General features: G+C 40.2%; 89 protein-coding genes, 1 rRNA gene and 1 pseudogene. 57 read left to right on the plus strand and 34 right to left on the minus strand.

Annotation, left to right across the window (positions count from 1 at the left end; all coding sequences use genetic code 11):
- The first annotated feature begins 8 nt into the window (after positions 1 to 8).
- Positions 9 to 126, plus strand: a 5S ribosomal RNA gene (gene rrf, locus ACE1B6_RS21140).
- 273 nt (positions 127 to 399) lie between these two features.
- Here the strand turns inward: rrf and ACE1B6_RS21145 are convergent.
- The 5 genes from ACE1B6_RS21145 to ACE1B6_RS21165 form a co-directional block, all read right to left on the minus strand.
- Positions 400 to 927, minus strand: coding sequence for a tetratricopeptide repeat protein (locus tag ACE1B6_RS21145; RefSeq protein ID WP_413259248.1), 528 nt, complete (start codon positions 925 to 927; stop codon positions 400 to 402).
- A 27-nt stretch (positions 928 to 954) separates the two neighbouring features.
- Positions 955 to 1,815, minus strand: a complete 861-nt coding sequence (locus ACE1B6_RS21150; protein WP_459563077.1) for a transporter substrate-binding domain-containing protein — start codon at positions 1,813 to 1,815, stop codon at positions 955 to 957.
- Positions 1,815 to 2,168: a 50S ribosomal protein L20 gene (gene rplT / locus ACE1B6_RS21155; RefSeq protein ID WP_413259250.1), complete on the minus strand. Its 354-nt coding sequence runs from the start codon at positions 2,166 to 2,168 to the stop codon at positions 1,815 to 1,817. Before rplT ends, ACE1B6_RS21150 begins: the two co-directional genes overlap by 1 nt.
- Positions 2,169 to 2,272: 104 nt before the next feature.
- On the minus strand, positions 2,273 to 2,470 hold the full coding sequence (gene rpmI / locus ACE1B6_RS21160; protein ID WP_413259251.1) for a 50S ribosomal protein L35: 198 nt from the start codon (positions 2,468 to 2,470) through the stop codon (positions 2,273 to 2,275).
- Positions 2,471 to 2,791: 321 nt separating this feature from the next.
- Positions 2,792 to 3,478: a cysteine hydrolase family protein gene (locus ACE1B6_RS21165; RefSeq protein WP_413259252.1), complete on the minus strand. Its 687-nt coding sequence runs from the start codon at positions 3,476 to 3,478 to the stop codon at positions 2,792 to 2,794.
- A 5-nt stretch (positions 3,479 to 3,483) separates the two neighbouring features.
- Here ACE1B6_RS21165 and ACE1B6_RS21170 point away from each other — a divergent pair, with 5 nt between their 5' ends.
- The 5 genes from ACE1B6_RS21170 (at position 3,484) to ACE1B6_RS21190 (ending at position 8,182) form a co-directional block, all read left to right on the plus strand.
- On the plus strand, positions 3,484 to 3,879 hold the full coding sequence (locus tag ACE1B6_RS21170) for an allophanate hydrolase-related protein (protein ID WP_413259253.1): 396 nt from the start codon (positions 3,484 to 3,486) through the stop codon (positions 3,877 to 3,879).
- Positions 3,880 to 4,025: 146 nt separating this feature from the next.
- Complete coding sequence (locus tag ACE1B6_RS21175) at positions 4,026 to 5,237, plus strand: BMP family ABC transporter substrate-binding protein (RefSeq protein ID WP_413259254.1); 1,212 nt, start codon at positions 4,026 to 4,028, stop codon at positions 5,235 to 5,237.
- 32 nt (positions 5,238 to 5,269) lie between these two features.
- Positions 5,270 to 6,355 carry an ABC transporter permease gene (locus tag ACE1B6_RS21180; protein WP_413259255.1) on the plus strand — a complete coding sequence of 362 codons (1,086 nt, stop codon included), beginning with the start codon at positions 5,270 to 5,272 and terminating at the stop codon, positions 6,353 to 6,355.
- 51 nt (positions 6,356 to 6,406) lie between these two features.
- Positions 6,407 to 7,330, plus strand: coding sequence for an ABC transporter permease (locus tag ACE1B6_RS21185; protein WP_413259256.1), 924 nt, complete (start codon positions 6,407 to 6,409; stop codon positions 7,328 to 7,330).
- A 147-nt stretch (positions 7,331 to 7,477) separates the two neighbouring features.
- Positions 7,478 to 8,182 carry an ROK family protein gene (locus ACE1B6_RS21190; RefSeq protein WP_413259257.1) on the plus strand — a complete coding sequence of 235 codons (705 nt, stop codon included), beginning with the start codon at positions 7,478 to 7,480 and terminating at the stop codon, positions 8,180 to 8,182.
- Between the two features lie 20 nt (positions 8,183 to 8,202).
- Here ACE1B6_RS21190 and rpsU read toward each other — a convergent pair whose 3' ends face one another.
- The 3 genes from rpsU to ACE1B6_RS21205 form a co-directional block, all read right to left on the minus strand.
- A complete protein-coding gene (rpsU, locus tag ACE1B6_RS21195) occupies positions 8,203 to 8,391 on the minus strand; it encodes a 30S ribosomal protein S21 (RefSeq protein WP_073594016.1) in 189 nt (62 codons plus the stop codon).
- Positions 8,392 to 8,498: 107 nt separating this feature from the next.
- Entirely contained in the window at positions 8,499 to 8,819 is a 321-nt protein-coding gene (locus ACE1B6_RS21200) for an RNA recognition motif domain-containing protein (RefSeq protein WP_413259258.1), read from the minus strand.
- Between the two features lie 211 nt (positions 8,820 to 9,030).
- The gene (locus ACE1B6_RS21205; RefSeq protein ID WP_413259259.1) at positions 9,031 to 9,894 is read right to left on the minus strand and encodes an acyl-CoA desaturase; all 864 of its coding nucleotides are present in this window, start codon (positions 9,892 to 9,894) and stop codon (positions 9,031 to 9,033) included.
- A 199-nt stretch (positions 9,895 to 10,093) separates the two neighbouring features.
- On the opposite strand from ACE1B6_RS21205, the gene ACE1B6_RS21210 reads away from it, so the two are divergent.
- The 4 genes from ACE1B6_RS21210 to ACE1B6_RS21225 all read left to right on the plus strand — a co-directional run bounded on the left by ACE1B6_RS21210 (position 10,094) and on the right by ACE1B6_RS21225 (position 14,086).
- Positions 10,094 to 11,299, plus strand: a complete 1,206-nt coding sequence (locus ACE1B6_RS21210) for a TetR family transcriptional regulator (protein ID WP_413259260.1) — start codon at positions 10,094 to 10,096, stop codon at positions 11,297 to 11,299.
- A 109-nt stretch (positions 11,300 to 11,408) separates the two neighbouring features.
- Positions 11,409 to 12,812 (plus strand): hybrid sensor histidine kinase/response regulator, encoded by a 1,404-nt coding sequence (locus tag ACE1B6_RS21215; RefSeq protein ID WP_459563075.1) that lies wholly within the window; start codon positions 11,409 to 11,411, stop codon positions 12,810 to 12,812.
- A gap of 84 nt (positions 12,813 to 12,896) precedes the next feature.
- A complete protein-coding gene (gene biuH, locus ACE1B6_RS21220) occupies positions 12,897 to 13,586 on the plus strand; it encodes a biuret amidohydrolase (protein ID WP_413259261.1) in 690 nt (229 codons plus the stop codon).
- A gap of 206 nt (positions 13,587 to 13,792) precedes the next feature.
- Complete coding sequence (locus tag ACE1B6_RS21225; protein ID WP_413259262.1) at positions 13,793 to 14,086, plus strand: hypothetical protein; 294 nt, start codon at positions 13,793 to 13,795, stop codon at positions 14,084 to 14,086.
- A gap of 372 nt (positions 14,087 to 14,458) precedes the next feature.
- Here the strand turns inward: ACE1B6_RS21225 and ACE1B6_RS21230 are convergent, their stop codons facing one another.
- Entirely contained in the window at positions 14,459 to 16,735 is a 2,277-nt protein-coding gene (locus ACE1B6_RS21230) for an ATP-dependent helicase (protein ID WP_413259263.1), read from the minus strand.
- Positions 16,736 to 17,057: 322 nt separating this feature from the next.
- On the opposite strand from ACE1B6_RS21230, the gene ACE1B6_RS21235 reads away from it, so the two are divergent.
- The gene (locus ACE1B6_RS21235; protein WP_413259264.1) at positions 17,058 to 18,458 is read left to right on the plus strand and encodes a serine/threonine protein kinase; all 1,401 of its coding nucleotides are present in this window, start codon (positions 17,058 to 17,060) and stop codon (positions 18,456 to 18,458) included.
- A gap of 4 nt (positions 18,459 to 18,462) precedes the next feature.
- The gene (locus ACE1B6_RS21240; protein WP_413259265.1) at positions 18,463 to 20,121 is read left to right on the plus strand and encodes a glycosyltransferase family 39 protein; all 1,659 of its coding nucleotides are present in this window, start codon (positions 18,463 to 18,465) and stop codon (positions 20,119 to 20,121) included.
- A gap of 108 nt (positions 20,122 to 20,229) precedes the next feature.
- Here the strand turns inward: ACE1B6_RS21240 and ACE1B6_RS21245 are convergent, their stop codons facing one another.
- On the minus strand, positions 20,230 to 21,312 hold the full coding sequence (locus ACE1B6_RS21245; protein ID WP_413259266.1) for a RuBisCO accumulation factor 1: 1,083 nt from the start codon (positions 21,310 to 21,312) through the stop codon (positions 20,230 to 20,232).
- 288 nt (positions 21,313 to 21,600) lie between these two features.
- Between ACE1B6_RS21245 and ACE1B6_RS21250 the strand changes: the two genes are divergently transcribed.
- The 4 genes from ACE1B6_RS21250 (at position 21,601) to ACE1B6_RS21265 (ending at position 25,202) form a co-directional block, all read left to right on the plus strand.
- Complete coding sequence (locus tag ACE1B6_RS21250; RefSeq protein WP_413259267.1) at positions 21,601 to 22,545, plus strand: response regulator; 945 nt, start codon at positions 21,601 to 21,603, stop codon at positions 22,543 to 22,545.
- A gap of 45 nt (positions 22,546 to 22,590) precedes the next feature.
- Complete coding sequence (gene ubiE / locus ACE1B6_RS21255; protein ID WP_413259268.1) at positions 22,591 to 23,289, plus strand: bifunctional demethylmenaquinone methyltransferase/2-methoxy-6-polyprenyl-1,4-benzoquinol methylase UbiE; 699 nt, start codon at positions 22,591 to 22,593, stop codon at positions 23,287 to 23,289.
- Positions 23,290 to 23,383: 94 nt separating this feature from the next.
- The gene (locus ACE1B6_RS21260) at positions 23,384 to 24,619 is read left to right on the plus strand and encodes a DUF445 domain-containing protein (protein WP_413259269.1); all 1,236 of its coding nucleotides are present in this window, start codon (positions 23,384 to 23,386) and stop codon (positions 24,617 to 24,619) included.
- A 121-nt stretch (positions 24,620 to 24,740) separates the two neighbouring features.
- Positions 24,741 to 25,202 carry a DUF29 domain-containing protein gene (locus ACE1B6_RS21265; protein WP_413259270.1) on the plus strand — a complete coding sequence of 154 codons (462 nt, stop codon included), beginning with the start codon at positions 24,741 to 24,743 and terminating at the stop codon, positions 25,200 to 25,202.
- 27 nt (positions 25,203 to 25,229) lie between these two features.
- Here ACE1B6_RS21265 and ACE1B6_RS21270 read toward each other — a convergent pair.
- The 7 genes and pseudogenes from ACE1B6_RS21270 to grpE form a co-directional block, all read right to left on the minus strand.
- Positions 25,230 to 25,361, minus strand: a pseudogene (locus ACE1B6_RS21270) (type II toxin-antitoxin system VapC family toxin); the annotation flags it as partial.
- 28 nt (positions 25,362 to 25,389) lie between these two features.
- Positions 25,390 to 25,623 carry a type II toxin-antitoxin system Phd/YefM family antitoxin gene (locus ACE1B6_RS21275; protein WP_413259272.1) on the minus strand — a complete coding sequence of 78 codons (234 nt, stop codon included), beginning with the start codon at positions 25,621 to 25,623 and terminating at the stop codon, positions 25,390 to 25,392.
- Between the two features lie 37 nt (positions 25,624 to 25,660).
- Positions 25,661 to 26,797, minus strand: a complete 1,137-nt coding sequence (gene rsgA, locus ACE1B6_RS21280; RefSeq protein WP_459563078.1) for a small ribosomal subunit biogenesis GTPase RsgA — start codon at positions 26,795 to 26,797, stop codon at positions 25,661 to 25,663.
- An 11-nt stretch (positions 26,798 to 26,808) separates the two neighbouring features.
- Positions 26,809 to 27,060, minus strand: a complete 252-nt coding sequence (locus ACE1B6_RS21285) for a sulfurtransferase TusA family protein (protein ID WP_413259273.1) — start codon at positions 27,058 to 27,060, stop codon at positions 26,809 to 26,811.
- The gene (gene dnaJ / locus ACE1B6_RS21290; protein WP_413259274.1) at positions 27,060 to 28,202 is read right to left on the minus strand and encodes a molecular chaperone DnaJ; all 1,143 of its coding nucleotides are present in this window, start codon (positions 28,200 to 28,202) and stop codon (positions 27,060 to 27,062) included. The genes ACE1B6_RS21285 and dnaJ overlap by 1 nt, the downstream gene beginning before the upstream one ends.
- A 258-nt stretch (positions 28,203 to 28,460) precedes the next feature.
- Positions 28,461 to 30,425 (minus strand): molecular chaperone DnaK, encoded by a 1,965-nt coding sequence (gene dnaK / locus ACE1B6_RS21295; protein WP_413259275.1) that lies wholly within the window; start codon positions 30,423 to 30,425, stop codon positions 28,461 to 28,463.
- Between the two features lie 125 nt (positions 30,426 to 30,550).
- Complete coding sequence (gene grpE, locus ACE1B6_RS21300; RefSeq protein WP_413259276.1) at positions 30,551 to 31,273, minus strand: nucleotide exchange factor GrpE; 723 nt, start codon at positions 31,271 to 31,273, stop codon at positions 30,551 to 30,553.
- Between the two features lie 542 nt (positions 31,274 to 31,815).
- On the opposite strand from grpE, the gene ACE1B6_RS21305 reads away from it, so the two are divergent.
- From ACE1B6_RS21305 to ACE1B6_RS21330, 6 genes are all read left to right on the plus strand, one after another.
- Positions 31,816 to 33,810: a GspE/PulE family protein gene (locus ACE1B6_RS21305; protein WP_413259277.1), complete on the plus strand. Its 1,995-nt coding sequence runs from the start codon at positions 31,816 to 31,818 to the stop codon at positions 33,808 to 33,810.
- A 236-nt stretch (positions 33,811 to 34,046) separates the two neighbouring features.
- A complete protein-coding gene (locus tag ACE1B6_RS21310; RefSeq protein ID WP_413259334.1) occupies positions 34,047 to 35,156 on the plus strand; it encodes a type IV pilus twitching motility protein PilT in 1,110 nt (369 codons plus the stop codon).
- 203 nt (positions 35,157 to 35,359) lie between these two features.
- A complete protein-coding gene (locus ACE1B6_RS21315; RefSeq protein WP_413259278.1) occupies positions 35,360 to 36,604 on the plus strand; it encodes a type II secretion system F family protein in 1,245 nt (414 codons plus the stop codon).
- A 78-nt stretch (positions 36,605 to 36,682) separates the two neighbouring features.
- A complete protein-coding gene (locus ACE1B6_RS21320) occupies positions 36,683 to 37,267 on the plus strand; it encodes a hypothetical protein (RefSeq protein WP_413259279.1) in 585 nt (194 codons plus the stop codon).
- Between the two features lie 157 nt (positions 37,268 to 37,424).
- Complete coding sequence (mazG, locus tag ACE1B6_RS21325; RefSeq protein WP_413259280.1) at positions 37,425 to 38,258, plus strand: nucleoside triphosphate pyrophosphohydrolase; 834 nt, start codon at positions 37,425 to 37,427, stop codon at positions 38,256 to 38,258.
- Between the two features lie 87 nt (positions 38,259 to 38,345).
- Positions 38,346 to 39,545 carry a M64 family metallopeptidase gene (locus ACE1B6_RS21330; protein WP_413259281.1) on the plus strand — a complete coding sequence of 400 codons (1,200 nt, stop codon included), beginning with the start codon at positions 38,346 to 38,348 and terminating at the stop codon, positions 39,543 to 39,545.
- 3 nt (positions 39,546 to 39,548) lie between these two features.
- On the opposite strand, the gene ACE1B6_RS21335 is transcribed toward ACE1B6_RS21330, so the two are convergent.
- Together ACE1B6_RS21335 and ACE1B6_RS21340 are read right to left on the minus strand one after the other, a co-directional pair.
- The gene (locus tag ACE1B6_RS21335; protein WP_413259282.1) at positions 39,549 to 40,301 is read right to left on the minus strand and encodes an ABC transporter ATP-binding protein; all 753 of its coding nucleotides are present in this window, start codon (positions 40,299 to 40,301) and stop codon (positions 39,549 to 39,551) included.
- Complete coding sequence (locus ACE1B6_RS21340) at positions 40,302 to 41,108, minus strand: ABC transporter permease (protein ID WP_459563076.1); 807 nt, start codon at positions 41,106 to 41,108, stop codon at positions 40,302 to 40,304.
- Positions 41,109 to 41,181: 73 nt separating this feature from the next.
- Between ACE1B6_RS21340 and ACE1B6_RS21345 the strand changes: the two genes are divergently transcribed.
- From ACE1B6_RS21345 to ACE1B6_RS21375, 7 genes are all read left to right on the plus strand, one after another.
- Positions 41,182 to 42,495, plus strand: coding sequence for a glutamate-5-semialdehyde dehydrogenase (locus ACE1B6_RS21345; RefSeq protein ID WP_413259335.1), 1,314 nt, complete (start codon positions 41,182 to 41,184; stop codon positions 42,493 to 42,495).
- A gap of 214 nt (positions 42,496 to 42,709) precedes the next feature.
- Positions 42,710 to 43,630 carry a bestrophin family protein gene (locus ACE1B6_RS21350; protein WP_413259284.1) on the plus strand — a complete coding sequence of 307 codons (921 nt, stop codon included), beginning with the start codon at positions 42,710 to 42,712 and terminating at the stop codon, positions 43,628 to 43,630.
- Positions 43,631 to 43,639: 9 nt separating this feature from the next.
- Positions 43,640 to 44,002, plus strand: a complete 363-nt coding sequence (folB, locus tag ACE1B6_RS21355; RefSeq protein ID WP_413259285.1) for a dihydroneopterin aldolase — start codon at positions 43,640 to 43,642, stop codon at positions 44,000 to 44,002.
- A gap of 18 nt (positions 44,003 to 44,020) precedes the next feature.
- The gene (locus ACE1B6_RS21360; protein ID WP_413259286.1) at positions 44,021 to 44,989 is read left to right on the plus strand and encodes a CBASS cGAMP-activated phospholipase; all 969 of its coding nucleotides are present in this window, start codon (positions 44,021 to 44,023) and stop codon (positions 44,987 to 44,989) included.
- 91 nt (positions 44,990 to 45,080) lie between these two features.
- The gene (locus tag ACE1B6_RS21365) at positions 45,081 to 45,635 is read left to right on the plus strand and encodes a hypothetical protein (protein WP_413259287.1); all 555 of its coding nucleotides are present in this window, start codon (positions 45,081 to 45,083) and stop codon (positions 45,633 to 45,635) included.
- 3 nt (positions 45,636 to 45,638) lie between these two features.
- A complete protein-coding gene (locus ACE1B6_RS21370) occupies positions 45,639 to 46,001 on the plus strand; it encodes a hypothetical protein (protein WP_413259288.1) in 363 nt (120 codons plus the stop codon).
- Between the two features lie 33 nt (positions 46,002 to 46,034).
- A complete protein-coding gene (locus ACE1B6_RS21375) occupies positions 46,035 to 48,860 on the plus strand; it encodes a CHAT domain-containing protein (RefSeq protein ID WP_413259289.1) in 2,826 nt (941 codons plus the stop codon).
- 125 nt (positions 48,861 to 48,985) lie between these two features.
- Here the strand turns inward: ACE1B6_RS21375 and ACE1B6_RS21380 are convergent, their stop codons facing one another.
- Positions 48,986 to 49,903 carry an NmrA/HSCARG family protein gene (locus ACE1B6_RS21380; RefSeq protein WP_413259290.1) on the minus strand — a complete coding sequence of 306 codons (918 nt, stop codon included), beginning with the start codon at positions 49,901 to 49,903 and terminating at the stop codon, positions 48,986 to 48,988.
- Between the two features lie 187 nt (positions 49,904 to 50,090).
- Here ACE1B6_RS21380 and ACE1B6_RS21385 point away from each other — a divergent pair, with 187 nt between their 5' ends.
- Positions 50,091 to 50,822, plus strand: coding sequence for a TIGR04283 family arsenosugar biosynthesis glycosyltransferase (locus ACE1B6_RS21385; protein ID WP_413259291.1), 732 nt, complete (start codon positions 50,091 to 50,093; stop codon positions 50,820 to 50,822).
- A 9-nt stretch (positions 50,823 to 50,831) separates the two neighbouring features.
- Here the strand turns inward: ACE1B6_RS21385 and ACE1B6_RS21390 are convergent, their stop codons facing one another.
- The gene (locus ACE1B6_RS21390) at positions 50,832 to 51,527 is read right to left on the minus strand and encodes a DUF547 domain-containing protein (RefSeq protein ID WP_413259292.1); all 696 of its coding nucleotides are present in this window, start codon (positions 51,525 to 51,527) and stop codon (positions 50,832 to 50,834) included.
- A 56-nt stretch (positions 51,528 to 51,583) separates the two neighbouring features.
- On the opposite strand from ACE1B6_RS21390, the gene ACE1B6_RS21395 reads away from it, so the two are divergent.
- The 8 genes from ACE1B6_RS21395 to ACE1B6_RS21430 all read left to right on the plus strand — a co-directional run bounded on the left by ACE1B6_RS21395 (position 51,584) and on the right by ACE1B6_RS21430 (position 60,125).
- Positions 51,584 to 52,348 (plus strand): hypothetical protein, encoded by a 765-nt coding sequence (locus ACE1B6_RS21395; RefSeq protein WP_413259293.1) that lies wholly within the window; start codon positions 51,584 to 51,586, stop codon positions 52,346 to 52,348.
- A 178-nt stretch (positions 52,349 to 52,526) separates the two neighbouring features.
- On the plus strand, positions 52,527 to 54,029 hold the full coding sequence (locus tag ACE1B6_RS21400; protein WP_413259294.1) for an adenylate/guanylate cyclase domain-containing protein: 1,503 nt from the start codon (positions 52,527 to 52,529) through the stop codon (positions 54,027 to 54,029).
- A 30-nt stretch (positions 54,030 to 54,059) separates the two neighbouring features.
- On the plus strand, positions 54,060 to 55,100 hold the full coding sequence (locus ACE1B6_RS21405) for a nitrilase-related carbon-nitrogen hydrolase (RefSeq protein WP_413259295.1): 1,041 nt from the start codon (positions 54,060 to 54,062) through the stop codon (positions 55,098 to 55,100).
- Positions 55,101 to 55,138: 38 nt separating this feature from the next.
- Entirely contained in the window at positions 55,139 to 56,554 is a 1,416-nt protein-coding gene (locus ACE1B6_RS21410; protein ID WP_413259296.1) for an aldehyde dehydrogenase family protein, read from the plus strand.
- 144 nt (positions 56,555 to 56,698) lie between these two features.
- Entirely contained in the window at positions 56,699 to 57,142 is a 444-nt protein-coding gene (locus ACE1B6_RS21415) for a DUF3598 family protein (RefSeq protein ID WP_413259297.1), read from the plus strand.
- A gap of 25 nt (positions 57,143 to 57,167) precedes the next feature.
- Positions 57,168 to 57,992: an alpha/beta fold hydrolase gene (locus ACE1B6_RS21420; protein ID WP_413259298.1), complete on the plus strand. Its 825-nt coding sequence runs from the start codon at positions 57,168 to 57,170 to the stop codon at positions 57,990 to 57,992.
- A gap of 102 nt (positions 57,993 to 58,094) precedes the next feature.
- Complete coding sequence (locus ACE1B6_RS21425) at positions 58,095 to 58,979, plus strand: formylglycine-generating enzyme family protein (protein ID WP_413259299.1); 885 nt, start codon at positions 58,095 to 58,097, stop codon at positions 58,977 to 58,979.
- Positions 58,980 to 59,117: 138 nt separating this feature from the next.
- Entirely contained in the window at positions 59,118 to 60,125 is a 1,008-nt protein-coding gene (locus ACE1B6_RS21430) for a zinc-binding dehydrogenase (RefSeq protein ID WP_413259300.1), read from the plus strand.
- On the opposite strand, the gene ACE1B6_RS21435 is transcribed toward ACE1B6_RS21430, so the two are convergent.
- Entirely contained in the window at positions 60,122 to 60,556 is a 435-nt protein-coding gene (locus ACE1B6_RS21435) for a RidA family protein (protein WP_413259301.1), read from the minus strand. The two genes, ACE1B6_RS21430 and ACE1B6_RS21435, sit on opposite strands and share 4 nt — an antisense overlap.
- Before the next feature lie 358 nt (positions 60,557 to 60,914).
- Here ACE1B6_RS21435 and ACE1B6_RS21440 point away from each other — a divergent pair, with 358 nt between their 5' ends.
- The 11 genes from ACE1B6_RS21440 (at position 60,915) to ACE1B6_RS21490 (ending at position 75,826) form a co-directional block, all read left to right on the plus strand.
- A complete protein-coding gene (locus ACE1B6_RS21440; protein ID WP_413259302.1) occupies positions 60,915 to 61,313 on the plus strand; it encodes a nuclear transport factor 2 family protein in 399 nt (132 codons plus the stop codon).
- A gap of 424 nt (positions 61,314 to 61,737) precedes the next feature.
- Complete coding sequence (locus ACE1B6_RS21445) at positions 61,738 to 62,016, plus strand: hypothetical protein (protein WP_413259303.1); 279 nt, start codon at positions 61,738 to 61,740, stop codon at positions 62,014 to 62,016.
- 56 nt (positions 62,017 to 62,072) lie between these two features.
- Positions 62,073 to 62,381, plus strand: coding sequence for a hypothetical protein (locus ACE1B6_RS21450; protein WP_413259304.1), 309 nt, complete (start codon positions 62,073 to 62,075; stop codon positions 62,379 to 62,381).
- 608 nt (positions 62,382 to 62,989) lie between these two features.
- The gene (locus ACE1B6_RS21455; protein WP_413259305.1) at positions 62,990 to 63,367 is read left to right on the plus strand and encodes a beta/gamma crystallin-related protein; all 378 of its coding nucleotides are present in this window, start codon (positions 62,990 to 62,992) and stop codon (positions 63,365 to 63,367) included.
- Between the two features lie 124 nt (positions 63,368 to 63,491).
- The gene (locus ACE1B6_RS21460) at positions 63,492 to 65,729 is read left to right on the plus strand and encodes a peptidase domain-containing ABC transporter (RefSeq protein ID WP_413259306.1); all 2,238 of its coding nucleotides are present in this window, start codon (positions 63,492 to 63,494) and stop codon (positions 65,727 to 65,729) included.
- Complete coding sequence (locus ACE1B6_RS21465; RefSeq protein WP_413259307.1) at positions 65,722 to 67,230, plus strand: HlyD family efflux transporter periplasmic adaptor subunit; 1,509 nt, start codon at positions 65,722 to 65,724, stop codon at positions 67,228 to 67,230. The genes ACE1B6_RS21460 and ACE1B6_RS21465 overlap by 8 nt, the downstream gene beginning before the upstream one ends.
- Before the next feature lie 137 nt (positions 67,231 to 67,367).
- Entirely contained in the window at positions 67,368 to 69,389 is a 2,022-nt protein-coding gene (locus tag ACE1B6_RS21470; protein WP_413259308.1) for an FAD-dependent oxidoreductase, read from the plus strand.
- 281 nt (positions 69,390 to 69,670) lie between these two features.
- On the plus strand, positions 69,671 to 70,648 hold the full coding sequence (locus tag ACE1B6_RS21475; RefSeq protein WP_413259309.1) for an FkbM family methyltransferase: 978 nt from the start codon (positions 69,671 to 69,673) through the stop codon (positions 70,646 to 70,648).
- Positions 70,649 to 71,201: 553 nt separating this feature from the next.
- A complete protein-coding gene (locus ACE1B6_RS21480) occupies positions 71,202 to 73,448 on the plus strand; it encodes a mucoidy inhibitor MuiA family protein (protein WP_413259310.1) in 2,247 nt (748 codons plus the stop codon).
- Between the two features lie 74 nt (positions 73,449 to 73,522).
- Positions 73,523 to 74,146 (plus strand): hypothetical protein, encoded by a 624-nt coding sequence (locus tag ACE1B6_RS21485; RefSeq protein WP_413259311.1) that lies wholly within the window; start codon positions 73,523 to 73,525, stop codon positions 74,144 to 74,146.
- A gap of 48 nt (positions 74,147 to 74,194) precedes the next feature.
- Entirely contained in the window at positions 74,195 to 75,826 is a 1,632-nt protein-coding gene (locus tag ACE1B6_RS21490) for a mucoidy inhibitor MuiA family protein (protein WP_413259312.1), read from the plus strand.
- A gap of 33 nt (positions 75,827 to 75,859) precedes the next feature.
- Here ACE1B6_RS21490 and ACE1B6_RS21495 read toward each other — a convergent pair whose 3' ends face one another.
- The 7 genes from ACE1B6_RS21495 to ACE1B6_RS21525 all read right to left on the minus strand — a co-directional run bounded on the left by ACE1B6_RS21495 (position 75,860) and on the right by ACE1B6_RS21525 (position 82,845).
- Positions 75,860 to 76,483, minus strand: a complete 624-nt coding sequence (locus ACE1B6_RS21495; RefSeq protein WP_413259313.1) for a MarC family protein — start codon at positions 76,481 to 76,483, stop codon at positions 75,860 to 75,862.
- A gap of 108 nt (positions 76,484 to 76,591) precedes the next feature.
- Positions 76,592 to 76,708 (minus strand): photosystem I reaction center subunit VIII, encoded by a 117-nt coding sequence (locus tag ACE1B6_RS21500; RefSeq protein WP_413259314.1) that lies wholly within the window; start codon positions 76,706 to 76,708, stop codon positions 76,592 to 76,594.
- A gap of 106 nt (positions 76,709 to 76,814) precedes the next feature.
- The gene (locus tag ACE1B6_RS21505) at positions 76,815 to 77,324 is read right to left on the minus strand and encodes a photosystem I reaction center protein subunit XI (protein WP_413259315.1); all 510 of its coding nucleotides are present in this window, start codon (positions 77,322 to 77,324) and stop codon (positions 76,815 to 76,817) included.
- Between the two features lie 508 nt (positions 77,325 to 77,832).
- Complete coding sequence (gene ppsA, locus ACE1B6_RS21510) at positions 77,833 to 80,295, minus strand: phosphoenolpyruvate synthase (protein ID WP_413259316.1); 2,463 nt, start codon at positions 80,293 to 80,295, stop codon at positions 77,833 to 77,835.
- A 429-nt stretch (positions 80,296 to 80,724) separates the two neighbouring features.
- The gene (locus ACE1B6_RS21515; protein ID WP_413259317.1) at positions 80,725 to 81,036 is read right to left on the minus strand and encodes a DUF5615 family PIN-like protein; all 312 of its coding nucleotides are present in this window, start codon (positions 81,034 to 81,036) and stop codon (positions 80,725 to 80,727) included.
- Entirely contained in the window at positions 81,033 to 81,257 is a 225-nt protein-coding gene (locus tag ACE1B6_RS21520; RefSeq protein WP_413259318.1) for a DUF433 domain-containing protein, read from the minus strand. Before ACE1B6_RS21520 ends, ACE1B6_RS21515 begins: the two co-directional genes overlap by 4 nt.
- Positions 81,258 to 81,351: 94 nt before the next feature.
- Positions 81,352 to 82,845 (minus strand): NACHT domain-containing protein, encoded by a 1,494-nt coding sequence (locus ACE1B6_RS21525; protein WP_413259319.1) that lies wholly within the window; start codon positions 82,843 to 82,845, stop codon positions 81,352 to 81,354.
- Between the two features lie 402 nt (positions 82,846 to 83,247).
- Here ACE1B6_RS21525 and ACE1B6_RS21530 point away from each other — a divergent pair, with 402 nt between their 5' ends.
- From ACE1B6_RS21530 to ACE1B6_RS21555, 6 genes are all read left to right on the plus strand, one after another.
- The gene (locus ACE1B6_RS21530) at positions 83,248 to 83,409 is read left to right on the plus strand and encodes a hypothetical protein (RefSeq protein WP_413259320.1); all 162 of its coding nucleotides are present in this window, start codon (positions 83,248 to 83,250) and stop codon (positions 83,407 to 83,409) included.
- A 283-nt stretch (positions 83,410 to 83,692) separates the two neighbouring features.
- Positions 83,693 to 85,405: an alpha-amylase family glycosyl hydrolase gene (locus ACE1B6_RS21535; protein ID WP_413259321.1), complete on the plus strand. Its 1,713-nt coding sequence runs from the start codon at positions 83,693 to 83,695 to the stop codon at positions 85,403 to 85,405.
- A 148-nt stretch (positions 85,406 to 85,553) separates the two neighbouring features.
- Entirely contained in the window at positions 85,554 to 87,965 is a 2,412-nt protein-coding gene (locus ACE1B6_RS21540; protein ID WP_413259322.1) for an AbfB domain-containing protein, read from the plus strand.
- A gap of 352 nt (positions 87,966 to 88,317) precedes the next feature.
- Positions 88,318 to 88,536: a hypothetical protein gene (locus tag ACE1B6_RS21545; RefSeq protein WP_193981990.1), complete on the plus strand. Its 219-nt coding sequence runs from the start codon at positions 88,318 to 88,320 to the stop codon at positions 88,534 to 88,536.
- Positions 88,533 to 88,802 (plus strand): ParE family toxin-like protein, encoded by a 270-nt coding sequence (locus ACE1B6_RS21550; RefSeq protein ID WP_413259323.1) that lies wholly within the window; start codon positions 88,533 to 88,535, stop codon positions 88,800 to 88,802. The genes ACE1B6_RS21545 and ACE1B6_RS21550 overlap by 4 nt, the downstream gene beginning before the upstream one ends.
- 7 nt (positions 88,803 to 88,809) lie before the next feature.
- Positions 88,810 to 88,944 carry a hypothetical protein gene (locus ACE1B6_RS21555; RefSeq protein ID WP_413259324.1) on the plus strand — a complete coding sequence of 45 codons (135 nt, stop codon included), beginning with the start codon at positions 88,810 to 88,812 and terminating at the stop codon, positions 88,942 to 88,944.
- On the opposite strand, the gene ACE1B6_RS21560 is transcribed toward ACE1B6_RS21555, so the two are convergent.
- The 5 genes from ACE1B6_RS21560 to ACE1B6_RS21580 all read right to left on the minus strand — a co-directional run bounded on the left by ACE1B6_RS21560 (position 88,933) and on the right by ACE1B6_RS21580 (position 90,782).
- Complete coding sequence (locus tag ACE1B6_RS21560; RefSeq protein ID WP_413259325.1) at positions 88,933 to 89,358, minus strand: HNH endonuclease; 426 nt, start codon at positions 89,356 to 89,358, stop codon at positions 88,933 to 88,935. The genes ACE1B6_RS21555 and ACE1B6_RS21560 overlap by 12 nt on opposite strands.
- Complete coding sequence (locus ACE1B6_RS21565; protein ID WP_413259326.1) at positions 89,355 to 89,780, minus strand: hypothetical protein; 426 nt, start codon at positions 89,778 to 89,780, stop codon at positions 89,355 to 89,357. Before ACE1B6_RS21565 ends, ACE1B6_RS21560 begins: the two co-directional genes overlap by 4 nt.
- A gap of 264 nt (positions 89,781 to 90,044) precedes the next feature.
- On the minus strand, positions 90,045 to 90,305 hold the full coding sequence (locus tag ACE1B6_RS21570; RefSeq protein WP_413259327.1) for a ParE family toxin-like protein: 261 nt from the start codon (positions 90,303 to 90,305) through the stop codon (positions 90,045 to 90,047).
- Positions 90,306 to 90,506, minus strand: coding sequence for a hypothetical protein (locus ACE1B6_RS21575; protein WP_413259328.1), 201 nt, complete (start codon positions 90,504 to 90,506; stop codon positions 90,306 to 90,308). It lies immediately after the preceding gene.
- 102 nt (positions 90,507 to 90,608) lie between these two features.
- On the minus strand, positions 90,609 to 90,782 hold the full coding sequence (locus ACE1B6_RS21580) for a hypothetical protein (RefSeq protein WP_413259329.1): 174 nt from the start codon (positions 90,780 to 90,782) through the stop codon (positions 90,609 to 90,611).
- A gap of 502 nt (positions 90,783 to 91,284) precedes the next feature.
- Between ACE1B6_RS21580 and ACE1B6_RS21585 the strand changes: the two genes are divergently transcribed.
- Together ACE1B6_RS21585 and ACE1B6_RS21590 are read left to right on the plus strand one after the other, a co-directional pair.
- Positions 91,285 to 91,485: a hypothetical protein gene (locus ACE1B6_RS21585; RefSeq protein WP_413259330.1), complete on the plus strand. Its 201-nt coding sequence runs from the start codon at positions 91,285 to 91,287 to the stop codon at positions 91,483 to 91,485.
- A 199-nt stretch (positions 91,486 to 91,684) separates the two neighbouring features.
- Positions 91,685 to 94,462 carry a bifunctional acetate--CoA ligase family protein/GNAT family N-acetyltransferase gene (locus tag ACE1B6_RS21590; RefSeq protein ID WP_413259331.1) on the plus strand — a complete coding sequence of 926 codons (2,778 nt, stop codon included), beginning with the start codon at positions 91,685 to 91,687 and terminating at the stop codon, positions 94,460 to 94,462.
- Positions 94,463 to 94,832 lie beyond the last annotated feature (370 nt).

Raw genomic sequence — 94,832 nt, forward strand, 5'->3', positions numbered from 1 at the left:
CAAGTTTTCCTGGTGCTGTTGGCGCAATGGAACCACACCGATTCCATCCCGAACTCGGTGGTGAAACGTTGCTGCGGCGAAGATACTTGGCGGGTTGCTGCCTGGGACAATAGCAAGGTGCCAGGGTTTTATTTCAAAACAAAAATCCTCCTTTCATCCAGAAAGGGGGTTTTTTGTTTTAAGGCTATTTTTGGAGTATCGGGCTGAATTTAGCTATTTTAGGGCTTGCTGAAAAAGAGCGAAAAGGCGACAGCTTTTGAAAATCTCCGAGAGAAGTTATTAGCTTGCTTGTTTGATTAGAAAAACTTATCACCAAATAAACGGGAGAGCCGGATTTTTGACAAGAGCGATCGCACTCTCTCCACAAATGCGATCGCTCTTCAAAACAGGATTTGGCTTTTATGAAGTTACGAACCTTTTGCGTAATGATTCGGCACGTCGTTTGGCTATTTGATTGTTGGGTTCGATTTTCAAGACATCTTCATAAGCTTGTAATGCTGGGGCTGTTAATTTCTTTTTTTCGTAAGCATGACCTAGATTATTAATTGCTGTGACATACTGGGGATTGAGCTTCAATGCTTCTTTGTATTGCCTAATTGCTAAGTCGTATTGTTCTTGAGCGAAGTAGGAAAAACCTAAGCCGTTGTAAATTAAGGCTGTGTTTTCTGATTCTTCATTCTCTGCTTCTTTGAGTGCTTTTTGAAATACGGAAACAGATTGGGCAAAGAGTTTTTTATCTAGATAAATGCTCCCCAGTTCGTAATATTCTTGGGCTGTACCTTTTTCGTTTTTCAGCTTGTTTTGTAAGCGGGAAAGTGAGGTTTCTACTTTGCGAGTTTTGAAGATTTGGCGCAAAATAGCAAAGGCGGTTCCAGAGAGCAATACTAGTAATATTGAGAGATAAACAACTGGTAGGTAAGTTTGCATATTTTTAGTTAAATCAGGTTTCAATCTTTATTTGTTTACTTTATCCCAAGGTAGTCCCCAAGAGGTAGCTAGTTGAGGCAACCAACCTTGTTTTTTTCCGCGATCGATCGCTTCATTCACAACTCGCCGTAAGTCATCGTACTGAATTCCTTTGGGCATGACTACTGCTAGGGGTTCTGCGGACAGTAGGGTGGGCAAGAGACGGTATTCGGGGTATTTTTGTACCCAACCAGTGAGAACGCTAACGTCAGCGGCAAAGGCAACTGCACCGTTTGATTCTAATAACGATCGCCCTTCTTGATAAGAGTCCACACCAACTAACTGAGCTTTGGGTAAGATAAATCTGAGTTTGGCGATCGTACTTGAACCTTTGAGAATGGCAATTTTTTGTTGGGTTAAGTCGCCTAATCTCTGCACATTAGGTTCTTTGGTGACTAGGGCAATCCCATCCATGTAGTAGGGTATGCTAAACCTGACTACACGCTGGCGTGCAGCTGTTGCTGTGACTCTGGCGATCGTTAAATCAACTTGTCCTTCTAAGACTACTCTGAGACGATCGCGATTTGTCACTGGCACAAATTTAATTGCTTCCGAATTGCCTAATATTTCTTGTGCTAATCGCTTTGCCAGATCGATTTCTAATCCTTGCAAATTTCCTGCCGCATCCCGAAAACTTAGCGGTCTTAAGTTATCTTTGACAGCAACTATTAAATAGCCTCGTTGCTGAATTTCTTTAAGTTCTGCGGCATTAACCACGAAGGCAAATTGCCATAAATAAAATGAAAAAATTAAGCAGCGGATGAGCAGTGATGTAACTGATTTTGACTCTGTTTTTTTTCCAGAATTTCTCTCAGTTACATCTGCTAAATTATCCGTTGCCAACTTCATCATTTAGCTTTTTTTGCTACTTCTACAACTTTGCCGAAACTTTCTGGATCTAGGACGGCTAATTGAGCTAACATTTTCCGATTCAGTTCAATGTTGGCTTTTTTCATGCTGCCTAAAAGTTGACTGTAACTAATTCCGTGTTGATGAGCAGCAGCGTTGATCCGGGTAATCCAAAGGCGACGGAAATCACGTTTGCGTTTTTTGCGATCGCGATAGGAATTCCGCAACGCTTTCATTACTTGTTGATTAGCTGTGCGGAATAATTTCGAGTGAGAACCGCGAAAACCTTTTGCTAGTTTGAGAATTTTTTTGCGACGTTGGCGAGCAACGTTACCGCGCTTTACTCTGGTCATGGTTGGCTGTTAATTGTGATTTGTTCTTGATTTTTTGGCTGAAATGTGCTATTTGGTTGGCTGAATAGTTCATGGTCACGATCCATGAACCATGACCAACTTACTTACAAATAGGGCAGCATGAGACGCACGTTACCTTCGTCACGCTCGTCTACTATTGTCAGGCGGGATAAATCGCGCTTGCGCTTGGTACTCTTGTGCTGTAACAAGTGGTTTTTGAAAGCTCGACGACGGACAATCTTGCCACTTCCCGTTGTTCTGAAGCGTTTTGCCGCAGATCTGCGAGTTTTTACTTTTGGCATGGGTTGATAAAAGTTTTACTTAATCGACACAATCTACAATTTTACCACTGCTTTGGCTATTCCGCCAATAAGAAGGTGGGGGGTGGGGAGATGGGGAGGTGGGGGGAGATTTGGAGTAAGCTTTTACGCATTTAAAAGTCATATTGTAGGGTGCGTCAGATTTAGATATTTTCCTTTCTACATAGGCTTTACCGTCTGACGCACCCTACTCGTTAATAAGTGATTTAAATGCGTAACAGCTTATTATTTTTTCTATTTATATCATATTAGAAGAGAAAAGGGTTTTTATATTTAGTTTTCTATCTGTTTTCAATTGCTCAATCATTTGATGGTGAGACTTAAGTTTTGCAGAGCTTGTAAAAGGTTTTCGGCTTTGGTTGTCCAGCCTACTATACCGCCTTGGGAGTGAATCATTTCTATTGTTGCTTGTTTAAATTCGGGAAAGTAACTTTCTGTAGCATTTTCGATTAATAAACATTCAAATCCGCGATCGTTTGCTTCGCGCATAGTTGTTTGCACACAAACTTCTGTGGTGACTCCGGTAAAAATTAAATGAGTGATTTTCTGTTCGCTTAATTTATCCTGTAAATTTGTCTTGTAAAAAGCACCTTTTCCGGGTTTATTGATGATGATTTCTCCTGGTAATGGTGCTAATTCTGGAATAATAGCATTTCCAGGTTCACCTAATACTAAAATTCTGCCTAGTGGGCCGATATCTCCAATTTTTAATTTACAGTTTCCGCGGTTAATTTTTGTGGGTGGACAGTCGGAAAGGTCTGATTGATGACCTTCAATTGTATAAATAATTGGTAAGTGAAGTTGACGGAAGGTTTGTAATAATTTCTGTAAGACTGGTACGATCGATCGCAATCTGCTAACATCATTTCCTAAAGCGGCTCCAAAGCCTCCTGGCTCCAAAAAATCGCGCTGCATATCTATAATTATCAGCGCCACATTCGGCAAATTGAGCAATTCATAATTATAAGGTTGTGCAGGAATAGAAACCATAAAATATGGAAAATATACTTCTAGCTGTTAATGGTACATTAATGCGAGGTTTAGAACTAAATTCTCACCTTTTAGCTGTGGGAGCTACTTTTGTTAAAGAAGCTTTTACAGAGCCAAATTATCGACTTTGGTCAATTGACGATCGCTATCCTGCCATGATTCGAGTTAATAGTGGGGGAAGTGCGATCGCTCTGGAAGTTTGGGCAGTTCCTAGTACAGGAATTACCACGATTTTATTACAAGAACCTCCTGGTTTGTGCATTGGTAAAGTGCGTCTTAGCGACGGAGAAGAACTTTTAGGAGTTTTAGGAGAACCTGTAATTTGCGAAGGTCAGCGTGAAATTACTATTTGGGGAAGTTGGCGAACTTATATTGGCAATATTAATCAAGATAAAACGTAATTCTTTAGAAAAATGTATAATAAATAACAAATTCCCGATCTGGGCAATGGTTCAATCTATTTGCATACTCAATAGGGCAAAGTATTTACATTAGTCCGATCGCGGAAGTCAAAATCTAAAATCTAAAATCTAAAATCTAAAATAGCATGACCAACCAACGTCTTTTGTACTTAAATCGGCGGAAAGTTATCCGGGGAATTTTAGCAACTACCGCGTTTGGAGTGACATCAAAACTGTGGACTGGATGTACGCCAACAGCAGAACAAAATACTACAAATTCACCTAATAACACGGGTGCTACTTCTGCCAATAGTGGCAATAAACCAATCACGATCGGGTTTATTTATGTTGGCCCAAAAGATGATTTTGGGTACAACCAAGCGCACGCGGAAGGAAAAGAAGGAGTTGCTAAAGCAGCGGGGGTAAAAACTGTGGAAGAAGCGAATGTACCCGAAACCACAGCAGTTCAAGAATCGATGAGAAACATGATAAATCAGGATGGAGTAAGCGTCCTGTTTCCTACTTCTTTCGGTTACTTCGATCCGCATATTATTAAAGTTGCTCAAGAGTATCCTGAAGTGCAATTTTTCCACTGTGGTGGACTTTATCAAGAAGGCAAACATCCGAAAAATATTGGCAGCTACTTTGGTTATATTGATGAAGCTCAATATATAGCAGGTATTGTTGCTGCTCACACATCTAAAACTGGAAAATTAGGATTTGTTGCAGCAAAACCGATTCCTCAGTTACTCAGAAATGTTAATAGTTTTACTTTGGGTGCAAGGAGCATTAAACCAAATATTACTACACAAATTATTTTCACTGGCGATTGGTCTTTACCTGTAAAAGAAGCTGAAGCTACTAATAGTATGATTGACCAAGGTGTAGATGTAGTTACCTGCCATGTAGATAGTCCAAAAGTAATCATGCAAACGGCGGAAAAACGGGGAATTTTTTGTTGTGGATATCATGCTAATCAAGCTAAATTAGCACCTAAAGGTTATCTAACAGGTGCAGAATGGGATTGGACTAGTGTTTATAGTAAATATGCTCAAATGATTGGTGAAGGGAAAACTTTGATGAATGGAGGAATTCCTCATTTAGTACGCGGTGGATTAAAAGATGGTTTTTGTAAATTATCTGATTATGGCTCAGCGGTGAGTGAAGCAGCGAAAAAAGATGCGGAAGCAGCAAGAGCTAAGTTTATGGATGGCAGTATGGTAATCTACTCAGGAGAATTGAAAGATAACACGGGTAAAGTAATTTTGGCTTCTGGTAAACAATATCAGCAGCAGGATGTGGAATTAGAAAGAATGAATTGGTTAGTAGATGGTGTGATTGGTAGTATTACAACTTAAAAATTTTTACCAATTGGGTAGGAGGAAAGCGGGTGTTACTACAAAATTGGCAGGTAAAATTAGAAAAGATTTGTATTCCCTTAGCGGCACTAATTTTTTCTTTGTTAATCTTTGGCATATTTTGTGCGGCAGTGGGAGCAAATCCTTTTGAAGTTTATGGTTCAATTTATAAAGCAGCTTTTGGAAGTTGGTTTTCTTTTCAAAATACTCTAATTAGAGCCGCACCTTTGATGTTAAGTTCGCTTTGTACGGCTTTACCTGCTCAGTTAGGATTAATAGTTATTGGGAATGAAGGAGCAATTGTAATTGGGGGATTGGCAGCTGTAGCAATGGGATTAGCGATCGCAACTTTCCCACCTTTCGCCGTTCAATCAGCAATGGCGATCGCTAGTATAATTGCTGGTGGTTTATGGATTATGGCTGTCGGTGCTTTACGCTATTATCGGGGAGTTAATGAAACAATTAGCAGCTTGTTATTGAATTATATTGCGATCGCACTGCTCAATCAATTAGTCGGTGGGCCAATGCGCGATCCCACTAGTTTAAATAAACCTTCAACTTACCCGATTTTAGACGTTAATATGTTGGGAAATCTCCCCGGAACGCGCATTCATTACGGCTTAATTTACGGAATCATTGCTTGCTTAATTGCTTATTTTCTCATTCAAAAAACTACTTTTGGTTTTGCAGTTCGCACAGTTGGCGGAAACATTCGCGCCGCTAAAATTGCGGGATTACCTGTAGGAAAACTCACTTTAATTATCTGTTTTTTAGCAGGTTCTTGTGCAGGTTTAGCGGGAATGGCAGAAGTTGCTGCCGTGCATGGTCGGGCTAATGAATCGTTAAATTCAAATTACGGTTATAGTGGGATTTTAGTGGCATTTATCGCCAGACATAACCCGCTTGCAGCAGTTTTAGTTTCAATTTTACTCGGAGGAATTCTCGCCAGTGGCGGGATTTTGCAAAGGGCGCATGAATTACCAGATGCGACGGTTTTAGTATTTCAAGGAATTGTATTTTTAGTGATTTTATACAGCGAATCACTTTACGGACGCTTGCCATTTTTTAAACCAAGTTTACGCCAACAACCAAGCACAAATCTCACAACCCAAGCGTAATCAAAAATCAATTCAATCGCAAATTCAAAATCGAAAATCTAAAATCAGAACATGGCAACAGAAACTATTGGATGGTGGGGAGTTCCCCTCGCAATTATCGCCGGAACAATTCGTGGTAGCGCCCCGTTTCTTTTTGTAAGTTTGGGCGAATGTTTAACGGAAAAAAGCGGCAGAATTAACTTGGGTTTAGAAGGAACTTTGCTGTTAGGTGCAATGACTGCTTATGCCACATCTTACCTAACTGGATCGCCTTGGTTAGGGGTTTTAATGGCTGGTGTGGCGGGAATGTTTTTGGGTTTGATTCATGCTTTATTAGTGCAACAACCCAAAGTAAATGATATCGCAGTTGGGATTGCGATGATTATTTTTGGGAGTGGAATTGCCTTTTTCTTTGGTAAACCTTTCATTCAACCAGTAGCGCCGCGATTACCTGCTATAGAATTGGGAAATTGGAGCGATATTCCTTCAGTAAAAGCAGCTTTGCAAATTAGTCCTTTGTTTATTTTAGGATTAGCGATCGCACCCTTAATGCACTGGTTTTTCCGTTCCACTCGCTGGGGTTTATTTATTCGCGCCGTTGGTGATAGTCCCGAAGCTGCTAAAGCAATGGGAATTTCGGTAAATAAAGTGAGAATGTTGGCAATTATTGCTGGTAGTTTTCTCGCTGGACTTGGTGGCGCTTACCTGTCTCTTTATTATCCTGGTAGTTGGACAGAAAGGATTTCTAGCGGTCAGGGATTAATGGCTGTGGCTTTAGTGATTTTTGCGCGTTGGAATCCGATACAGTGTTTATATGCAGCTTTGTTGTTTGGTGGAGCACAAGCGATCGGTCCGGCTTTACAATCAGTAGGGGTGACAGGTTATTATTACTTGTTTAATGCTTCCCCATACATTTTGACTTTGCTAATTATGATTATTACCTGTTCTCCGAAGCGTACTCTTAGAGGTGTCCCAGGAGCACTAACGACTCAATAATTAGTTAAAGCCCTAAATGATTTTGAACCGCAGAGACGCAGAGAACGCAGAGAGAGAAGCGGGAGGAATTTTTGCTTCATTGACGATTGTTGTAGTTATTTCTGCTATCTGCACTAGTAAGTTAAATTAAGTGGGTAATCGAGGAAAATGAGCGAACAAAATGGAAGTATTAGTACATTATCAATAGATATTGGTGGTAGTGGGATTAAAGCGATGGTGTTGAATGCGGAGGGTACGCCAATAACGGAACGCTATCGTGTGCAGACACCACAGCCAGCAAAACCTGATATGGTAATTGATGCGATCGCTCAATTAGCCGCAAGTAAAGGTAATTTCGATCGGTTATCTGTAGGTTTTCCCGGAGTTGTGCGAAAAGGTGTAATTGGTACTGCTGCTAATCTTGACTCAAGTTGGATTAATTTTGATTTAGCAAAGACTCTAGAGGAGAAACTGGCAAAACCTGTGCGTGTCGCTAACGATGCAGATATTCAAGGTTTAGGGGCAATTTCTGGTCAAGGAGTGGAATTAGTCATTACTTTAGGAACAGGTTTTGGTTCCGCCTTGTTTTTAGATGGGAAACTAGTGCCAAATTTGGAACTCGGACATCATTGTTTTCGGAAAAATCAAACTTACGAACAACAATTAGGGCGTGCTACTTTAAATAAAATTGGCAAGAAAAAATGGAATAGTCGCTTAGAAAAAGCGATCGCTTCCTTAGAAAACGCTTTTAATTACGACTATCTTTATATTGGTGGTGGCAACACCGATAAAATTACCTTTGAACTACCACCAAATGTGAAAATTGTTCCCAATGTTTCTGGGATATTAGGCGGAATTGCCCTTTGGAAATAACCCAGGTTTAGGCTAAAAAATTAACGCCGGGAACGCCTTTTTCCCTGCTTACTGTTGGCAATTGCTTTGCGCTTGCGTTTCTCTAGCGGGGTTTCAAAGTGACGATTCTTTTTCATATCAGGAAAAATCCCAGCTTGAGAAACTTTGCGCTTGAAGCGACGTAATCCTGACTCAATCCCTTCGTTTTCGCCAATAATTACTTGCGCCATTCGATCTCCTTATTAACTAACTGAACGCACTAAAAAACCATAATCAAAAAGGGTAGGTAAAACCACCTACCCTCAAGATGAAAAAATGAAAATCTTAAGCGCAGGGTTTAGTAACGACGGCCACCGCCGCCACCACCGCGATTTCCCCAATTGCCGCCACCGCCACCGCTTCTAGCACCGCGTTCTTCGCGGGGTCTGGCTTTGTTAACCTTAAGATCGCGGCCCATCCATTCGGCTCCATCTAAGGCTTCGATCGCAGCAGTTTCCTCTGCCTCTGTACCCATTTCCACAAAGCCAAATCCGCGGACGCGGCCTGTTTCTCTGTCTGTTGGCAATTGAACGCGCTTAACTGTACCGTATTCTTGAAATACGTGAGTCAAGTCATCCTGCGTAACTTCGTAGGATAGATTGCCGACATAAATTGACATAACTCAGATTCTCCAGAATCAAAAAGTGAAGAGAGTTAGATTCGGAGAGACGCTTATAAACAAAACGAATGACCCAACCGAAAATAATCCTTATCTATAGAGTAGCACAGTCTTAGGGAAAATACGGAACTTCAACTGAACTTAAAAATATGAAATTTTCACCTCAGATGAGCAAGTTAACACTCTAAAAATCTGAGGTGTGCATTTTGCCTTAAGCCTGGGTTTGTTCGGTTACGGTTTCGGGTGGGAGGATCACTTTTCGGGCTAATCCTAGCAGTTGTAAAAGTTGAATTGCCCACCAAGTCATATCAATTTCCCACCATTTCCAGCCAGCTTTGGCGACATTGGGGTAAGCGTGATGGTTGTTATGCCAACCTTCGCCGTAGGTGAGGATGGCTGCCCACCAAAGGTTTCCAGAGGTGTCGTTCGAGTCAAAGGTGCGATATCCTCCCTGATGAGTAGCAGAGTTAATTAACCAAGTGCTATGCCAGAGCAAGACAGCACGGAGAAACATTCCGTAAATCACGAACGACCAACCACCAAGAATATATAGCAAAATTCCTAAAGGAATCTGAAGTAGTAGAAAATAATTATTTAACCAGCGATAAAAAGGATCGCGCACTAAATCGGGTGCAAACTGTTTATATTGTTCGTAGTCAAAAAATTCTTTACGTGGGTAAAATAACCATAGCATATGGCTCCACCAGAACCCACGACGAGCGGAATAAGGGTCTTTGTCCACATCTTCGGTGTGCAAGTGATGCAATCGATGTCCGGCTACCCAAAAGATTGGCCCGCCTTGCAATGCTAGAGCGCCAACGATCGCGATCGCATATTCTACAGGCTTAGGAACTTGCAAGCTGCGGTGAGTTAACAGGCGGTGATAGCCCAAGCAAATGCCAATACTACCAAACAGCCAGTGGAGAAAGATTGCTACACCTAAAGCCGACCAGGAGAAGAACCAAGGAGCGGAAAGAGCGATCGCATGAAACACTCCAAAAAACACCACACTTGTCCAATTTAATTTTAAAGGCTGCTCATTCTCTAAAGCAGTTTTTATCGAATCCGAAGTCATAAATGTCCTTTTTTAACAGAACAAACTTGAACCAGTGTCCTACCAGACACAACTGGTTCGCTCAACCCCATGTACACTAACAAAAACTTAAATTTGCTAAGAAAGTAGTTACAGTAGGAGCAGAGAATGCAAGTGATACTTACAGTGATTAGCCTACCAACGATTTGTAATTTTTGCAAGTGATACTTACATTTTGCTCATGGCCGTTCAACGAAATTCCACCCGACAACGTTTAGTTTATGCAGCACTGGAGTTATTTGCTGTTCAGGGTGTAACAGAGACTACAACTAAGCAGATTGCCGAATTAGCGGAGGTGAATGAAGTTACCTTATTTCGTCAGTTTGGCAATAAACATGGTTTATTATTGGCAGTAATTGAAGAGACTCCGATATTTACTAATTTGGGTCAAAATCTAGTGCAACAGGCGAGTCAGACTAGTAGCATTTACCAAGCACTCAAGGATTATGCCACGGCTTGTTTGCAAGCATTGGAGGGCATTCCAGAGGTAGTGCGATCGGTAGTGGGCGAATCGGGACAGTACCCGGCGGAAAATCGAGCCGCATTAGGTCAAGGATTTACCAAGGCAAATCGTTATGTTGCCGAATATTTTGCCACTGTAATTCAGAGTGGGCAATTGCAAACTCATTTACCAGCAGAGAAACTGGCGAGTTTGCTCAATGGAATGTTATTAGGATATGCGGTAATTGAGTTTACTAGCGAATTCCATAAACTTTGGCAAAATCGAGAAGATTTCTTAGAGAATTTGGTAACACTATTTTTGCATGGCGCAGTCTCACAAGTACCACAATCATCGATCGTTTCTGTGGAGAAAGTTGCTGATTTACCTGCTTCTTTAGTACATTCAATTATGCAACGTGCCAAGAAAGTAGGGTTACAGGATTATGCGTTAATGTATGTATTGTTTGGTGCCGGATTGAGTACAACAGAAGTGGTGAGGTTAGAGCGATCGCACTACATCCAAGATACTAACCAACAACTCTTACAAATCACCCAAGAAAACATTCGCCAAGTTCCCCTCAACCAATCAATTATGGGTAAACGCTACGGTTCTTATCAGCGAAATCCCCTAACCCAGTGGTTGAAAAGTCGCAAAGATCGCCAATCAGCCTTGTTTCTCGACGAAAACGGCAATCCATTCCCGGAAAAAGAGTTACGCCAGAAATGGCAAGCATTAACCGCAGACTTACTCACTCCAGAAGGACAACCTCCCAAAATTGAGCAAGCCCAACAAACCTGGTGTGTAGATATGCTCACCAGAGGAATAGATTTGCCGAATTTATCCATCCTTACAGGTTGGGATACAACCAAATTACAGCCTTATGTTCATAGAGCTAAGGAAAAAGCTGCCTTAGAACAAGCCACTCTTCTGGATCAAAAGATCTAAAACTATGTCAATTCATTAAGATTAGTAACAACTTTGTACCTAAAATTACAAGTGATGATTAATGCTCAAGAAAAAATGGGTAATAAAAAATTATAGAGTGCATTAGCGAATGCAGGAAGCCAATATTATGTCCCCTGAATCTCCTGAACAAGAAGTGATCTTAATCATTGATGATAGCCCTACTAATTTAGTATTGCTTTCTGAAGTATTACAAGAATCTGGATTTACTGTTTGGATCGCCAGAGATGGTGAAACAGCTATTAGTAAAGTAACAGAAGAATTACCAGATCTAATTTTATTAGATGTACTCATGCCTGGACTTGACGGATTTGAGATTTGCCAAAGACTCAAATCTAACCCGGTAACAAATGAAGTACCAGTGATTTTTATGACTGCACTTTCTGACCCTGTAGATAAAGTTAAAGGTATGAATTTAGGGGCGGTAGATTATATTACTAAACCCTTCCGTCAAGAAGAAGTATTAGCAAGGGTGAAAATCCATTTAAAAATTCGCAAATTAACCAAATCATTAGCCAAGCAAAATCAATTGCTTAAACAAGAAATCCAAGAACGAATTGCCGCAGAAGCTAGCTTACAAAAGCTGACAGAAGAGTTAGAAAAAAGGGTAGAAGAACGCACTTCGGAACTAACTCAAGCAATGTATGATTTGCAAAAAGCCCAAGTGCAACTAGTCCAAAAAGAAAAAATGTCTACCTTGGGGCAATTAGTTGCTGGGGTGGCGCATGAAATTAATAACCCGATTAACTTTATTGCTGCTAATTTGAATCATGCCGAGCAATACATCCAAGATTTACTAGCACACTTAAAAGTTTATCAAAGAAAATTTCCGATTCCCGGTACAGAAATTGAAAATCATGCCGAAGAAATTGATTTAGATTTTTTGTTGGAAGACTTACCAAGTTTGGTAACTTCAATGCAAACTGGAACTGAGAGAATTAATCAAATTAGTGTTTCTTTAAGGATTTTTTCGCGGTCAGATACTACGGCAAAAGTAGCAGTGAATATTCATGAAGGAATTGATAGTACCTTAATGATTTTGAAGCATCGGATTAAAGCTAATGAAAATCGTCCGGCGATCGAAATCCAAAAGGAATATGGAGAATTACCCTTAATAGAATGCTATGCTGGACAATTGAATCAGGTGTTTATGAATCTGCTTTCTAATGCCATTGATGCCTTTGATGAGTATAGTCAAGCTTACTCATACGCCGAATTAGAACAAAATCCCAATCGGATTATTATCAGCACCGAGGTTAATGCAAAAGAACAGCAAATCCTGATTCGGATTCATGATAATGGCCCCGGAATATTACCAGAAGCAGAAAATCATCTTTTTGAGCCTTTATTTACTACTAAACCTTTGGGCAAAGGTACAGGTTTAGGATTATCTATTAGCCATCAAATTGTAGTAGAAAAACATGGAGGTCAGTTAACTTGTAATTCTGTACCTGGGAAAGGAGTAGAATTTGTAATTGCTTTGCCATTGCCCTAATTTACTGAGGAAAAAGTGGTTTTTGATACTAATGGTGCAGTCATAATCCTGTAGATTTTAATAAGTGACTAAATAACGGGAAAGATGGGAATTGTTGTAGATTCTGAACCATATCCTTTTCCTTTTAATGGGGATTTACGGAGAGAAAATACAGTTTTGCTAGTAATTGATATGCAAACGGATTTCTGTGGGATTGGTGGCTATGTGGATAAAATGGGTTATGATTTGTCTTTAACTAGAGCGCCGATCGCACCAATTAAGAAAGTTTTAGAAGTACTTCGCACCAAGAATTTTCCCATCATGCACACTCGCGAAGGACATCGGGTTGATTTATCTGATTTGCCAGAAAATAAGCGATGGCGGAGTCGTCAAATTAATGCAGGAATAGGCGATCCTGGCCCTTGCGGTAAAATATTAATTAGAGGTGAACCGGGATGGGAAATTATTCCCGAACTTGCACCTTTAGCGGGAGAAACTGTTATTGATAAACCGGGAAAAGGCAGTTTTTATGCCACAGATTTAGATTTATTGCTACGAAAAAAAGGGATTCAAAATATTGTTTTAAGCGGAATTACTACTGATGTTTGCGTGCATACTACAATGCGGGAAGCGAACGATCGCGGATATGAATGCTTGCTTTTATCTGATTGTACTGGAGCCACCGACTACGGTAATTATTTAGCGGCGTTAAAAATGATTACCATGCAGGGTGGTGTGTTTGGTACGATCGCTAACTCGGAAGCATTCCTGAAAGTGATTCAGGAAAACTTTTAAGCGATTTCAGTAATTTTGGCGTTGCTAAGTGAATAACGATCGGTTATGTAATCACCCAAATAGGTGAATCTACAGTAGGAGGTTTATTTCTAACATCAGTTTTAAATTAAAAATTAGGAGGTTGAATGTGAGTCAACAAATTACCTGAGTAGCAAACTTCAGGGAAAAAGAAAAAAATGATTAAGAAATCGCTAGATTCAAAAATCGTGACTGAAACAGGGGATGATTTGCAGTTACAAAGGGTTTTAGCAGAAAGAGATTTGCAATATCAAGATGCTACCCCGGAAGAAGTTTTAGATTTATTAGCAGAAGCAGTAGAGTCTTACTCTTTTTTAGCGGCTGAACTTTCGCCACAATTGAAACAGATTGCTAGGGAAGAAATTAAGTTTTTTCTCTCTGTTTATGAAGCAAGCATTCTGAGATCGCCATCTCAAAGAACTATTAGTTTTTTGTTTTACCGGGCTTGCAAAATTACTAATGAGATCTTATTAGGAAATTAGCAGTTTTTTCCGGGGAAATTTTGCTTAACAGATACCAGATGCGACAATACCGATCGGTTAAAGGTAGGGGCGTTCGCGTAGCGTACCCTATTGTCTCTGGCTGTTCTTTTCTCATCCAATAGGAGGATGCTGGGAAAAATTAACCAAGTTGGGTGATCCAAATGGATGAAGTGAAGTTGTTGGCTGAGATGTTAGAAAGAATATAGACAAAGAAAGGCTAAAGCTGTTTAAAGGCAAAAGGAAGTTGAAATACTTTTCTTTTGCCTGTTTATTTTCTCATACTTTGGTTAACTAGTTTCTAAATGTAATATATTTACACATATAGCAACCAACCCGATACTACTCGGTTAAAGATTTTATTTCAGCTGTAAATCAACTAGAAATCATCGATAAAGAAATAACTGACTGAGGAAATTTACTCATTAAAGCGGGTAAAATTGGGCAAGGTGGTTGATCTTGTAAATTTTCCGGTTTACTCCAAATAAAAGGCGCTTTTTGGGCAGCAGACATCCATAATAATCGTTTTGCTCTTGTCATTGCTACATATAAAAGTCGGAATTCTTCAGCTGTTTTTAAATAACCAGCTTGTTCCCAAGCATCGGTGATTTCTGGTAATTCTGCTTCTGGATTATGTAAGCTGGCGCGAATTTGGGCACGGGCGACTTCTGCTAGAGTAAAGTTGCCTAAAAATTGGGCTGGGGTGGGTACTCGCAAATTTCCGGGAATCATATTTGCGTGTAAAAATGGGAGAAAAACATAATCCCAATCTAACCCTTTTGCTTTGTGCATGGTGATAATTGTTAATCTTCCCGGTTGAGTATATTGGCTTTCGTTTGCTTCGGTATCTACTGGTTCAAATCTCTCGGAAGTGACAATTTCACTTAAAGCATTGAGGATGTTATTAATGGAAAGAGAACCGGAAATTTGTCTGGCTATTCTTTCGGCTAATTTGTCAGCAGTGGCTAGTTCTGTTTGGTCATAATTTAATGCTAATGCCAAAAAAGTAATCAATTGATAAATGGGTAATTCTAATCTAGCGCGGAGTAATTTACGACAAAAACTACTAGCTTTTATGACATCTTCTGACTGGGGAGGATCGAGAGGACTGGGATAGAGAAATTGTTCTGGTAAACTAGCGAGGGCGTTCAAATCTTGGGGGGGAATTAATTGTCTGATTACTAATACTTCTAAAGCGGATTTTAAGTAGTCGGGTGAGTGGGGACGATCGAGAAATTGCAACAAAGACAAAACTTCAGCAGGAACGTGAGAATGGCGATCGCGTTCTGCAACTTCATAAATTTCGATTTGACTGCCAAATTCCTGCTTTAATTGTTGATGAATAAATCGACCTTGATCGTTAGTTCTTACTAACACCGCTGCTGACCTTCGTTCTTGCGGAAATTCGGCAAAAAGTTCAATAGTTCTTTGACCAATTAACTTAACACTTTGATAAATATCTTTCGGAAGGTAAATTTCTAAACCTCGACCAACTGAAGTCGGATTAGCATCAGGTTGCGGATCGTTTATATCTACAGGTAAAATCATTTGGGGGCGAAAAGGTTGTTCCGTTCCCGCTAATTTGGAATTATTTACCCAACTTAAAACAAAGTTAGCTGCATTAATAATTACCTGACTACTGCGACCCGCCCGATCCATTGTTGCTAATAAATTTTGGGTTTCACAGTCATTGCAAAAACGGCGAAAATAAATCGGATCGGCGGGGGTAAAAGTAGAGTTAATTGCTTGATTTGGGTCGCCAACTCTGACTAAATTTGGTGGTGCTTCGGGACGATCGGGATCTGTCGAAAGAATTTCTAAAAGTTTAGTTTGTAAAGGCGAAGAATCTTGGGCTTCATCTTCAAAAACTGCAAATACTTGACTTTGTAAAGTTCGTCTGGCGCTGGGATTTTCCAAAACTCGTAAAGCTGATAAAATCATTTCATCGTAATCGATAAAATCACGAGATTTGAGTAATTCTTGGTAATTTTGATAAAGTCCAGCTGCGATCGCTAAAATTCCATATCCATCAGTTGATTGTTCGCTGATTTTCCAGAGATGTTCCGGTAAATAACCAGAACTTTTCGCCTCATGAATTACAATTCTTGCCAAATCAGGTAAAACTTCCGTTCTTAGCACCGATTGACGGCGTAATCTTTCTGTTTCTTCGCCATCAAATTGTATACCTTCGAGTAAAAGTTGAAATCTTCGCGGATAATCAATAATCCATTTTTCCACAGCGGCGCGAATTAAACGATGGCTTTGATTAGCATTAACTACGGTGAGATTATCTAAATTCAACCCAGACAAATCTGGATAACGAGTAGCAATATTTAAGGCTAAACCATGTAAAGTTTGAACAAAAAAACCTGTTTGCGGTAAAGATAATTGTTCCCGTAAATAGACGCGGATTTTCGCTTTAATATTAGCCGCTGCGGAACGGGTGAAAGTAACAACTATTAATTGCTTGCGGTTGTGGAGTTGGTGACGGGCGATCGCGATCGCAGCTGCACCCGCCATCCCCGTCGATTTTCCCGCACCGGGAACCGCTGACACCGCCAAAGGGCCAGATTGCCAATCTGCCATTTGTCTTTGTCCCGATCGCAAGCTATTTCTAATCTTTTGTAGTGCTGGTTCGATATTAAAATTCATTCAGGCAAAATTATTAATAAACGCTAAATTTCTGTATCTAATAGTTGAAGTCCTTTGTTATTGGACTATTACAGAAAATTTTAGTCTAATTATCGCCAAATAAGTAGGTTTTTACTGCTCTATAGCTCATCAATTTTGGACAAAACGAAATTAACTAGCTACAACTTGAAGTTATATATGCAGATTTAGGGAAACTTTCTTAAAATTGGGAATATTATCAGAAAAAAGTTTGTGCTTCGTGATTGCTAATTAGCAATTAACACATAACCCTTTATATGTCAATACTTTAAAATCGTTTACAACTGCTCAGCAAAACAAATTTATGGAACTGCTGCATCAACCAGAAGAAATTATTGCCCAACGTTATCGAATTGTGAATATCCTGGGACAAGGTGGAATGGGGACAACCTACGAAGCGGAAGATTTGCATACTCAGGGTAGGGTAGCAATTAAAGCCTTGTCTCTCAACCGCGCACAAGACTGGAAAGCCTTAGAACTTTTTGAAAGGGAAGCGCGAGTTTTATCTAATTTAAACCATCCTTGTTTACCGAAATACTTAGATTATTTTCAAGTAGAAACGGCAAACGATCGCAGCTTTTATTTAGTGCAAGAATTGGTAGAAGGGCGATCGCTTTATTCCCTAGTTCAAAGCGGATGGCACGCCACAGAAAGCGAAATTCGCCAATTAGCTAGCCAACTTTTAGATATTCTTAACTATTTGCACCAACTCACCCCACCAGTGATTCACCGAGATTTAAAGCCGCAAAATATTATTCGAGGTAAAGACGGAGGCATATTTTTAGTAGATTTTGGTGCGGTAAAAACCACTTACCAAACCACATTTAGTGGTGGAAGTACAGTAGTTGGTACTTACGGTTATATGGCACCAGAACAATTTCGCGGACAAGGTTATCCTGCCACAGATTTGTATGGATTAGGAGCAACTTTGTTATATTTGATTACTCACAAATCGCCCGCAGAATTCCCTTCTCAACAACTAAAAATCAACTTTCGTTCTCAAACAACAATATCAACAGAATTAGGTGATTGGCTAGAAAAACTGTTAGAACCAGCAGTAGAAGATCGATTTTTATCTGCCAAAGAAGCTTTAAGTGTATTATTAGGACAAGGAGTACTTGTTCCAAAACTTCGTCGTCCCGTTGGCAGTCGGATTAGCTTTAGTAAGAACGAAAGAAAGTTAGTAGCAGAAATTCCGCGACTTGGCTGGGGATACTGGGACTTTTATAATTTTATTACGGCTTTAATCTCGCTAATCTCCTCATATTTCCTGTTTTCTTTTCACTATTTCACATTTGTCAGCATATTATTCTGGATTTTCCCTCTGTTTTCCATTATTATGTTGATGTTTGGGTTAAACAAACTGAAAGATACTATTTTTAAATTATTGGGACGTACACAGTTGGAAATTGACCGGAAAAACTTTAAAATTAAATGGTCTTTACTTGGCGTGTTCTATCAAATTCAAGGAAAAACCAAACACATTGAAAGAGTAGAACTAAATACCTTTGTTAGTCCAGAAGATGAGTGGATTGCGAAGTGGAAAGAAATAACTCCGCAAACAACAACAGCCTGTGCTTTAATTGAAGGAGTTCGTATTCATCGTTTTGGTTGTGGATTAACTTCCTTGGAAAAAGAGTGGTTATTGCAGGAAGTTGCAACTTTCCTCAGAAAACCTTTACCTCCTTCTATTTTGCCAAGGTAAAGGAATGAAATTTTCGCGTCATTATTGCAGTTTAGCGATCGCGATCGCCATAGCAACAACCCTAAGATTCTGGAATTTAGAACTAAAACCTTTATGGCTAGATGAAGTAATTACCGCCTTATTTAGTTTAGGAAAAACCTACGAAAATATCCCTTTAGATCTGTTGTTACCCGTAACCAGTTTTCGGGATATTTTCACCTTAAATCCTGGCACAAGTTGTCCAACAATAGCCGCAAATATCATCAAATATTCTACCCATCCGCCAGGTTTTTTTTGTTTAATGAATGCTTGGTTAGAGAGGGGATTAAATAGTCCAGTTAAACAGAGTTTAATTTGGGTTTTGCGATCGCTTCCGGCGTTGTTTGGGGTGAGTGCGATCGTATCCCTATATTACCTGAATCGCATCGCTTTTAACAAAACATCCGGTTTAGTTGGTGCAGCTGTAATGGCAGTTTCCCCCTTCGCAGTTTACCTTTCCCAAGAAGCCAGACATTACACCTTACCACTATTTTTAATCACCCTTTCATTAATCACCTTAATTCAAATTCAACAAGACATATTTCAGCAAAAAAGAAGATTGTTAGTTTGGCTAGCTTGGGGAATAATTAACAGCATCGGACTTTACGTTCATTACTTTTTTATTTTAGTCATCCTTGCCGAAATCGCCACAATTTTATTATTATTGTATCAAGCCAAAGCCAAACTAAAATATTTATTGATTTCCGGGAGTTTTTCCCTCTTACCTTTCCTGGTATTTTTACCTTGGCTACCAGTATTTTTCGGACATTCAAATCGTCCCGAAACTGACTGGATACCACAACCAGAACATATTATTCCTTTTGCTCAAACTTTGCTAGGTTGGCTATTAATGGTAATCATTTTACCAGTAGAGAATCAACCGCTTTGGGTTGCCATTCCTCTGGGAATATTAATGTTAACTTTTGGGATTTGGTTAGGATGGCAAGTAGCGCAAGGAATGAAACAACTTTGGCAAAATCCCCAAACACATTTAGCGACTTTAACGTTAGTAAGCTTTACTATATTTGTGCTGTTAGAATTCTTTGCCATTATTTACATTTTAGGTAAAGATATAACAATTGCACCCCGTTATAATTTCGTATATTATCCGAGTTTTTGTGCGTTGTTAGCTGCAAGTTTAGTGGCAAGAGATGCTGGAAAACTGCGACAAACTATCAGTTATGTGATATTTGCTGGATTGATTAGTTCTATTTTCGTAGTCAACGGGTTAGCCTTTGAGAAACCTTACAATCCGCAAAGAGTAGCTAAAAATATGTTAAAAGAACCATCAACTCCGGTAATGGTGGTAATGGCATATAAAGATACACAAGATATAGCATTAGGACTAAGTTTTGCATTAGGAATCGACAAATTTCAGGCAAAACTTTGTCAAAATAACGGTGAAACTTGTCCAAAATTTGCCTTTTTATCGGCAACTTCTGGTTATCAAACAGTTTGGGAAAGTCTCGCTAAATTACCCAAAGCGGCGAAACTTCCCTTAAACTTATGGGTAGTGGCACCCGGATTAAAAAGAGACAACTACCCCGAAAAATTAGCAATTTCTCCACAAACTAACTGCACCAAAGATGCAGCAGCTTATTACCGAATCGGCGTACCATATCAAAAGTACAAGTGTCATTGGTAATTGGTTAAATAACTAGTGGTAAAAAAAAGAACTCAGACAAAAACAGATAACTTATATATACCATCTGCGTTCATCTGCGTTTATCTGCGGTTTAAAAATGACAAACAACTACTCATCAATTTGCCAAACATCCTTAGTCAAATCCTCATCTAAAATGCGCTTAGGATTCAAAATAAGAATCAGCTTACCGAGTAAAGTTTCTTCCGGCGACTCTTCAAACCATTGAAATTGTAAATCTTCCCCTTGTGCGAAAGCGAAATAACTACTATCGTCCCATTCTCTTTGCGATCGATCGATCACCACCAAAACCTCTTCCTGATAACTAGAATCTTGATTAGGAAGCAAAGATCGATCGCACAAAACCGCCACCGGATCTTCCGCCTTTAACAAAACTTGCCAACCGGGAACCGCCACCCAAGCACCTTGACCGGAAAATTGTACCATGCGAAAAGGGCCGATTTCCTCAACCAAAGGCACCGCCTTCAAATCCATTACCGACACAGGCATTTTCCCAACAATAGGCAACAAGCGAGGCATTTGTTCTTCCGTTTCCAACCTGTAAAAAGGTAGAATCGGAGCCGGACGTTTTGGAGTCACGGTAAAATCAATTAACAGCTTTTCCACTTGCTGTCTGGCGGCATCAGTATGAGCAAATCTTAACCCTTTGGCGATTAAACGCGATCGCTCTTGTAAATCCGACTGTTGGCGTGCTAACCTCCAATAATGGTAAGCCATCGCATCACCAGCATGATTGCCAAACCCAGCAGGCGGAACTCTTAACCGGGAAAAATCCTTGATCGCCTTCGCTACTTCCTTAGCATCCTCAGAATTCAACTGATGAGTTAAAGTAAACGTAGCCGCTGCTGCTCTTTCCGGTTGCGTCAGAATGCGAAACTCGTACAAACTATCGCTTCCAGTTTTTTCGTAATGCGATCGCACCTGCTCCGACACACCAGCATTTACCATGCTAATGTATACTTGAGCCGCCACAATCACCTGATTTTGGTGAATTGGCTCAAAACCAGTTTCCTCAAAAATTTTTTGGGAACTTAAACCTGCTTTTTGCAGAGTTTGGCAAGCTTGTCCCCACTCCACCCAAGAACCTTCCTTGCGGCGGAGACTCAGCAGCAAACCATCCACATCGACATTTATTGGTTGGGAATTAGGATTGTCTGAAGAGAAATCAGTCATAACGATAAATGGTAAAAGTCGGCGAATAACTTGCTAAAATTCCAGTTTAGAACAGCATTCTCAGGGCTGGAGTTAGGGAAAAAAGAGTACAGAACGCAAATTCATCCTGTTTCTCAATCTCCCATCTTCAAAATGTACCGCGATCGGCAACACAATTTACCCGCAAATTAATTAAAATTTTTGAATTCTACTTGAACGATCGCCTAGCTCAACGGCAATAATTGTTACGATTCTAAGGATATGCGATCTCTAACTTTAGATTAACTGTCAAAATTAGATTCAAGTGTTATGGAAAATTCCATTCCAGAAATAGAAACTATCTGTCGCCAGCTTATGAGTCTAGAGAGACGTAAAAAAGCCAAAATGTTGGTTGTAGACGATGAACCAGATAATTTAGATTTGCTTTATCGTACCTTCCGACGAGATTTCCAAGTCCTGAAAGCAGAAAGCGGTATTCAGGCATTGGAAGTATTAGCAACTGAAGGCGAAGTCGCTGTGATTATCTCCGATCAGCGAATGCCAGAAATGAAAGGAACAGAATTCTTGAGTAAAACTGTACCTCAATTTCCCGATACCGTAAGAATTATCCTCACCGGATTTACTGATATAGAAGACCTGGTAGATGCCATTAATTCTGGACAAGTATATAAGTATATCACCAAACCTTGGGACCCTTTAGAACTAAAAGCAGTAGTCCAACGTGCTACCGAGACTTACGAATTACTCAAACAACGGACAGAAGAACTGCGCCGTGCTAATGCACAAATGGCTTTGCTTTCCACTATAGTTCAAGTAGCCCAAGTAGCAACCGCAGTAGAAGAATCGTTAGAACCGATCGCCATCGCCTTTGGCGAAAATTTTGCCGCAGATGGCTGTATTTTGCAACTAGTAGCCAACAATTCCTTAAATTCTGCTCAAGGTATTTACAGCGCCGACAGTCCGATCGAAAATTGGTTAACAGAAGATCCATTAGTCAAAGAAGCGATCGTCAGCAAGCAAATCCAAGGATCGGTAAACATTCCCGCAGATCCTGACTTATCCGCACTCAATCATTACACCGCATCCGGCATTCAAGCACATCTAGTGATTCCGATTATTTACCGAGATCATGTCCTAGCAATACTGTCGATGCAATGGAAAAAACCTTGCCAACTGCGAGAAGATGAAATTAAACTAATTCATCTTTCTGCTCAACAAGTTGCCTTAGCTCTCACCAGTACCCAAGCTGTGTAACTTGACTGTAAAATCGAAAATCTCCAATCGAAAATCTAAAATCGAATGTCCGATCGCGCCAGTCAAATTCAAACCATCTTCAACAACATTGCTCCAGTGTACGACAATCTCAACGATTGGTTAAGCCTGGGACAACATCGAGTTTGGAAACTAATGACAGTCCAATGGAGTCAAGCGAAAACTGGCGACACTTGCATCGACTTGTGCTGTGGTAGCGGCGATCTCACTCAGATTTTAGCGCGTCAGGTGGGAAAAACTGGACAAGTGTTTGGGGTGGACTTTTCGCCGGGGTTGTTAGCGATCGCCAAACAACGCCATCAAAACCATTATCCACCCCAAAACATCACTTGGGTAGAAGCAGATGTCCTCAATCTTCCCTTCCCCGAAAATTACTTCGACTGCGCCACAATGGGATACGGACTGCGTAACGTTACCGACATTCCCCAATGTTTGGACTCATTGTACCGCGTCCTCAAACCCGGAGCTACCGCTGCCATTCTCGACTTCCACCGTCCCTACAATCCCTGGATGCAAAACTTACAGCAGTGGTATCTGCAAAACATCGTAGTGACTGCTGCTCAACACTTTAATTTAACAGAAGAATACGCCTATATTAGCCCCAGTTTAGACAAATTTCCCCAAGGTCAGCAGCAAGTAAACCTAGCTCAACAAGCAGGATTTAGCACCGCCATTCATTATCAGATCGCTGGTGGCATCATGGGTGTTTTACAAATTACAAAATAGAATAAAAGTAATCGGGTGTTGGCTAGTCACTAACAACTCATATTTTGCACCAACTCCCTATTTTACCAATTGCCATTTACCATTTGTAACCCAGTTGAATCTCTCTAATTTCTGGCTTTATATTACTCCACCGATACTTGGTGCAATTATTGGCTATTTCACCAACGACATAGCCATAAAAATGCTATTTCGTCCCTACAGAGCTAAATATATAGGTAAGAAAAAGTTACCATTTACACCAGGTTTAATTCCCGCCAATCAGGAACGATTAGCCAAGCGAATTTCTGATACCATCATGGGGTCGCTATTAACACCCCAAGAATTGCAAAACTTGGCGCGTCGTCTGTTACAAACCGATCGAGTTCAAGGAGTAATAGACTGGCTGTTGCGATTAGCCTTAGATCAAGTACAATCAGCAGATAAAGAAGATAAAACAGTTAAAGTAATTGCCGGAATTCTCCGAGATTTACTAGGTCAATCTTTACCCAGGTTGCTGAAAGTTTTGGCGCGTCGAGAAGATTTTTTAGAACCGCAACTCAATCAAATATTTGACCAAATTTTATTAGAATTCCAACTCAGCGAACAACAAGCAAATCAATTAGCAGATTGGCTTTTACTCGTAGTATTACCCCCGGAAGTATTGCGGGTTGCGATCGTTGATTTTTTGACCGATCGCAATATTCAACTAATAGATGATAAATTTCGCGGCGAAACCAGCGGAACCTATTGGGTAGTCGCCAATTTATTTGGTTTAAGAAACACCTTAACTCGTTTAAGAACCTATTGTCTAGACGAAAAAGAAGAAGCAAATCAACGTTTATCAGAATTAATTCAATCCTTTGGAGTTAAACCCCGCTTACAAGAATGGTTGCAAAATCTATCTTTGCAAAATCTCCCAGTTTCCACAGTGCGCCAACTCCGCAAAACAATGCGCGAAAGTATCCGCAGCTACGTGCAAGAACGAGGCGTGGAATTAATGCAAGGTTTCAGTGATTCAATCAACTGGGATGGTGTGGCTCATATTCTCATCAATAGATTGCGAAATTCTCCTGTAGTTAACTCTTCTTTGACAGTAGTTAGTAAGGAATTAGCTTTACTTTTGGAACGTTACTTAGAGCGAGATTTAGAAAATATAGTTGAACAAATCATCCCAATTCTCAACATCGATCAAGTAATTATTCAGCGAGTACAAGCAACTTCTCCGCGAGATTTAGAGTTAGCAATTCAAGGAATTGTTCGCAGTGAATTACAGGCGATCGTCAACTTAGGCGGAATTTTAGGTTTTATTGTCGGGTTGTTCCAAACAGTATTTTTTATAATCCAGCAGTAATGTAAAATTCTGTATTTGTCGTTCAAATAAGTTACACTAAAAACAGTTTTCTCAACCGTTTCTGTGACTATGCGATCGAATACCCACTAAAAAAAGGTCAATAATTGAGGATACTTGCATCATGGCAACCGAGATTCAAACAAATCAAAAAAGCCTCTATGAAACAGATTTTGTCAAATGGGTTGAAACCACAGTAGAACAATTGCATAAACAAGATTATGTCAATGTAGATTGGACAAATTTAATCGAAGAAATTGCAGATATGTCAAAACGGGAGCGGAAAAGTTTAAAAAATAATCTAATAGTAGTTCTGCTCCATCTTCTGAAATGGCAATATCAACCAGAATTTCGCAGTGGTAATTGGCGAGGAAGTATTCGGGAACATCGCCGACGCATCAAAGATGATTTAAATGATTCACCAAGTTTAAAACCTTATTTGCTAGAAATATTTGCTGAATGTTACAACAATGCTCGCGAACAAGCAGCAGATGAAACAGGTTTGCCATTAGCAACTTTTCCAGAATATTGTCCTTATACACCCGAACAATCTCTAGATGCTGATTTCTTACCCCCAAGCAACTAATCAAATAATACTGTTTCAGCAGTAGTTTTACCATAATCTTTGAACTGAGTAAGCATCAAAAACAGCATCACCGCTCAAAATAGGTATCTGTTCTACTATAGCTTGTGCAATTATTAGGCGATCGAACGGATCTCGATGATGAAGAGGTAAAGATGCCAAATAAAAGTATGAGTATCCAACAATAATCTCATTGCAGATAGTCCTCAAAATCTGTTATTGGTTCATCAAAATCATCTGATATTGTTACCATTCCCTTAGCACTTCCCGCCTGAGCAGGCCAAGTTTTTTTCCCTGGTGTAAAAGGCACTAATTTTGCAATAGGTTGTTCATCTTTGGTAATCACAACCTCCTCACCTTTAATTGCTACTTCAATTAATTTCAATAAATCTTTAGATGCCTCATAAATACTTACCTTTTGCATAAGTTTCTCCTTGGATAACAACCAATTTACCAACTAATCAAATATCCGTATCTTCGTACAACTCTAACAACTTTTGCTGTTGAGTTTTCCGGGAAGTACGCCGATATTTCTTCGCTTCCAACCTCGGTTCAAATTGATTCCCACCCTTGCGTTTAGTTTTCATTTTCATCACCGCATCAGGATCGGATTGTTGATTTAAATGTTCTTGGCGGGCGATCGCAATTGACAAAAACTCCAAATAATGCTCGTATCTCTCCCAATCTCCCCGCACCGCACAATTTGGTTCATCCCGATGTAAACAATCACTAAACTGACAATTATTTTCAGCCAAACGCTCTCTAATTTCGGGAAAATATTCGCTTAATTCTTCGGGACTACAATCAAGATCCGGTTGATTAAAACCCGGAGTATCAGCTAAATAACCACCCTTTGGTAATTCAAATAATTCAACGTGCCGAGTAGTATGTCTCCCCTTACTTAATTTCCCGGAAACTTCACCCACTCGCTGTTCAATACCGGGAATTAAATAATTAATTAAACTAGTTTTTCCCACCCCAGAAGGTCCAGCCAACACGGTAATTTTATCACTTAATTTAGCAGTTAATTCATCCAAACCACTGCCATCATAAACGCTAATAAATATTGGTTCATAACCCCAAGCAGACAAGCGATCGCGCCAAGCCTTTTGTTCTGCCAAACTCACCAAATCGCTTTTATTTAAACATAAACTCACATCTAAATTAGTAGATTCTGCCTTCACTAAAAACCTACTTAATTGAAAAGGTTCTAAATCCGGTTCAGCCAAAGCAAAAACTAAGATAATTTGATCGGCATTAGCGATCGGAGGACGATCGAGTTCCGTATCTCTCGGTAAAACCTGCGCGATCGCACCTCTTCCCCCCGCCCAGTCTGGTTCCTCAACCTGCACCCGATCGCCCACCATCACCTGCTGACCGATTTTCTTCAACCGCGCCCGACGAGTACAGAGTAATTCGGGACTAGGGACTAGGGACTGGGGACTAGGGACTGGGAAATTCTCCTCTGCCCCTCTGCCCCTCTGCCCCTCTGCCCCTCTGCCCCTCTGCCCCTCTGCTCCCAGTTTCACCCGATAAAAATTCGCCTGCACAGCTAGCACAGTTCCCCACAGAGGAGAAACTGCGTTATTTTGATCGATCGCACTCCCGCTCAACTCGCAGGTCGCCGGACTAAAATGGCAAAAAAGCCAGTCCGGTCTTCAATTTGTTCAATGGGATAACCTTCCATTGTCAGGCTATCAGGAACTTGCTCGATCGGTTCTCCGGGATCTAACCATACTTCCAACAGAGAACCCGGAGCCATTTGCTCCAAGCGCAATTTCGTGCGAACAAAATTTATCGGACAAGGAGTGCCTCGCAGATCAAGCTGAGCATCCGGGGTAGATAGAGCAGAGTTAGTCATTATTTATGGAAAATATTGCCAAAGAATCCTTCTATACCGCCTTTACCAGTGCGTTCGCCCCTAATTTTAGCCAACTTTTCCAACAATTCCCGTTCTTCAGGAGTGATCCGATTCGGAATTTCAATATCCACCGTAATTAGATGATCTCCCCGACTTACTGGATTGCCTAACTTAGGTACACCGCGATTTTCCAATTTTAGAACTGTCTTGGGCTGGGTACCTGGGGGAATCATCAACTCTTGGGGGCCGTCCACTGTATTAACTTCTAGCCGACCGCCCAAAATCGCCTGTAAGTAACTAATTTCTACTTCTGACAGGATATTGATTCCTTCCCGCTTAAATTCCGTATCTTCGTTGACAAATAAGTATACATACAAGTCACCGGGAGGGCCGCCTCGTTGACCGCTATCACCTTCGGAAGCGACGCGCAGACGAGTCCCATCATCCACACCAGCCGGAATGGTAATTTTTAGCTTTTTCGTGATTTGTTTTTGTCCGCGACCGTCGCAAGCTTCGCATTTATCTTCAATCACCTGACCAGTACCGTTACAGGTAGGACAGACGGAGACTTGAGTAAAGCTGCCAAAGGGGGTGCGCGTTACTCGTCGTACTTGACCGGAACCAGTACAAGTGGAACAAGTCCGCGGTCGAGTTCCGGGTTTTGCGCCTGTACCGCTGCAAACTTCGCAAGTTTCCAAGTGAGAGATGCGAATTTCTTTTTCGCCGCCAAAGACAGCTTCCCGGAAGTCTAATTTTAAGTCTAATCGCAGGTCGTCGCCTCTAGTGGGGCCTGCGGGTCTTCGCCCGGTGCGAGTCCCTCCGCCTACGCCGCCACTTCCAGCAAAGCCGCTGAAGAAGCTTTCAAAGATGTCGGCAAAACCGCCCATGTCGCCAAAGTCTTGAAAGCCTTGTGCCGCTGCGCCTTCGACTCCGGCCTGTCCGAAGCGATCGTAACGGGCACGCATTTCGGGTTCGGAAAGCACTTCATAAGCGCGGTTAATTTCTTTAAAGCGGTCTTCCGCCCCAGGTTCTTTATTGACATCTGGGTGGTATTTACGAGCCAGACGGCGGTAGGCTCGTTTGATTTCTTCTTGGTCAGCGTTGCGAGCAACGCCTAGAGTTTCATAGTAATCGGTGGCCATAGAGGACTGGTAAAGTTTTAAGTTTTAAGTTTTAAGTTATGAGTTTTAAGAGAAGCAAAAAGTTAAAAGTTAAAAGTCCAAAGAAACAGATATTCTCTTTTTACTTTTTACTTTTTACTTTTAATCTTACTTAAAACTCTCTTTCTAGAGTGGCAGGATAGTTTTAAGTTGTAGAGGTGATTCATGAATCGCCTGTATTGAATTTTAAGTGATGAATTTAACTCAAAACTCAAAATTCAAAACTCAAAACTACTACTATTAGTCTACGGCTTCGTAATCTGCACTGACCGTGTTTTCGTCTTCAAAGTTGAAATCGAAGTCTTCGTCCTCACTAACTACGGTTGCTGCCTCTTCTTCTATAGGTTCCGGCTCGGAGGCTGAGTAGGAATCTACAAATTCCGTTTGACCAACGTTTGCTTGTTGATACACTGCTGCACCAATATCAAAGAGCATTTGTTGGAAACTATCGACTAATTGTTTCATTTCTTCTACAGAAATGTAAGAATCACCGATCGCTCCTCTTAATTCTGTGGCTCTTTCTCTAGCATATTCTTGCATTTCTTCGCTAATGAATTGACTGTTATCTTTCATGGTCGATTCATAGCTATAGAACAAGCTATCAGCCTGGTTTTTCATTTCGATTAGCTGTTTGCGTCTCCGGTCTTCTTCGGCAAATATTTCCGCTTCTTGGCGCATTCGTTCTACTTCGGCGGTAGTTAAACCACCAGTATTAGTAATCCGAATGCTTTGCTCTCGACCTGTACCTTTATCTTGGGCTGCTACTTTGAGAATCCCATTCACATCAATCTCAAATGACACTTCAATTTGCGGTACGCCTCTGGGGGCTGGGGGAATCCCTGTGAGCAAGAATTTACCCAAACTCTTGTTATCACGAGCCATTGCCCGTTCCCCTTGCAAAACGTGAATTTCTACACTTGTTTGACCGTCGGTAGCGGTGGAAAATACTTGTGATTTGCTGGTGGGAATGGTGGTATTGCGATCGATAATTTTGGTGAATACTTCGCCTAATGTTTCAATTCCCAAGGAAAGTGGGGTGACATCTAACAGCAGTAAGTCTTCTACTTCTCCACTTAACACGCCGCCTTGAATGGCTGCTCCCAAGGCGACGGCTTCATCTGGGTTGACCGAGCGATCGGGAGTTTTCCCACCAAAAAACTGCTTCAGTGCTTCTTGGACTGCGGGAATCCGAGTTGAACCACCTACTAGGATTATCCGATCGATATCTCCAGCTTTCAATCCCGAATCTTTCAGTGCTTGATTCATTGGTTCAATGGTGTTTTCCACCAAATGACTCACCAATTCTTCAAAGTTTGCCTTCGTGAGTGACATTTCCAAATGTTTTGGCCCACTTTCATCTGCTGTAATAAACGGCAAATTAATCGAGGTCGTCACCATGTTAGAAAGTTCAATTTTCGCCTTTTCCGCCGCTTCCCGCAATCGCTGGAGCGCCATTTTATCGCTACTGAGGTCTATTCCTTCTGTGGCTTGGAAGTTTTCGATCATCCACTGCACTATGCAGTTGTCGAAGTCATCGCCTCCTAAGTGGTTGTTTCCCGATGTAGCTCTTACCTCAAATACTCCATCGCCTAGTTGGAGGATTGAGACATCAAATGTCCCGCCGCCTAAGTCAAATACCAGGACTAACTGCTCTTCGTCTTGTTTATCCAAACCATAAGACAGGGCTGCTGCGGTTGGTTCGTTAATAATTCTTAACACTTCTAGCCCAGCGATCGTTCCCGCATCCTTGGTTGCCTGCCTTTGAGCATCTGTAAAATAGGCAGGTACGGTAATCACTGCTTGTTCTACGGGTTCTCCCAAGAAATTTTCCGCATCCTGCTTTAACTTTTGCAGAATCATCGCCGAAATTTCCTGGGGCGTGTAAGTTTTCCCCCGCACTTTCACATCAACTGTATCGTCTTTACCTTTAACGCAGTTATAAGGAACTTGGGAGCGTTCGATTTCCGTATCATCCCAACGACGACCGATAAAGCGTTTAATGCTGTAGACTGTATTTTCGGCATTCATCACCGCTTGTCGCTTCGCCAGTTGTCCGACTAATCGCTCGTCTGCTTTACCAAATCCCACTATACTGGGCGTAGTTCGCCCTCCTTCAGAGTTAGGTATGACGATCGTTTGACCGCCTTCTAGAAAGGCGACACAACTGTTTGTAGTGCCCAGGTCGATGCCAATAACTTTTCCCATAGATCGCGGCAGTTTCTCGAAGAGTGCTTCTGTTCAGGCTTGTTGTAACTTAAGGTTTGGTAGATGGAAGTTTTTTTGATTTGCCATTGAATTTACAACGAACAATCTCTCATTACCAACACCCCTTAACTTTCCGGTGACTCAGGCTGGCTTTCCTCTGAGGATATCTCATGCTCCCCAGGTGCAGCAACTTTCACCACTGCATGACGCAGGACTCGTTCTCCCAAGAAATAGCCGGGAATCAGTTCATCAATCACTGTTCCTTCTGGATACTCATTAGTTGGTTCCTGAATCGCTGCTTCATGTAAATTTGGGTTAAACTCCTGTCCCTTGGGACGCATTGGGGATACTCCCAATCCTTTCAGAGCCGTTACCATTTGCTTGTAAATGCTTTGATAGCTTTTGTGGATATTTTTTTCTGCCTCAGTCTGGGGTTTAATTTGTGCTTGCGCCCGTTCAAAATTATCCACCACTGGCAAGAGTGCCCCCAGCGTATTACACTTGACTTGTTGATCCAACTCTTCCTTTTCTTTTTGGCTCCGCTTACGGAAATTATCAAAATCCGCCGCAATACGCATATACTGGCTGGTACGTTCTTCCAGTTGCGCTTTTAATTGATTTGCTTGTTGTTCCAAAGCGGCGATTTCCGCTTCCATTTCTTCCCATTCGGCGGTATTTGCTGCTGAAGAGCTTTCCTGAGCAGCGGTAGCCTCAGTTGCCGCTACTTCCGAGTTTAGCGGAGTTTCCAGATTGTCTGACATCTGGGCTGTATTGTTACTCTCCTCAGCAACGTTAGCGTTAGCGTTTATATTTTCCGTTGGTTCTGTCTGTTTAGATTCTTCTATCATCGTCCACTCACCCAGTTAAGAGACTGCTAGCTACAGTGAAGTAATTGCTCTAAAAATAGATTTTGCGCTAGCTCCCCCTTAACTTTACAAAAAAAACAGTCATAAATCTCACTCTTTCTTACCCATTGTCGAGCACAAAGGTGATGTTTTGTAACTAAGTCAATCCCTGTTAATTATTCTACTTTGCTCTTCGGAACAAGGTACTACTTTCCTAAAATCTATTACCAGTCTCTACTTAAAGGGTTGGTTAAGGCTATCATCTTGGAAAGGTAGAGGAAAATTACTTTGCCTTGATTAACTCAGCTATGAGAAATCGTAATGCCGATCGCAAATCCCCTTTACCAGGGTAAATTTGTCAGTTTAGCTTATTTTCAGACAGAAAACGGGTACTGGGTCACCATGAAAAAGTGTAGCTTCCTGAAGCGGCAATTTTTGTTTTTGGGAGTCCGACGATCTCAGATTCAGTATTCAAGATCGCAGTCTGGTGAAAATTTGGGAAAAATTTTTGGGAATACTCTATAAGGAGAACTTCTGCATCAGCTATGACTAACTCTTCATCATTACCAAAACGCACTTCGACCAGCCTGATTGTCCAAAACTTTTCGCCTTTTGGCAATAAGTTGATTCAAGCGGGCTATGTAAATCCCGAGCAGATGAAACAAGCGATGGTGGAAAGTCGCTCATCAGGAAAACCGTTAACAGAGATTTTAGAGTTGCTTACCGGAAGACAGTTGCCCCCAGACTTGTTACGTCAGTACAAGAAACAGCAGCTGTTTGAATTAAAGATTCTGTTTGGCGTGGAATCCCTCGATCCAGAAATCAACGATGTTCCAGTTAATCAGCTAGGGGAGTTGATTGACACTTTAATTCCCATTGATATCTGTCGTCGTTATCGTTTAGTACCTTTATCTAAAAATGATACTCAGCCGCCTAGTGTTCTGATTGCAATGGTCAATCCCGATGACCTAGAAGCTTTGGATGACTTGAACCGAATTTTACGGCCTCAAGGTTTGGCATTGCAACGGATGGTGATTACGCGAGAAGACTATGAACACCTGATTACTAAATATTTAGATGAAGAAGCGGAAAGATTAGAGAAACGGGAACGGGAAAAACAAACTGATGTTACTGGCATATTAGATGAGTTAAATATTGAAAGCTTAGAAGATGCACCAGAGGAGAGTGAAGACCTCAAAGATGGTGAAGAGTCTTCTGCGCCGATTATTAACTTGGTGAATCGAATCCTGATTAAGGCTTTGCAGGAAGGTGCGTCGGATATTCACGTTGAGCCGCAAGAAGAGATCTTAAGAATTCGGTTCCGTAAGGATGGGGTATTGCAACAGGCTTTTGATCCGTTACCGAAGCAGATTATTCCGGCGGTGACGGCTCGGTTTAAGGTAATTTCGGATTTGGATATTGCGGAACGCCGACAAGCGCAAGATGGTCGGATTCGTCGGATGTTTGGGGGACGGAAGATCGATTTCCGGGTGAGTACTTTGCCTAGCCGCTATGGGGAAAAGGTGGTACTGCGGATTTTGGATAACTCGGCAACGCAGTTGGGGTTGGATAAGTTAATTACTAACGAGGAGTGTTTGGCGTTAGTCCGAGAAATGGCGAGTCGTCCGTTTGGGTTGATTCTGGTGACAGGGCCGACGGGTTCTGGTAAGTCAACTACCTTATACTCGGTGTTGGCAGAACGGAACGATCCGGGGGTAAATATTAGTACGGTGGAAGATCCGATCGAATACACTTTAGGCGGGATTACTCAGGTACAGGTAATTCGGGAAAAAGGTTTAGATTTTGCGACTACCCTACGGGCGTTCTTAAGACAAGACCCTGATGTGATACTGGTGGGTGAAACGCGGGATAAGGAAACGGCGAAAACGGCGATCGAAGCGGCGTTAACGGGTCACTTAGTATTAACTACTTTACACACCAATGATGCGGCGGGTGCGATCGCTCGTTTAGATGAAATGGGCGTAGAACCATTCATGGTGTCCGGTGCTTTACTCGGTGTATTGGCACAACGTTTGATGCGGCGGGTTTGTCCTGATTGTCGCATTCCCTACACACCCACACCGGAAGAACTGGCTCGTTTTGGTTTAACGGCTTCCGGTGATGTAGACTTGTTAATTTACAAGGCGAATACCATCCCGCCAGCAGACAGACCCAATGATAAAAACCTCTGCAAAACTTGTAAGGGAGTTGGCTACAGAGGTCGGGTTGGGGTTTATGAAGTGTTGAAAGTAACAGAAAATCTGCAACTTTTAATTAGTCAAGGCGCACCGACAGAACGGATTAAAGAAGCGGCTGTAGAAGAAGGGATGATTACATTGCTGGCATACAGTTTACAGTTGGTGCGAGAAGGTCGAACTACTTTGGAAGAAGTTGAGCGCGTCACCTTTACGGATTCTGGGTTAGAAGCAGAATTAAAAGCGAAACGCAAGAGTGCCCTTACCTGTCGGGTTTGTGATGCTGGATTACAACAGGAGTGGATTGAATGTCCTTATTGCCTGACACCCAGGTTTAGCGAATAGTACCATTAGACCTCTCCAACCAAGAATCTCAAAGGCAGGCAGGATGCCTACCCTACAAGAGTTATGGGAGATGTCTATTAAGTATTGGTCATTGAGTCATTGGTTAAGGGTGCATCAAAAAGCAACAATCAGCAAAAAGACATCGGAGATAATGACAAATGACCAAAACTATTTGGGCAAACTAAGAATAACAACTAACCAATAAATCTACTGCTAACGGAGACAGTCTTATGCCGATGGAATTGATGATTGAAGACCTAATGGAACAATTAATTGAGATGGGTGGCTCGGATATGCACATCCAAGCTGGTGCGCCTGTCTATTTCCGGGTCAGTGGTAAACTGGGGCCAGTGGGCGAGGAGCCGATGACGGCAGAAGAGTGTCAACGCTTAATTTTTAGTATGCTCAATAACTCGCAACGGAAAGATTTAGAGCAGAACTGGGAGTTAGATTGTGCTTATGGGGTGAAAGGGTTAGCGCGGTTCCGGGTAAATGTTTATCGGGAACGGGGGGCTTGGGCGGCTTGTTTGCGAGCTTTGTCTTCTAAGATTCCGAATTTCGATAAGTTAGGGTTGCCGGATGTGGTGCGGGAAGCCACGGAAAGACCGAGAGGGATGGTGTTGGTGACTGGACAAACGGGGTCGGGAAAAACGACGACGATGGCGGCGATGATCGATTTGATTAACCGGACGCGATCGGAACATATTCTGACTGTGGAAGATCCGATCGAATATGTATTTCCCAACGTTAAAAGCTTGGTTCACCAAAGGCAAAAAGGTGAAGATACCAAGAGTTTTGCTAATGCCTTGAAAGCAGCATTACGGGAAGACCCAGATGTAATTCTTGTGGGTGAAATGCGGGACTTAGAAACGATCGGCTTGGCGATTTCCGCAGCAGAAACAGGTCACTTGGTATTTGGTACTTTGCACACGAACTCAGCTGCTCAGACGATTGACCGGATGTTGGACGTATTCCCTCCAATTCAACAACCCCAAATTCGAGCGATGCTTTCTAACTCTTTGGTAGCTGTATTCAGCCAAAACTTGGTACCAAAACAGAATGTTAAACCTGGGGAATATGGTCGGGTAATGGCTCAAGAGATTATGGTAATTACACCTGCTATTTCTAACCTGATTCGGGAGGGCAAAACTTCCCAAATTTACTCGGCAATTCAAACCGGAGGTAAATTGGGGATGCAAACTATGGAAATGTCCTTAGCTAACCATTACAAAGCTGGTTCGATTTCTTACGAAGCTGCGATGAGTAAATCTTCTAAACCTGATGAATTACAAAGGTTAATTGGGCCGACACCAGCTGGAGTGAAAGTCGGAGGAGCCGCCCATTAAGTTAAGTTAGGATAGCGGTATTAGGTAAGAGGTAGTAGGTAGTAGGTAGGAGGTAAAAGTTTTAAGTGATGCGTTTTGCCAACTCCCTAGTGGGAATTTAAGCATTGTGATTGTCCCAATAATTCTTAAGATCAACTACCATCTACCAATTACCAATTACCCAATAAACAAAATAAATTAAACAAAAAAGTTTGGTGTTAACTATGCCTACTTTCTTAGCTCAAGTTAGAGACTCTCAGGGAGTTGCCAAAAAAGAAAAAGTAGTTGCCGAATCTCTCAGGGATGCCCGTGCGCTTTTGAGAGAGAAGGGAATGACGGTACAAGACCTCAAGGAAGCAAAAAGCTTTAACTTAAAAGAGTTTGATTTTAAAGCCGCAATGGCGAAAATCACTGTTAAGGATAAAGCGATTTTCTCTCGCCAATTTGCAGCGATGGTTAATGCTGGGGTGGCTTTGGTGAGAGCTTTGGGGGTATTAACTGAACAATGTACTAATCCGAAATTGAAGAAGGCTTTGGTGGGAATTAGTGCGGATGTGAATGAGGGGATTAGTTTGGCAGATGCGCTGCGAAAACATCCTGATTGTTTTGATAACCTCTATGTGGCAATGGTGGAGGCTGGGGAAGTCGGTGGGGTACTTGATGAGGTTTTAAACCGGATTGCGAAGTTATTAGAAGATGCGGCGAGACTGCAAAACCAAATTAAGTCGGCGATGTCTTATCCGGTGGCGGTGGGAAGTTTAGCGGTTTTGATCTTTATTGGGATGACGACTTTTCTGTTACCAATTTTTGCGAAAATCTTTGAAGATTTGGGAACGGAATTGCCGCTATTTACCCAAATAATGATGGGAATTAGTGAAATTTTGCGTGGCCCTTTTCTGCCGGAACCGAAAAGAAATTACTGGATTTTGTTGGTAATTGCTGCGATCATGGGCAGTATTTTTGCTTATAAGCAATATTACAAAACTCCGGTTGGTCGCTTACAAATTGACAAGTTTTTTCTGAAAGCTCCGATTTTTGGTGATTTGACGGAAAAAACGGCTGTGGCACGTTTTTGTCGGACTTTTGGGACTTTGACTCGTTCTGGTGTACCGATTTTGACTTCTTTGGAAATTGTCCGGGATACGGCGGGTAATGTGGTAATTTCTAATGCGATCGAATCGGCGAGAAAAGAAATTCAAGGTGGGGGGATGATTAGCATTGCTTTACAGCGAGAAAAAGTGTTCCCGATTCTGGCGATTCAAATGATCAGTATTGGGGAAGAAACTGGGGAAATTGACAAAATGTTGATGAAGGTTGCCGATTTTTATGAAGATGAAGTCGAGCAAGCTGTCAAAGGACTTACTAGCATTCTAGAACCATTGATGATGGTGGGTATTGCTTGTATTGTGGGTTCGATTTTGTTGTCGATGTATCTGCCAATGTTTGCGGTGTTCGACAAGTTAGGCTAATCGGTAGAGATTCCCTTTGTTTGAGCTAAGTAAAATAGGAAAAGAATTTGGTGAACCATCGCAGTTCCAATTAGGATAATGTCGATACAGCAATTCCATTACGAAGAGTTACTCGCAGAGTATAGTAGTCAAGTGGGGGCGATCGAGCTATTGAAGCAACATCGACCCTATTTTGAGCTAATTCCTAGTCTGCGACGACCCCAAGAAAGTTTAATCACTATTCCTTTGCCGATTGTACGTTTGAGTGAAAATGTGGCATCGACCAAGCATAGTGGTGTTGTCAAACCAGGAAGAAAAGCAACTTCTTTACCTTGTGATGTAGCAGTTTTGATGTGCGATCCAGAATGGAAAATTAAAACTGGTGCGGAAATTTTAGTGTTTATTCATCGTCCTGATGAAGAGTTTTCGGAATTACTAAATCGGTGGCGACAAACTCAGGTTTATTTGGATAATGGTTACGAGTGGGTGATGCCTTCCCGGTACAAACATATTTTGAGTGAGGGGGCTGATAAAATACATCCACTGTTTGTGATTTATGAGCAAACTCCAGAGCGAGTTAAGTCGGGTTTAAAGGGTGCTTATTTGCCTTTTGTGGTGCAAAGTTTGACGGTAGTTGAGGAGGAAGTTCCACCTGCTTTGTCTCCTGAAACTCCGGCAAGTTAGGAGTTTTCGGAGTAGGGAGAGGATTAATTAAAGCGATTTTTTCGGTTTCCAAGCGATTAAAATTACTAGCTAAATATGAGGACTTACGCTAACCAAATTTGTTTATTAGGTTATACTGCGTAAGTCCTTAATAGTTTTTACTTTTTCAGGGGGTATAATGGCGGAGGATTCGGCTTTGGTGGCGTGGCAAAAGTTAATTGATGTGGTGGCGAAGTTGCGATCGCCTAATGGTGGTTGTCCTTGGGATTTAGCTCAAACTCCTGAGTCTTTAATTCCCTACGTAATTGAAGAAGCTTATGAAGTTGTTGATGCGATTAAATGTGGCGAGCAAAGAGCGATCGCTGAAGAGTTAGGAGATTTACTTTTACAAGTAGTTTTACAAGCGCAAATTGCTAGGGAATCTGGTCAATTTACGATCGCTGAAGTTACGGAAGGAATTACGGAAAAGTTAATTCGCAGACATCCTCATGTTTTTGGGAATGTGGCAGTGGAAAGTGTTGAGGAAGTGCGGCAAAATTGGGAACAAATTAAGGCGACAGAAAAGGGAGAAAATCCAGAACAGCAACAGTTACTCAGTGCTAAAATTAGCCGTTATGCTCGCACTTTGCCGCCTTTAACTGCTGGAATGAAAATTTCTCGAAAGGCGGCATCGGTGGGTTTTGAATGGGATAAAATTGAGGATGTTTGGGAAAAGTTTAATGAAGAGTTGGCTGAGTTTAGATACTCTATTCAACATGAAACTAAGGAACGACAACAAGAAGAATTAGGCGATTTGTTGTTTGTAATTATTAATTTAGCTCGGTGGTATGATTTAGATCCGGCAGAGGCTTTGCAGGGAACGAATCAACGTTTTATTCAAAGAATTGTGAAGATGGAGGCAGCGACAGATCGCCCGCTTTCGGATTATTCGCTACAGGAGTTGGAAGAGCTTTGGCAACAAGCAAAGGCTAAGTTGGCGGCGCAAAAAGGTGGCGATCGTACCGATATTTAATCGATCTTTACATAAAATTATCAGTCGCATACTTCCGAAATAGTTAAATCTACTGTTGAATAGTATCAGTAGATCTCAGGAGAAGTTATGTTACAAATTTTATTTAAGTACATGGGATTACCAGCTATCACTGTCAGTATGGTGCTGGGAAGTACAAGAGTTGCTCAAGGTGCTTATTTAAAACTGTGGGATAGTGGGCCATCGAGTAACCGGGTGGATATGGTTTTTCTGGGGGATGGGTATAGAGCAGAGGATATCAATACTGTCTACAATGACGATATTAATTCGATGCTCGATTGGATGTTTTCTGGAAATGAAAACCCCTATCCCCGATATAAAAACTTCTTCAATGTTCACCGTTTAGATATTATTTCTCAGGAAACGGGAGCAGATGTTCCTCCAGAAGGGATTTTTCGGGATACGGCACTGGATGCAAGTTACTATTTTGATGGAGTAACGGAGCGGTTGCTTTATATTAATGAGGGAAAAGCTTACCGAGCTTTAGTAGATAATTTACCAGATATTTCATTAGCAGAAATTCGCTTAGTGACTGTTAATGATGCTAAATATGGAGGCGGTGGTGGATATTTTAGTGTGTATGCAGGTGGTAATGTTAACGCTACAGAAATTGCACTTCATGAGTTAGGACATAGTTTTAATAAGTTAGCTGATGAGTATGGTTATGGGGATTCGGCAATTTATACTGGTGGAGAACCAGCGGCAATTAATATTACTAAATCTGCTACAGGTGATAAGTGGTCGCAGTGGCTAGGTTACGGGGAACCGGGTATGGGAGTTATTGGTGCTTATGAGGGTGCTGGTTATTATGAAAAAGGTTTATTTCGACCTTCTATAAATTCTAAGATGCGGAGTTTGGGTCAACCTTTTGATGCGGTAAGTCGAGAAAAGATTATTTTAGATATTTATGATTTAGTCGATCCTTTGGATAGTTGGTTAGATAATACAACTGCTTTGTTTAATCCCGATCTACTTTGGGTAAAGCCCATAGATAGTGATGTGATTAAAGTTAAGTGGTATGTGAATGATGTTCCTGTACTTAGTGCGGAAAATCCTTGGTTTAAGTTGACAGATTATGGTTTTGGTTCGGGTATTTATCAGGTGAAAGCTATAGCATCCGATCCGACTGATTGGGTAAGAGCTAATCGCCAGCTTTTAGAGCAAACTGTGACATGGAATGTCCAGGTTTCGGTTCCTGAACCTGGAATTTTATTAGGGTTGTTGAGTATGAGTGTTTTGGCGGTGATTAGTTGTCATAGAAAAAGCTAGGATTTATCTTAAACTTACTGTCAAGTTGACCATATCCTGATAGTAATCTATTACTTCACGGGTCGAGCCGATGGTTTTGATTTTACCTTTATCTAACCAAATTACCCGATCGCAAAATTGCTCAACTAAATCTAATTCATGAGATACTAGTAAAACTGTGGCGTTGGCATCCCAAAAGTTTTTTAAACGTTGTTTGCATTTCTTTTTAAATCTTTCGTCGCCGACGGCGAGGACTTCATCTAAAATTAAAATATCTGGTTGGACTTCGGTGGCGATCGCAAAACCTAAACGCGCCACCATCCCGGATGACAAGTTTTTTAAGGGTACTAAAACATCTTCTTCTAATTCAGCAAATGCTAAAATTGAATTGATTCTTTGGCGCATTTCTTTTTGAGAAAAACCTAGCATTACCCCATATAAAATGATATTATCTAGCAGGGATAATTCGGGATCGAAACCTGCTTCTAATTCAATTAATGGCGCGATTTTTCCCCAAACTTTTACTTGACCGTGGGTAGGTTGTAAAATGCCACAAATTACTTTTAGCAGGGTGGATTTTCCTGAACCATTAACACCGATGATGCCGACTTTTTCGCCTTTTGCTATGGTTAAGTCAACTCGATCTAAGACTAACTTTTTGACGGGTTTATGATATTTTCCTTCCAGAACTGACAAAATGGTTTTCTTCAAGTCGTAAGAAAATTCTTCTTGGGTTCTGCGCCAGAGTGATACTTGTTCTAAGCAGATTGCTTGCATTTATAATAAGTCCATAAATTGCGATCGCCAATTGGAAAATAATTTCCATCCTACAACTAAAACGACACAACTAGTTAATAAAGAAGTGCCAATTAAGCTGAGATCGGGTAATTCTCCTGAAAAGGCGATCTGACGAATACTAGCAATAATCCAAGTCAGGGGGTTGAGGGCTAAGATCGGTCGGATATTTGCTGGAACAATTTCTACTGGGTAAAATATCGGAGAACTAAACCAAGTTAGGGAAACTACTAATTCGTAAAAATAGGGCAAATCGCGAAAGAAAATAAATAGCGCACTGACGACCAATCCCACTCCCGCACTAAAGCAAACTAAGGATAATAATGGCAGTATTAAAGCTAACACATTAATGAAATTTTGGGAAGTTAGTAAGGTGGCAACTACTAGAAATGGTAAAGAACCGCAGACAAATTGAAAGATATTTGCGGCAATCATTGATAAGGGAAAAACATTGATTGGCAAGCGAATCTTATTCAACAATTCTCCGTTACTGACTACACTAGTTAATGCTTGGGTTGTGGCGGCGGAAAAAAAGTTAATTACCACTAAACCTGCAAAAACTTCTAACATATAATTGATAATAGAATTTTCGTAATAATGCCGAAATGCCATGCCAAAAATTGTGGTGTAAGCGGCGGTCATTAATAAGGGATTTAACAGCGACCAATAGATACCTAAAATGGAACCACGATAACGAACTTTGAGATTTCTTGTTACTAATACTTGTAACAATTCTAAATAGCGGGTTAGGTTAGCGTCCTGAAAAATTAATGTTTTACTCACTCGCACCACTGTATCCTGTCAATATAAAGACGATTCTTGTACTAAGCTTGAAATATACGCTGCAAATTGAGTAATGTCCATGATTGTTTCCCAAGAAGCTTCGAGTTCGCTAATTGAGATTGCCCAACTTACCCGCCAAGCAGCTAGAGAGTTGGCGATGCTTTCTGCTGCGGCTAGGAATGATGCGATCGAAGCGATCGCCCAAGCGTTAGAATCGATGATGCCTGAGATTTTGACTGCGAATCGTGCCGATTGTCAAGCAGCTGAGGCGGAAGGAATCTCAAAATCCCTTTATGCGCGGTTAAAGTTGGATGAGACTAAATTGCAGGGTGCGATCGCTGGTGTTCGCGATGTGGGAAGTTTACCCGATCCGGTAGGAAAATTGGAAATTCATCGCCAGTTGGATCGGGGATTAATTTTAAAGCGAGTTAGCTGTCCTTTGGGTGTTTTGGGGGTAATTTTTGAAGCCCGTCCTGATGCGGTGATGCAGATTTCTAGTTTGGCAATTAAGTCGGGAAATGGGGTAATTCTCAAGGGTGGAAAAGAGGCTGTTCGTTCTTGCGATGCTTTGGTAAAAGCGATTCGTTTGGGTTTAGAAAAAAGCGATGTTTCACCAAATGTGGTGCAGTTGCTTACGACTAGAGAGGAGATTTCGACATTATTAAAGTTGGATGAATATGTAGATTTAATTATTCCCAGAGGTTCTAATAGTTTTGTGCGATTTGTGCAGGAAAATACACGAATTCCGGTTTTAGGTCACGCTGATGGAATTTGTCATTTATATGTAGATGGGGCGGCGGAAATTACTAAGGCGGTGGATATTACTGTTGATTCTAAAACTCAATATCCGGCGGCTTGTAATGCGATCGAAACTTTGTTAGTTCACAAGTCGATCGCGCCAGATTTTCTGCCTTTAGTAGCGGCGGCTTTAAAAAGTCGAAATGTGGAATTGCGGGGGGACGATCGGGCTAGGGAAATTGTGGAAATGTTGCCAGCAACGGAAACAGATTGGGCAACGGAATATAGCGATTTGATTTTATCGATTAAGATTGTGGATTGTTTGGCGGATGCGATCGCCCATATTAATACTTTTGGTTCTCGACATACTGATGCGATCGTCACTGAAAATAACGATGCGGCAAAACTTTTTATTGCCCAAGTTGACGCAGCGGGAGTTTATCATAATTGTTCGACTCGTTTCGCTGATGGTTATCGTTATGGCTTTGGCGCAGAAGTGGGAATTAGCACTCAAAAAATGCCTCCTCGTGGGCCTGTAGGTTTAGAAGGATTGGTAACATACAAATATCAATTAACTGGAGATGGTCACATTGTCGAAAGTTATAGTGGTAAGAATGCTAAATCTTTCGATCGTCAAAATTTGCCGCTAGAATAAAGCTTTCCCAGATCACCGACTTCTTCAAGAAGTCGGTGATCTAGTAACTCAAGTTACTAGTTACAAGTCTGCCTCTTTCTTAGCCCCCCTTGTTAAGGGGGGTTGGGGGGATCTAAAAGTAGTAATCACAGCCGAAGATCCCCCCTAACCCCCCTTACTCAAGGGGGGAACTCCGAAAGAATTAATAACTAGCAACTTGCGTTAGTAGAACATTATGGATTTAATTAAAGAAACGATGAGTTGGTTTCAAACGGCTTTGCAATTGAAGGGTTCGGTAGCAATTAAAGTGCTGCCTCGTGCTTTGATTTGCAGCTTATTTGGATTATTAGTTTCGTTACTTTATTACTGGAAATTGCCGTTACCTTGGCATAATTTGGGAAGTGTTACTACTAATGTAGTGTTCACTTTAGTGTTGGGTTTGTTGTTAGTTTTTCGGACTAATACGGCTTACGATCGCTTTTGGGAAGGGCGGAAAGCTTGGGGAACATTGGTAATTAATATTCGCAATTTAGCTAGACAAATTCACACGGCTGTTGTTGCGGAGTCGGAGATAGATAAAACCGAGAAAAATCAAATTTTAAGGCGGATTGTGGGTTTTGCGATCGCCACTAAATTACATTTGCGAAGAGAGTCTTTATCGGCAGAGTTAGAAAGTTTCGTAACTGCTGGGGAATTAGAGAGATTGAAAGAGGTAAAAACTCCACCTTTGGAAATTTTACGTTGGCTAGGAGATTATTTGCAAAAACAAGGTAAAAAAGGGAGTTTAAACGATTATCAATTAACAGCAATGAACCAATTAATAGATAAATTAGTCGAAGGTTTTACTAGCTGCGAACGGATTTTAAATACTCCAATTCCTTTGGCTTATGTAATTTATATCAAGCGGTTGTTGTTAATATATTTTTTGTTTTTGCCTTTCCAGTTAGTGAGTAATTCGGAGTGGTTAACTGCTTTTTTAGTATTTTTAATTAGCTTTGGTTTGTTTGGCATTGAAGAAATTGGTAACGAAATTCAAGAACCATTTGGTTATGATGCAAATGATTTACCCTTAGATCAAATCTGTGAGACAATTAAAACTAATATAGAAGATATAATTGCAGTGACAGAAAACAATTCTTCAGAAAATTTAGTGTAAATAATCTTTATGGATGCAATTGAAATTACAGGGATTCGCTGTTACGGTTACACGGGTTATTTACCGGAAGAACAGGTTTTGGGGCAATGGTTTGAGGTAGATGTTACTTTGTGGTTAGATTTAACTCAGGCGGGAAAAAGTGATGCTATTACTGATACTTTGGATTATCGCACGACAATTGAAACTGTAAAAAGTTTGGTGAAAAATGCTAAGTTCGCTTTGGTGGAAAGGTTGGCGGAGGCGATCGCATCGAGTATCCTAGAATCAGCTAAAGTGAGCAAAGTTAGAGTCAGGTTAACAAAACTTGCTGCGCCAATTCCTGAATTTGGCGGTAAAATTACGATCGATATTATCAGGGTGCAACTCAACTAATTTAAGGAAGATAGAAAGATGCCTTTTCGGATATTGTGTTTGGATGGTGGAGGAATTCGCGGTGTTATTGAAGCCGTTATTTTGGCAGAAGTAGAAAAGATTGTCAAAGTACCTTTGAATCGTTATTTTGATTTAATTGCAGGTACTTCTACTGGGTCAATTTTAGCAAGTGCGATCGCATTAGGTAAAAAAAGTGAAGATATTATTCAACTGTATCGCCAAAGAGGAAAAATTATTTTTCCATACACCAGTATTTTTTCACCCCAACGGTTGAGTTTAATGCTGAAATATGGGCTTTCTGCACCTAAATACTCAGATAAAGGTTTAATTGAAGCGTTACAAACAGAACTTGGTAATGTTAAATTAGGAGATATTAAATCACCGAAATTATTAATTACAGCTTACGATACATTCGATCGACAATTCATAGTTTTTAAGAACTGGCAAATTAACAAACCTTGGATCGATACTCCCCTGTGGGAAGTGTGCGTTTGTTCATCTTCAGCACCAACTTTTTTCCCCGCACATTTACTGACAACAGAATCAAAAACTTACTCATTAATTGATGGTGGCATAGGTGCAAATAATCCTTCAGCTTGTGCAGTTGCAGAAGCATTGCGACTAGATCATCCAATCAGAGATATTTCTGTACTTTCTATTGGTACAGGAGATGCCAATCAAGCGATTCCTTACACTAAAGTTCGTAGCTGGGGATTAGTTCAGTGGATTTGGCAAGGGCGTTTAATTGAAGTAATTATGGATGCTTCTGCTGATGTTAATGATTACATTAGTAGGCAAGTTATGAGTCCTCCAGAAATGGAAAATGAAGCTGCACCTCGTTATTTTCGTTTGCAACCTAAAATTATGAAAGATGCCATAGATGATGCGAGTGATGTAAATATCGATCGGTTAATTACACTGACAGAAGTTTATCTCCGAGACAATAAAGATTTATTAGTTAGCTTCTTGGAACATATTAATTCTTAAGGAATTAAACCGATAAATTGCCAAGAAATAGTGCAAAATGGGAATATGCAGTAAAGTACCAATATGCTGATGTTCTCATGGAGGTTTTGTCATGTATTGGCATCCGCAATATCTTAGTTTTGGCACTGCTACATTAATTATTTGGCTGGCTGTTTTCTCCCCAGCTAAATTATCTGCACAGACAAATCTTCGACTACCATCACCTATACCAAGTTTAGACGGTAATGTTTTACGGGATGATGATAGACAAAATAATCAAAATCAGTCACCTTCACCCACATCTAATCCTAATAACAATTCTGCCCCAACGGAATTTAATTTCAGAGGCAACGTGAGAAATAACGATCGATATCGATCGACTCCGGGAGGGAATATGTTACGGGATGATGATACAACAATTAATCAAACTCAGCTGCCTTGGGTATTAGTTTCCAATCAACCAAATCAAGTAGTTTCTTTGGCTGTTACTAACAAAATTTCCGGTTTTTTGGTGAAAGAAGGTTTAACTCCGGTGTCTTGTAGTACCAATCCGGTAGTGATCATGTATGTTAATAATAAATATGTAGCTTGTAGCTCACCTACAACTCAATTTCCACCAGGAACTTATACTACAAATATACCTGATTTAGAACCTTTAGATAAATAAATTATGAAATATAAATTGGTAATTTGTATCGCCCTTTTTGCTTTTGTGATAAGTGCTTGTGGTTCTGCTCCTGAAGGTAGTCTGATCCGCGAAGAAGATAGTACCTCTGTTCCTCAAGGAACTGCTTTGCGAGATGATGATAAAAATCAATTTCAAGAGGCGTTGAATCAGGCAAAAAATGCCACAAATTTGGCTAAGTCAGCTAAAAGTGAAATCGAGTGGAAAGCAGTTGCTAATCAGTGGAATAAGGCAATTGAGTTGATGAAATTAGTACCAAAAACCGATCCAAATTATCAAGCTTCTCAGCAAAAAATACTAGAGTATCAAAAGAGTTTAGTGGAGGTAGATAAAAAATTAAAAAGGTAGATTTGAACCGAGAATTAAAGCGAGTAAATTAATATGCGATCGCCTTTCCTCAGCCTAACCTTAATTACTGCTATCTTAATTGGATTTCCTCAACTTAGTTTAGCAGAAGAAGATTTTGTAGAGCCTGAACCTGTGGAAGATAGTACAATTCTTGATGATGCAGATGATTCGCAGAACAACCCCACTAGACAAGCTGAACAACTTCTACAAACAGGCGAACAACAATTTGCTAACCGTCAGTATCAAGAAGCAATTAAAACCTTCAAAAAATTACGAGAAATTTATCAGAAAATAGGCAATAAAGAAGGTGAAGCAATAACAGTTTTTAGAATTGGTTCTAGTTACGATCGCTTAGGTAAATTTCGCGAAGCATTAGATTACTATCAACAAGCTTTAAGTTTGCGGCGACAAATAGGCGATAAAAGTGGTGAAGGTAGCGTTTTAAATAGCATTGGCGGAGTTTATTTTCAACAGGGAAACTATCAGCAAGCATTGGAACTGTACCAGCAAACTTTGCAGTTTCGGCGAGAAGTTGGAGACAAACTTGGGGAAGGACGTACTTTAAATAATATTGGTTTAATTTACGAAGCGTTGGCAGATTATCCCCGTGCTTTAGAAAATTACCAGCAAGCTTTAGCAATTTTTCAAGCTCCAGAAATTAAAAATCGTCAAGGCGAAGCAGCTATATTAAATAATATAGGCTTAATTTACAATCAGCTTGGTCAATCTTCACAAGCCTTAGAATTTTACCAAAAAGCTTTAGTAATTCGCCAAGAAATTGACGACAAATCAGGTGTAGGGACAACTTTACATAATATTGGATATATCTACGATCGACAGCAGAAATATGCTCAAGCTTTAGAGTACTATGAACAAGCTTTGCAGATAAGGAAAGAAGTAAGCGATCGAGCAGGAGAAGCCTTAACTTTAAATAATATCGGTTTAGTTTATGATAATTTGGGAAAGCATTCTTTAGCTTTAGATAATCTTCAGAAAGCTTTAGGGATTTTTCGTGATATTGGCGATCGGACTAATGAAGGTAACACCCTAGATAGCATTGGCACAGTTCATAAAAATCAGCGCCAGTATGAAAAATCTTTAGACGCTTACCAACAAGCACTAACCATTATCAAAGAAGTAGGCAATCGTAACTTTGAAAGATCTACACTTAGTAACATTGCTCAACTTTTAGAAGTCCAAAATAAACCAGAATTAGCAATTTTATTTTATAAACAAGCAGTTAATGTTACTGAATCAATTCGTTCTGGATTAAGCAAACTTCCCTCAGAACAACAGCGTTCTTACACAGCGACAGTTGCGGATACTTATCGCTCTTTAGCTGATTTATTATTACAACAAAATCGAGTTTTAGAAGCTCAACAAGTTTTAGATTTATTGAAAGTTCAAGAATTAGAAGATTATTTCCAAAAAGTTAGAGGTAACGAGCAAACTTGGCAAGGAGTAGAATTATTACCGCAAGAACAAAAAGTGCAAGCGGACTACATTGCCATGCAAAACAAAGCTATTGAATTAGGCAAAGAACTGAGTCAGTTACAAAAAATACCGTCAGTTAACCGCACCACAGAGCAACAAAAAAGAATTACCGAATTAATCCAAATTCAACAAGAAATTCGCTCCGAATTTAATAACTTCATTAACAGCCCCGCAGTCATCGCATTAACACAAAAACTCAGCCAAACTACAAGCGGTGAAAGCCTAAATTTACGAACCCTCAATAAATTACAAGCACAATTAAAGCAGTTATCACAAAACGCGGTGTTACTTTATCCTTTAATTTTAGAAGACAGATTAGAATTAGTACTAGTAACTAGTTATTCGCCACCAATTCGCCGCACAGTTAACATCAAACGTCAAGAATTAAATCGGTTAATTGTCGAATTTCGTTTAGCTTTACAACAATCTAATGCTGACGCTAAAACTCCAGCGAATAAACTATATAATTTACTGATTAAACCGATAGAAAATGATTTAAATCAAGCCCAAGCTCAAACTATAATTTATGCCCCAGATGGGCAATTACGTTATATTCCTATTGCGGCTTTGTTTGATGGTAAACAGTGGTTAGTTGAAAGATTTAGTATTAACAATATCACCTCTGCTAGCCTGACAGATTTTAATAGTAGGAAGATTTCCCAACTCAAAATTTTAGCCGCAGCTTTTACTCAAGGTAGTTATAATATAACTGTTGGAAGTCGTAAATTAACCTTTGCTGGTTTACCTTTTGCGGGACGAGAAGTAGAAAATTTAGCAGCAATAATTCCTAATACGACCAAATTGATAGATAGTGCTTTTACCCCTACGTCTACTGTTCCGAAATTAAACGAATATAATATCGTTCATTTGGCAACTCACGCTGCTTTTGTGATTGGTCAACCCCAAGATTCTTTTATACTTTTTGGTGATGGAAGTCGGGTAACATTGCGCGATGTAGAAACTTGGTCATTACCGGATGTAGAATTAATAGTTTTGAGTGCTTGCGAAACAGGAATTGGCGGACAATTAGGGAATGGAGAAGAAATTTTAGGCTTTGGTTATCAAATGCAATTAACCGGAGCGAAGGCTACTATTGCTTCTTTGTGGTCAGTTTCCGATGGTGGTACTCAAGTTTTAATGGATGCTTTTTATGCTGAATTACGCAAGGGAAATATCAGCAAAGCTGAAGCATTGCGACGAGCGCAAATTGCTTTAATTAATAGTAGAAATTCGCTGACAACTGCCCAAAGAGGAAGAATATTTACTGCTCAGCCGACTCGGAATAGTTTAGCAGCTAGAGTTAGCGATCGCCTAAATCACCCCTATTATTGGGCACCTTTTGTGTTAATTGGTAACGGCTTGTAAATAAAATATAGCGTTTCTCGTTTGGATGCAGTACATTTGGGGGCAGGTTTTGATTGGTATATCTTTCACACAGCAAGGATTTCAGCTAAACCTGCCCCTACATTATGAGAACTGCTAATAAATACTTACAAAGATTCATAAGTAAGTTCTTGATTAGCCCAATTAGTTTCTTGCAAAAACTCTTTAAAAGTAGTCAACAAACCGGGGAATTCCTCTTCTCTTAAATACTTAACATCAGCTTGATAACCTTTATTTCGATACCATTGAATTAAATCAAACAGTTCTTTTCTAAACAAAAGTAAGAAAATCCAAGGGGGTATTTCTTTGTGAACTACACTCATTCCTTGCACTTGGGAAAACTCCACTGCCATTTGTTTTGGTGTGAGCATATCGCCAGCAAGTTCAATCTCTTTTCCAATATATTTTTCGGGATGTTTCATCACATAAGCAGCAACACGACCCAAGTCTTTTGTTGTAATCAAATGTAAGGGTTTATTTGGTTGAATAGAAAAGGGAAAACTACCTTTGAGAATTGATGGTCTGGTATACTTTTTCCAAAATTCTTCCATGAACAAACAAGCACGCAACATAGTAGTTTGTAAACCTGTTTGTTGCAAAATCTGCTCTACTTTATACTTCTGTTCAATGTGACCAATTCCTGAATTTCTTTCCGCCCCACCTGCGGAATTATAAACAAAATGTTTGATGTTATTTTGCTTAGCAATTTTCGCAACTCGCTTGGCTCTTTCTATTTCTAAAGGATCGGCTTCAGATAAATCAGCAGAAGTAGCATGACAATAAACATGAGAAATTCCTGCAAAGGCAGCTTCTAAAGATTTTTCCTCATCTAAATTAGCCTCAAAAAGTTCGACTCCGGCATCATTTATTTTGGCTAAAGAAGGGCGACTCAAGTCAATTTTTCGGGTGGTAGCACGCAAGTTAGTTATTCCTTGTTCTAGAAATCCCTTGACTGCGTTCCCACCAGTGCCGCCTGTAACACCAATTAGTAGCACTTTATCGATGTTAAATTCAAGAGAATTCATAATATTCACTGCATTGTTAACAGGGAAATTGTAATTATTTTTGGGTGCGATCGCGTCCCTCTAAAGATTTATTTTTTCCAATTGAGAAACTTTTAGCGGCAAAAAGTTAAAAGTATTTAAATCTAAGGCAAAAAATAATAATTAACGCGATAATGAATAATGAATTGCCGTTAGTTAGTGAATTTATATGTCTGACATTAGTATTATTATTCCTACTTTAAATGAAGCAAGCTGTTTGGGTCGCACTTTACGAAATCTCAGTTTGCTCGATCCTCCAGCTAAAGAAATAATCATAGTTGATGGAGGGAGTAAAGATGAAACGATCGCCATTGCAGAAGCGGCAAATGTGCGAGTTATTACTTGTGAAAAGCGGGGACGTTCTCGACAAATGAATCAAGGTGCGATCGCTGCTACCGGAGATTTTCTCTGCTTTTTACACGCTGATACTTTAGTTCCTGATGACTTAGTTACGGTAATTCAAAACACATTAAATAACCGAGAAATTGCCTGTGGTGGTTTCATTTCTTTGATGACAGGTACTACTAGTACTCGTTGGGGAATTTCGCTACATAACTATCTCAAAACATATTATGCTCCGCTATTTTTTAAACCGCATTTGTTTGTGAAAGGTTTGCGGCTTTTATTTGGCGATCAAGTGATGTTTTGCCGTCGCAGTGATTTTTTAGAAACTGGGGGTTTTGATGTGAATATTCCGATTATGGAAGAAGCAGATTTGTGTTTAAAATTAGTGCAGAAAGGCAGAATTAAACAAGTAAATCGGATCGTGCAAAGTAGCGATCGCAGAGTCGCCCGTTGGGGTTCTTTAAAAGCTACTGCTATCTATCTTTATATTGGCATTTTATGGGGTTTAGGTGTTTCGCCTGAATATTTGGAAAAGTTCTATCAAGATATTCGTTAAAACTTTTACCTACTGTTTGTTTAGACTCCAATCATAAGGTAAATAAGCAATGGGAGTTTGGGAATCGATCGGAAAATCACTTTTTAAATAAGTGCGAATGTAATCAGGAATTGTCGGAGAAACTGTCAGGAAATCTTGGCGATACCACTTAAAAATTTTGCTACAAAACAAGATTCTATTTTGGGGATCATAGTGAACTTTATCCAGGTTATTAATAAAACGGCTGGCATCTTCCGCTAATTGTTCTTGCACTTTCTCTGGAAAATAAGCGTGATTTCGTAACAAAGGACAACCAATGGAAGCGCAAACAATGGCAAAATGAATGCGCGGATCTTGTAATTTATTTCGCAAAATCCCATGCTCTATTTTCCCCAAACTATAACGTTTTCCAGCAAATTTATAAGCGGGACGATTGAAAAACCACAGAAAAGCTAACCAATTAGAAATTCCCAAAAACTGGGGCAAAACAGATTTAATTGGATAGCGATTTAAAATCATTGAAATAGTGAAAGCATTGTAAAGATTTATCCACAATGCTAATTGCTCATTCGAGTTAGAATCGTGGGAATAATTCAAAGTTTCTAAACCTTTTAACCAATAGGTAAGAGTTTGGTAATTTTCTCTTTGCCAAGCAGAGTAATTAATACGACCAAATTTATCTACGTATTGGCGCAAAAGTCGATCCCAAATAGTGAAGTCAATCATGATTAAAGTTAAAATAGCGATCGCTTAAACCATCAAGATAGCAAAGGTAATCGAAAATGGTTAATCAACAACCAAACCTAGAGAACGCTGTAGTATTTGAACAGCTTTGGCAAATTACCAACGAACTTCGCCAAAAAATAGAAGCACGTTTTACGCTACATCCAGATCCCTCGACAAAAGATTTAGAAGAATATACCGGAATCGATCCTGATGTTAAAGGTTCAATGAAAACTTTTTCAGGTTCAGAAATTGATTGGTTGGTGCATTCTTTGCTGCGTAATTCCAAAACTGGTTTTAGCATCATGCGTCTAACTACTTGGTTAAAACCTCACATTGCTGTTCCCCATTTAGCCTTTGGATTTAGCAGTTTTGGGAATATTATATTTTATATTGATTACGTTCCTCGCAACGATCTTTTGCTGAATTTAGATGACTTAGATTGCTACTATGAGCCTGTTAATCAAACATTTTTAACATTACAAGCTGATTCCCGTCTGTCTCCATTCATCAGTAAAAGCTTGCACATTCGGCTATTTCAATCGCCAATTAGTTTATGTTACACTTGTCCGCCTACAGAAGATTTATTGGCGCTAATTCGCACGATTTCTCATGAAATATTAGATCGTTGGTTAGGTTGGATAGATGTAGCTGAAGCTGTTCCCGAATCAAGGCAAAAAGCTTTGTTCGATCGCGATTTATTTATCCGTCGTAGCAGTGCTGAACGCGATCCAGGTAACAAAATGGCAGTGCAAATGTTAGGAAATGAATTAACAGATAAATTAGTGAAAGCGTTGTGGGGTGGCGATCGCTCTCCCAGTTAAAAAATAATCTGTTTCTGCTTGATTCTGCTATTAAATCAATAGCATGAATCACAACTAATCAAAAGTAAATCCAGACAAACTTAGAATAAAGATCTATACTAGTAATTTAAGGAAATTTAATAGTCGGGTGTAGATGCTATATTAAAACATTGCTTAATCAAAAAGCAGGAAAGATTCGATGAATCTCAGAACATTTTACCAAAATCCTCAAGTATTTGGGCAGAAAATACAGCAATTAGCCGTAAAATGTCAAAAAATATTGCTGAAACTGCTCTACAAACGAACTATTTTGATTTTAGCAATTCTTTTCTGCACAGGAGTTGCAGGCGCATTGTGGAATATCTCTCGTCTTTCATGGAATTTGATCGAATCTCAAGCATTGGAAAATGCAGCTTTATACGCACAAACTATCCAAACAGCACGCACACTTTACAGTTCTGAAGCAGTTAAAAGGGTAGAAAAAATTCATGGAATTACTGTTACCCATGATTACAAAAATCAAAAAGGTGCAATACCTTTACCTGCGACATATTTAATCGAACTTGGTAAAGAAGTTATTGAAAAAAATGCCGGAATGTCGGTTAGATTATATAGCGATTATCCCTTTCCTTGGCGACAAACAGAAGGCGGCGCAAGAGATGAATTTGAATTACAAGCATTGCGTTATTTAAGATTACATCCCGATCGCCCTTTCTATCGTTTTATCAAGTCAAAAGGTAGCTTAAAATTGCGATACACCGAAGCAGATATTCTCGAACCAAGTTGTGTAAATTGTCATAACACACACCCCAGCACTCCGAAAGCAGATTGGAAAGTTGGGGATGTTCGAGGAGTTTTAGAAATTAACAGTTCTTTAGATAGTTTGATGCACAAAACTAATGAAGGTTTGCAAGGAACTTTCATTACTTTAGGAATGCTGTCAATGTTCGGACTTTTGGGTTTAACTTTAGTAATTACTAGATTGCGTGAAACTTCTAAAGAATTAGAATTGCGTGTGCTTGAACGCACCTCAGAATTACAAAAAGCGAATAATCAATTAGTAAATGAACGAGAAAAGTCCGAGCGTTTATTATTAAATATTTTACCAGAACCGATCGCTTGTCGCCTCAAAGAGGGACAGAAAAGTATTGCCGATGGCTTTGCCGAAGTCACAATTTTATTTGCTGATTTAGTCAACTTTACTGAACTCTCAGAAAAAGTAACTCCCACTGAACTGGTAGCTTTACTAAATGAGATTTTTTCGGCGTTCGATCGCCTCACCGAAAAACACAGTTTAGAAAAAATTAAAACAATTGGTGATGCTTACATGGTAGCTGGTGGCATTCCCAAACCTAGAGAAAATCATGTGAGATGTGTAGTAGAAATGGCTTTAGATATGCGAGAGGAAATTAGAAATTTTAATGCCAAAAATGATTATAATTTAAACGTCAGAATTGGCATTAATACTGGGCCAGTAGTAGCGGGAGTAATTGGGACAAAAAAATTCATTTATGACCTTTGGGGTGATACAGTTAATGTTGCTAGCCGCATGGAATCTCATGGGATAGAAGGAGAAATTCAAGTAACAGAGAAGATTTATGAGATGTTAAGCGATCGCTACAATTTCCAGTTAAGAGGTGCAATTTCTGTTAAAGGCAAAGGAGAGATGATTACCTATTTACTTATAGGCAGAAAAGAGTAAAATTATTTTAAATCAACTACAACCAAAAATATGGAAGCAGCCAATAAACAAGAATCCTTTTTTGCTTTGGCACTTCAGGTAACTTGTCACGCAATTAATCAAGTGCAGGATCGAAGTGAGGCGCGATCGCTCATCCAACAGTCGATTAATCGCATCGAAAAACAGATTGCTGGTAGTATTGCCTTTATTGGTTCAGATTGTAAACTAATAGTGTTGCCGGAATACTTTTTAACAGGTTTTCCAATGGGAGAATCGATAAATATTTGGGCAGAAAAAGCTTGTTTAGAAATGGCTGGCGCAGAGTATGAAGCATTAGGAAAAATCGCCCAAAAATACCAAATATTTCTCGCCGGAAACGCTTACGAACTCGATCCAAATTTTCCTAAATTATACTTTCAAACTTGCTTTGTAATTGACCCTTCTGGCGAAATTGTTTTAAGATATCGTCGGTTAAATTCAATGTTTGCTCCCACTCCTCACGATGTTTGGGATAAATATTTAGAATGTTATGGATTAGAAGGAGTTTTTCCCGTTGCGAAAACAGTTATTGGTAATTTAGCTGCCTTAGCTTCCGAGGAAATTTTATATCCCGAAGTTGCCAGATGTTTAGCCATGCGAGGCGCAGAAATTTTCCTGCATTCTACATCAGAAGTATTTGGCAAAGATCGATCGCCCAAATCAGCCGCCAAAATTACCCGTGCAGTGGAAAACATGGCTTATGTAATATCAGCAAATACCGCCGGAATTGCCAACATTCCGATTCCGATTTCTTCCGCCGATGGAGGTTCTAAAATTATAGATTATCGGGGATTAGTGTTAGCAGAAACAGCAACCGGGGAAAGTATGGCAGCATTTGCCGAAATCGATTTAGCCGCTTTAAGAAGATATCGCCGTCGCCCCGGATTAAACAATTTGTTGTCTCGTCAAAGGTTTGAATTATATGCAGAAAGTTACTCCCAATCTCACTTTTATCCAGCTAATACAATGGAAAATGGAGAAGTCGATCGGAAGCATTTTATTAAGACTCAGCAAGATGCGATCGAGCGTTTATCAAACTCAGGAATAATTTAAATATAACTGTTGTGCATTGATAATTAATTACCAAAACTATGAAAGATAAAATTAATGTTCGCAATCCTCGCACAGGCAAAATAGACTATTGGATTAACCCGCCAACAATAGAAGAACTGACGGCAAAATGTACCCAATTGCGAGAAGCACAAATTAATTGGCAAAAAGCCGGATTAGAAACTAGAATTGCCGCATTACAACAATGGAAACAAGCAATCATCTCGAAAAAAGATCGACTTACTGAAGCATTAGTAAATGATACAGGTAGGTTATCAGTCACAGTTTTGGAAATAGATTCTTTTATCTCTAGTATCGATCGCTGGTGTAAACTAGCCCCAGAATTACTAATAGAAACCGAAAAACCCACAGAAATTCCCTTTATAAAACTGCAAAGTCAACTAGTTCCCTACACATTAGTTGGTGTAATTAGCCCTTGGAACTTTCCCTTATTACTATCTACAATTGATACAATTCCCGCATTATTAGCAGGTTGTTCCGTCATTATAAAACCCAGCGAAATAGCCCCTCGTTTCATGCAACCACTGTTAGAAACAATAGCATCTGTTCCCGAATTATCATCAATATTAACCTACATTGAAGGCGCAGGAGAAACAGGAGCAAACTTAATAAAACTGGTAGATTTAGTATGTTTTACAGGTAGCGTCACCACAGGTAAAAAAGTAGCAGAAGAAGCAGCAAAGCAATTTATTCCAGCTTTCTTAGAATTAGGAGGAAAAGACCCAGCAATTGTTACAGAAAAAGCCAACTTAGAATTAGCAACATCAGCGATTTTATGGGGTGCAATTGTAAACACGGGACAATCATGTTTGTCAATTGAACGTATCTATGTTGCTGAAGAAATTTTTGATAGATTTGTTGCTCAAATAGTAGCCAAAGCCCAACGAATTAAATTAGCCTTTCCCAGCATTGAAAATGGAGAAATCGGGCCAATTATTGCCGAAAAACAAGCTAAAATCATTGAGGAACAATTGGAGGATGCAGTTGTTAAAGGTGCAGTAATTCATTGTGGCGGAAAGATTGAAGAACTGGGCGGAGGTTTATGGTGTAAACCGACAGTTTTAACCGAAGTTAATCACACTATGAAAGTCATGACTGAAGAAACATTTGGTCCGATCGTACCCATTATGAAATTTAATAATATTGACGAAGCAATTCACTTAGCTAATGATAGTATTTATGGATTAAGTGCCGCAGTTTTTGCCGGAACAGAAACCGCAGCCATAGAAATAGCACAACACTTAAATGCAGGTGCAATTAGTATTAATGATGCAGCATTAACCGCTATCATTCACGAAGGAGAAAAAAACTCCTTTAAATTTTCCGGGATGGGTGGTTCGCGCATGGGTGCAGCAGCAATTAAAAGGTTTATGCGAAAAAAAGCCTTATTAATTAAAACCCAACCTATTGCTAACCCTTGGTGGTTTGAGATTTAATAAAAGGAGGAATTAATTATGTCAATACGTGAAGTTGTAGTTGTAGGGTGCGTCAGAACTTAAATTTAGTATTCTCACCAAAAATTATCATATCTGACGCACCCTACTGAACTTAGTAATATTCAACAAATGGAGGAATCAAATATGTCAATACGCGAAGGAATGCCCGTACTTACCAGACACGAAGGCGACTGGATAGGAACATACACATTAGTTGATCTTGAAGGAAACATTCTCGACAAACACAAATCCCATTTAACCTGTCAATTTCCCGAAACAGGCGACTATGCTTATTATCAAATTAATCGCTACGAATGGGCGGATGGAAAACGCGAAGAACATCAATTTCCCGGCACATTTCGTGATAATAAACTGTGGTTTAATACAGAAAGAATTGAAGGAAAAGCTTGGGAAATAGACGATTCAACTATCATTTTGTGGTTTGGTTATAAAACCATGCCCGATATGCACTTATACGAAATGATTCAAATTAGTCCTTGCAATAATTATCGTGCTAGGACTTGGCATTGGTTTAAAAAAAATCAAATATTTCGACGCACTTTGATTCAAGAAGAACGGATGAAATAAAACTTTGTAATTTAGGAAAAATTAAATGCCACAACCAATTAAAAGAGCATTTTTAGACACAGAAGACGGACAAATTTTATATCGAATTGGTGGCGAAGGAGAACCGCTACTTTTACTGCACATGAACCCCCGAAGTAGTGATGAATATCGGGAATTAATACCAATTCTTGCCCAAAAAAGACGAGTCATTGCAATGGATTTAATGGGATTTGGAGACTCTGATAAACCACCCAGACTTTACTCAGTTGCAGACTACGCCAAAACAGTCATCGCCCTTTTAGACGAATTAGGAATAGAAAAAACCTGCATTTTAGGCAACCATACTGGTGCTTTTGTTTCGGGAGAAGTCGCCGCAGCTTATCCCGAAAGAGTAGAAAAGCTAATTGTTTGCAATGTAGCTGGTTTTGGAGAGGATGGAAAAGCTGATTTAATGAGGAGATTTGACGAAGGTTTTAAAATTAAAGAAGACGGTTCTCATTTAATGGAAAGATGGTTAGCACGTTCTAGATATGTTGGTTCTGCTGAGTTAAACCATCGTTGGGTTTTAGATGATTTAAAATGTTTTGGTCATCCTTTATATGCAGTTTGGGCGGTAGGAAATTATTGTTTGGATGCGCCAGAAAGATTTAAATTAATTCAATGTCCTACTTTGATTATTTGGGGAATTGATGACATGGAAGAATTTGAAAGATTGGGTTTAGCAAAAGCTAAAGATAGATTCTTCCTTTCCCAAGCATTACCAAAAGCAAAAGTTGTGGAATTTCCTGGGGGAACAATTTGCATGATGAATCAAATTCCTAAAGAAGTAGCAAAAGCAGTAACGGAATTTTTGGATAGTTCTTTAGTTTAGTTAAATAACTCTTGGCAAAGTCCGAAAGTTTGGAATTTTTACCACAGATAAACACAGATAAACACAGATGTTTTTATAGTGTTATTAGAGGAGATTAGTTAAGTGATTGTCACGTCAGATTTGTTTACTTTTGATTTTGATGTAGTGACAGTTAATTCGCAAGGTGAAGAAGTCGATCGCACTCGCAGTTCCGCTAAATATCGAGTGGAAGAGTTAGGACAGGGTGTAACTTTAGAAATGGTTGCTATTCCAGGCGGAACTTTTTTAATGGGTACAACTAATACTGAGGAAGGCAGATTAAAAAATCAAATTCCTCAGCATTTAGTAACTATTCAACCTTTTTTTCTTGGTAAATATCCTGTGACTCAAGCGCAATGGGAAGCAGTAGCAAATTTACCAAAAATTAATCAATTTCTGCATCCCGATCCATCAACTATTAAAGCACTAAATAAACCTATTGAACAAATTTCTTGGGATGATGCGATCGAATTTTGTGCTAGATTATCTCAACATACAGGAAAACAATATCGACTTCCCAGCGAAGCAGAATGGGAATATGCTTGTCGCGCCGGAACTACCACACCTTTTCACTTTGGAGAAACTTGCACAACTGAGTTAGCAAATTATTCAGGAATAGACTGGGAATATATGGGAAAAATTTGCAGTCGTGGTGCTTATGGTTTAGGGCCAAAAGGACAAGATAGAAGAGAAACAACACCTGTAGGAAGCTTTGAGGTTGCTAATAGTTTCGGACTCTATGATATGCACGGAAATGTAAGAGAATGGTGTGCGGATTTTTGGCATGAAAATTATCAAAATGCACCCACAGATGGTAGTGCTTGGGTGATAGATGGAGATAGGGAAAAACGGGTTTTGCGTGGGGGTTCTTGGAATACTGGGCCAAGGAAATGTCGATCGGCTTTTCGCAGTGTTTTAGAAGCAAATGCTTCCCTTTATGATGTCGGTTTTCGCGTTGTTTGTTCTTAGTTAAAATGGCGGTTAAAACCGCGACTATAGAAACAAAGTCCGCCTACGCGGACTTTTAACCTGCGTAGGCAGGTTTTGTCTGTATAGCTGCGATTTTAATCGCAAGGGCGACGATAATTACTCTTAGGATTAAAGATTATGAATGTCAACAAATACCGAAAATTGATTGCTAAAAAATTGAGTAAGGATTTTAAATCTGCTGTTGAAATTGTAGAAGCCGATATTCCTAATTTATCTGCTAATCAAATCCTAATTCGTAACAAATACGCTGGCATTAATGCAGGTTTTGATACATTAAGTTGTCGAGGCGAAGTTCCTTATGTTAACCTCACGCCACCTTTTGATTTAGGAGTCGAAGCAGTTGGGGAAATAGTAGCAGTTGGAAGTGAAGTTAAAGATTTACAAATTGGCGATGCAGTAGCAACAACTGTTAGGGGTGGAGGATATCGAGAATATCAAGTTTTGGATGCTAAATTAGCTGTGAAAATTCGGGAAGCTAACCCGGAAATTTTAACTTTAATGCCTACAGGTGTATCAGCTTTAGTGGCGTTAGAAAAAGTCGGAGAAATGCGAAGTAATGAGGTAGTTTTAGTTACTGCTGCTGCTGGAGGTACGGGACATATTGCGGTACAATTGGCTAAGTTAGCGGGTAATCATGTAATTGGAATTTGTGGATCGGATGCTAAAGTAAATTTGCTTAAGGAATTGGGGTGCGATCGCCCAATCAACTACCGCAAAGAAAACCTAAACACAGTTTTACAACAAGAATATCCCCAAGGTATTAACTTAGTATTTGAATGTGTTGGCAAACAAACATTTGATACTTGCGTAGACAATTTAGCAGTGCGAGGAAGATTAGTAATTGTCGGGTTTATTTCCGAATATTTAAATGATTTTGAGTTAGTAAATCAGCCGAGAATTTATAGTAAAATATTTTGGAAAGCTGCTTCAGTGCGAGGTTTTCTGATGCCGCATTATGCAGAGTTTGGGGGGGAGGCGTGCGATCGACTTCTCAACCTCTACTATTCCAACAAAATCAAAGTAACAGTTGACCCCACCGAGTTTCAAGGATTAGAATCAATTCCAAATGCTGTAGAATACCTACTCAGTGGGAAAAACTGTGGCAAAGTAGTAGTTAGTTTTTAATCTGAAAAAACAGCAACACATTTAATTTCCACAATCAACCCAGGAGTAGACAAAGCAGTAATCCCAAAACCCGTCCAAGTCGGGAAATTCTTAGTAAAATATCTATCCTTGACTTGCATAAACAATTGCAAATGGGGAATCGTAAAATTTTGTTGTTCGCCAGGGTTAACAGGCGGTTGTCCAGTAACATGATAAGTAACCATTTCCACCACATCATCAAAAGTTGCACCTGCCGCTGTCAACACCTTTTTCACATTCTCAAAAGCTTGGATAAATTGCGGTTCAACTCCCTGGACAACTTGCATATTTTCATCCCTACCTACTTGCCCAGAAATGTATAATGTATTATTGATTTTGATTCCCGGACAATAATGGTACTTTTCATACAAAACTTCCATTCCTTTGGGAATAATGACTTCACGCTTGGACATAGAACTGGCAACCTAAAAATTGCAAAACCAATCAATTATATAACTCAAATTACTAGTTATGAGCTTAAGCGTTTTAGATCCCCCCTAACCCCCCTTAGTAAGGGGGGAACCGGATTCAAAGTCCCCCTTATTAAGGGGGGAACCGGATTCAAAGTCCCCCTTAGTAAGGGGGGAACCGGATTCAAAGTCCCCCTTAGTAAGGGGGGAACCGGATTCAAAGTCCCCCTTAGTAAGGGGGGAACCGGATTCAAAGTCCCCCTTATTAAGGGGGATTTAGGGGGATCAAAACGACAATATGTGTTACTAGTAAATTGTGTTAGATAAATTCTACAATAATTGACTAAAGGAGGAAAGGAAAATGACAGAACAACAGCAAAAAACATTGGAAGTAGGTCAAAAAGCATTTTCTTACTTAAGTCATGGACTGAAAACCGGAGAATGGGAAGAGTTTTTAAATATGCTGACTGATGATTTTACCTTTTGGTTTCCAATGGGTAAATATCACGGATTAAACATTGGTAAACCGAAAGCTAAAGAGTTTCTAGAATACGTTTCTGAATCTTTCGTAGGCGGACTTTCAATTAGTTCAGTAGAACGAGTAACTAGTAGCGATACAACAGTTGTTTTTGAGTTTTTAGACGAAGGGAAATTACAAGGAGAATCTTATAAAAATCGCGTTGCAGCTTCTTTCGATATTCGCGGAGATAAAATTTGTGGATATCGGGAATATTTTGGTAGTGATGGTAAGTCGAATTAGGATTATAAAATTTAACTCAATTTGGAGGATGTTTACAAATTGGAAATTAATAATGCTGTTGACAAATTAATTGGTGTAGGGGCGAAGCATTCGGATAGCTATATCTCGGTTGAGTTACATAAATTGTCGCCCGAATGCTTCGCCCCTACAGAATTTTTATTTCTATTCAATAGATCATTTCATGGATAATTAAAAAAATCCGATCGCCCTCCCCCCCCACAATTGATTTAACTGAGAAAGATTTTTAATTAGTAACCAAAAATTAAAATAACTTAACCATTCCGTAACTTTTATTCTTACAAAAGTAACAACTATCAACCAGTCACCGTATCATCTAATACGTTTTTTCTCAAAATATTGTAGTTTGATAATCACCATAGCAATTTTTTAAATTGCCCAAACTCACCCAAATTCATCAATAATCATGTCAGAACAAACTCCAGAACAACGCCAAAACCAGTACCTAACCCTCATCGATGAACTATTAAAATGTCCCAACGGACAAGAACCAGATGTATTAGATGCACACTTAGATTTAATCGATGAAAATTTCATTAACACATTAGTACAAGTAGCAGCAGGATTTGCCCATAATAATAATCACGATGCAGCTAAATTTTTAATTTTTATCGCCCGTGAATTGGCGAAACAATTGGGCTTATATCCCGAACAACCTACTAATACTGTTCCTAGTGAAGCTTAATTGGAACAAACAAAATTATCTTTGTGGTCAATCCAAAATCGAAAATCTAAAATCGCATGACTGGGGAAGATGCAGCGGAAATTGCTTTGGAATTTCTCATGACAGATTGGGAAATTCCTTCAGAAGATTGGGAGTGGTTTACTGTTTTGGACTCTCGCTATGTGAAAAACAGTTGGTTCGTGGTAGAAATTGGCATTGAAGGATTACCTGATAAATGGATACTTCAGGTTTACGAAAATGGGGAATGTGACCCTAGTTATACTTTTAATTCTCCAATTAAAGCCGGATCTGGAACTACTGAACTGGATGAATTTCCCCAATCAATAGCAGAGACGATCGCCAGAGAACGCAATGGCGGAAGTTAACTATAGCGGGCAAGAGGCTCATATTGCTTACTTATTCAGAGTAGAATTAGTTTGTTCTAAGCTTTGTCGCAGTAAGCTTGTTCAGCATGAGGATAATCGCTTCAAACTTTTGAGTTGTCCAAAAGCTCATCAGTAGTAGGTTTTGATAAATCAATCATACTTCTCGGATACAAAAGTCCGACAATTTTGCCAGAAAATATGGCTATCGGTCTAAGGTGGGACATTTTGGTGAGGAAAGGGAACGGGGAACAGATTTGTCCCGCTTTAGGTTGGTAGCTGAAAATACAACATTTAATAATACACCTCTTGCACAATTGTTGTTTAAAAGTCGGAAAAGCTTGCTTTAATTTATAAGATCAAAGATTTCTGAATTTTGAAAAAATAAGATTTAAAAAAAACATAACTCCTTTAATTATGCCTAAAAAAGAAGTTGAAAACCCTTGAAATTATTGAATCAACCTTAGAAGATTGAAGTGTGATTAGAGAAAAGCAACTCAATCACTAACTACTAATAAATAGTTTGCTTAAGCGCCATTAATTTAGTCAGATTTACAAATTACTTGGCAGTAAGCAACAGAATCACTCACCCTTTAATTAGGAGAAAAAACATGAAAAGCCAACATGAACAACTGTTCACTGAAATTGAAGCTCCTGCCTTCACGGAACTTGAAGATGAAGTTGCTGCAACCTGTAGCGGAGGTGCTGCATATTTATACCAACATGATGGATTCCAAGGGCGAAGACTGACATTTTATGAAGGTACTGACAACCTCCGTTATTACAATTTCAACGACGAAACTTCATCTATTAAGATTACGGGAAATAAGTCCTGGGTGTTTTATCAACACATCAACAACCAAGGTAAACCTGTAACACTTCCACCTGGAGAATACAATTTATACCAGTTACGGCAACGGGGAATTCAAAACGACTGGATTAGCTCTCTCAGACGCATTGATGTTCCTGCATCCAGACGACTCTTTTAGTTATTTCAGACGCATAATTTCTCCCGGCATTACTTTGTTGTAATGCTTAGACAGCCTCAGTTTGTCGATCTATTTCTGAGGCTGTTTATTACTTCAATTCTCCGATCGAGCTTTAAGGAAAACAATGAAATATCACGCTGTACTGCAACATAGTGAAGAAGATTGCGGTGCTGCCTGTCTTGCTACTGTTGCCAAACACTACAAACGCACCTTTGCCATCAGTAGAATTCGGGAAGCAGTCGGCACTGGGGCGCGGGGAACTTCCCTGCTGGGGTTAAGACGGGGAGCCGAAGCTTTAGGATTCAATGCTCGTCAAGTGAAAGCTTCGCCGCAACTGCTCGACTCTTTGCACAAAATATCCTTACCAGCGATCATTCATTGGAAAGGCTACCACTGGGTTGTTTTATACGGACAAAAGGGGAGGAAATATCCGATCGCAGATCCAGCAGTCGGTATTCGTTACCTCACCCGTGAAGAGTTAATTACTGGTTGGGGTAACGGCGTAATGCTGTTACTAGAACCAGACGACTGCCGCTTTCTAGAGCAACCATCAGATAAAATTAGTGGCTTTGGGCGTTATCTGGCGCGTGTTTGGCCTTATCGCTTCATTCTCGCTCAGGCAATTGCGATCAACATGGCGATCGGATTATTATCTCTCGCTTCCCCGTTGATGATGCAACTGCTAACCGATGACGTACTGGTGCGGGGAGATACTCAACTGCTGACTACAGTAGCAATTGGGGTAATCGTTATGAATTTGTTTAGTAGTGCGATCGGTTTAGTACAATCTCACCTGATCGGTCATTTTAGTCAACGGTTGCAATTAGGATTAATCCTAGAATACGGGCGAAAACTTCTACACTTACCCCTTTCCTATTTTGAAGGTCGTCGCAGTGGAGAAGTAGTCAGCCGCATTGCTGATGTTAATTCTATCAATACTTTAGTTTCTCAAATTGTCCTTGGTTTACCCAGTCAATTTTTCATCGCTTTAGTTTCCCTGAGCTTTATGCTCTTCTACAGTTGGGAACTTACCCTCGCTTCCCTGATCGCCTTTATTATTGTCACTTTTGTTAGTTTACTTTTTCTCCCGGCTTTGCGGCAAAAAACCCGAAAACAGATTGTTTTAGGGACAGAAAATCAAGGCTTTCTCGTCGAAACCTTTCGCGGTGTTCAGGTTCTCAAAACCACTCAAGCTACCCCGCAAGCTTGGCAAGAGTATCAGACAAATTACGGTCGTCTGGCTAACTTGGGCTGGAGTACCATGAAGCTAGGACTTTATAGCGGTACAATCACCAGCATTCTATCTACTTTCACCAGTATTGCTTTACTTTGGTTAGGCAGCTATTTAGTAATTAATCACGCTTTAAGTATTGGACAATTGTTAGCTTTTAATGGCTTAAGTGACAATTTTCTCGGCTTTTTAAGTTCAGGAATTGGCTTAATTGATGAATTTATTACCGCCCAAATTGTCATTCAACGTTTAACAGAGGTAATCGACGCTACACCAGAGGATGAAAGTGATTTGAGAAAGCCTTTAGCAGCAATTTCCGACAATGTAAATATTACTTGCACTAATCTTAACTTTCACCATGCGGGAAGAGTTGACCTTTTACAAGATTTTTCCCTAACTATTCCTGGTGGTAAAGTAACTGCTTTAATTGGTAAATCTGGCTGTGGTAAAAGTACTTTAGCTAAGCTGATTGCTGGTTTATATTCTCTGCAATCTGGTAACATTCGCTATGGCATTTATAATCAGCAAGACCTTTCCTTAGAATGTTTGCGACAGCAAGTGGTGCTGGTTCCCCAAGAATCTCACTTTTGGAGTCGGTCAATTATTGATAATTTCCGCTTTAGTTATCCTCAGATTACTTTTGAACAAATTGTTAAAGCTTGCGAGATTGTTGGTGCAGATGAGTTTATTAGTAAACTGCCCGACAAATACCAAACTGTTTTGGGAGAATTTGGGGCGAATCTTTCTGGCGGACAACGACAAAGATTAGCGATCGCCAGAGCCATAGTTACCGATCCATCCGTGCTTATTTTAGATGAATCCACTGGCGCTTTAGACCCAATTAGTGAGGCCGAAGTACTCAATAATCTGCTGGATTCCCGTCAGGGAAAAACCACAATTATGATTAGTCACCGCCCTAAAGTTATCGAACGAGCAGGTTGGATTGTACTGCTAGAAGAAGGGCGCTTGAAAATTCAAGGTACTCCAGAAGAATTGCGCTATCTTCCTGGCGAACACTTAGATTTTTTAGACGACATTTTATCAACAACGAATGGTTCCTTGGTGAAATGCGCTTGCTCTTACCCCAATGGCAAAGTTTCCTCAGTTAGCAATTATAACCATCATGATTAGCAACTTTAATTCAGATTATTTACCCCCAGTTCAAGATAAAGATTTTCTGCCACCTCTTGGTTATTGGACTAAATTTGGTGGAATTGTTCTACTTAGTTTTGTGGGAATAGCGATCGCTCTTGCTTCCGTAAGCAAATATAAAGTTACCATCAAAGCTGAAGCAAATGTTCGTCCGGCTGGTGAATTGCGGTTAGTTCAAACTGCAACGGAAGGTTCAATTATGCGCCTTTGGGTGAAAGAAAATCAAGCTGTTAAAAAAGGTGATGTGATTGCTACGATCGATGACTCTCGACTTCAAACTAAAAAAAGCCAGTTACAAAGCAGCATTCAGCAAAGTCAGTTACAACTCGTGCAAGTTAATGCCCAAATTAATGTAATTAATCGGCAAATTTTAGCTGAAACTGAGCGAATTAACCGCGTTATTGCTGCTGCTGAAGCTGAGTTGAGCCGCCGTAGCCGAGATTATCAAGAAAGGCAAGTTACCAGTACTACAGAAGTCGAAGAAGCTGAGGCGAATGTTAAAATCGCTCAAGAAGAATTGCAAAAAGCATTTGCTGAATTAAAGTCAGCCCAAGCTAATTTAAGCGCCATTCAAGCAGCTTTAGGAGCAGCTAAGTCAAAGCAAAGCCGATATCAAAGTGTAGCCAATGAAGGAGCACTTTCTAAAAATCAATTAGAGGAAGCACAATTAGCTGTTGCTCAACAATCATCAGCAGTTGAGGCACAAAAAGCAGCAGTTGAAGCACAAAAACAAACAATTGAACGGTTGCAACAATCTATTGTTGCTGCTACTGCTAGACGGCGACGTGCGATCGCTGCTTTAAATCCAAGCGATGCGGAAGTTGCGATCGCACAACAGCGCATTGCTCAAGAAAAAGCTTCCCGTATTGCCAGCATTGCTACATTGGAAAAAGAACGCAAAGCCCTAATCCAACAACGCATCGAAATTCAAAAAACCACTGAGCGCAACATCCGCGAACTTCAACAAGTAAAAATTGACCTCAGCCAAACTACCATTATTGCCACAGCAGACGGGATTATTTCTAAGTTAAACTTACGTAATGTTGGTCAAACTGTGCGTTCTGGAGAGGAAATCGCCCAAATTGTTCCCAGCAATGCTCCCTTAGTTATTAAAGCAGCAGTACCAACTCAAGACAAAGGCAAATTGAAAGAAGGTCAAAATGTACAAATGCGAGTTTCTGCCTGTTCTTATACAGATTACGGCACTTTAAAAGGCAAGGTCAAGGCGATTTCTCCAGATGCGTTCACTCCGCAGAGTAATCTTAATTCGGTTGCTTTAGCAGCACCAATTCCCCGAAAAACAATTGCAGCTAGTTCCTTTTATGAAGTAACAATTGAACCCGAAAACCTTTCTTTAAATCAGGGCAAAAAACAGTGTGTTATTCAATTGGGAATGGAAGGCAGAGCCGATATTATTACTAAAGAAGAAACTGTACTCGAATTCTTTCTCAGGAAGGCAAGACTGATTACTGATTTGTAGACATTGTTAGCGAATTAGGTATTGTGCTTCTCCCGCATCGATCGCCAACTTCCCCCAAAAGCTTGCGATGAACATTTTCTAAATGCTACCTTCTTATAGCTAACTGGAAAAAGGAGTTATTTCAACTCAAATTCATCATGAAGCGATCGCTCATCACTCTTCCACTCACATTAATCCTGCTAGAATCAACCATACCCTTGGCTCTAGCCGCACCACCGAGACAACCAGACAAAACCGAAGAATGCGAACTTTTGATCGTTGGCGGAGGACTTTCTGGTTCTGCGGCGGCTTACGAAGCCTTACTCGCTGGGAGAACAGTTTGTTTAACGGAAATTACCGACTGGGTAGGCGGACAAATTTCCTCGCAAGGAACCTCTGCACTCGACGAAAAAGCTACCCAACGGCGACTACTATTTTATCCTCGCGGTTATTTAGAACTTCGCAAACGCATTGAAGAACATTATGGTAGACTCAACCCCGGAAAATGTTGGGTGAGTGAATCTTGTTTTTTCCCTTATGACGGACACAAAATCCTGTTTGATATCTTAAAAGATGCTGCCAAAAAAGGCGATGGAAAACTCAAATGGTTTCCTGCAACAGTAATTAAAGAACTTGATATTAGTTCCGATGGGAAACAAATTCAAAGTGCGATCGCCATTCAACACCAACCCGCCAAAGGTGCGCCACCATTAAACACCCTGCCATTATCCCGCACAATGGAAGACGCTTATCGCTACGAAAATTCCCCCCAATTTGATAAAACTATCATTCGTTTTGTTCCAAAGAAAACGGCAAAATCAAATCAAAAACCTCGTCCCGCTGACTGGTATGTAATAGAAGCCACCGAAACCGGAGAATTAATCGGTTTAGCAGACGTTCCTTATCGTTTGGGTATCGATCCTCGTTCTTTTTTAGAACCTTCATCCTCTACAGAAACAGGCGATAAATTTTGCACCCAAGGCTTCACCTACACCTTTGCAATGGAAGCAACGGAACAGCCACAACCGCAAACAATGCCATCATTTTATCCTCAATACCAGCCTTATTACAGTTATGAATTACCTCGTTTAGCTAGCTTCAATTTAGTTTTTTCCTATCGGCGCATTTTCAGCGCCAAACCAGACCAACCATTACCCGGAGACTACAAACAATACCCAATTAATCCGGGTGATATTTCCATGCAAAACTGGACTTGGGGAAATGATTATCGTCCCGGAACTTCACAAGATAACCTGATTTATACCCGCGAACAATTGCAAGAAACCGGACAATTAAACCCCGGTGGATGGATGGGAGGACTTCGCACCGAAACCTTACGCCGAGGTGAAGAAAATGCCCTTGGTTTTTATTATTGGTTAGCCAAAGGAACTACAGATTCCCAATTAGGTGATAATGTTAAAACACCTTATCCAAATTTGCGTTTTCTCAGTGGTTTAGAGTCACCAATGGGAACCGCACATGGTTTGTCTAAATATCCTTATATGCGCGAAGGAAGACGGATCGTTGGTAGACCAAGTTACGCAGAACCAGAGGGTTTTACTGTTTGGGAAATTGACATTTCTCGGAATAACTTCCGTCAAGAATTTTACAGTCAAAACCTTTCGCCAGAAGAGTATCGCCGTTTATGGGCAACTTTATCTGGGTTAAATGCACCTTTAGTAATTGGCGGTCAAATATCACCAGAACAAGTGAAACCTAGATCGCGTTCTACGATTTTTCCTGACTCGGTGGGAATTGGATTTTATGCGATCGATTTTCACCCCTGCATGGAAAAAAGTCCCCCAGAAGCACCCGGAAATAGAGAACGAGAAGGAACCAGAAAAGGACAAGGCGGAACTTTCCCCTTTCAAGTACCTTTAAGAGCAATGATTCCCCAAAAAATCGACAATATGTTAGTAGCAGGAAAAAGCATCGCCACCAGTCACACCGCCGCCGCAGCCTATCGCGTTCACTCCTTTGAATGGTCAGTAGGTGCAGCAGCAGGAACTACCGCCGACTTCGCTTTAAAAAATAATGTTCTTCCCTACGAATTAGTAGATCAACTACCATCAAAAGAACCACAATTAGAAGCATTGCAACAACGTTTAGAGAAAAACCAAAACCCCGTCGCTTTCCCCAATACTTCAATTTTTAATCAATCTTGGGAAGAGTGGAAGTGATTAGGGACTAGGAAACTTTTTAGCCTCTTTCCGTAGGGTGCGTTACGTTATTACTAAGCTGTTACGCATTTAAAAGTCATATTGTAGGGTGCGTCAGATTTAGATATTTTCCTTTCTACATAGGCTTTACCGTCTGACGCACCCTACTCGTTAATAAGTGATTTAAATGCGTAACAGCTTAACGCACCATTCCCCTAAGTACAATATTAATTATCAGCGATCGCCAAATTCAACCCATAACTTGAGTACAATCATGGTGAAACTCAAAAATAATATTGATTATGTCTCTCTTTGTCAGAAAACTTCAAGAAAATGGTCGGCTAGAACAAATTCAAATAACCTTGTTTATTGTCGGCTCTCGCAAGATGCTCGTCGAAGATGACTACGGTTCTGGAGATTGGTCTATCTTAGCACCCAACTTGCGAATTTTCGGTTTTGATGCTGATGAAGATGCCTGTAATGCTGCTAACGCCGATTTAGAATTAAGACAAGTAAATTGGACAGAAAAACATTTTCCTTTAGCTATATCAAGCAATGTTGGCAATTCGACAATTTATGTAACTCAAAGTCCTGATTGCAGTTCTTTATATCCGCCGAATGAAGCTTATGTCGATCGCTTATATGGCTTCAAAGATTCCCTAAAAGTAGATTTAACAATAGAAGTTGAAACCACCAATTTAAATACATTTTGTCGAGAAGAAGGAATAGAAGAAGTTGATTTTATTCAAGTTGATGTTCAAGGCGCAGAACTTGACGTTTTAAGGGGTGCATCGTCAATTTTAGAAAACAGTTTACTAGGCGTGCAAGTAGAAGTTGAATTTTCCCCTTTATATGCCAATCAACCTTTATTTGCTGATGTGGATCTTTATTTAAGAAACTATGATTTTACTTTATTTGATTTAGCTACCGATCATCAATGGTGTCGCGTCACTCGTGCTAGTGCTCCTATCTATTCATCAACTCGGAAAGGACAATTAATTTGGGCAAATGCTTGTTACTTAAGAGATTTAATTGGGGAAAAATCTCAGATTCAGAAAACCACACCAAAACGCATTTTAAAATTAGCCTGTATAGCTGATATATTAGGTTTTCCCGACTATGCTTTAGAACTATTAGAATATTTGACAGTTCATCACGGTGACGATTCACAATACAACTTTGCCCGTAATATTGTCGAAACTTTATCTGAAATTCCTGAATTAGTCGAGCCAGGACTAAATGCTTTACCTGTCATCAATAATATTCAACATCGTCTTTAAAAAGGTCGGTGAGGATGTCAAGGTGCAATTACACCTTATAATCATCATTAATTAATGTAAAAGCAACCGCCCCGCAGTCTGACAAACAAAAGGGCGATCGCAAAAGACCCAAAAAAAGAGAGTCAAATATATGTTAAGGTGTTACACATTTAAAAGTCATATTGTAGGGTGCGTCAGATTTAGATATTTTCCTTTCTACATAGGCTTTACCGTCTGACGCACCCTACTCGTTAATAAGAATAAGTGATTTAAATGCGTAACAGCTTACTAACATCAAAGCTAGAATTGCAAAGCTTGTCAATATTCCATAACTAAAAATTCCAGAATCGAAAATTGTCTACAAATCGCCAATCCTGCATCCCTTAGCCCGATTGTTTAATTATTGAAACTCATCCCGTTAAGCTACTCTTTCTTATCAATTGATTACAAAATTAAAAGTTTTGTTGATAAAGAATGAAATCGGGGAAATTGCAGAGAATAATAGTTGGTATTAAGGACTTCAGTCCCGGATTTCGGCAGATATATTTTGCACTCAACCAGATTAGGGAAAATTATGGCAATTCAAAAGCTTTCTTCCCGAATAGATAGCGTAAAAATCTATGCAGCTGGTGCCACTGTCACCCGAATAGCCGAGTTACATCTGACACCTGAAAAACTACCAGAACAAGTAGAAATAGCTCAATTACCTTTAGCTTTGGATGATAGCAGCGTCAGAGTTAGAGTAGAAGCGGGACAAGGAAATCCCATTGCTGGCGATATTCGGATTGGATTAGCTGTTCCTCCACCATCAGAAACACCAAATCCACCACTAGAAGAAGAATTGCGTGCCGCTAAAATTGAAGTCAAACAAATAGAAGATGTTATCAATTTAATTAATCAAGAAATCTCAGTATTAAATAAATTAGAAGTACCAGAACGCCCAGAAAGCGATCTTGGTGTAGCACCACCAGCTTCGCCAATGAGTGCAAGACTCGCATTAGCTAACTTCAGCGACGAACAAATTCGCCTGAGAATGCAGGAAAAACGGGAAAATTTAGAAAAGTTAGCTAAAGCTAAGGAAATTTTAGCTGATTTAGAACAGAAACAAGCGATCGCTTCCACTGCGAAAAACGCTAAACCAGAAGAACTGCGAAAAATCGTAATTGTTAGCTTAAGTTATGAAGAATCCTCCTCCGAAGTCAATCAAACAATTCAGTTAGTTTTAGAATATTTTGTCCCCGGTGCTAGATGGACACCAACTTATGTTTGTCGGTTGAATAGTATAGAAAATCAGGCAACAATTGCTGTTAGAGCATTAATTTGTCAACGCACTGGTGAAGATTGGTCAAGTGTTAAATTAGAACTTTCTACAGCTAATCCTCTTGTGTGGTGTGACATCCCAGAATTACCATCATTGCGACTAGGAAAAGCACAACCACAAATCCGAAAAGCTGGTTGGCGTAAACCTCCAATTGGTGCAGAAATTTTGTTTGAAGATTTTGATAGACAGAAAGAAATTGCTTTAGCTGATGTTAGCAAATATTCGCGCCACCTGATGAGTGATATTTCCTTAGATTTGCTGTCTAGAAAATTCGATCGCAGTGTGTATAGATTTACCGAAGAAGAATCGTTAGAGTTGGACGAAGAAGCAGATTTAAATTTTTCTGGCTTAGAGACTATGCTTGGAGAAGAACCGTCAGACTTGTTAGAGTTTGAAGAAGAAGAAGAAGATTTAGATTTTGACGAAGAAGAAGATTTTTCTAACTGGGAATATCTTACTATCGAATCGCCACCGAGTAGACGGAAACCACGTAAACGAGAGTTAAATCCAATAGTAGTATCACTATCAGTAGCACGACCAGAAAAGCCTACTGAGTATAATAAGAATTTTGCGTCACAAAATTTCCCAAAAATTCCCAGCAACGATGACTTTATAAATAATTTTCTTCCTTATGGTTTAATGAGGATGGGTACAGCTGATAACCCAGAAAAGCGGGGTAAATTATCGATCGCTAAACCCCAAGAACTCTATTTAGAAATCCTCCATCAACAAAAAGTTGTAGTGAATTTCAACATCTTAGAAGTAGTTCAGCAAGCGGTATATAGCGCCCAAGAATGTCTTAGATTTCCCCTTCCTCCCGCTGGAATTAACGTGCGAGAAGTTGCCGCTTCCTTCGACTATTCCTACAGCGCCGATGGCAGAATTGATATTCCCTCAGACGGTCAATTTCATTCCGTTGCTTTAACTAGCAAAACGACAGATGTCGATGTTCGCTACATAGTTGTTCCTCGTGAAGATACCAATGTTTTTCGCATTGCCCAACTTCGCAATCCTCTATCAGCACCGCTATTAAGAGGCCCTGCTGATGTTTATGTAGATGGCGAATATATTTTATCTACTAATATTGTCACAGTTCCGCCTAAAGGACAGATGAAATTAGGATTAGGAGTTGAACAAGCAATCAAAGTGGCGCGGAATACTTCTTATTGGGAAGAGCGTTCTGGCGAGACAATAGTTGCATTTAATGAACTGTGCCATCAAATCAAAATTGAGATTACAAATCATCTCAATAGAAACGCAAAAATTGAGGTACGCGATCGCCTCCCCATTCCTGAAGAAGGTGCAAAAGTTGAAGTAAAAATAGAGCAAGTTTCACCCGAATGGCAACAATATAAACAAGAAGAACGGGGGATACCAATAAAAGGTGGTTATCGTTGGCAAATCGAAGTACCTGCAAAAGAGCAAAAAACTTTGTCAGTTGATTACAAAATTAAAACTTTTGTCGATAGCGAATTAATCGGCGGAAATCGCCGAGAATAAAAGTTCGTAGTAGCGACTTCAGTCGTAACCTGAAACTGCGATCAAGGAGAGATATAAAACCCAAGGAGAATTTTATGCGTTCTGTTCCGATCGTCACTTTCTTCCTTCTTTCAACTGCTATACTAACAGCAATTTCACCCGATTCTGTAGCTAAAAATTTTGCCCCACAACAGCAAACAGAATCCCAGAAATTGCTAAAATTAGCTACCAAAAATATCGGAGAAATTAATGCAATTGTCTACAACTATGCTGCTAGCAAAATTGGTCAAAAAGTAGGCGACGGTGAATGTGCAACACTCGCAGTAGAAGCTTTGAAAGCAGCAGGTGCAAAAAACTTTTGGCAACTTGGTCCCACTGGCAACGATGCTGACTATATTTGGGGAACCCGTGTTGTTACAATCACACCAAGTAATAAATCTACTGCGAATATAAGAGCAGGAGATATTATTCAATTCCGAAATGTATCTACTTATAAAAAAATTACATTTCCCAATGGTTCGTGGAGGTCTTACACTTCAAGTTATAACCATCACACTGCTATTGTTAAGGGAGTCTCTGGAAGTGAAATATATCTCTTACATCAAAATGTTGGTGAAAATGGTAAAACGCCGGAAGCAAAAAAAATCGTTCAGGCTGGTACGATTAACCTAAACAATATCACTAGTGGAACTATGTGGGTTTATCGGCCTCAACGTTAAATTTTGGTTTCGGATTTATCAACACTAGGACTAGGAGTTGTGACAATTATGCAAACAATTAAATCAGAAAATACCATTGTCCAAGAACTAACTATCAATGCACCCGTCTCAGTTGTTACACTCCTAGAAGACCGTGCCCAAGTACGAAGAACTGGCAAAATCCAACTAAATCAAGGATTTTGGCGGATCAAAATCTTACAAGTTGCGCCAGTTCTTTCTGATAAATCCCTACGTGCAGAATTCTTACAAAACTATCCCGATGCACGCATTGACGATGTGCGCGTGCGCCGCCAAATGTTACTTAAAGAAGAAGATAAACCAGAGGAATTTAAAACTTTAGAGAGTGAAATTCGTTCTCTTACCCAAACATTTAACAATATCACTGAAGACCGTCAGCACTTAGAATCCTGCTTGAAGAAAATCAGTAGTATTTTAACCAAAGGTTTGCAAGAATTACCTGTAGATGCTGTTTGGGGACAAATCGATCCTAAAAATTGGCGAGAACAAATATCTAGTCTATTTAAACAGTTGCGAGATTTGCGTGCCGAAATCTTAAATAACTCTCACACTCAGGAAGATTTACAGGAAAAAATTAATCATTTAATTACTAAAGCAGAGGCTTTATCTCGCCCAGATATGATTTATACTGCCTGGATTGAGGCAGATTTAATGATTCCCCAAACAGGCGAATATGAAATTGCCTTTGATTACGTAGTTCCTAATGCGATTTGGCGACCTTGGCATCAGGCGCGTTTGGTGCCCGAAGAGAGGACTGAAGACTCGACTACAAACCGCACTAAGCTATCTTTTCGCATGGATGGCTGTGTTTGGCAATGCACAGGCGAAGATTGGCAGAATGTGGATTTGGTATTTTCCACCGCCCGTGCTTCTCTAGGAACTGAGCCGCCACTATTGACAGATGAGCAATTAAATGTTATGGAAAAATCTAAGCAAATCAACATTCAGCTTCGTGAGCAAAAGATTCAGACCACCGGATTAGGAACAGGCGCAACCCCTTCTAGTGCAGAAGAAGCCCCAACGACAGTTACTTTACCGGGTGTTGATGACGGGGGAGAAGTCCGCAACCTCCGCCCGACGAGAAAAGCTACCATTCCCTCAGATGGTCGTCCCTATCGGGTTCCGATTTTTTCCTTTGAGTCAGAAGCGGATATTGAGTATGTTTTGATGCCAGAAGTGTGTTGTCAGGTAGTGCTCAAAAGCGAACAGACAAATACAGCTAAGTTGCCGATTTTAGCAGGGCCAGTGGATTTAGTGCGAACCTCCGGGTTTGTCGGTCGAACCTCGCTGCTATTTATTGCGCCGGGAGAGAGATTTGCTTTAGGATGGGGGCCAGATGGGGCGATGCGAGTGCAGCGATCGACAACCCAGAAACAAGAACAGGATCATCTGACAAAATGGAATTTTGTCACTAAAACAGTCAAGTTATTCTTATCTAATATTGGGGCAGAACCAAGGATAATTAAAACTACGGAACGCTTGCCAGTTTCCGAGTTAGAACAAGTAAAAATTGAGGTAATTGCCGAGGAAACAACTGAGGGAGTGCAACCTGATGAAAATGGTTTTTGCACTTGGAATTTTCGCCTGAGTCCTTATTCTCAACTCGAAGCTTCTTTGGTGTACAAAATTTCATCGACACCGGAAGTGAAGGGGATTCGTTGAAAGGGGAAAGTGGGGGTGCGATCGCACTATTGATTAACCAGCCGAAATGAAAAACAAAGAGCGAATTCCCGCACTGCCAATTTCGATCGCCAAAGCAGCCAACAAAAAACCTAAAATTTGCGTAATAATTATCGCCCCTTCCGCACCTAATAAATGATCTACGCGAGTAGATTGCCTGACAATTACCCAAGAAATAAACATCGCAGAAACTATTCCCAAACCAACACTTAAACCCGCTTCAGGAGATTCCGACATTAACACCATAACCGCTGAAAGTGTACCAGGCCCCGCCAACAAAGGGAAAGCCAAAGGAGTAATAGCCACATCTCTTTCTGGCTCCACAATTGGTTCATCTAATTTCCCTTCCAACATTTGCAAAGCAATTAACAGCAATAACAGACCTCCAGCTACTTGCAAAGAACCCATACTAATGTGTAAATAATTGAGAACTGTTTGTCCAACCAAAGCAAACAAAAGAAGCACCCCTGTAGCAAACAAAGCTGCTTTATTAAACACTTTATTTTTTTGCTCCGGTTCCATTCCTTTGGTTAAAATCAAAAAAACAGGTGCATTGCCCAACGCATCAGCTAAAACAAACACAGCTACAAAAGATTTAACAAAAGTAGAAGTATCAATAACCGAAATATCAATAACCATAGATACAAAAGTAACAACTACCTAAAGGGTAAAAAATCCCTTACCGTTTGGCAAGGGATTTTTAGGAATTGAAAGTAAGATTCAGTCTGCTTTTAGGCAGAACTAGAATTAAGCTTCGCTCTCAATGTAGATAAACAACAGACCCATGACTACGGCAGGTACGAGCCAGGTAATTACGGGAATGAGAATCCAAGGCAAGAAAGAAGCTGCGTATGAACCTGTCATTTCAGAATCTCCAAAATGGTTAAAGTGATTTTGCCAAATTTATTATCTGACGATGTTACTGACAAGAGATTAAAAAAATCTCCGTCAGTTTACCAAAGACAGAGGTTTAGTGATGGACTACACCGCGGAAGATCGCGTCTACAACGTTGAAGTTTTCCAAGAGGAAAAAGGCAACGAAAGCGCCACCCATTGCACCAACAAAGAAACCAGCAGTCAATTGACTCCAACCTTCGGCAGTTTTCAGTGCTTCAGGAGCTTGGGGATTTTTGCTGGGGATAGAAGCGGTATTTTCTTGGAAAGAAGCCAGTCCGTAAACAGACATACAGGCGGTGGCGATCAGAATCAACGCTAAGCCGGAAATTAATCCGCCTAAGTTAGCCGCTTCGCCATAGTCACGTAAGGGCCCAAGCTTAATCCAAGGGCCAATCAGGAAGTAGCCATGAGCCATGCCAATCTCTAGACCTCGGAGGATTGGAGATAAGCCTTTGCGGTAGGCTGGCAAATTACTGATGAAGGTTTTGGTAAAACCAGAATCACTGATAGGGGTAGATAAGTGACCTAAGAAAGGATCGCCATTATAGGCTTTGACGATCTCTGCATCTCTAGGATCGGCCATACTTAATATTCCTCTTTGTTTGTTTGAAAATCTACAGAAGAACTTAAGCTCATATTCTAAGCAAATGGGGGTTATTTCATTGCAGAATAAGTACTCAGCTTTAAAAAAGTTAATCTTATGGGCTGGATGCTCAGGTCAAGTAGTGAATTTTGGTAAGTGAATGAAAAATTTTTATACTTAATTAAAGCGAGATAGTACCTACTTAATTACGGCACTCTAAGTTAAAGCGGCTGTAGATTTATCATGAGTCCCGAATCGGCTTGACGATCGCACTTCCAGAAGCGATCGATACAACTACATCTAACGTTACAATCAGCAATGAAACTTTACAGGAAAGTAATTAGCTGCGATCGCTCTAACGCCCCTCAATGTAGCAGAAAGGATGATTAGCGATCGTCCCTTAGCAGACTCTTCGGAATTTAGTTAAAGAAAATGGGGCTATTGCCCTAATTAAAAAGCAATCTCCCCATTGAAATTTCTAGTCCTCAAACAAACTTTCAAACTTGTTTTATTCCTGCTTTTTCTCCACCTGAGCCACCATTAACAGCGTTTTCAAAAGAGAATCAGGATTCAAACTCATAGAATCAATTCCCAACTCCACCAAGAACTGAGCAAACTCAGGATAATCGCTAGGTGCTTGACCACAAATACCGATTTTACGGTTATGTTTTTTCGCAGAAGTAACCGCTAATTCTACCATTCTTCGTACCCCTTCATATCTTTCATCAAACAGATGAGCCACTAAACCGGAATCTCGGTCTAACCCTAAAGTTAATTGAGTCAAATCATTAGAACCAATCGAAAAACCATCAAAAACTTCACTGAATTGCCCCGCCAAAATCACATTACTGGGCAATTCACACATCACATAAACTTGCAATTTATTCACACCTCTTTCTAAACCATGTTTCGCCATTTCAGCTAACACTTTCCGACCTTCATCAGGCGTGCGACAAAAAGGAATCATCAGAATCACATTCGCCAACCCCATTTCATCCCGGACTCGTTTCATCGCCCGACATTCTAAAGCAAAAGCTTCTTGATATTTCGGATCGCAATAACGAGACGCACCCCGCCAACCTAACATCGGATTTTCCTCTTTTGGTTCAAACAATTGACCGCCCAAAAGATTGGCATATTCGTTACTCTTAAAATCGCTCATCCGCACAACTACAGGTTTGGGATAAAAAGCAGCAGCAATTCTCGCTACACCTTGAGTTAATTTATCCACAAAGTAATCGGGTTTATTTTCGTAATTTTCCGTCAAATTTGCCAGAGCAGTTTTAATTCCCTCATCCTCGATTTTATCGTAATTAATTAAAGCCAAAGGATGCGCTTTAATGTGATTGGCAATGATGAATTCTAACCGAGCTAAACCAACACCATCATTGGGCAAAGATGCCAAGCGAAAAGCTTCTTCTGGGTTGCCCACATTCATCATGATTTTAGTGCGAGTATAGGGTAAATTTTCTAAAGCAACCTCTTTGACTTCAAAAGGCAATAAACCTTCGTAAACTCTACCTTCTTCCCCTTCCGCACAGGAAACAGTAATTTCTTGACCTGTGTTTAAAACTTCCGTAGCATCACCACAACCAACAATTGCCGGAATGCCCATTTCTCGCGCAATAATTGCAGCGTGGCAGGTACGACCACCTTTATTGGTAATAATGGCGCTGGCTTTTTTCATGATTGGTTCCCAGTCGGGGTCAGTTTTATCTGTAACTAAAACTTCTCCGGTTTGGAACAAGTCAATTTTCTGTACGTCTAGCATGATTCGGGCTTTTCCTTGCCCAATTGCTTCGCCAACACTCCGCCCAGTTACTAACACATTACTTTGTTCTTTTAACTTATAACTACGGATCAGGTTTGCGGCTTTTTGAGATTGTACTGTTTCTGGTCTGGCTTGGACGATAAATAATTCTTTGGTAATGCCATCTTTTGCCCATTCAATATCCATTGGGCTGTAAGTTCCTCGAACTTTGCTGTAGTGTTCTTCAATGACAGAAGCCCATTTTGCTAGTTGTAAAATTTCGTTATCATCTAAGGCAAATTGTCGCTGTTCTAGATCGGGAACGCGCTCATTTTTCATGTCTTTGCAGCTACCGTCATCACAAACTAATCGATATTCTTTGCTTCCCAGTCTTTTATCTAAAATTGGGCGATAGCCATCTTTTAAAGTAGGTTTAAAAACCAAGTATTCGTCAGGGTTAACGGCACCTTGAACAATATTTTCTCCGAGTCCGTAAGCCGCAGTAATTAAGGTGGCGTTTTTAAAGCCTGTTTCTGTGTCGATAGTGAATATTACTCCCGAAGAAGCTAGGTCGGAACGCACCATTTTTTGAATGCCAACGGAAAGGGCAATGCTAAAATGATCGAAGTTTCTTTGATGACGATAGGAGATAGCGCGATCGGTAAATAAAGAAGCAAAGCATTTATGACAAGCTTGCAATACACTAGCCAAACCTTGTACATTCAGGTAAGTTTCTTGTTGTCCCGCAAAACTTGCATCGGGTAAATCTTCAGCAGTAGCGGAAGAACGCACAGCTACTTCTGTGTTTTCTCCATAGCGAGCCTCTTTCAGAGGAGCTTCGCTAACGCACATTTCCTGATAAGCTTTAGCAATAGCATTCCGCAAATCTGTCGGAAACGGAGTATTTAACACCAAAGTCCGCGCTTGTTTACCAATTTCCCGTAAACTATTCACATCTTCCACATCCAACTGGGCGAAAAGTTCCCGCAGTTTCTCTTCTAATCCTGCGCCTTGGATAAAATGACGATAAGCATAAGCAGTAGTAGCAAAACCTCTGGGAACATTGATTCCTTTTGCAGTTAATTCCTGAATCATTTCCCCTAAAGAAGCATTCTTTCCCCCAACTAAAGCAATATCGTTAATTCCCACTTCATCAAACCACAGAATTAAAGCTTGTTCCTTAGCGAATTGGAAAAGTCTTTCCTGAATTGCTTTGACCATGAGTAGTTCCTCTTGGTAATCAAGTAAAAGTTTGGTAAATGATAAAATCGCCCAGGTTTTAGGCAAAAAAACTCCTAGTAAATGCTTCCTAACTATTAGGAAACATCCTAAATACTTACTTATTTTGTTAACAACTTGATTTAAAAGATCGATCGCAAATCGATCGTCCTTATAGCCCTAGTGTAGCGATCGATACAGAAACCAGCATGAAAAAACCATCTTTTGTAATTTTTCTTGTAATTTCTTTGGGATCGCTGTCTAGTTCTGCTTATATGGTATACTGTTATACAGATTTTTGCCAAGTTTATGGTTTTACCAGGCGAAATATAGGGGATCAAGCGGTAAGCAGATGGGGATCAACGGGTAATGAAATCGTGACAAGTGGTAATTGTGCCTTTGTACCCACCTGAAACCGAGTTCCTAAAACATTTAATACAGGGTAAAAATGCCTAAGTTTTGGTCTTGATTGAAGTTTTGAATATCAACAAAGTTAGTTCTCAAGATTGTTTCAATATCTCCAGTACTACAGTTTCCTCGCCGAATCCAAATCACTTTCGGCGGGAAACCGCACAGAATTACAATTTCGTTAAAATCTGCGTCTTTGGTGACAATTATAAAATTGCTATCGCGGGCATATTGCCACACTTCTCGATCGGGTACTTGGTGATTGGAATTAGGGAAAATATCAGCCAGTCGATTGACTAAGCGAGGGGATAAATTGTGGTCAAACAATAATTTCATGTTTTCACAATTAAGGTTTGCCGTTCACGGTCAGCTGCATAACTAAGACAAGCTAGAATATCTTCTTGAGTCAGATAAGGAAAGTCTTCGAGAATTTCTTGATAGGTCATTCCAGAAGCGAGGTAGGATAGGACATCATAAACGGTGATTCGCATTCCCCGAATACAAGGTTGACCGCTGCGTTTTCCCGGTTCAATGGTAATGATTTCTGAGTAGTTCATGGTTGAAAAATTTGAATTAGCTTAATGTTATTACATGATAAGGTTCTGACGCAGCCTACACACTGAACCGAAAATTGCTGTATTTCTGCCAGAACTAGCTTGCTACTTGATGTTGAGGCTTTTGATCTAGAAAAGCGATCGCTGAAAAATGATTCCGCTTCTCTTCCACAAAAGAAGATTTAACATATTCAATCAACATTGGTTGGATATGAAACACACCTGCTTTGGCTTCAATCCACGATCGCCCTTGCAAAAATTCCAAAGTTTCCAGAAGTGTTTGAGAAGAAACAGAAGATTCGATTTGGGAGCGCAACTTGCAAAAAGAAATTGGTTGCCAATGCTGTACCATACATTGAATTGTGGCTTTAGCCGTATCCGACAAATTTTCAAATTCTTGGTCTAAATAGTTGAAAACTGTACCGAAAACAGTAACTTTTTGATCTAAAAATTCAGTGATGCTACCATTAAATAACTGTTGAATTGTTGTCGCAATTCGGTTGAGAACCAGAGGATTTCCAGCATAGAATTCGACTAATTGATTCCAGTTGTCTTTCGTTCCGTTAAAAGTTCCTTTGCTGTGAAAAAGTTTTTCGATATCTGTTACCTGCAATCCCTGAATAGGGAATACCCGGACAGGTCTTGTCTTACCTTCCATCGGGGTAATTTGGTGTAATTTAACTCGGCTAGTTAAGATTAAGCAACTTTGATGAGTCGCTTCCCCCACTCTCCTCAACAACTGACAGTATCCGCCCTTATTTGGGTGGTGAAGACAGATACCGTCTCGACAGGTCATTTTTGGAGTACAGTGTTGGAGAATTTTGTCAGCGCCGTCTAAAATCAGTAAGCAACGGTGATGTTGCAAATAATAAATCAGTCGAGAAATTTGGCGATCGCATGATGCTGGTAGTTCAGTTTCTTTACCGTTGGATAAAATGCCGATTAAGTCTGCGAGGAGATCGTTGAGTGGGGAAGTTGGGAAGAGCGATCGGCAAATCACAAACTCAAAGTTATCCTGAATTTGTTGAGCTAACTTCACCGATAAGTAAGTTTTACCCATTCCTGTCATGCCTAAGAGAGTGACTAGGCGAGTGCGATCTTTGACAATCCATTGCTCAAGCGTTGCCAGTTCATCTATACGCCCGTAAAACTCTGAGACATCAGGAGCTTCACCCCAATCTACACAATTTTGAACTGTCAAATTTGCACTTTGAATTTCTCTATTAGACATCTCCAATAACTCTTGTAGGGTAGGCATCTTGCCTGCCTTTAAGATTCTTTGTTGGAGAGTATCAATATCCGTCTGTGAATCAAAGTCTGGCTTGGCAAACTGATAATCATCAGATTCAAGTTGCAGGTTAAAAGTTTGGAAACAGCACTTGAGAGTTTTTTTATCAACTCCCACTTCGCAAGCAAATACCTTTGCTATTGTGTCTGGATCTAAACCTGTGCGAAAACCTAAAGCTTCACGGGTATAACGTTTATCAAAATTATCATTCATTTCAGATTCGGATTTAGCATTTTCGAGTTTCTGCAATCCTTGTTGCGTGAGGATTACGCCACGTCTACGGCTCTGTCGGTGGAGTATCATCGGAAACCTCTCGAATTTATAAATTGATTTTTTATCGATCGGGAAATTGCCCGTTTGTAGTGCATCAATCAAGATGCGCTAGCAAACAGGAGATAACTTGCATTTCTTGCTGCAAACATAGCTTAAGGCGTGAAATCTAGTAGTTATCTACAACTTAAAAAGGTGTTTATCTGAAAAATTGCTCCCATTAAAAGAATTTCTTAAAGAACTCTGAGTAGAAACACAGATGCGATGCCCCACTTCAGAATAAAACCAAATCAGAGATCCAGGTATGAATATGGGAATTCACCTACCTATTCCCATATTACTCGCCTTTTTCTATTTGTAAAGTTAAGTAATTTAACGGACTTTGCTTAACTTCGGTATTGTGAATGGTTAATTGGAAGGCAAAGTGGTTGCGATTTGATGGGTGCGATCGCCGATCGAGCCCAAATTTCCGTTATTCTGTTCTATCCGACTCATGCTCGATCGATTCATTCTTCTGGTTTAATTTTCGTAATCGATCGCATTACTACCGAAATTAAGAAACTTTTTCCGGTTTTAACTTCGTTCTTAACTTCCTAAACTTCGGTTGTTTAGACCAAACTGAATTTGCATACTAGACAGGTGCAGGCAACTTTTCAAAACAGGATTTTACCCAATACTTCTCGGTTAAGCATTTTTTGCCTTTGTAGGGGCGAAGCATTCGGACAGAAAATCTAGGGTTTGAGTCATAAATTGTCGCCCGAATGCTTCGCCCCTACTCTTAACCGAGCAGTATTGGGATTTTACCAGCTTTTTTTTGATGAGTGCAATCGCGTAGCGATGCGTAGCATTATCGAATCAGTTTAAATTTTTGCATAAAACCATGAATTATCCAACTTCAATTAAAGAAATAGATTTAAGTCCGATTCCCGGAAAACGCTATTGGAATTGCGATCGGGAATGGCGCGAAGAGTTCGTTTACTTCCTACTAGTAGACCGCTTTCACGATGATTTAAACCGCACCTCTGTTAATACACCCGATCGCTCTAAGGGTAGCGGAAAACAAGCTCAACTGAAAAAATTTTGTGGTGGCAAACTCAAAGGAGTTAAAAATCACTTAGATTACATTCAAAACTTAGGCTGCACCGCCATTTGGTTAAGTCCCATTTTTGAAAACAACGATGCTCCTAATCCAAACTCGGACAAATATCACGGATACTCAATTCAAAACTATCTGAATATAGACCCCCGCTTTGGTACTAAAGAAGATTTAATCGATTTAGTAAATGCAGCGCACGATCGGGGAATACGAATTTTCCTTGATGTCGTTGTCAATCACTCAGGAGATAACTGGTATTACCCTGATAATAAAGACTATTATTATTACCAAGATTGGCAATTTCCTCTCGAAAATTGGCGGCAGGAAAACCGACCAATTCCCCAGGAACTAAGAAACCCAGATTATTATCATCGCCGGGGTCAAGTTCGTAATTGGGATGCTTATCCTGAATGTCAGCGCGGTGATTTTTTGTCACTGAAAGACTTCAATAATGATGAAGATCGAGCAGGTAGAGAACTGCAAGAAATTCTGATTAAATCTCACTGCTACTGGATTCGAGAAGCAGACATCGACGGATTTAGGATGGATGCGGTAAAACACATGGATGAATTGGCAATATCTCGCTTTTCTTCAGCAGTGCGAGAATATGCCTACAGCTTGGGCAAAAAGTGGTTTTTCTTATTTGGTGAATTAATCGCTCAAGATTCCATAGTCGATCGTTATATTGGGGCAAATACTTCTAGGAAAGTAGGCGATCAAACGGTTTATTTTGGTCTTTCATCCGTCCTAGATTTTCCCCTTTACTGGACTTTACCAAATGTTATTAAAGGTTTGAAAAAGCCTAGTGATTTAATCGATCGTTATGAATCCCTCAGAAATTCAGCATTAAATCGAGGAGAACTGGGGCGATATCGAGTAACTTTTGTTGATAATCACGATCAGATTGGCTCAAATCCCAAACGGCGATTTGCCACTGATGCACCTGATAAACAAGTAATTGCTGGCATAGGTTATCTGCTTTGTGCGATAGGAATGACTTGTATTTACTACGGAACTGAGCAAGGTTTTTCTGGTAAAGGTGATGATGATCAATTAATCCGAGAAGCGATGTTTGATTTAGATAATCCCCAGGATAATTATCTAAATCAGCAATGCAATATTTACCAAGAAATTGCCAAAATCGCGCATATTTATCGGCACACAGAACCTTTGCGGTTTGGTCGAATGTACTTTCGAGAAATTTCGGGTAATGGTCGTGATTTTGGCTTACCTCAAGGACACCCTTGTACCCTGGCATTTTCTCGAATTCTCGGTTACGAAGAGATTTTGATTGCCTACAATACATCGACTACTGAACATCGGGCAGATTTTGTCATGGTTGATAATAACCTGCAAAAGAATGGAGGTAATATGAAATTCCTTTACGGTAAAGCAGGTACAGTTCCGATTTTAAGCCATCCCGATCCTAACAATTCTTCGTTATTTGTAAAACTCGAACTTGAGCCAATGCAGTTTGTAATTCTGCGTGGTTTGTAGTTTGGATGATGAAAGTGCGATCGATCTTTCTTTAGATGTGGTGGAAGGCGATCGCATTTTTTTGTTGCTTGGAATTTTGTTTTTTTTAGGTCGAGCGTAGTCAAATTTAACTTAGTGGTTTAGTGATTAACTTTAGGAGAATTTAGTTATGACTTCCATTCAACTTCAATCTTTCAATTATCCTGATCGTCGGATTCGCCATCGTGGCTTCTTAGAATATTTAGAACCAATTTCTTCATCATTATCAGATCTTCAAGAGAGTAGTTTTGAAATTGTTTCTGGCTTGGTAGGACAAGGGATGTCGTTCAAATCATTATACTACCCTGAGTACTATTTAAGGCATCAGGGCTATCGAATAAAACTGCAACGCAATGATGGCAGTCAATTATTTAAGGAGGATGCCTCTTTCGATGAAATACCTTCCTTGGTCGGTTCAGGTAATCACGCTTCTTATCGGTCACATAACTATCCGGATCGATTCATTCGACATAGGAATTTTGAACTATGGTTAGATCCCTCTGATAATTCCGATCTCTTCAGACAAGATGCTAGTTTTAGGAAGCTACCAGTACCAGCATTCTTTCATTTTCAATCCTTTAACTATCCTGATCGTCGGATTCGCCATCGTGGTTTTTTGGGTTATCTAGAAACAATTTCTTCATTATTAGACATCCAGGATAGTAGTTTTGAAATTGTTTCTGGCTTGGTAGGACAAGGGATTTCATTCAGATCATTTAACTATCCTGAGTACTATTTAAGGCATCAGGGCTATCGAATAAAACTACAACGCAATGATGGCAGTCAATTATTTAAGGAGGATGCCTCTTTCGATGAAATACCTTCCTTGGTCGGTTCAGGTAATCACGCTTCTTATCGGTCACATAACTATCCGGATCGATTCATTCGACATAAGAATTTTGAACTATGGTTAGATCACTCTGATGGTTCCGATCTCTTCAGACAAAGTGCCAGCTTCAACAAGGTAATAGTACCAGTACTGAAGAATCAAATTGTTGTTTTGAGTGATATCCATATTGGAAATAACACTCCAACTGTTTGGTATCAGCAAGGCTTTCATGAGCCTTATTTAACAGCAGTTTTTGATTATGTCATTCAACATGCTGACTCAATTGGGGAATTGGTTCTTTTAGGTGATGTAGTTGATTTCTGGACTTATCCAGCTGATGAACAACCACCTAGCTTTGATGCCATTATGGCAGCCAACCCAAATATTTTTGGTTCTAACGGGAAGCTAAGTCAGGTATTAACAGCACTTAACGGCAATGTGACCTATGTTCGCGGCAATCATGACATGAGCCTGACCCAAGGTGACTGGGACAAGATTCAAAACCCGAACGGATACAAAATTAAGCTATGTCCTGATGATGTCTATTTCTCAAGACGTGGAGGTAAGTGCATTGCTTTCACACACGGACATATCTGTACAATGTTCAATGCACCTTACAAAACAAGCCAAATAGCACCATTACCGTTAGGTCACTTTATCACTCGTGCTATTGCGTCTAAAAACAAAAAAGACCTTAAGCCAGGACAAACTGCTGCTGACTTACCAAATTCAGGTGAACCTACTCTTTTAGAAAAAGGTCTTGGTTTTTACCAAATAATTGCAGATGCACTTCCTTCAGCTACCGATTTAGTCAAGATATTGATAGATCCTGAATTTAAGCTACGTGCATGGAAGGCTCTTACTTCGCTGCCTACAGCGCTCTTAACAATTGTAGCTAATAACGTTAGCGGCTTAGGAGATGAGCAACCAATTAAATTACAGAATGGCAATGAGGTTACTATCGGAAAAGCTAAGCAAATATATGTTAATCAGTTTTCTGAATGGCAAAACAAAGATGATTTTCTAGGTGCCTCGAAAGCAGTGGCGGCAGATATTGATCAATACGTGGGTTGGTGTGCTCAAAAGCTAGCTTTTGAAGTTGGTGCAGACACGATTGTGATGGGTCACACTCATACGCCTATTTATGGACTGTCAAATTCTTTGATTCGGTATTTTAATACTGGATTCCACTGTCCTTCAATTCCTGACATAGGCACAAAACATCCTACATTCCTTACACTAAATACCGATAATGACCAAGCAAGCATCCTTCAGGTTGTGAAAGCAGGAAACTTCTACAACATTTCTACCTACTCCGCTGAAAGTACAAGCGTTGTCGAAGGTCTTTCTGAAGATTTTTCCTGTTATGTGATTATTGACAACCAAGACGGCAAGTCTGAGTTACACCGGAAAGACTATAAAGATGTTCATGGACATTACATAGTTTCGCCTCCCGAAACGATCAAACCCGGAGAAATAGTAAAATTCTGGCTACAAGACTATCCTGGCGCATTCGGTGCAGAAGGATGGGTCACGTATACTAATCAGGATACACACCAGGAAATTACACTTAAATACGGTTGCCCTTTTATTTATTCCAACTACTGTGATGGTTCCAAGTTCTACAGCAAGAGTGGTGCTGATTCTAAATGGGTGAATGAAGTCAAAACATCAGGACATCCATTTTTTGTTAAGTTCTTCAGCCTCAGTTGAAGCAGGTTTTACAATGACTTGATCGCTCATCAGATTCATGGTAGCAAACACCTCTTCTTCAGTATCTTTTCCGCATCTTGCATTCTATTGAGAATGGCTGAATTACTCTGAACCTAGAAGCGCTCGCACTACTCAAAAACTCATTCTTGAAAGCCCCTGTAATGGTGAAAGTGAAGAGCGATAGCTTTTCGGATTATTCAGTCTGAGCGATCGCATTTCTTCTGATTACTGACTGTTTCTCTTCAAGTGCGATCGAGCTTTCTTTAGATGTGGTGGAAGGCGATCGCTATATTCATCTGAAGTAAGGTGATAATGGATAAAATATTATTTTCCTTGTCAGAGAGTGGTATTGATGACTGAGTTACTGGAACGTGCGATCGCCAAATTAAAAACCTTGCCTGCCAGTGAACAAGATGCGATCGCAGCAATGATTCTGGAGGAACTTGAAGACGATCGACGCTGGGATGAATCATTCTCTCGTTCCCCAGATATTCTGGCTAAACTTGCAGCAACAGCATTGGCAGAGTATCACGCAGGCAAAACTCAAGAACTCGATCCAGAAACATTGTGAAGTCACGCACTACAATCGAGTTCCGTAAATTATTTGCTAATCTACCCGCAGCAGTTCAACAGCAAACACGGGTAGCATATCGCCAATTCAAAGAAGATCCTTCTTATCCCAGTCTGCGTTTCAAGAAAGTGCATCCAGAATTACCAATTTATTCTGCTCGAATTAGCAAAAATTATCGAGCAGTTGGTTTGTTGGATGGAGACACTGTAATTTGGTTTTGGGTTGGTTCACATACAGAATATGACAGGTTGCTAGAACAGTTGTAGCAGTAAAGTGGCGATCGCATTTCTTCTGTTTACTGACTGTTTCTCTTCAAGTGCGATCGTCCTTCAATCGTCATCTTTTGAAGTAGTGCGATCGCATCAGATACCTCATTTCTTGTATTGCACGATCGCCTTAAAAATTTAACAAAGGTGGATGCCAACCGCTTTCAATCCATATTGTTCGCGCTTCAACAAGATTGTCGTTGTTTAGTCGTAGTGATATCACTGTTGCTCGACCTGTTGCTGTTAAACCCGTCATGTGAGTTCCACCATTTACCCAAATAAAATGCTCGTTCCAAATTTGGTTTCGTGGGTTAAATAGTGGAACAAGTTGGCCTGTTTCAGGGTCAATCCCATGAGTTTTTGCCCCCTTGAACTCATTACAGCGATAACAGGAAGCAGCTAAATTCTCCCGCTCATCTTCTCCTCCCAATGAACGAGGAATAATGTGTTCCATAACCAGTGGGGTTCCAGTTAAACGGGAAGAAGTTTTACAGTACTCACAGCAATAACTCGCTTCCTTAACAACTTGCTGCCGGAGTTTTTCGGGTATAGTCACAGCGACACAGGTAAATCTTGTAAAGGAGGAATGCGATGCCCTCGCCAACGAAGGAGCGACCAGGCATAAGCTTTACGCAGCATCAGACAATCCGCCGCCAACCTTAACGCTGTTAGTTCGTCTCTTTCCTCAGCAGTGAGTAAATCTTCTTCATTCTTCTGCAACAGATTGACATGACGTTGATAATTACCTGGTTCTACTTGAGCAATTGCGATCGCCTGTAATTCCTCCTTGTCCAGGGTTTGCATCCTCAACAGTTCTGGCTGCATTTCGGTTGGCGCGTTTTCTATAAAAGGCGGCAAGTTGCCGATCGCACTCTGCATCACAAGTGCTTCTACGGGTTGATGAGTTGCCTCAGCAATACGAACCAATCGGCGAAAAATAGGTTCTGGAAGTTCGATCGTTACTTGCTGTGTTGTCATCGTTCTCTGTTCCAGCCATATCCATAATTACCATCAATTCTAGCTTGATCTTGCTCATCTATTAACCACTGCGATTCTCCTGTGGAGACGCTGCGCGATCGCATTTTTTCTGTTTACTGACTGTTTCTCTTCAAGTGCGATCGCCCATTTTGTAGGTTGGGTTGAAGTAACAAAACCAAAAGTTATCTTTTCCCTTTTTCTGTGGATGTGTTGGGTTAAACGCAGTTCAACCCAACCTACTTTTTATTTCCTAAATCTCAATATTTACCCTTGTTGTTTTAAGATTTGTTCATATTCATCGTGAGTTCCAATCCATACCCAAATGTAATCCTGTTCATCTTGAACAGCCAATGCTCGATAGTTGAGTCCAATTCTAGCAGACCACAGTTTCCCGACTTTTTTAAACTGCAAAGAAGGATGATTTAAGTCACATTTGAGTAACTGAAAGTTTTTTCTGGCAAGTTGTTGGATGGAGTCAGGTAACTCATTAAAACATTGCCAAAATCGCCGAGTAGTTTTATGCAATTAGAGTTCCTGTAGTTTATTGCGTGCTTTTTCGGTTAATGCTTCTTCGATTAAGAAATCTAGCTTTCCTGACAGAGAATCCGCTTCTATTTCTTGATCCCACTGTTCCCAGTCTAACTCGATTATCCATTTTTTTAAATCGTTGAATTCATCAGAGGAAAGAGATTGAATTGCTGCTTGAATTTCTTTGACTTTAGCCATATCAGATTATTAGAATAGTCGTTTTCTATATTTTAGCAAGTAACAAGAATATAATTGTCACTCCATCTATATTACATTAGACTCCAAACCCAAGTGCGGTTTTTAAGCTTCCTTAAGTTTCAGCAATGCTTTAGCCTTAGCCACCCGCACCAAATGTTCAACATATTCATATTGTTGCCACGATCTTTCCTCTTGAGCCGTCAACCCAACTGTTCTATTTTTTTCCAACAAATTGTTGATCTGTTGTTGTAATGTTTCCGACGGCTTCAACGCCAAAATTTCCTCTGGAGTGGGAAGATTTGCTAAGAATTCTCATACATCTGCCAACTCAGAAAATCCAGATTGAACATCTGCACTCCATTCCCGCAAACCCAATTCTAAAATTTGTGTTAACTGCTCTTGCAGTGCCGTAGGCATATCGCAGCAATGATTCTGGAGGAACTTGAAGACGATCGACGCTGGGATGAATCATTCTCTCGTTCCCCAGATATTCTGGCTAAACTTGCAATTATTTTTCTCATTAAGGGCAAATAGTATTCGGGAATACCGACAGATGAAACCGTTTTGTACTTAGGGAAAATTGATACATAAAAGCTAGTTTTCGCGTATATTGTAGTCAAAAATACATTTGTTTATCACCTTCGTAAAGTTTTATAAATAATTACAATATTTTGCGTACAAACTCAACTAATTATCCCTAATTCTTAAAAACCTCTTGCATAATTTACTCAGATCGGCACAATTATTTGCCAAACTAAATCAACAGGAAATACTCTCTATGAAAGCGTCAAACAACACAGCTTCAACCTGTCGGTGTTGTCATTATTACAAATTAACTGGAAGACGTGGTGGGTATTGTGAAATTTTGGGTGTATCAGTTAGGGGCGAATGGAAAGGTTGTAATTTAGCAATTATACAGTTTGCTGCCGATTACAAAAATTCGCTACCGAACCGAGAATTAGCTAATCAGCAAACATAAAGAAATTCCCCAAAATTCAAATAAATCCTGTTTAAAAATTGTATAATTTGTAGAATTCGCTACTATTAGGTAGCGTTTTTCTTTGATTTCTAAACTTATTATTAAAGTATTCTATCAAACCGACATGGGACAAACAAAATAGTTAAATTGGAGAAGAGGCGGCGACTCAAGAAAATGAGTTAATAAAGAGGAGCGCTCAATGCAAACTTATATAAAACCAACCACCGACCCAGCCCATGATGTGTTGCGATATGAGCATCAACCATTAGATGCAATTTTTGCCCCAAAAAATGTGGCAGTAATTGGCGCAACGGAAAAATTAGGCAGTGTCGGGCGGACAATTCTGTGGAATTTAATTAGTAGTCCCTTTGGCGGTACAGTTTTTCCGGTTAACCCAAAGCGCCCTAGCGTATTGGGAATCAAAGCTTATCCTAGCATCGGAGAAGTGCCGGGAAAAGTCGATTTAGCGGTGATAGTTACACCTGCGGCTACTGTACCAGGAGTCATTAGCGAATGTGTTGACGCGGGAGTTAAAGGCGCGATCGTCATTTCCGCCGGATTTAAAGAAATTGGCGCACAGGGAGTAGAATTAGAACGGCAAGTACTGGCACAAGCCCGTCGGGGCAGAATGCGAATTATTGGGCCAAACTGCCTGGGCGTAATGAATCCAGTTTCAGGATTAAACGCTACCTTTGCCAGTAAAATGGCTTTACCGGGAAACGTCGGCTTCATCAGTCAAAGTGGCGCACTTTGCACCGGAATTTTAGATTGGAGTTTTCAAGAAAACGTCGGTTTTAGCGCCTTCGTTTCTATTGGTTCCATGCTAGATGTGGGTTGGGGAGACTTAATTTATTATTTAGGCGATGACCCCCATACTGAAAGCATAGTAATATACATGGAATCGATCGGAGATGCCCGATCGTTCCTTTCCGCAGCTAGAGAAGTTGCCTTAAGTAAACCAATTATTGTGATTAAAGTCGGACAAACTGAAGCCGCCGCCAAAGCCGCCGCCTCTCACACTGGTTCACTTACAGGTAGCGACGAAGTATTAAACGCCGCCTTCCGTCGCAGTGGAGTCTTACGAGTCAACACCATCGACGACTTGTTTAATATGGCGGAAGTTTTAGCCAAACAACCACGTCCAAAAGGCAACCGCTTAACTATTCTCACCAATGCTGGAGGGCCAGGAGTATTAGCAACTGATGCTTTAATTACAGGTGGAGGACAACTAGCAGAACTATCTTCAGAAACTGAAGAGAAACTGAAACTAATTTTGCCAGCATCAGCAAGTACTCACAATCCGATCGATATTTTAGGAGATGCAGACCCCGAACGGTACAGCAAATCCTTAGAAATTGCCCTCAAAGACCCAAATAGCGACGGAATGTTAATTGTTCTCACACCTCAAGCTATGTCTGACCCAACAAAAACAGCTGAGGATGTAGTAGAAAAACTGAAGACAACTCCTGTTAAAGGTAAACCAATTTTAGCTAGCTGGATGGGTGGGCAAGAAGTCGCAGCCGGGGAAGCAATTCTCAACCGCGCCAGTATCTACACTTTTCCCTATCCCGACACAGCTGCCCAAGTATTTAACTTGATGTGGCGATACAGTTATAATTTGCGGGGTTTATACGAAACTCCGATATTACCAACGAATGCTCCGGGACAGGGATGCGATACGCCTACGGTACGCTTACACGAACGTACCAAAGCCCAAGAAATCATTAACTCAGTCAAAAAAACTGGGAGAACCATCCTCACCGAATACGAATCTAAACAACTACTCGCCAGCTACAACATTCCCACAGTTCCCACCGAAATTGCCACCACTGAAGACGAAGCCGTTAACCTAGCAGAAAAAATCGGTTATCCAGTAGTTCTCAAACTATATTCCGAAACCATTACCCACAAAACAGATGTAGGTGGAGTTAGGTTGCTGTTAAAAGATGCCGAAACAGTCAGACGCGCCTATCGTGGTATTCAAACTTCAGTAGCCGAAAAAGTTGGTGCAGAACACTTTTTCGGCGTAACTGTGCAACCAATGCTCAACCTCGAAGGTTACGAAATTATCATTGGTAGCAGTGTAGACCCGCAATTTGGCCCTGTGCTACTGTTCGGTACAGGTGGACAATTGGTAGAAGTTTTCAAAGACCGAGCTTTAGCATTACCGCCTTTGAATTCTACCTTGGCAAGGCGATTGATGGAACAAACTAAAATCTACACCGCCTTGAAAGGAGTTCGCGGTCGTCCACCAGTTGACTTAGCAAAATTGGAACAGTTATTAGTACAATTCAGCTTGTTAGTCATCGAACAACCTTGGATTAAGGAAATTGATATTAACCCGTTACTTGCTTCGCCAGACAGGTTAATTGCCCTTGACGCTCGCGTAGTTCTGCACGATCCTGAAATTAGCGAAGATAAACTGCCAAAACCAGCTATTCGACCTTATCCCAGCCAATATGTTGCACCTTGGACGATGGAAGATGGCACAACAGTTACCATTCGTCCCATTCGTCCCGAAGATGAACCATTGGTGGTTGACTATCATAAAATGGTTTCCGAAGAATCGGTTTATCTGCGTTACGCACATTTGGTAAAACTGAGTCAGCGAACTACTCACGAAAGATTATCGCGGATTTGTTTTATTGATTACGATCGCCAAATGGCACTAGTAGCAGAATACAATAACCCCGATACTGGACAAACTCAAATTATCGGCATCGGCAGATTAAGCAAATTACATGGTACTGATGAAGCAGAATTTTCCATGTTAATTGCTGACCAATATCAACGTAAAGGTTTAGGTACAGAATTTCTGCGCCGACTATTACAAATAGCCCGTGATGAAAACCTAAGTCGAGTTACAGCCGATATTCTCACTGATAACATGGCAATGCAACGTATCAGTCAGAGATTAGGTTTCCGCGCCGAACGTATTTTAGGTGAACCAATGGTGAAAATGATTCTTGATTTCTAAAAGAATTACAGCATTAATAATTAACAAACGCGGAGAATTTTTTAGATAATTCTTCGCGTTTTTTGTTTAATCCAACACTCGATATAATAGAGTATAATCTCAAAAATGTCAGAAAAAACTATGAATGTGCAGTTGGTTAATTCTCTCGTAGAAGTCGTATTAAACCTCTCACCTGAAGACCAAAAACTCTTTCAAGAAAAGCTCTCTAACAGACTAAGAGAGGCAACCACTCTTGACACTCTCCCGTTAAGCTAACGCTTTACGGTGTGATTCTTGTTTCTTAGAACAACGCTTTTTAGCAGGATTGCTAACGAGTCTTACTTGCTCTCCACAAGCTTGAAATTCGGTATGCCCTACCGTATTTGTTGAG

Source organism: Floridaenema fluviatile BLCC-F154 (genome assembly GCF_041929135.1).
Lineage (GTDB): Bacteria > Cyanobacteriota > Cyanobacteriia > Cyanobacteriales > Aerosakkonemataceae > Floridanema > Floridanema fluviatile.

What these genes read in the sequence shown, in the direction of transcription:
- ACE1B6_RS21545 (WP_193981990.1), top strand. Translation starts at nt 88,318, where the DNA reads ATGACTGAGTTACTGGAACGTGCGATCGCCAAATTAAAAACCTTGCCT.
- ACE1B6_RS21305 (WP_413259277.1), top strand. Translation starts at nt 31,816, where the DNA reads ATGACTAACTCTTCATCATTACCAAAACGCACTTCGACCAGCCTGATT.
- ACE1B6_RS21360 (WP_413259286.1), top strand. Translation starts at nt 44,021, where the DNA reads ATGCCTTTTCGGATATTGTGTTTGGATGGTGGAGGAATTCGCGGTGTT.
- ACE1B6_RS21230 (WP_413259263.1), bottom strand. Translation starts at nt 16,735, where the DNA reads ATGAATTTTAATATCGAACCAGCACTACAAAAGATTAGAAATAGCTTG.
- grpE (WP_413259276.1), bottom strand. Translation starts at nt 31,273, where the DNA reads ATGATAGAAGAATCTAAACAGACAGAACCAACGGAAAATATAAACGCT.
- ACE1B6_RS21475 (WP_413259309.1), top strand. Translation starts at nt 69,671, where the DNA reads ATGTCTCTCTTTGTCAGAAAACTTCAAGAAAATGGTCGGCTAGAACAA.
- ACE1B6_RS21250 (WP_413259267.1), top strand. Translation starts at nt 21,601, where the DNA reads ATGGAAAATTCCATTCCAGAAATAGAAACTATCTGTCGCCAGCTTATG.
- ACE1B6_RS21455 (WP_413259305.1), top strand. Translation starts at nt 62,990, where the DNA reads ATGAAAAGCCAACATGAACAACTGTTCACTGAAATTGAAGCTCCTGCC.
- ACE1B6_RS21440 (WP_413259302.1), top strand. Translation starts at nt 60,915, where the DNA reads ATGACAGAACAACAGCAAAAAACATTGGAAGTAGGTCAAAAAGCATTT.
- ACE1B6_RS21495 (WP_413259313.1), bottom strand. Translation starts at nt 76,483, where the DNA reads ATGGTTATTGATATTTCGGTTATTGATACTTCTACTTTTGTTAAATCT.
- folB (WP_413259285.1), top strand. Translation starts at nt 43,640, where the DNA reads ATGGATGCAATTGAAATTACAGGGATTCGCTGTTACGGTTACACGGGT.
- dnaK (WP_413259275.1), bottom strand. Translation starts at nt 30,425, where the DNA reads ATGGGAAAAGTTATTGGCATCGACCTGGGCACTACAAACAGTTGTGTC.
- ACE1B6_RS21315 (WP_413259278.1), top strand. Translation starts at nt 35,360, where the DNA reads ATGCCTACTTTCTTAGCTCAAGTTAGAGACTCTCAGGGAGTTGCCAAA.
- ACE1B6_RS21590 (WP_413259331.1), top strand. Translation starts at nt 91,685, where the DNA reads ATGCAAACTTATATAAAACCAACCACCGACCCAGCCCATGATGTGTTG.
- ACE1B6_RS21445 (WP_413259303.1), top strand. Translation starts at nt 61,738, where the DNA reads ATGTCAGAACAAACTCCAGAACAACGCCAAAACCAGTACCTAACCCTC.
- ACE1B6_RS21435 (WP_413259301.1), bottom strand. Translation starts at nt 60,556, where the DNA reads ATGTCCAAGCGTGAAGTCATTATTCCCAAAGGAATGGAAGTTTTGTAT.
- biuH (WP_413259261.1), top strand. Translation starts at nt 12,897, where the DNA reads ATGGGAATTGTTGTAGATTCTGAACCATATCCTTTTCCTTTTAATGGG.
- ACE1B6_RS21410 (WP_413259296.1), top strand. Translation starts at nt 55,139, where the DNA reads ATGAAAGATAAAATTAATGTTCGCAATCCTCGCACAGGCAAAATAGAC.
- ACE1B6_RS21380 (WP_413259290.1), bottom strand. Translation starts at nt 49,903, where the DNA reads ATGAATTCTCTTGAATTTAACATCGATAAAGTGCTACTAATTGGTGTT.
- ACE1B6_RS21375 (WP_413259289.1), top strand. Translation starts at nt 46,035, where the DNA reads ATGCGATCGCCTTTCCTCAGCCTAACCTTAATTACTGCTATCTTAATT.
- ACE1B6_RS21320 (WP_413259279.1), top strand. Translation starts at nt 36,683, where the DNA reads ATGTCGATACAGCAATTCCATTACGAAGAGTTACTCGCAGAGTATAGT.
- ACE1B6_RS21520 (WP_413259318.1), bottom strand. Translation starts at nt 81,257, where the DNA reads ATGAACTACTCAGAAATCATTACCATTGAACCGGGAAAACGCAGCGGT.
- ACE1B6_RS21145 (WP_413259248.1), bottom strand. Translation starts at nt 927, where the DNA reads ATGCAAACTTACCTACCAGTTGTTTATCTCTCAATATTACTAGTATTG.
- ACE1B6_RS21370 (WP_413259288.1), top strand. Translation starts at nt 45,639, where the DNA reads ATGAAATATAAATTGGTAATTTGTATCGCCCTTTTTGCTTTTGTGATA.
- ACE1B6_RS21535 (WP_413259321.1), top strand. Translation starts at nt 83,693, where the DNA reads ATGAATTATCCAACTTCAATTAAAGAAATAGATTTAAGTCCGATTCCC.
- ACE1B6_RS21365 (WP_413259287.1), top strand. Translation starts at nt 45,081, where the DNA reads ATGTATTGGCATCCGCAATATCTTAGTTTTGGCACTGCTACATTAATT.
- ACE1B6_RS21275 (WP_413259272.1), bottom strand. Translation starts at nt 25,623, where the DNA reads ATGCAAAAGGTAAGTATTTATGAGGCATCTAAAGATTTATTGAAATTA.
- ppsA (WP_413259316.1), bottom strand. Translation starts at nt 80,295, where the DNA reads ATGGTCAAAGCAATTCAGGAAAGACTTTTCCAATTCGCTAAGGAACAA.
- dnaJ (WP_413259274.1), bottom strand. Translation starts at nt 28,202, where the DNA reads ATGGCCACCGATTACTATGAAACTCTAGGCGTTGCTCGCAACGCTGAC.
- ACE1B6_RS21215 (WP_459563075.1), top strand. Translation starts at nt 11,409, where the DNA reads ATGCAGGAAGCCAATATTATGTCCCCTGAATCTCCTGAACAAGAAGTG.
- ACE1B6_RS21265 (WP_413259270.1), top strand. Translation starts at nt 24,741, where the DNA reads ATGGCAACCGAGATTCAAACAAATCAAAAAAGCCTCTATGAAACAGAT.
- ACE1B6_RS21170 (WP_413259253.1), top strand. Translation starts at nt 3,484, where the DNA reads ATGGAAAATATACTTCTAGCTGTTAATGGTACATTAATGCGAGGTTTA.
- ACE1B6_RS21240 (WP_413259265.1), top strand. Translation starts at nt 18,463, where the DNA reads ATGAAATTTTCGCGTCATTATTGCAGTTTAGCGATCGCGATCGCCATA.
- ACE1B6_RS21390 (WP_413259292.1), bottom strand. Translation starts at nt 51,527, where the DNA reads ATGATTGACTTCACTATTTGGGATCGACTTTTGCGCCAATACGTAGAT.
- ACE1B6_RS21235 (WP_413259264.1), top strand. Translation starts at nt 17,058, where the DNA reads ATGGAACTGCTGCATCAACCAGAAGAAATTATTGCCCAACGTTATCGA.
- ACE1B6_RS21395 (WP_413259293.1), top strand. Translation starts at nt 51,584, where the DNA reads ATGGTTAATCAACAACCAAACCTAGAGAACGCTGTAGTATTTGAACAG.
- rpmI (WP_413259251.1), bottom strand. Translation starts at nt 2,470, where the DNA reads ATGCCAAAAGTAAAAACTCGCAGATCTGCGGCAAAACGCTTCAGAACA.
- ACE1B6_RS21150 (WP_459563077.1), bottom strand. Translation starts at nt 1,815, where the DNA reads ATGAAGTTGGCAACGGATAATTTAGCAGATGTAACTGAGAGAAATTCT.
- ACE1B6_RS21460 (WP_413259306.1), top strand. Translation starts at nt 63,492, where the DNA reads ATGAAATATCACGCTGTACTGCAACATAGTGAAGAAGATTGCGGTGCT.
- ACE1B6_RS21245 (WP_413259266.1), bottom strand. Translation starts at nt 21,312, where the DNA reads ATGACTGATTTCTCTTCAGACAATCCTAATTCCCAACCAATAAATGTC.
- ACE1B6_RS21420 (WP_413259298.1), top strand. Translation starts at nt 57,168, where the DNA reads ATGCCACAACCAATTAAAAGAGCATTTTTAGACACAGAAGACGGACAA.
- ACE1B6_RS21415 (WP_413259297.1), top strand. Translation starts at nt 56,699, where the DNA reads ATGTCAATACGCGAAGGAATGCCCGTACTTACCAGACACGAAGGCGAC.
- ACE1B6_RS21585 (WP_413259330.1), top strand. Translation starts at nt 91,285, where the DNA reads ATGAAAGCGTCAAACAACACAGCTTCAACCTGTCGGTGTTGTCATTAT.
- ACE1B6_RS21565 (WP_413259326.1), bottom strand. Translation starts at nt 89,780, where the DNA reads ATGACAACACAGCAAGTAACGATCGAACTTCCAGAACCTATTTTTCGC.
- ACE1B6_RS21330 (WP_413259281.1), top strand. Translation starts at nt 38,346, where the DNA reads ATGTTACAAATTTTATTTAAGTACATGGGATTACCAGCTATCACTGTC.
- ACE1B6_RS21490 (WP_413259312.1), top strand. Translation starts at nt 74,195, where the DNA reads ATGCAAACAATTAAATCAGAAAATACCATTGTCCAAGAACTAACTATC.
- ACE1B6_RS21465 (WP_413259307.1), top strand. Translation starts at nt 65,722, where the DNA reads ATGATTAGCAACTTTAATTCAGATTATTTACCCCCAGTTCAAGATAAA.
- ACE1B6_RS21185 (WP_413259256.1), top strand. Translation starts at nt 6,407, where the DNA reads ATGGCAACAGAAACTATTGGATGGTGGGGAGTTCCCCTCGCAATTATC.
- ACE1B6_RS21310 (WP_413259334.1), top strand. Translation starts at nt 34,047, where the DNA reads ATGGAATTGATGATTGAAGACCTAATGGAACAATTAATTGAGATGGGT.
- ACE1B6_RS21430 (WP_413259300.1), top strand. Translation starts at nt 59,118, where the DNA reads ATGAATGTCAACAAATACCGAAAATTGATTGCTAAAAAATTGAGTAAG.
- ACE1B6_RS21335 (WP_413259282.1), bottom strand. Translation starts at nt 40,301, where the DNA reads ATGCAAGCAATCTGCTTAGAACAAGTATCACTCTGGCGCAGAACCCAA.
- ACE1B6_RS21500 (WP_413259314.1), bottom strand. Translation starts at nt 76,708, where the DNA reads ATGACAGGTTCATACGCAGCTTCTTTCTTGCCTTGGATTCTCATTCCC.
- ACE1B6_RS21450 (WP_413259304.1), top strand. Translation starts at nt 62,073, where the DNA reads ATGACTGGGGAAGATGCAGCGGAAATTGCTTTGGAATTTCTCATGACA.
- ACE1B6_RS21400 (WP_413259294.1), top strand. Translation starts at nt 52,527, where the DNA reads ATGAATCTCAGAACATTTTACCAAAATCCTCAAGTATTTGGGCAGAAA.
- ACE1B6_RS21540 (WP_413259322.1), top strand. Translation starts at nt 85,554, where the DNA reads ATGACTTCCATTCAACTTCAATCTTTCAATTATCCTGATCGTCGGATT.
- ubiE (WP_413259268.1), top strand. Translation starts at nt 22,591, where the DNA reads ATGTCCGATCGCGCCAGTCAAATTCAAACCATCTTCAACAACATTGCT.
- ACE1B6_RS21505 (WP_413259315.1), bottom strand. Translation starts at nt 77,324, where the DNA reads ATGGCCGATCCTAGAGATGCAGAGATCGTCAAAGCCTATAATGGCGAT.
- ACE1B6_RS21350 (WP_413259284.1), top strand. Translation starts at nt 42,710, where the DNA reads ATGGATTTAATTAAAGAAACGATGAGTTGGTTTCAAACGGCTTTGCAA.
- ACE1B6_RS21165 (WP_413259252.1), bottom strand. Translation starts at nt 3,478, where the DNA reads ATGGTTTCTATTCCTGCACAACCTTATAATTATGAATTGCTCAATTTG.
- ACE1B6_RS21200 (WP_413259258.1), bottom strand. Translation starts at nt 8,819, where the DNA reads ATGTCAATTTATGTCGGCAATCTATCCTACGAAGTTACGCAGGATGAC.
- ACE1B6_RS21205 (WP_413259259.1), bottom strand. Translation starts at nt 9,894, where the DNA reads ATGACTTCGGATTCGATAAAAACTGCTTTAGAGAATGAGCAGCCTTTA.
- mazG (WP_413259280.1), top strand. Translation starts at nt 37,425, where the DNA reads ATGGCGGAGGATTCGGCTTTGGTGGCGTGGCAAAAGTTAATTGATGTG.
- ACE1B6_RS21525 (WP_413259319.1), bottom strand. Translation starts at nt 82,845, where the DNA reads ATGATACTCCACCGACAGAGCCGTAGACGTGGCGTAATCCTCACGCAA.
- ACE1B6_RS21385 (WP_413259291.1), top strand. Translation starts at nt 50,091, where the DNA reads ATGTCTGACATTAGTATTATTATTCCTACTTTAAATGAAGCAAGCTGT.
- ACE1B6_RS21480 (WP_413259310.1), top strand. Translation starts at nt 71,202, where the DNA reads ATGGCAATTCAAAAGCTTTCTTCCCGAATAGATAGCGTAAAAATCTAT.
- rplT (WP_413259250.1), bottom strand. Translation starts at nt 2,168, where the DNA reads ATGACCAGAGTAAAGCGCGGTAACGTTGCTCGCCAACGTCGCAAAAAA.
- ACE1B6_RS21470 (WP_413259308.1), top strand. Translation starts at nt 67,368, where the DNA reads ATGAAGCGATCGCTCATCACTCTTCCACTCACATTAATCCTGCTAGAA.
- ACE1B6_RS21190 (WP_413259257.1), top strand. Translation starts at nt 7,478, where the DNA reads ATGAGCGAACAAAATGGAAGTATTAGTACATTATCAATAGATATTGGT.
- rpsU (WP_073594016.1), bottom strand. Translation starts at nt 8,391, where the DNA reads ATGGCGCAAGTAATTATTGGCGAAAACGAAGGGATTGAGTCAGGATTA.
- ACE1B6_RS21485 (WP_413259311.1), top strand. Translation starts at nt 73,523, where the DNA reads ATGCGTTCTGTTCCGATCGTCACTTTCTTCCTTCTTTCAACTGCTATA.
- ACE1B6_RS21575 (WP_413259328.1), bottom strand. Translation starts at nt 90,506, where the DNA reads ATGGCTAAAGTCAAAGAAATTCAAGCAGCAATTCAATCTCTTTCCTCT.
- ACE1B6_RS21515 (WP_413259317.1), bottom strand. Translation starts at nt 81,036, where the DNA reads ATGAAATTATTGTTTGACCACAATTTATCCCCTCGCTTAGTCAATCGA.
- ACE1B6_RS21210 (WP_413259260.1), top strand. Translation starts at nt 10,094, where the DNA reads ATGGCCGTTCAACGAAATTCCACCCGACAACGTTTAGTTTATGCAGCA.
- ACE1B6_RS21345 (WP_413259335.1), top strand. Translation starts at nt 41,182, where the DNA reads ATGATTGTTTCCCAAGAAGCTTCGAGTTCGCTAATTGAGATTGCCCAA.
- ACE1B6_RS21285 (WP_413259273.1), bottom strand. Translation starts at nt 27,060, where the DNA reads ATGACTAACTCTGCTCTATCTACCCCGGATGCTCAGCTTGATCTGCGA.
- ACE1B6_RS21405 (WP_413259295.1), top strand. Translation starts at nt 54,060, where the DNA reads ATGGAAGCAGCCAATAAACAAGAATCCTTTTTTGCTTTGGCACTTCAG.
- ACE1B6_RS21175 (WP_413259254.1), top strand. Translation starts at nt 4,026, where the DNA reads ATGACCAACCAACGTCTTTTGTACTTAAATCGGCGGAAAGTTATCCGG.